At 62.4% G+C, this 115,343-nt stretch carries 102 protein-coding genes and 1 pseudogene (2 of these 103 cut by a window edge); 59 read left to right on the forward strand and 44 right to left on the reverse strand.

Going from position 1 to position 115,343, the window contains the following annotated elements:
- From NKI17_RS12470 to NKI17_RS12485, 4 genes are all read left to right on the forward strand, one after another.
- Window positions 1–998, forward strand: partial view of an ABC transporter ATP-binding protein gene (locus NKI17_RS12470; protein ID WP_352569030.1) — the 3' portion only. It extends 94 nt beyond the left edge of the window; 998 of the gene's 1,092 nt are visible here — the last part of the coding sequence; the start codon falls outside the window, past its left edge; its stop codon occupies window positions 996–998.
- A gap of 19 nt (window positions 999–1,017) precedes the next feature.
- The gene (locus NKI17_RS12475) at window positions 1,018–1,935 is read left to right on the forward strand and encodes a carbohydrate ABC transporter permease (protein ID WP_502894499.1); all 918 of its coding nucleotides are present in this window, start codon (window positions 1,018–1,020) and stop codon (window positions 1,933–1,935) included.
- Window positions 1,932–2,780: a carbohydrate ABC transporter permease gene (locus tag NKI17_RS12480; protein ID WP_352569032.1), complete on the forward strand. Its 849-nt coding sequence runs from the start codon at window positions 1,932–1,934 to the stop codon at window positions 2,778–2,780. Before NKI17_RS12475 ends, NKI17_RS12480 begins: the two co-directional genes overlap by 4 nt.
- Window positions 2,781–2,874: 94 nt before the next feature.
- Window positions 2,875–4,194, forward strand: a complete 1,320-nt coding sequence (locus tag NKI17_RS12485; RefSeq protein WP_352569033.1) for an ABC transporter substrate-binding protein — start codon at window positions 2,875–2,877, stop codon at window positions 4,192–4,194.
- Between the two features lie 182 nt (window positions 4,195–4,376).
- Here NKI17_RS12485 and minE read toward each other — a convergent pair whose 3' ends face one another.
- The 3 genes from minE to minC are packed head-to-tail and all read right to left on the reverse strand — an operon-like array spanning window position 4,377 to window position 6,200.
- Entirely contained in the window at window positions 4,377–4,649 is a 273-nt protein-coding gene (gene minE, locus NKI17_RS12490) for a cell division topological specificity factor MinE (protein ID WP_023677151.1), read from the reverse strand.
- Window positions 4,646–5,461, reverse strand: a complete 816-nt coding sequence (gene minD, locus NKI17_RS12495) for a septum site-determining protein MinD (RefSeq protein ID WP_023677152.1) — start codon at window positions 5,459–5,461, stop codon at window positions 4,646–4,648. Before minD ends, minE begins: the two co-directional genes overlap by 4 nt.
- 19 nt (window positions 5,462–5,480) lie before the next feature.
- On the reverse strand, window positions 5,481–6,200 hold the full coding sequence (gene minC, locus NKI17_RS12500; RefSeq protein WP_352569034.1) for a septum site-determining protein MinC: 720 nt from the start codon (window positions 6,198–6,200) through the stop codon (window positions 5,481–5,483).
- A 238-nt stretch (window positions 6,201–6,438) separates the two neighbouring features.
- On the opposite strand from minC, the gene NKI17_RS12505 reads away from it, so the two are divergent.
- Window positions 6,439–7,299, forward strand: a complete 861-nt coding sequence (locus tag NKI17_RS12505) for an alpha/beta hydrolase (protein ID WP_352569035.1) — start codon at window positions 6,439–6,441, stop codon at window positions 7,297–7,299.
- A 94-nt stretch (window positions 7,300–7,393) separates the two neighbouring features.
- Here the strand turns inward: NKI17_RS12505 and NKI17_RS12510 are convergent, their stop codons facing one another.
- On the reverse strand, window positions 7,394–8,500 hold the full coding sequence (locus NKI17_RS12510; RefSeq protein WP_352569036.1) for a glycosyltransferase: 1,107 nt from the start codon (window positions 8,498–8,500) through the stop codon (window positions 7,394–7,396).
- An 8-nt stretch (window positions 8,501–8,508) separates the two neighbouring features.
- Window positions 8,509–10,059: a GumC family protein gene (locus NKI17_RS12515; protein WP_352647583.1), complete on the reverse strand. Its 1,551-nt coding sequence runs from the start codon at window positions 10,057–10,059 to the stop codon at window positions 8,509–8,511.
- A 167-nt stretch (window positions 10,060–10,226) separates the two neighbouring features.
- On the opposite strand from NKI17_RS12515, the gene NKI17_RS12520 reads away from it, so the two are divergent.
- Window positions 10,227–11,537 carry a VpsF family polysaccharide biosynthesis protein gene (locus NKI17_RS12520; RefSeq protein ID WP_352455347.1) on the forward strand — a complete coding sequence of 437 codons (1,311 nt, stop codon included), beginning with the start codon at window positions 10,227–10,229 and terminating at the stop codon, window positions 11,535–11,537.
- 19 nt (window positions 11,538–11,556) lie between these two features.
- Here the strand turns inward: NKI17_RS12520 and NKI17_RS12525 are convergent, their stop codons facing one another.
- Complete coding sequence (locus tag NKI17_RS12525) at window positions 11,557–12,999, reverse strand: glucosamine inositolphosphorylceramide transferase family protein (RefSeq protein ID WP_352906026.1); 1,443 nt, start codon at window positions 12,997–12,999, stop codon at window positions 11,557–11,559.
- A gap of 201 nt (window positions 13,000–13,200) precedes the next feature.
- Here NKI17_RS12525 and wecB point away from each other — a divergent pair, with 201 nt between their 5' ends.
- Genes wecB through NKI17_RS12540 form a run of 3 tightly spaced genes read left to right on the forward strand, consistent with a single transcriptional unit; the run spans window position 13,201 to window position 16,479 of the window.
- Entirely contained in the window at window positions 13,201–14,355 is a 1,155-nt protein-coding gene (gene wecB, locus NKI17_RS12530) for a non-hydrolyzing UDP-N-acetylglucosamine 2-epimerase (protein ID WP_352756637.1), read from the forward strand.
- Window positions 14,348–15,679 carry a UDP-N-acetyl-D-mannosamine dehydrogenase gene (gene wecC, locus NKI17_RS12535; RefSeq protein ID WP_352541698.1) on the forward strand — a complete coding sequence of 444 codons (1,332 nt, stop codon included), beginning with the start codon at window positions 14,348–14,350 and terminating at the stop codon, window positions 15,677–15,679. Before wecB ends, wecC begins: the two co-directional genes overlap by 8 nt.
- Window positions 15,676–16,479, forward strand: a complete 804-nt coding sequence (locus NKI17_RS12540) for a WecB/TagA/CpsF family glycosyltransferase (RefSeq protein ID WP_352756635.1) — start codon at window positions 15,676–15,678, stop codon at window positions 16,477–16,479. Before wecC ends, NKI17_RS12540 begins: the two co-directional genes overlap by 4 nt.
- A gap of 44 nt (window positions 16,480–16,523) precedes the next feature.
- Here NKI17_RS12540 and NKI17_RS12545 read toward each other — a convergent pair whose 3' ends face one another.
- On the reverse strand, window positions 16,524–17,963 hold the full coding sequence (locus NKI17_RS12545; protein ID WP_352704076.1) for a lipopolysaccharide biosynthesis protein: 1,440 nt from the start codon (window positions 17,961–17,963) through the stop codon (window positions 16,524–16,526).
- Window positions 17,964–18,132: 169 nt separating this feature from the next.
- Here NKI17_RS12545 and NKI17_RS12550 point away from each other — a divergent pair, with 169 nt between their 5' ends.
- Complete coding sequence (locus tag NKI17_RS12550) at window positions 18,133–19,251, forward strand: glycosyltransferase family 4 protein (protein ID WP_352756633.1); 1,119 nt, start codon at window positions 18,133–18,135, stop codon at window positions 19,249–19,251.
- Here NKI17_RS12550 and asnB read toward each other — a convergent pair.
- Entirely contained in the window at window positions 19,225–21,150 is a 1,926-nt protein-coding gene (asnB, locus tag NKI17_RS12555) for an asparagine synthase (glutamine-hydrolyzing) (RefSeq protein ID WP_352756631.1), read from the reverse strand. The two genes, NKI17_RS12550 and asnB, sit on opposite strands and share 27 nt — an antisense overlap.
- A 161-nt stretch (window positions 21,151–21,311) precedes the next feature.
- Window positions 21,312–22,553, reverse strand: coding sequence for a glycoside hydrolase family 5 protein (locus tag NKI17_RS12560; protein ID WP_023677165.1), 1,242 nt, complete (start codon window positions 22,551–22,553; stop codon window positions 21,312–21,314).
- A gap of 116 nt (window positions 22,554–22,669) precedes the next feature.
- On the opposite strand from NKI17_RS12560, the gene NKI17_RS12565 reads away from it, so the two are divergent.
- The 3 genes from NKI17_RS12565 to NKI17_RS12575 all read left to right on the forward strand — a co-directional run bounded on the left by NKI17_RS12565 (window position 22,670) and on the right by NKI17_RS12575 (window position 26,983).
- The gene (locus tag NKI17_RS12565; protein WP_031211889.1) at window positions 22,670–24,598 is read left to right on the forward strand and encodes a heparinase II/III family protein; all 1,929 of its coding nucleotides are present in this window, start codon (window positions 22,670–22,672) and stop codon (window positions 24,596–24,598) included.
- A 223-nt stretch (window positions 24,599–24,821) separates the two neighbouring features.
- On the forward strand, window positions 24,822–25,817 hold the full coding sequence (locus tag NKI17_RS12570; RefSeq protein WP_352569046.1) for a sterol desaturase family protein: 996 nt from the start codon (window positions 24,822–24,824) through the stop codon (window positions 25,815–25,817).
- Entirely contained in the window at window positions 25,814–26,983 is a 1,170-nt protein-coding gene (locus NKI17_RS12575; RefSeq protein WP_352906027.1) for a GNAT family N-acetyltransferase, read from the forward strand. The genes NKI17_RS12570 and NKI17_RS12575 overlap by 4 nt, the downstream gene beginning before the upstream one ends.
- A gap of 222 nt (window positions 26,984–27,205) precedes the next feature.
- Here the strand turns inward: NKI17_RS12575 and NKI17_RS12580 are convergent, their stop codons facing one another.
- The 5 genes and pseudogenes from NKI17_RS12580 to NKI17_RS12600 form a co-directional block, all read right to left on the reverse strand.
- Window positions 27,206–27,517 carry a UBP-type zinc finger domain-containing protein gene (locus NKI17_RS12580; protein WP_352796886.1) on the reverse strand — a complete coding sequence of 104 codons (312 nt, stop codon included), beginning with the start codon at window positions 27,515–27,517 and terminating at the stop codon, window positions 27,206–27,208.
- On the reverse strand, window positions 27,514–29,205 hold the full coding sequence (locus NKI17_RS12585; RefSeq protein ID WP_352906029.1) for an FAD-dependent oxidoreductase: 1,692 nt from the start codon (window positions 29,203–29,205) through the stop codon (window positions 27,514–27,516). The genes NKI17_RS12580 and NKI17_RS12585 overlap by 4 nt, the downstream gene beginning before the upstream one ends.
- 358 nt (window positions 29,206–29,563) lie before the next feature.
- Window positions 29,564–30,490 (reverse strand): NADP-dependent oxidoreductase, encoded by a 927-nt coding sequence (locus NKI17_RS12590; protein ID WP_352635917.1) that lies wholly within the window; start codon window positions 30,488–30,490, stop codon window positions 29,564–29,566.
- Between the two features lie 113 nt (window positions 30,491–30,603).
- The gene (locus NKI17_RS12595) at window positions 30,604–31,041 is read right to left on the reverse strand and encodes a CBS domain-containing protein (RefSeq protein WP_031211895.1); all 438 of its coding nucleotides are present in this window, start codon (window positions 31,039–31,041) and stop codon (window positions 30,604–30,606) included.
- 499 nt (window positions 31,042–31,540) lie between these two features.
- Window positions 31,541–32,544 (reverse strand): annotated as a pseudogene (locus NKI17_RS12600) (AraC family ligand binding domain-containing protein).
- Between the two features lie 71 nt (window positions 32,545–32,615).
- On the opposite strand from NKI17_RS12600, the gene NKI17_RS12605 reads away from it, so the two are divergent.
- The 6 genes from NKI17_RS12605 (at window position 32,616) to NKI17_RS12630 (ending at window position 41,610) form a co-directional block, all read left to right on the forward strand.
- Window positions 32,616–34,082: an alpha-glucosidase/alpha-galactosidase gene (locus NKI17_RS12605; protein ID WP_352449637.1), complete on the forward strand. Its 1,467-nt coding sequence runs from the start codon at window positions 32,616–32,618 to the stop codon at window positions 34,080–34,082.
- A 118-nt stretch (window positions 34,083–34,200) separates the two neighbouring features.
- Entirely contained in the window at window positions 34,201–36,285 is a 2,085-nt protein-coding gene (locus NKI17_RS12610; protein ID WP_352587338.1) for an ABC transporter substrate-binding protein, read from the forward strand.
- Between the two features lie 112 nt (window positions 36,286–36,397).
- Window positions 36,398–37,405 carry an ABC transporter permease gene (locus NKI17_RS12615; RefSeq protein ID WP_031211897.1) on the forward strand — a complete coding sequence of 336 codons (1,008 nt, stop codon included), beginning with the start codon at window positions 36,398–36,400 and terminating at the stop codon, window positions 37,403–37,405.
- Window position 37,406: 1 nt separating this feature from the next.
- Window positions 37,407–38,540 (forward strand): ABC transporter permease, encoded by a 1,134-nt coding sequence (locus NKI17_RS12620; protein ID WP_352576427.1) that lies wholly within the window; start codon window positions 37,407–37,409, stop codon window positions 38,538–38,540.
- A gap of 10 nt (window positions 38,541–38,550) precedes the next feature.
- Complete coding sequence (locus NKI17_RS12625) at window positions 38,551–40,218, forward strand: ABC transporter ATP-binding protein (RefSeq protein WP_352569193.1); 1,668 nt, start codon at window positions 38,551–38,553, stop codon at window positions 40,216–40,218.
- Between the two features lie 21 nt (window positions 40,219–40,239).
- Window positions 40,240–41,610 carry an alpha-glucosidase/alpha-galactosidase gene (locus NKI17_RS12630; protein ID WP_352569053.1) on the forward strand — a complete coding sequence of 457 codons (1,371 nt, stop codon included), beginning with the start codon at window positions 40,240–40,242 and terminating at the stop codon, window positions 41,608–41,610.
- Window positions 41,611–41,636: 26 nt separating this feature from the next.
- Here NKI17_RS12630 and NKI17_RS12635 read toward each other — a convergent pair whose 3' ends face one another.
- Window positions 41,637–42,839: an ROK family transcriptional regulator gene (locus NKI17_RS12635; protein ID WP_352569054.1), complete on the reverse strand. Its 1,203-nt coding sequence runs from the start codon at window positions 42,837–42,839 to the stop codon at window positions 41,637–41,639.
- Between the two features lie 244 nt (window positions 42,840–43,083).
- Here NKI17_RS12635 and NKI17_RS12640 point away from each other — a divergent pair, with 244 nt between their 5' ends.
- From NKI17_RS12640 to NKI17_RS12670, 7 genes are all read left to right on the forward strand, one after another.
- Entirely contained in the window at window positions 43,084–44,355 is a 1,272-nt protein-coding gene (locus NKI17_RS12640; protein ID WP_352796881.1) for an ABC transporter substrate-binding protein, read from the forward strand.
- A gap of 71 nt (window positions 44,356–44,426) precedes the next feature.
- On the forward strand, window positions 44,427–45,311 hold the full coding sequence (locus NKI17_RS12645; protein WP_023677182.1) for a carbohydrate ABC transporter permease: 885 nt from the start codon (window positions 44,427–44,429) through the stop codon (window positions 45,309–45,311).
- Complete coding sequence (locus NKI17_RS12650; protein ID WP_352541684.1) at window positions 45,311–46,162, forward strand: carbohydrate ABC transporter permease; 852 nt, start codon at window positions 45,311–45,313, stop codon at window positions 46,160–46,162. Before NKI17_RS12645 ends, NKI17_RS12650 begins: the two co-directional genes overlap by 1 nt.
- A 61-nt stretch (window positions 46,163–46,223) precedes the next feature.
- Window positions 46,224–47,363: an ABC transporter ATP-binding protein gene (locus NKI17_RS12655; RefSeq protein WP_352755655.1), complete on the forward strand. Its 1,140-nt coding sequence runs from the start codon at window positions 46,224–46,226 to the stop codon at window positions 47,361–47,363.
- 18 nt (window positions 47,364–47,381) lie between these two features.
- Window positions 47,382–49,523: a beta-galactosidase gene (locus NKI17_RS12660; protein ID WP_352847807.1), complete on the forward strand. Its 2,142-nt coding sequence runs from the start codon at window positions 47,382–47,384 to the stop codon at window positions 49,521–49,523.
- 222 nt (window positions 49,524–49,745) lie between these two features.
- Window positions 49,746–50,987, forward strand: a complete 1,242-nt coding sequence (locus tag NKI17_RS12665; protein WP_352827423.1) for an acyl-CoA dehydrogenase family protein — start codon at window positions 49,746–49,748, stop codon at window positions 50,985–50,987.
- A 7-nt stretch (window positions 50,988–50,994) separates the two neighbouring features.
- Window positions 50,995–52,011 carry a phosphotransferase family protein gene (locus tag NKI17_RS12670; RefSeq protein WP_352645625.1) on the forward strand — a complete coding sequence of 339 codons (1,017 nt, stop codon included), beginning with the start codon at window positions 50,995–50,997 and terminating at the stop codon, window positions 52,009–52,011.
- A 43-nt stretch (window positions 52,012–52,054) separates the two neighbouring features.
- Here NKI17_RS12670 and ftsZ read toward each other — a convergent pair whose 3' ends face one another.
- Both ftsZ and NKI17_RS12680 read right to left on the reverse strand, forming a co-directional pair.
- Window positions 52,055–53,062, reverse strand: a complete 1,008-nt coding sequence (ftsZ, locus tag NKI17_RS12675; protein ID WP_352796875.1) for a cell division protein FtsZ — start codon at window positions 53,060–53,062, stop codon at window positions 52,055–52,057.
- Window positions 53,063–53,284: 222 nt separating this feature from the next.
- Window positions 53,285–54,403, reverse strand: coding sequence for an NAD(P)/FAD-dependent oxidoreductase (locus NKI17_RS12680; RefSeq protein ID WP_352699427.1), 1,119 nt, complete (start codon window positions 54,401–54,403; stop codon window positions 53,285–53,287).
- 166 nt (window positions 54,404–54,569) lie between these two features.
- Here NKI17_RS12680 and NKI17_RS12685 point away from each other — a divergent pair, with 166 nt between their 5' ends.
- Window positions 54,570–55,946, forward strand: coding sequence for an aspartate aminotransferase family protein (locus NKI17_RS12685; protein ID WP_352455373.1), 1,377 nt, complete (start codon window positions 54,570–54,572; stop codon window positions 55,944–55,946).
- An 87-nt stretch (window positions 55,947–56,033) separates the two neighbouring features.
- Here the strand turns inward: NKI17_RS12685 and NKI17_RS12690 are convergent, their stop codons facing one another.
- From NKI17_RS12690 to NKI17_RS12710, 5 genes are all read right to left on the reverse strand, one after another.
- Window positions 56,034–57,146 carry a nucleotidyltransferase family protein gene (locus NKI17_RS12690; RefSeq protein WP_352569059.1) on the reverse strand — a complete coding sequence of 371 codons (1,113 nt, stop codon included), beginning with the start codon at window positions 57,144–57,146 and terminating at the stop codon, window positions 56,034–56,036.
- A gap of 219 nt (window positions 57,147–57,365) precedes the next feature.
- Window positions 57,366–58,514, reverse strand: coding sequence for an alcohol dehydrogenase family protein (locus tag NKI17_RS12695; RefSeq protein WP_352569060.1), 1,149 nt, complete (start codon window positions 58,512–58,514; stop codon window positions 57,366–57,368).
- Window positions 58,515–58,523: 9 nt separating this feature from the next.
- A complete protein-coding gene (locus NKI17_RS12700; RefSeq protein ID WP_352906031.1) occupies window positions 58,524–59,903 on the reverse strand; it encodes an aspartate aminotransferase family protein in 1,380 nt (459 codons plus the stop codon).
- Window positions 59,904–59,938: 35 nt separating this feature from the next.
- Entirely contained in the window at window positions 59,939–61,432 is a 1,494-nt protein-coding gene (locus tag NKI17_RS12705; protein WP_352569062.1) for an NAD-dependent succinate-semialdehyde dehydrogenase, read from the reverse strand.
- 415 nt (window positions 61,433–61,847) lie between these two features.
- Complete coding sequence (locus NKI17_RS12710) at window positions 61,848–62,339, reverse strand: Lrp/AsnC family transcriptional regulator (protein ID WP_352569063.1); 492 nt, start codon at window positions 62,337–62,339, stop codon at window positions 61,848–61,850.
- 82 nt (window positions 62,340–62,421) lie between these two features.
- Here NKI17_RS12710 and ehuR point away from each other — a divergent pair, with 82 nt between their 5' ends.
- From ehuR to doeB, 10 genes are all read left to right on the forward strand, one after another.
- A complete protein-coding gene (gene ehuR, locus NKI17_RS12715; protein WP_352569064.1) occupies window positions 62,422–63,807 on the forward strand; it encodes a MocR-like ectoine utilization transcription factor EhuR in 1,386 nt (461 codons plus the stop codon).
- A 121-nt stretch (window positions 63,808–63,928) separates the two neighbouring features.
- Complete coding sequence (gene ehuA / locus NKI17_RS12720; RefSeq protein WP_352699431.1) at window positions 63,929–64,714, forward strand: ectoine/hydroxyectoine ABC transporter ATP-binding protein EhuA; 786 nt, start codon at window positions 63,929–63,931, stop codon at window positions 64,712–64,714.
- A 65-nt stretch (window positions 64,715–64,779) separates the two neighbouring features.
- A complete protein-coding gene (ehuB, locus tag NKI17_RS12725) occupies window positions 64,780–65,631 on the forward strand; it encodes an ectoine/hydroxyectoine ABC transporter substrate-binding protein EhuB (protein WP_023677200.1) in 852 nt (283 codons plus the stop codon).
- Between the two features lie 172 nt (window positions 65,632–65,803).
- Window positions 65,804–66,463, forward strand: a complete 660-nt coding sequence (gene ehuC, locus NKI17_RS12730; protein WP_254819481.1) for an ectoine/hydroxyectoine ABC transporter permease subunit EhuC — start codon at window positions 65,804–65,806, stop codon at window positions 66,461–66,463.
- Between the two features lie 16 nt (window positions 66,464–66,479).
- The gene (ehuD, locus tag NKI17_RS12735) at window positions 66,480–67,139 is read left to right on the forward strand and encodes an ectoine/hydroxyectoine ABC transporter permease subunit EhuD (protein ID WP_023677202.1); all 660 of its coding nucleotides are present in this window, start codon (window positions 66,480–66,482) and stop codon (window positions 67,137–67,139) included.
- Window positions 67,136–67,909 carry an ectoine utilization protein EutA gene (gene eutA / locus NKI17_RS12740; protein WP_352906032.1) on the forward strand — a complete coding sequence of 258 codons (774 nt, stop codon included), beginning with the start codon at window positions 67,136–67,138 and terminating at the stop codon, window positions 67,907–67,909. The genes ehuD and eutA overlap by 4 nt, the downstream gene beginning before the upstream one ends.
- Window positions 67,910–67,919: 10 nt before the next feature.
- Window positions 67,920–68,912: a hydroxyectoine utilization dehydratase EutB gene (eutB, locus tag NKI17_RS12745; RefSeq protein WP_352455381.1), complete on the forward strand. Its 993-nt coding sequence runs from the start codon at window positions 67,920–67,922 to the stop codon at window positions 68,910–68,912.
- Complete coding sequence (locus tag NKI17_RS12750; RefSeq protein WP_352724536.1) at window positions 68,909–69,901, forward strand: cyclodeaminase; 993 nt, start codon at window positions 68,909–68,911, stop codon at window positions 69,899–69,901. Before eutB ends, NKI17_RS12750 begins: the two co-directional genes overlap by 4 nt.
- 38 nt (window positions 69,902–69,939) lie before the next feature.
- Window positions 69,940–71,118, forward strand: coding sequence for an ectoine hydrolase DoeA (gene doeA / locus NKI17_RS12755; RefSeq protein ID WP_352906033.1), 1,179 nt, complete (start codon window positions 69,940–69,942; stop codon window positions 71,116–71,118).
- Window positions 71,119–71,123: 5 nt separating this feature from the next.
- Window positions 71,124–72,125, forward strand: coding sequence for a N(2)-acetyl-L-2,4-diaminobutanoate deacetylase DoeB (gene doeB, locus NKI17_RS12760; RefSeq protein ID WP_352784276.1), 1,002 nt, complete (start codon window positions 71,124–71,126; stop codon window positions 72,123–72,125).
- Window positions 72,126–72,128: 3 nt separating this feature from the next.
- Here the strand turns inward: doeB and NKI17_RS12765 are convergent, their stop codons facing one another.
- Window positions 72,129–72,788: a GntR family transcriptional regulator gene (locus NKI17_RS12765; RefSeq protein ID WP_023677208.1), complete on the reverse strand. Its 660-nt coding sequence runs from the start codon at window positions 72,786–72,788 to the stop codon at window positions 72,129–72,131.
- A 322-nt stretch (window positions 72,789–73,110) separates the two neighbouring features.
- Between NKI17_RS12765 and NKI17_RS12770 the strand changes: the two genes are divergently transcribed.
- Genes NKI17_RS12770 through atzF form a run of 8 tightly spaced genes read left to right on the forward strand, consistent with a single transcriptional unit; the run spans window position 73,111 to window position 81,384 of the window.
- Window positions 73,111–74,238, forward strand: coding sequence for a BMP family ABC transporter substrate-binding protein (locus tag NKI17_RS12770; protein WP_352784278.1), 1,128 nt, complete (start codon window positions 73,111–73,113; stop codon window positions 74,236–74,238).
- Window positions 74,239–74,257: 19 nt separating this feature from the next.
- Window positions 74,258–75,382: an ABC transporter permease gene (locus NKI17_RS12775; RefSeq protein WP_352906035.1), complete on the forward strand. Its 1,125-nt coding sequence runs from the start codon at window positions 74,258–74,260 to the stop codon at window positions 75,380–75,382.
- Window positions 75,382–76,308: an ABC transporter permease gene (locus NKI17_RS12780; protein WP_352587285.1), complete on the forward strand. Its 927-nt coding sequence runs from the start codon at window positions 75,382–75,384 to the stop codon at window positions 76,306–76,308. The genes NKI17_RS12775 and NKI17_RS12780 overlap by 1 nt, the downstream gene beginning before the upstream one ends.
- Before the next feature lie 15 nt (window positions 76,309–76,323).
- On the forward strand, window positions 76,324–77,025 hold the full coding sequence (biuH, locus tag NKI17_RS12785) for a biuret amidohydrolase (protein WP_352587282.1): 702 nt from the start codon (window positions 76,324–76,326) through the stop codon (window positions 77,023–77,025).
- A 10-nt stretch (window positions 77,026–77,035) separates the two neighbouring features.
- On the forward strand, window positions 77,036–78,568 hold the full coding sequence (locus NKI17_RS12790) for an ABC transporter ATP-binding protein (RefSeq protein WP_352587279.1): 1,533 nt from the start codon (window positions 77,036–77,038) through the stop codon (window positions 78,566–78,568).
- Complete coding sequence (locus NKI17_RS12795; RefSeq protein WP_352576464.1) at window positions 78,568–79,236, forward strand: cysteine hydrolase family protein; 669 nt, start codon at window positions 78,568–78,570, stop codon at window positions 79,234–79,236. The genes NKI17_RS12790 and NKI17_RS12795 overlap by 1 nt, the downstream gene beginning before the upstream one ends.
- Window positions 79,229–79,579: a cupin domain-containing protein gene (locus NKI17_RS12800; protein ID WP_352576466.1), complete on the forward strand. Its 351-nt coding sequence runs from the start codon at window positions 79,229–79,231 to the stop codon at window positions 79,577–79,579. Before NKI17_RS12795 ends, NKI17_RS12800 begins: the two co-directional genes overlap by 8 nt.
- Complete coding sequence (gene atzF / locus NKI17_RS12805) at window positions 79,576–81,384, forward strand: allophanate hydrolase (protein WP_352906036.1); 1,809 nt, start codon at window positions 79,576–79,578, stop codon at window positions 81,382–81,384. Before NKI17_RS12800 ends, atzF begins: the two co-directional genes overlap by 4 nt.
- A gap of 5 nt (window positions 81,385–81,389) precedes the next feature.
- Here atzF and NKI17_RS12810 read toward each other — a convergent pair whose 3' ends face one another.
- The gene (locus NKI17_RS12810) at window positions 81,390–81,947 is read right to left on the reverse strand and encodes a cytochrome c (protein WP_023677217.1); all 558 of its coding nucleotides are present in this window, start codon (window positions 81,945–81,947) and stop codon (window positions 81,390–81,392) included.
- Window positions 81,944–82,342 carry a Cu(I)-responsive transcriptional regulator gene (gene cueR / locus NKI17_RS12815; RefSeq protein WP_031211920.1) on the reverse strand — a complete coding sequence of 133 codons (399 nt, stop codon included), beginning with the start codon at window positions 82,340–82,342 and terminating at the stop codon, window positions 81,944–81,946. Before cueR ends, NKI17_RS12810 begins: the two co-directional genes overlap by 4 nt.
- Window positions 82,343–82,606: 264 nt before the next feature.
- On the opposite strand from cueR, the gene NKI17_RS12820 reads away from it, so the two are divergent.
- Genes NKI17_RS12820 through NKI17_RS12830 form a run of 3 tightly spaced genes read left to right on the forward strand, consistent with a single transcriptional unit; the run spans window position 82,607 to window position 85,601 of the window.
- Entirely contained in the window at window positions 82,607–83,674 is a 1,068-nt protein-coding gene (locus NKI17_RS12820; protein ID WP_352906037.1) for a type III polyketide synthase, read from the forward strand.
- Window positions 83,671–84,384: a methyltransferase domain-containing protein gene (locus NKI17_RS12825; protein WP_352906038.1), complete on the forward strand. Its 714-nt coding sequence runs from the start codon at window positions 83,671–83,673 to the stop codon at window positions 84,382–84,384. Before NKI17_RS12820 ends, NKI17_RS12825 begins: the two co-directional genes overlap by 4 nt.
- Window positions 84,381–85,601, forward strand: coding sequence for an NAD(P)/FAD-dependent oxidoreductase (locus NKI17_RS12830; RefSeq protein ID WP_352906039.1), 1,221 nt, complete (start codon window positions 84,381–84,383; stop codon window positions 85,599–85,601). The genes NKI17_RS12825 and NKI17_RS12830 overlap by 4 nt, the downstream gene beginning before the upstream one ends.
- On the opposite strand, the gene NKI17_RS12835 is transcribed toward NKI17_RS12830, so the two are convergent.
- From NKI17_RS12835 to NKI17_RS12875, 9 genes are all read right to left on the reverse strand, one after another.
- Entirely contained in the window at window positions 85,598–88,132 is a 2,535-nt protein-coding gene (locus tag NKI17_RS12835) for an NAD-dependent epimerase/dehydratase family protein (protein ID WP_352906040.1), read from the reverse strand. The genes NKI17_RS12830 and NKI17_RS12835 overlap by 4 nt on opposite strands.
- 750 nt (window positions 88,133–88,882) lie before the next feature.
- A complete protein-coding gene (locus tag NKI17_RS12840) occupies window positions 88,883–89,449 on the reverse strand; it encodes a hypothetical protein (RefSeq protein ID WP_352455400.1) in 567 nt (188 codons plus the stop codon).
- On the reverse strand, window positions 89,446–90,225 hold the full coding sequence (locus tag NKI17_RS12845) for a DsbA family protein (protein ID WP_031211922.1): 780 nt from the start codon (window positions 90,223–90,225) through the stop codon (window positions 89,446–89,448). The genes NKI17_RS12840 and NKI17_RS12845 overlap by 4 nt, the downstream gene beginning before the upstream one ends.
- Before the next feature lie 53 nt (window positions 90,226–90,278).
- Complete coding sequence (locus tag NKI17_RS12850) at window positions 90,279–90,962, reverse strand: SCO family protein (RefSeq protein WP_352576484.1); 684 nt, start codon at window positions 90,960–90,962, stop codon at window positions 90,279–90,281.
- A 67-nt stretch (window positions 90,963–91,029) separates the two neighbouring features.
- Entirely contained in the window at window positions 91,030–91,557 is a 528-nt protein-coding gene (locus NKI17_RS12855; RefSeq protein WP_352621413.1) for a TlpA family protein disulfide reductase, read from the reverse strand.
- A gap of 7 nt (window positions 91,558–91,564) precedes the next feature.
- Window positions 91,565–92,005 (reverse strand): DUF411 domain-containing protein, encoded by a 441-nt coding sequence (locus NKI17_RS12860; RefSeq protein ID WP_352452325.1) that lies wholly within the window; start codon window positions 92,003–92,005, stop codon window positions 91,565–91,567.
- 28 nt (window positions 92,006–92,033) lie between these two features.
- A complete protein-coding gene (locus NKI17_RS12865) occupies window positions 92,034–93,467 on the reverse strand; it encodes a multicopper oxidase family protein (RefSeq protein WP_352906041.1) in 1,434 nt (477 codons plus the stop codon).
- 130 nt (window positions 93,468–93,597) lie between these two features.
- Window positions 93,598–94,005, reverse strand: a complete 408-nt coding sequence (locus NKI17_RS12870) for a hypothetical protein (RefSeq protein WP_352645559.1) — start codon at window positions 94,003–94,005, stop codon at window positions 93,598–93,600.
- Between the two features lie 87 nt (window positions 94,006–94,092).
- A complete protein-coding gene (locus NKI17_RS12875; RefSeq protein ID WP_352645557.1) occupies window positions 94,093–94,518 on the reverse strand; it encodes a MerR family transcriptional regulator in 426 nt (141 codons plus the stop codon).
- A gap of 63 nt (window positions 94,519–94,581) precedes the next feature.
- Between NKI17_RS12875 and NKI17_RS12880 the strand changes: the two genes are divergently transcribed.
- Both NKI17_RS12880 and NKI17_RS12885 read left to right on the forward strand, forming a co-directional pair.
- The gene (locus tag NKI17_RS12880; RefSeq protein ID WP_352906042.1) at window positions 94,582–96,780 is read left to right on the forward strand and encodes a heavy metal translocating P-type ATPase; all 2,199 of its coding nucleotides are present in this window, start codon (window positions 94,582–94,584) and stop codon (window positions 96,778–96,780) included.
- A 32-nt stretch (window positions 96,781–96,812) separates the two neighbouring features.
- Window positions 96,813–97,409 (forward strand): cation efflux transmembrane domain-containing protein, encoded by a 597-nt coding sequence (locus NKI17_RS12885; RefSeq protein WP_352645553.1) that lies wholly within the window; start codon window positions 96,813–96,815, stop codon window positions 97,407–97,409.
- Window positions 97,410–97,694: 285 nt separating this feature from the next.
- Here NKI17_RS12885 and NKI17_RS12890 read toward each other — a convergent pair whose 3' ends face one another.
- A complete protein-coding gene (locus NKI17_RS12890; RefSeq protein WP_031211929.1) occupies window positions 97,695–98,117 on the reverse strand; it encodes a cupin domain-containing protein in 423 nt (140 codons plus the stop codon).
- Between the two features lie 191 nt (window positions 98,118–98,308).
- Between NKI17_RS12890 and NKI17_RS12895 the strand changes: the two genes are divergently transcribed.
- From NKI17_RS12895 to NKI17_RS12920, 6 genes are all read left to right on the forward strand, one after another.
- Window positions 98,309–99,121 carry a class I SAM-dependent methyltransferase gene (locus NKI17_RS12895; RefSeq protein WP_352699464.1) on the forward strand — a complete coding sequence of 271 codons (813 nt, stop codon included), beginning with the start codon at window positions 98,309–98,311 and terminating at the stop codon, window positions 99,119–99,121.
- Between the two features lie 569 nt (window positions 99,122–99,690).
- Entirely contained in the window at window positions 99,691–101,226 is a 1,536-nt protein-coding gene (locus NKI17_RS12900) for a DUF2778 domain-containing protein (protein ID WP_023677239.1), read from the forward strand.
- Between the two features lie 365 nt (window positions 101,227–101,591).
- Window positions 101,592–102,377: a ThuA domain-containing protein gene (locus NKI17_RS12905; protein WP_352645549.1), complete on the forward strand. Its 786-nt coding sequence runs from the start codon at window positions 101,592–101,594 to the stop codon at window positions 102,375–102,377.
- Window positions 102,378–102,432: 55 nt separating this feature from the next.
- Window positions 102,433–103,521, forward strand: coding sequence for a Gfo/Idh/MocA family protein (locus tag NKI17_RS12910; protein WP_352906044.1), 1,089 nt, complete (start codon window positions 102,433–102,435; stop codon window positions 103,519–103,521).
- Between the two features lie 16 nt (window positions 103,522–103,537).
- A complete protein-coding gene (locus NKI17_RS12915) occupies window positions 103,538–103,918 on the forward strand; it encodes a GFA family protein (RefSeq protein WP_352587219.1) in 381 nt (126 codons plus the stop codon).
- A 353-nt stretch (window positions 103,919–104,271) separates the two neighbouring features.
- The gene (locus NKI17_RS12920) at window positions 104,272–104,799 is read left to right on the forward strand and encodes a c-type cytochrome (protein ID WP_502894490.1); all 528 of its coding nucleotides are present in this window, start codon (window positions 104,272–104,274) and stop codon (window positions 104,797–104,799) included.
- Between the two features lie 444 nt (window positions 104,800–105,243).
- On the opposite strand, the gene NKI17_RS12925 is transcribed toward NKI17_RS12920, so the two are convergent.
- Complete coding sequence (locus NKI17_RS12925) at window positions 105,244–105,546, reverse strand: hypothetical protein (RefSeq protein ID WP_198023562.1); 303 nt, start codon at window positions 105,544–105,546, stop codon at window positions 105,244–105,246.
- On the opposite strand from NKI17_RS12925, the gene NKI17_RS12930 reads away from it, so the two are divergent.
- The 3 genes from NKI17_RS12930 to NKI17_RS12940 all read left to right on the forward strand — a co-directional run bounded on the left by NKI17_RS12930 (window position 105,535) and on the right by NKI17_RS12940 (window position 108,084).
- Window positions 105,535–106,821 carry a LuxR C-terminal-related transcriptional regulator gene (locus NKI17_RS12930; protein WP_352842305.1) on the forward strand — a complete coding sequence of 429 codons (1,287 nt, stop codon included), beginning with the start codon at window positions 105,535–105,537 and terminating at the stop codon, window positions 106,819–106,821. The two genes, NKI17_RS12925 and NKI17_RS12930, sit on opposite strands and share 12 nt — an antisense overlap.
- Before the next feature lie 109 nt (window positions 106,822–106,930).
- Window positions 106,931–107,617: a hypothetical protein gene (locus NKI17_RS12935; RefSeq protein WP_352569100.1), complete on the forward strand. Its 687-nt coding sequence runs from the start codon at window positions 106,931–106,933 to the stop codon at window positions 107,615–107,617.
- A gap of 14 nt (window positions 107,618–107,631) precedes the next feature.
- On the forward strand, window positions 107,632–108,084 hold the full coding sequence (locus NKI17_RS12940; protein WP_352587213.1) for a nuclear transport factor 2 family protein: 453 nt from the start codon (window positions 107,632–107,634) through the stop codon (window positions 108,082–108,084).
- A 637-nt stretch (window positions 108,085–108,721) separates the two neighbouring features.
- On the opposite strand, the gene NKI17_RS12945 is transcribed toward NKI17_RS12940, so the two are convergent.
- The 8 genes from NKI17_RS12945 to NKI17_RS12980 form a co-directional block, all read right to left on the reverse strand.
- The gene (locus tag NKI17_RS12945; protein WP_352569104.1) at window positions 108,722–109,465 is read right to left on the reverse strand and encodes an amino acid ABC transporter ATP-binding protein; all 744 of its coding nucleotides are present in this window, start codon (window positions 109,463–109,465) and stop codon (window positions 108,722–108,724) included.
- 25 nt (window positions 109,466–109,490) lie between these two features.
- Window positions 109,491–110,165, reverse strand: coding sequence for an amino acid ABC transporter permease (locus NKI17_RS12950; RefSeq protein WP_352451493.1), 675 nt, complete (start codon window positions 110,163–110,165; stop codon window positions 109,491–109,493).
- Window positions 110,162–110,833 carry an amino acid ABC transporter permease gene (locus NKI17_RS12955; RefSeq protein WP_352906048.1) on the reverse strand — a complete coding sequence of 224 codons (672 nt, stop codon included), beginning with the start codon at window positions 110,831–110,833 and terminating at the stop codon, window positions 110,162–110,164. The genes NKI17_RS12950 and NKI17_RS12955 overlap by 4 nt, the downstream gene beginning before the upstream one ends.
- 208 nt (window positions 110,834–111,041) lie before the next feature.
- Window positions 111,042–111,830 carry an ABC transporter substrate-binding protein gene (locus NKI17_RS12960; protein WP_352796831.1) on the reverse strand — a complete coding sequence of 263 codons (789 nt, stop codon included), beginning with the start codon at window positions 111,828–111,830 and terminating at the stop codon, window positions 111,042–111,044.
- Between the two features lie 109 nt (window positions 111,831–111,939).
- The gene (locus NKI17_RS12965; RefSeq protein ID WP_352906050.1) at window positions 111,940–113,103 is read right to left on the reverse strand and encodes a saccharopine dehydrogenase family protein; all 1,164 of its coding nucleotides are present in this window, start codon (window positions 113,101–113,103) and stop codon (window positions 111,940–111,942) included.
- Complete coding sequence (locus tag NKI17_RS12970; RefSeq protein ID WP_352569107.1) at window positions 113,100–113,603, reverse strand: Lrp/AsnC family transcriptional regulator; 504 nt, start codon at window positions 113,601–113,603, stop codon at window positions 113,100–113,102. The genes NKI17_RS12965 and NKI17_RS12970 overlap by 4 nt, the downstream gene beginning before the upstream one ends.
- A 318-nt stretch (window positions 113,604–113,921) precedes the next feature.
- Window positions 113,922–114,965 carry an acyltransferase family protein gene (locus NKI17_RS12975; protein WP_352906052.1) on the reverse strand — a complete coding sequence of 348 codons (1,044 nt, stop codon included), beginning with the start codon at window positions 114,963–114,965 and terminating at the stop codon, window positions 113,922–113,924.
- Window positions 114,966–115,168: 203 nt separating this feature from the next.
- A protein-coding gene (locus NKI17_RS12980) for a 3-keto-5-aminohexanoate cleavage protein (protein ID WP_352569109.1) crosses the window boundary here: on the reverse strand, window positions 115,169–115,343 show its 3' portion. It continues 551 nt past the right edge of the window; only the last 175 of its 726 coding nucleotides appear in the window; the start codon falls outside the window, past its right edge; the stop codon is at window positions 115,169–115,171.

Consider the following 115,343-nt stretch of genomic DNA (forward strand, 5'->3'; position numbering starts at 1 on the left):
TCATCGTGTTCCTGGGCCCGTCCGGCTGCGGAAAATCGACGCTTCTTCGGATGATTGCCGGGCTCGAAGCTGTCGATAGCGGCGAGATTGCGATCAACAACGAGCGCATCGATCATCTGCCACCGGGCAAGCGCGGCATTGCCATGGTGTTCCAGTCCTATGCGCTTTATCCGCATATGACGGTGCGCGACAACATGGCCTTCGGCCTTGCGAATATCGGCGTTCCAGGCAAGGTCATCGAGGCGCGCATCAACGAAGCCGCCCGCATCCTCGAAATGCCGCATCTGCTCGATCGCAAGCCGGGCCAGCTCTCCGGCGGCCAGCGCCAGCGCGTCGCCATCGGCCGTGCGATCGTCAAGGAGCCGAAGGCCTTTCTGTTCGACGAGCCGCTCTCCAATCTCGATGCGGCGTTGCGCACCCGCACCCGCATCGAGCTTGCCCAGCTTCACCAGCGGCTGCAATCGACGATGATCTTCGTCACCCATGACCAGGTCGAGGCAATGACGCTGGCCGACCGCATCGTCGTCATGAACAATCGCAAGATCGACCAGATCGGTACCCCGATGGAGATCTACGAGCGCCCGGCGACCAAATTCGTCGCGGGTTTCGTCGGCGCGCCGGCGATGAACTTCGTCGATGCGACGCTTGACAGATCCGGCGAGAACGCCACGGCCAGGTTTGCGGACGGCGTCTCGGTGCAGACCGAGATCGCCTCCAGCCAACTGACCGATGGCAAGTACACTTTCGGCATCCGTTCTGAAGACGTGCGCATCGTTGCCGCCGGACAGGGCAATGCCGGCGGCGTGGTCGATGTGCTCGAGCGGCTCGGCGAACGCACCCTGATCTACGCGCGGCTGGGCGATGGCCAGCAGATCGTCGGCTCGGATGCCGGCAACAGCCGCGTCGCCGTCGGCGACAGAATCGGGCTCGCCTTTGACGGCCAGAAATCGCATCTGTTCAACGAAACCGGCCGCGCCTGGCATGCGAGGGGGGCCTGAGATGGCTGACCGGCTGGCGATGTCCCCGACCGCGACGCTTGCTGGCGGCGTCAGAGCCCCTACCGCCGACATCTATGCGCCGCAATGGCGAAACGTCATTTTCGTTGCGCCATTCTTGTTCTTCTTCACCACGTTGCTGCTCTTCCCGCTGCTCTGGGGGATGTGGCTGAGTTTCCACAAGGCCGACACGTTCTCGTCCGGAAATTTTGTCGGTCTCGGCAATTACTCCAGGCTGTATCACGACAAGGTCTTCCTGCAATCGATCTGGAACACCTTCTATTTCGTGCTTCTGACGGTGCCGACGCTGGCGCTGATCGGCCTTTTCCTGGCGCTTTGCCTCAACCGCCGCACGCGCGCTGCCGCGGTTTTGCGGACGCTGTTCTTTTCCTCGTCGGTGCTATCGGTCACCATCGTCACGCTGATCTGGCGCATCGTCTTCATTCCGAATGTCGGCCTGTTGTCGACGATCTACGGATGGTTCGGCGCAACGGCTCCGGCCTTCATTTCCGATCCCAGCCTGGCGATGGTCGGCATCGCCATTGCCACCATCTGGTGGTGCATCGGCCTGCCGATGATGCTCTTTCTCTCAGCACTCCAGCAGATCCCGCAGGACATTTACGAGGCGGCAGCGCTGGACAATGCCAATCGCTGGCAGACGCTACGGTCGATCACGCTGCCGTCGATCAAGCGGACCTTCATCCTGGTGATCATCATCCAGATCGTGCTGCAATTCCAGCTCTTCGGCCAGGCCTGGCTAATGACGCGCGGCGGTCCGAACAATCTGACCAAGCCGATCGTGCTCTATATCTACGATACCGCATTCCGTCGCTGGGATCTCGGCCTGGGCGCCGCTGCATCGGAAATCCTGTTCATCCTCATCCTGGTCGCGGCCATGGCCCAGTACCTGGTGACACGCAGCAGGGGAGACCAGGCATGAGCGCCCCAGCAGCCTCCATCAAGGGCCGGGCATTTGGCGACCATTTGTTATTGGCCCTGGTCATCCTGCTTTCGATCGTCATGATCGCGCCGGTTCTGTGGGTCATCGGCCTGTCACTCAAGGACAATACGGAGCTGATGGCCGATCCGAACTCGGTGTTTCACGCACCCTATACGCTGAAGAACTACATCAACACCGTCGGCACCTCGTCCGTGTTCATCTGGGTGCGCAACAGCATCATCGTCTCGGGCGGATTGACGCTCGGCACGTTGATCCTGTCGTCGCTCGCCGGCTACGGTTTTGCACGGCTGAATTTCCCCGGCCGAGACGTGCTGTTCGTGATCGTGCTGTTCGGTCTGGCGGTCCCGGAACAGGCCGTGCTTGTCGCCCGTCACCAGATCTTCAGCATGCTGAAGTTCCACAACACCTATCAAGGGCTCATTCTGCCGGGCCTTTCGGCTCCGTTCGGTGTCTTCCTGATGACCCAGTATTTCAAGGCCATCCCGAAGGAGCTGGACGAAGCCGCCATGCTCGATAACGCCAGCCGGCTCAGAATTTTCTGGAAGGTGCTTCTGCCGCTCACGCTGCCTGCGCAGGCGACGCTCGGCATCTTCACCTTTCTCGGGGCCTGGAACGACTACTTCTGGCCGCTGATTTCGGCGACGAGGAAGGACATGTTCACGCTGACGGTCGGCATGGCCTCGACCCAGACCAACTTCGCCCAGTCCGAAGGCATCGGCTTCCTGATGGCGCAGGCGGTGTTCGCCGGTGCACCGATCCTGATCGTCTACCTGTTCTTCCAGAAATACATCGTCACGGCGGTCTCCGGCGCTGCGGTGAGATAACGAAGATTGCCTGACGGCCGGGGGAATGCGCAGCAATTGAAGCACGAAAGCCAATCCAGGGTGGAGCGGCGGAAACTCAGTAGGAGGAACTGATATGAAACTGAAGAAAATACTGTTTGCCGCAGTCTCTGCGGGCGCAATGATGCTCGCAAGTCCAAGCTTCGCGGCCACGGAGCTGAGCGTGCAGCGCTTTTTCGGCGCCTGCGATGCCGATTTCGGCACCAACACCGATGCCACCAAGGCCGTTGGCGAATGTGGCATCATCACCTCGCTAATCAACAAGTTCAACGCCGACAATCCCGATGTCCATGTCAACGTCACCACCGTGGAATGGCCCGGCTATGATCAGCTGACCGCGCAGTTCGCTTCAGGCGACGCTCCGGACATCGTCACGATCCATGAATCCGTACTGTCGGATTATCAGTCGAAGGGCCTGTTGATGCCGCTCGACGATCTCTTGAAGTCGGTCGGCGTGACACCCGACGCCTTCACCGACGCGGCACGCAATGGCGCCACCAAAGACGGCAAGGTCTATGGCCTGCCGATCGACAGCTGGACGATGCTCTATCACGTCAACATGGATCTTTTCAAACGAGCCGGCCTCGTCAATGCCGACGGCACGCCGATTTTTCCAAAGTCGCCCGAGGAACTGCTCGCCCAGGCCGAACAGTTCAAGCAGAAGACGGGCAAGCCTTATTTCGTCCAGAACCTGACCAATGAGACTGCACTCTACACACGCAACCTCTACACCTATCTTTTCCAGCAGGATTCCGATTTCTTTGCCGATCCGAAGCACGTGAAGTTGAATACGCCGGAAGCCAAGAAGGTCGTCGAGATGTACAAGGCGATCTTCGAGAAGGGCTACACCACCAAGGATCTCGATTATGGCGGCTCGATCAACGCCTTCCTTGCCGGCGAGGGTGGCGTCCACCTTAACGGCACCTGGGTGGTCGGCGATTACAACGCCCAGTCCGAGACCAAGGGTACGGCGCTCAACAAGGGCGGCTATGCGGTCTATCCGTATCCGCAGCTGTTTGGCGGCGCCCATGCGCAATATGCCGACGGCCACACCTGGGCCGTTTCGCAGAAAGACCGCACGCCTGAACAGATCGCGGCTATCGGTAAATTCCTGAAGTTCTTCGCCGACAACGACTTCGAATGGTCGCGCACCGGCCACTTGCCGGCCTACAAGGCCGTCATCACCTCGGACGCTTTCAAGGCACTGCCGCATCGCAACACGATCTCTGCGGTCGCTGATCTCGGCAAGCCGCTGCCGTCCGCCGTACAGCGTCAGTTTGCGATCCAGGACATTATCGGCGAAGAGATGAGTGCAGCAATCAGTGGCCAGAAGGACGTCGATACCGCGCTTGCCGACATGGAAAGCCGCGTCAACGAATTGCTCGCCAACATTTGATCACGGGTTTCGAAAGGCCCTCCCAAGGCCCCCGCGGCTGGAAACGGCCGCGGGGTTTTGGTGAGGGAGTGGTTATTGTCCTCGAATTGCGAGAACTTGCCGGTGGCGACCGGGTCAAACACGCCAACCACGGCGCCGCAACCTCGGCAGCAGCCGACGCAAGCCCTGGCCGGAGGATTCCGTTAGAACGCCGCGGCCATGGGCATTGCGACCTTGTTGGGGATCTGGATGTCGATCTCCAATCTCGACGTCGTTTCGCCGTGATCCATGCTCACCTGCAGGAAATCCTGGTCGACCTGAACATGCCGGGCGATCACCGCCATGATCTCCTCGCGCAACACCGAGACGAGATCGGGCTGGTTGCGGCTTCGACGCTCGTAGGCCAACAGCAGTTGCAAGCGCTCGCGCGCCACCGGCGCGCTGCCGCGGCGCTTGAAGATATCGAGCAGGTTCATGCTGCCCTCCTTCCCAACAGCCGGTCGAGGAGGCCCCTCCGTTCGAAAGGCAGAATGACCGGCAGGTCCTCGCCCTCGAGTCTTCTTGCCGCGTCGATATAGGCGCGTGCGGCGGGGTTAGTGTTTTCGCTGAGCGTAACCGGCGCGCCCACATTGGATGCGCGCAGCACGTCCTGGCTCTCGGGAATTATTCCCAGCAAGGGCGTCGACAGGATCTCGAGCACGTCATCGATGCTCAGCATCTCGCCGCGGGCAGCGCGCGCAGCATCGTAGCGCGTGACGAGGACGTGTTTGACAATCGATTCACCTTGCTCGGCTTTCATCGTTCTGGAGTCGAGCAGGCCGATGATGCGATCGGAATCGCGGACCGAGCTCACTTCCGGGTTGGTGACGATTACCGCCTCGTCGGCAAAGCGCATGGCAAGTTGCGCGCCCCGCTCTATGCCGGCCGGGCTGTCGCAGAAGACGTAGTCGAAAACGGAGCGCAGCTTGTCGATGACGTCGGCGACGCCTTCCTCGGTGAGAGCATCCTTGTCGCGCGTTTGCGAGGCCGGCAGCAGGAACAGCGTTTCGAGTCGCTTGTCACGGATCAGCGCCTGCGAAAGCTTGGCGGTTCCCTGAATGACGTTGACGATATCGAAAACAACGCGCCGCTCGGCACCCATGATCAGATCGAGGTTGCGCAGGCCGACGTCGAAATCGACGAGAGCCACCCGCTTGCCGGTTTTCGCGACCGCGGCGCCGAGAGCGGCCGTCGAGGTCGTCTTGCCGACACCCCCTTTGCCGGATGTGACAACCACTACCTTGCCCATATTTGTGCCTCCAATGTTGTTAGTTGAGCGGTGCGACGCAAAGTGCGCCGTCCTCGAGAAAGGCCTGTACCGGCCTTCCTCGCGAGGAGGCGTCCATCTCCTCGGCAGTGCGGTACCAGCCGTCCACCGCCAGAAGTTCGGCTTCGTTTTTCCGGCAAAAGATGCGAGCCGCGGAATTTCCCGTGGCGCCGGCGAACGCACGTCCACGCAGCGTGCCGTAGACGTGGATCGATCCTCCGGCGATGATCTCGGAACCGGAACTGACGGAGCCGACAATGACCACATCGCCATCGGGATGAAAGATCGACTGGCCGGAGCGGATCGGTGCCTTGATCATCAATGAGTTCGGCGCCTGCGGCTCTTCCGTCTTGGCCTCAGCTGCGGCCTTCGGGTCCGGCTGCACGTAAAGCGCGTCGGCGGTGGCCTCCTTGGCGCCAACGAGGAGCGGCGGCAGATCGGCACCGAGAGCAACATTGCCATCGGCCTCGATCGCGTAAATGCGAATCCCGCGCTCCGCGAGCTGTGAGACCAGATCCCGCATCTCGCCCACCTCGGGCTTGAGTATATTCAGATCGAGCACGACCGGGCGGCCGGCAAAGAAGCCGGGAGAGTTTTCGGTCCAGTGATCGAGGCTTTGCAGCCATTCCCCTAGCGGGGCCTCAGGGGTGAGGGTGAAGGCTACAAACGAGCGCGCTCGAAAGCGTATGGACTTGTTTTGGATGGGAGCGACGCAGGTCACAGAGGCGAGTCCTTACTGATTGGTTAAGGCTAGCCCGGCATGGTTAACGAAAAGTTAATGGCGGCTTCCCGAGGCGTTGGCGGAGGCATTCTTTTTGCCCCTGATCGCCCCGCCGGCGCCCTGCTTCCGATGCACGACGAGGTCCTCCTCGCGGCTGCCTGGAGGCGCCTCCAGTTCACGCGGTCGGCCGACCGGTATATTGTTGCCGGAATGCCGGGCCTATTAAGGAGTTATCGATTTGACAAGCGTTGCCAGGGGGCCTGTCGCGGATCGCGGTCGCGCTACCTATGACCTTGGCGCGACCGCCATCTTTGCTTCCAAATCAGACCCGCGCTTTCACTATTGCCTGTATGTGCCTCCCGCGGTTGGGGAAGGGGCCAAAGTCGATCTGATGGTCGCTGTCCATGGCACCGGCCGCACCTCTTTTCTTGGATTCCGCGATGCGTTTTCCGAGTTCGGACGCTGGAACGGCTGCGCCGTTTTGTGTCCGCTGTTTCCAATCGGCGTTCTCGGGGATGATGCCCGCAGCGGATACAAATATTTGCTCGAGGGCAACATACGCTACGATCAGGTGCTGCTCGCCATGGTTGAGGAGGTCAGCGCCAAATACAGTCAGGATTGGAGCCGCTTTGCCATGTTCGGATTTTCCGGCGGCGGGCATTTCACGCATCGTTTTGCTATTCTGCATCCCGACAGGCTCTGGGCGGCCTCAATCGGCGCGCCAGGCTCGGTGACCTTGCTCGATCCGACGCGTGACTGGTGGGTGGGCATTCGCGATCTGCCGGAGAAGTTCGGCATCACCTTCGATGCCGCAGCGCTGGCAAAAGTGCCTTTCCAGATGATCGTCGGCGACGCTGACCTGGAGACTTGGGAAATCACTCATGTCCAAGGCAGCACCCATTGGATGCCGGGCGCCAACGATGCGGGGCGGACACGGCCGGAACGCCTCATGGCATTGTGTCGATCGTTCGAGGAGGCGGGGGCGCGCGTGCGCTTCGATTTGCTGCCAGGCGTATCTCATGAACGGGATGCGGTTCTCGATTCGGTCAAGGATTTCCTCGCCCAACAACTCAAGGAACGAGGGAATGTCTCACGATAAATTCGTTGCGCCCCAGCCCGTAAAGAGATTATCGCAATCAAAGCCCGACCACGTCGACCGCATCCCACCGCGATCTACTGGCAGTGCGTAATGACTAGAGCAACGCTTCGTATTGATCGCCAATCTTGTCGACTGTGAAATCCGCCGCCCTGTTTTTCAGCACGGCAGCAGGGGTGGGGTGGTCCAGCATCTCGGCCATCGCCTTCGCCAGGGCCGCGGCGTCACCGACCGGCACCAAGGTGCCGAAGCGGCCGTCACCGAGTATTTCGCGCGGGCCATGCGGAGCATCGGTGGAGATTACCGGGACACCGGCGGCCATGGCCTCGACCAGCACATTGCCGAAGCCCTCGCTGGTCGATGACAGAACGAACAGATCAGCCGCGGCATAGCAAGCCGCGGGATCGTTGACATAGCCGGCAAAGAGCACGTCCCCGTCTATGCCGGTCTCTTCGGCATAGGCGTGCAATTCGGCAGCCAGCGGACCTTCGCCGAAGATAACAAGCCGGGCGGGGCGGCCGGCGCGCAAGGCAGCGAAGGCCCGCAGCAAAGTCCGGTGGTCCTTGACCGGTACCAGGCGCCCGGCGGTGGCAATGACCGGCACATCGCCCATCGCCGCCAATGCTGCCTGCCAGGCATAAGAATTCCCCTGCGGTGCTTCAGCCGGCGGCAGCGGGTTGTTAATGACGACGACCTTGGATTCGGGAAAGCCGCGGGCGATGATGTCACGGCCGACACCCGCTGAAACGGCGATGGCTTTGGTTGCACGCGCTGCAACCAGCGCGGAAAGCCAGATCGCCAGCCTCGCGCCGAGGCCGCTGGCAGGCAGCGAGGCGGCGGCATGGAAACTTGGAAAGAATTTTGCCCGGCTTCTGGCCAACATGAGTGACAGCGCCATCACCAGATTGGCGAATTCCGGGGCGCTATAGACCGCATCAGGATCAAGGCGGCGGAACAAATTTGCGCTTCGCACTATGCCTTTCAGCGTCGCCGACTTGGCGTAACCCTCGCCGCGCAAGAGAAGGCCGAAGTCGACCAGATGCACGGCAGCGGAACGCAGCGCGGCGTTAGGGCCTTGCGCGTTCCAGGTAAAAAGCGTGACCTCGTGGCCACGCGACGCCAGTTCATTCGCCATCAGGACGAAGACACGCTCGGCGCCGCCGCCCCTCAGGCTGGCGATGTGGAAAACGATGCGCTTCACCATGCCTTGCTTCAGGCTCGGCCGGCGGCAAGGCCTGATCGGTTCGGCGGCCGGCGCATGTCCCGGATGATGCCCATCCCGATGGCCAGCAGCATGCCCAGGGCAAAGCCTGCGAACGCTCCTGCGCCTGCCACCAGGACAGTGCGCGGGGGCCATGAGCGCGCTGGCGGGGGCACCGCGGTCGAAATCACCTGTACGTTTGTGGTGTCGATCTGCTCGCGCTCGCTGATTTGGCGCGCACGTGACAGGAAGCTCTCATAGACGGCTCTCTTCGAGGCGGCATCGCGTTCAAGTTCACGCAGGGCGACTTCGGACTCGCTGTCGGTGAAAACATTGCTCTTCAGATCGTTCATCCTGGCGTTGAGAGAAGCCAACGAGGCCCTGGCCTTGTCCAGGCTGGCCTTTGCCGTGCCGATGGTGCGGGAGAACTCGGCCCGGAGTTGCGAGTTGACGGTCTCGAGTTCTGTCCGGAGCCTGACAATCGTCGGGTGGCGAGGACCGAATGTCATCGACTGTGAATCGATCTGCTGCCGCAGGCTGTTTGACCTGTCGCGCAGCGCTGCGAGCGCTTCCGAAACCGTGGGGTCGGGATTGGCTCCATTGATACCGGAGGCAACCAGGGCGTCGTAACTTGCCTGCGCGGCGATCACGCGCGATTGCGCATCGACGATTTCGCCGTTGAGCTGCGTCAGCGTCTGCGAACTGACGAGCTGGCCATTGCTGGACGACAGGTTGTGGCTGCGCCTGTAGCTCTCGACCTTCTCTTCGGCTGCCTGCACGTCGCTCTTGAGTTGGCCAAGCCGGCTGTCAAGGGCAGCCGCGGCACGGCTGGCGCCGGCAGCTTCGGCCTTGGCCAGTTCTTCCTGGAAGTTTTTGACTATGGCCTGCGAGATCAGGATCGCCTTGGCGGTGGTTTCCGCAGATACCGAGAGGGTTGTGACAAACGAGGTCGGGTCCGCGATGGCGTCTACCCGGTCCGCCAGGTTCTTCAAGGCGATGAGCCTCGGGTCGGGCTTCGCCACAGCGCCAGATGAGGATGTGCTCCGGTCCGGATCGAAAAACTCCGGATCGTGAGTCAGATTCAGTTCGTCCACCACACGGGAAAGCACGTTGCCCGAGGTCAGGATGCGCTGCTTGCTGCGCGTGCTGAGCAGTTGGCTATCGACCTGGCCCGGTTGCGAGTAGAGGTCGTTTTCCACAACCTGCAAATTGGATGGGTTGATGAGAACCTCGGTCGTGACGGTGTAACGCTGCTTGCTCAGCAATGCATACGCGCCACCGACAATGCCCCCGATTACCGCCAGCATGAAGGCCAGGGCGAGGCCGGCCCGCAGCCACACGAACAGGCGTCGAAAATCGAGCTCGAGGAAATCGCCGATCTTGTCCAGGGTCACAGTCGCGACAGGCTCTGGAGGTTGCGGCGTCACCGGCGCGGAGCTTAGCGCCGCGACTGGGCCATGCTGTTGCAGCAATGCCCTGCGCCGTGCATTGGCGATGCGCTCGAATGCACTGTTATTGGAAGCCGTTGCGGAGATAGGGGGTGTGCCGGAACCGGCAGACATGGTGACAACCCTTGTTAAATCATTACGCTTGGCCTGCTCTACAGAAACATCGTTAACATCTTATTTTCCAAGTTGGCCCATTTTGCCGTTCACACGGTCCGCTTGGCGGACGTTGAAGGGATTTCGTTGCCCAGAATGCCGTTCGAATATCGCCATTTGGATGGGCCATGAGCTATCCCGCTGCCGCTTCGGAACGATTATCGTCCAGCCGAGCGCGCCGTCAGAACGCGCTGTCGCTGCTGTTTTTCCTATGCGCAGCGTTCGCGCTCCTGCTTCGCTTTACGGTATCACCGCAGGTGATGAACATGGTCGTCGACTATACGGCCCAGGGAGGCTCGTTCTACGAGAAGCTGCATTTCGGCACCTATGCGATCATCCTGCTGCTTCCTATCGTTCTTTTCAGCCGGCCGTTTCTGCTGCACGGCGACGAAATTGGAATATTCAAGGCGTTGATCCGCTATTCGGTGCTGATGTTCGCGCTGGTGCCCTATCTGTTCGTTACCGGCCGTGCGGGCTCCTCCGGGTTCATCATCGATACCTATCTGGTGGCCGGCGCCACAGGCCTGTTGATGCTGGCATTGAATGCAGAGGTGCGGCGGGCGCTGGGGGACGTCGTGCTTGGAATGGCGATCCTGAGCGCTGTCATCGGCACCATCGAGGCGGTGACTCAACATCGGCTGTTGCCCTATGGGTTGAACGAACTGCAATTCAGGCCAACTGGCCTGTCGGCCCATCCGCTGGCACTGGGCGCGCTCTGCGCCACAACCATCGGATTCGTGCCGCTGACGCACTGGCGCATATGGGCGCGGGTGATGGCGATCTTCCTGTTGTTCATCGGTTGCGCTGCATCGGGCGCTCGCGCCGCGCTGATGCTCGCCACCGGCGAAATCCTCATTCTGCTGCTGTTCGTGCCTTGGCCGGGCCTGTCGCTCAAATATGAGCGGCAGGCCAAATTTGTCGTGCTGATGTTCACCGTGACGGGTGGCGCGGTGCTCGTAGCGGTACTGTTTGCGGGCGGTCTGCTGAATCGGTTCAGCAACACCATCTTCGACGAAAACTTCATGGCCCGGGTGACCATTTATCAGGTGTTCGGACTGGTCAGCTGGAACGACATCCTGTTCGGCATGAACGTTGACGACCTGCTGGCGATCGTCCGGCAGAAGCTGCATCTGCCCTACATCGAAAGCGCGCCGGTGGTAATTATCTTGCTCTTCGGCCTGCCCATAGCCCTGCTGTTTACAGCGCTGATATTCTGGTTCGTCTTCCGGCTGCTGCGCGGGGCGCCGCTGCCGGCATGGATCGGCACCATAACGTTCTTGCTTGCCGCGCTGTCAAACAACGCGCTTTCGTCAAAAACGCCGGACATGACGATCATCGTGGTGTTGCTGCTTGCCTACAGGAAGCAGCCCCATGGAGGCTCGCTCGAGAGCATGCCTTCGGCTGCTGCATCCAGCCCAAACCCGGCTGGATCTCGTTAAGCACGGACCTCGGATCCGGTCAGCCGGCGCTGTCCACGACCTCGACACCGCCCGCGCGATTGAGCGTGTGAATGCCGGACCGAGCCCATGCCGGCCCGGGATCGATTGAGCGGGGCAGTTCAAAACGGACGTCGAAATCATCAAGCCGATCCAGCCGCATCAATCCCAGGCCGCCGCCATAGGCTCTAGACCCGTTTTGCACCGGCAGCAGCAAAGCGTCGCCCTGGCGGATAAAGGCGCCGCCCGGCCGAGTGGCGGAGTGGTCGACTGCGACGGGATTGAGCGCGTGCGCAGCCCACGGCCCACGCAGCGCCGGGGCGGAATAGACGGCCATCGTGTCGGACGCGCTGCCGTGACCGAACCGCTCAGTCCCCAACAGCCAGAAGCGACCGTCGGATTCGAGCAGCGTGGCGTCGTTGAAATCCCTGTCCGTCATCAGCACCGTATCGCGTACCCAGCGATCCGGAAACTGCTCGGCACGGTAGAGCACCAGTTCTCGCGCCGTAGCGCTTTCAGGGATCATGAAAATCTCGCCGGAGTGAGCAAACACCTGCGGATATGACAGGTGATGCGCTTCCTCCAGCACCACTTTCGGCACGCCGAAAGTGCCGTCGGTGCCAAGTTCAGCGACAGAAATCACCCCGCGGCCGGTGGAGTAGGGAAACTCCTCGACAAACAGAAAATGACGGCCGTCGCGCTCGAGAACGAACGGATCGGCGTAGAAGCGCTGCCCGTCATCGGCAAGCACGGTGAACGGCTTACCATCCAGCTGTCCGGTTTCGGCGACGCCTGGACCGTCGATCAGCCGATAAGCAACCTGCCAATAGAAGGGGCGCCGACCACGTCGCAGTTTTTGCACGGCGCGGTCGACCAACCCCCTGCCGAAAAAGGACAGATAGTGCCCGATAAATCCGCCTTTCTGCAGGGGCGGCGCCGGGCTCTCGGCAATCGGCGCAAGTTTGCCCGCGGAAAAGCGGGCGACACATTGGGCAATCAGGGAGATGGCGCCGGCGAGCAGGTCGTTGCTGGTTCGGGATAGCCACAACCGGTCGCTGATCATCGGCCGCGCCCTGGCGACGGCAACGCCGTCGAGGCGCGCGGTGAGTTCGGGCAACCGCCCGCTCGCCAGCATCTCGGTCATGCCCGCGGCAAAGCTGCTTTGGCCGCAAAATTCGAGCGTCAGGACAGGCGTGCCCCGTCGTGCGGCGGTAGCGGTGAGATCGACCATAAGATCGACTGGGCCGGTGTCGCCGGACGGCAACGGCCGGGAACGGCTTGCCAGTGAGGGGCCGAAGCGCCGGCCCTCGAGCGCCAGCACATTGTCCATCGTGCGCGCATTGGGTTCAGGCGTCGGCGCGCGGCAACTCGAAACCGCATGTCCAGCCGCACTCAACCGCGCCAGAAGCTCATTTTCCCAGCGCCGGGATGCGTCGGCGTGGCCGATGATTAAAATATTAGTCAATCCAATATATTCTTTTTCAAGACTACTGCCATAGACTACTTGTCAGCCCAACCTTTCACAAGAGTTAACCCGGGAGAACGCGGCCTTGGTTGTTAATCATATATTAAGAATTGAGATCACGAAGGCGCTTTCCGGCGCTATTATGGCTCTTGCGGGCAATAGTCGGTATGTCCCGAAGGCTGCAGGCGACCAGGATCAGCGATGAACGTCCTTTCACGTCCAAAACTGCCATCCAGGCAGAAACTGCTGATTGTGTTCGGCACTAGGCCGGAGGCACTCAAATGCTTTCCAGTGGCGCGTGCCGCCCTTGCTCATCCAGGCTTCATCACCGAAATATGCATAACCGCCCAGCATCGTGAAATGGTCGACCAGGTTGTCGAACTGACCGGCTTGCCTGTGCACCACGATCTCAACATCATGCAACCCGGCCAGTCGCTGTTCGATGTGACCTCGCGCGTGCTCCTGGGCATGGCCGAGGTGCTGGACAAGGCGAAGCCCGATATCGTCATGGTGCAGGGCGACACCACCACGGCGATGGCCGCGGCTCTGGCTGCCTTCTACAAGCGTATCCCCGTCGCTCATGTCGAAGCAGGATTGCGCAGCCACAACATCAACTCGCCGTTTCCTGAAGAACTGAACCGCAAGATTGCCGGCGACATCGCCACCTGGCATTTTGCGCCGACCGTTCAAGCGCGCGACAATCTCATCGCCGAAGGAAAGGCCGAAAGTAGCATCTTCGTGACCGGCAACACCGTGATCGACACGCTGTTGCATTTTTCAAGCGCGATCGATGCCGACAGGCTGATGAACGCGAAGCTCGCTGCCAGCTTCCCCTTCCTCGACCCTTCCAAGAAGATGATCCTCGTCACCGGACATCGCCGCGAGAATTTCGACGGCGGCATCCAGCGCATCTGTACGGCGTTGAAGGGATTGGCGGCGCGCGGAGACGTGCAGATCGTCTACCCTGTCCATCCAAACCCCAATGTGCGCTCGGTGGTCAACGCAGAGCTGGAAGGCGTGCCGAACATCCATCTGGTCGAGCCGCAGGACTATCTGCCGTTCCTGTACCTGCAGAAGCAGAGCTATCTGGTGCTTACCGATAGCGGCGGCGTGCAGGAAGAAGCGCCTTCGCTCGGCAAGCCGGTGCTGGTGATGCGCGAAAATACCGAGCGACCCGAGGGGATCGTGGCCGGCACCGCCCGCCTTGTCGGCACCGATGTCGAGAAAATCCTGTTCAACGCCAATCGCCTGCTCGACGATCAGGCTGCCTATCGCGGCATGGCGGAACGACACAACCCATATGGCGATGGCCGGGCCAGTAACCGGATTGTTGAGGAACTGCTGCATCATGGCTGAAATCAAAACCGTTTCCGTAATCGGCATGGGATATATCGGCCTGCCGACCTGCGCCATTTTCGCCAGCCGCGGGCTCAACGTCATTGGCGTCGATGTCAACGGAGCGGTGGTCGAGAAGGTCAACCGCGGCGAAATCCACATCGTCGAGCCGGACCTTGACGGTCTGATCCAGAAGGTCGTGGCGAACGGCAAGCTCATGGCCTACAGCACGCCGCAGCCGGCGGACGCCTATATCATCGCCGTGCCGACCCCGATGACCCACGACCATAAGCCGGACGTGACCTACGTGCTCGCGGCGGCACGAAGCATCGCCCCCGTGCTGAAGCGCGGAGACCTTGTGGTATTGGAATCGACATCGCCGGTTGGAACCACGCGCATCATGACCGGGCTGCTTGCCGAGTTGCGGCCTGATCTCAAATTTCCTGTCCAGCATGGCGAAGACGCCGATGTGCTGGTCGCCTATTCCCCCGAGCGCGTGCTGCCGGGAAAGGTGCTGACCGAGCTGATCAACAACGATCGCTCGATCGGCGGATTGTCCCGCAAATCGTCGGAACGGACGGCGGCACTTTATTCAACCTTCGTCACCGGCGACCTGTTCATGACAACGGCCGAAAGTGCTGAGCTGGTGAAACTGACGGAGAACGCGTTCCGCGACGTCAACATCGCCTTTGCCAACGAGCTTGCCGCCGTGTGTCAGGATCTGTCGCTCAATGTATGGGAAGTGATCGATCTCGCCAATCGACACCCTCGCGTGAACATCCTCCAGCCGAGCCCGGGCGTCGGCGGTCACTGCATTGCGGTCGATCCATATTTTATCATCGACGCCGCACCCAACAGCACGCGGCTGATGGCTTCGGCACGCCGGATCAATTCCGAGCGGCCGATGTCGGTGGTCAGGGATATCGAGGCCTTGCTCGACCCCTCCCGCAAGCAAACGATCGCCTGTCTTGGCCTCAGCTTCAAAGCCAACATCGACGATCTGCGCGAGAGCCCGGCCGTCGAGGTGGTGAAACTTCTGTCCGATATCCCCAATGTGAAGATCATTGCGGCTGAACCCAACACAAATGCGCTGCCGCATGAGCTCGAGGGCAGGGGCATCGTGTTCACCGACGCACTTTCGGCCATCGACAAGTCCGATATCGTCGTCCTCCTGGTCGACCATCGGCAGTTCAATCTGGTCGACCCCGAAGCGCTCAAGGACAAGAAGCTCGTCGATACGAGGGGTCTGTGGACGTGGCGCAAGGCACGCAAGCCCGACGCCCGCATCGAAGGCAAGAAACCAGAGGTCGCACAAGTGACGCTTGCAAGGGAGCAGGCCGCATGAACGCGCACGCCCCGGCATGGGCGCAGCATTCCCTGTTGGCATCACGGCGCCGGGAGTTCCTTGGCGCACCGATCCATGCGCTGACCATGGCCGAGACACTGGCCATCGCCGACGAGGCGATGACCCTGGGGCGGCCGCTGCATCATGTGGTCGTGAACGTCGCCAAGCTGGTTACCATGCGCCAGAATGCCGAGCTGCGCGAGGACGTGGCCGGGGCGGACGTGGTCAATGTCGACGGCATCGGCGTGCTTTGGGGTGCACGTCTGTGCGGCGTCGCGCTGCCCGAGCGGGTGGCGGGCGTCGACATCATGATCAATCTGCTGAGCCTCTGCGCGAAGCGTGGATTCAGGCCGTATCTGCTGGGGGCCGAACAGCACGTTCTCGACGCGGTTGTAGTGAGACTTGCCAAGGACCATCCGAGCCTCGTCATAGCGGGAATGCGCAACGGCTATTTCAAGCCGGAGGACGAGGCCGGGATCGTCGCGGCGATCAACGCCTCGGGCGCCGACTGCCTGCTGGTGGCCATGCCGACACCGCGCAAGGAACGCTTTCTCAAACGCTACCGCGATGAACTCGCCTCAAGCTTCGTGATGGGCGTGGGCGGCAGTTTCGACGTCTATGGGGGCAAGGTTGCCCGTGCGCCGAAGCTGATACAAGCGGCCGGCCTGGAGTGGCTGTTCCGCGTCGTCCAGGAGCCGCGACGCTTGTGGCGCCGCTACTACGACACCAACACTGCCTATGCGGGACTGCTGTTCCGGGAGTTCTGGGAGCGTCGCTGGCGCCGAAACGCCGGTTTATAGATTCGCGTTCCCCCACAAAACAGGCGTTGACCCTGGACTTCGCTTTACGCGATCCGTAGCCGCGCTCGCAGCTGGGCGACGAATTGCGTCGCTGCCACAGGGTGGAACAACGAGGTCAGCCCGAAGAAAACCGCAGCACCGGCAGTGCCGCCGGCGACAAGCGAGAAGATTGCCGGCACATCGCCGGCCACCATGCTGGCAAGTTTGGCGGCCACCCCCGTGCTGAGCGAGATGACCACCGAGACACCGATGTCGCGCCATGGCACCGGCACCGGTGTGAGTCGCTCGCTGATGATAATGCAGGTTATGGAGCCCACCACCGAGCCGCCCGCCAGCGCCAAAGCGGCGCCGATCTCCGCCATCGGGGGGATCAACAGCAGGGACAATGCGATTGTTGCCACCGAGCCGAAGAGATTGGCGATGATCAGCAGCCACGGCCGCTTGTGCGCGTGCACCACGACGCCATAGACGAAGCTGGTGAGGTTGGCGCACAGCACGCTGAAGGCAATGATCGGAAACAGCAGGCCGAAGCGGCCGTGATATTGCGAGGGCAGCATGAGCTCGGTGATATCGCTGCTGAGCGCGACCAGCATCGCTGCAATAGGCAGGCAAAGCCGCATCATCAGCGCCATCAGTTGCGACAGCAGCCGGCCCGACGCCGCGGGCCCATCCTCGTCGAACCGGCTGACCACCTCGGGAAAGGCGCCCATGTTGATGGCGTTGGCGACCATGTCGATCGGCTGGCGGGCCAGCGCATAGGCTGCGGCGAAGATCGCCACAGCGCTGGCATCGTAATAGATCTTGAGGAACAGACGCTCCGCGCTGTTGAGCCCGAAGCCTACCAGCGCCATGATGATCAGCGGCACACCGAGCGCAAAGAAGTCCCTGTGGGTGAAGCGCGGCGGACCGGCAACGAGCCGTCGCGATGCCATGATGCCGGCCACGATGCCGGCAATCAAGGCGCCGAGGCTCGAGCCGAGCGACACCGTCAGAAAGCTATCCTGAAAGACAAGGATAGCGCCGATCGGCAGCGCGAGTTGCAGCAGGGCACGCAGGGCTTCTAGCATCGAATAGACCGAATGGCGCTGCTGCATCTGCAGCACCGTCAACGCGAAGCGGCTGATGGACCCGGCGACCAGATAGCCGCAGACTGCGATCGCGAACTCGACCCAGCGTTCAGGCACGATCACCGCCGACGCGCCTACCGATATGACCAGCGCCAGTGCCGTGGTGGCAAGCAACACCTGACCGGCCAGCATCAGGCTGCCGCGGCTGACTTCGCCCTTGCCGCCAAGCCTGAGCAAGGCGATGCGCAGCCAGTTGGTGACGGCAATGTCGGTCATTTCCCCGACGGTCACCACCAGGGTGAGCAGGCCATACTCGGTCTGGTCGATCAAACGCGTCACGACGACGAGCAGGAGCAGCGCCGAAATTCGCGTCAGCAGGATCGCCGGAGCATAAATGAGCGTGGAACGGAGCAGCAAGGGCGTGTCCCTGGAAAACTCACCTTCGACTAGCCGCCGACTGGCGGAAAATCCAGCCCGATGACGCCGAAGGGTGAACAGATTCAGTTTGAACTAAAAGATTTGCCGTAAACCTTATCGGGAACGTTTGCTTTGCAGTTACCCGGTCTGTGTTATTTAGAGTACCATCATGTTGCAGCGCCTGATATCCGATCGAAAAATACATGTCCTGGTCGCGACGCCCTCGGGCGTTTCGGGGCAGGGCGGCATCGACCGCATCATGGGGGCGCTGAAGCAGGAGTTCGAACGGCAAGAAATCGCCGACATCGATGTGTGCTTCCTTGCCAGTCGTGGCCCGGGGCATGTCGGACTTTCGATCTTCTATATGCTCGGTTTTTGCTTACGGATGCTTAAAGCGCGTCTGGCTGGACGCGCCGATGTCATTCATATCAACATCTCAGTTTCCGGCAGCACCTACCGCAAGATGGTGATCGCCGCCTGCGCACGGCTGCTGTCGATACCCTATGTCCTGCATTTGCACGGGGCGCAGTATCAGACATTCTGGAAAGCCGACCGCGGTTTCATAAGCCGCCGTATCAAAGCTCTGTTCGAGCATGCCGATCGGGTGATCGTTTTGGGCAGGCTTTGGCGTGATTTCGTCGCCAGCCGGGCGCCGGGCGCAGCCGGCAATATCGTGATCGTGCCCAATGCGACCGAAGTCCCGTCGCTGGCGCATGTCGGCGGCGGCGACCATGTGCATATCCTGTTCCTGGGCCGCATCGGCGACCGCAAGGGCGTACCGCAATTGCTCGAGGCACTGCACCGCATGAGCCCTGTCAAGAATTGGCGCGCCACGATTGCCGGCGATGGCGAAGTCGAGGCGGCACGGGCAAAATCGGCCGCGCTGGGGATTGCAGACCGGATCGCCTTTCCGGGTTGGGTGGGGCCGGACGATGTCGCATCGCTGATTTCTTCGGCCGATATTCTGGTTCTTCCATCCTTCGCCGAAAATCTGCCGATGTCGGTGATCGAAGGCATGGCAGCCGGTTTGGCGGTGGTGGCGACCCCGGTTGGCGCCGTCGAAGACATAATCACCGACGGGCAATCCGGGCTGCTGGTGCCGCCAGGCGATGTTACAGCGTTGACCGAGGCGCTGAGCCGCCTCGTGGAGAACCCGGCACTGCGGGCAAAACTTGGTGCCGGTGCCATGGCCGTGCATCGGGAACGGCTTGAGCTCGCCCCGTTTGTCGGCGCAATCTGCGATGTCTGGCGGTCGGCCGCGTCAAGCCGTCAACCGGTCAAGCGCTGAGGCCGACGATCGCGGCGGCGCGTCGAGCCTGAATTCGCGGTGGAATATCTCCAAATTCAACAGCGCCCATATCAGCTTTTCGTGGTCTGCAGCACGCGTGGTGTGTTCCGAGACGATTTGATCTAGCTGTTTCGGACTCAGATAGCTGCGAATGACGGAGTGGGGCGAGCAAAGATGGTCATGCACGTAGTTCCTCATCGATCCGCGAAACCATTCGGCGACCGGTACCTTGAACCCGACCTTGCGGCGGCTGAGAATTTCTTCCGGGAGGATATTGGCCATGCTGTCGCGCAGGATCTGCTTGCTATGCAACCAACCCAGCCTGTAGCGATCGGGCAATTTGCTGACGAATGAAACCAGGTCTCGATCGAGGAACGGCATTCTTCCTTCGATTGAACCGGCCATCATCATGTGGTCGCCTCGTTCCAGGAGATTGTCAGGCAGCCACGATGTCTGATCGAAAAACAGCACGCGGCGAAGATGGGAAGCCGCAGCGCTTGACGAGAACGGAAAGTCGTTGCGCTCATAACGGCGATTTGCGGACGCGCCGATCAGGCAAGCGCGCTGCTGCGCCGAAACGGCTCCAAACCAGGAGACCATCCGGGCGGCAAAGTCCCTTTCGCCCGCGGTGCGGGCAAACGTATCGACCTTGGCCGACGCGCCCGGCATGGCGCGTACCAAAGGGGAAAGGACGTTATCGTGCAGCGAGGCTGGAACAAGCGACTGGTAGATCCCGGCCAGTGATTCCGCGCGATGCTTGGGATAGCCGCCGAGAATCTCGTCGGCTCCTTCTCCGGTGAGCACCATCTTGACGTCCTGCGAGGCGCGCTCCGACATCAGGTAAATTGGAATATCGCTGCTTTGCGAAACAGGTCCCCCGCGTTGGCGAACCATCGCGGGCAGCTGATCCATCAGATCGCCTGGCTGGATGACAAGTTCGCAATGATCGGTCTTGAAATGATCGGCAACGCGCCGGGCGAATGCAAGTTCGCTATAGGCTGCGTCGTCGAACCCGACGGAAAACGTGCGAATGGGCGTGGCGCTATGCCTGGCCATCAGGGCGACGATAGCCGAGGAGTCGAGTCCTCCGGAGAGAAAGGCCCCAAAAGGTGCATCGCTGCGCATCCTGATCTCGACGGAATGGTCGAGCAGTTCCAGAAATCGCTTCTTGGCGGTTTTTCCGTCGATCCGCTCGGCCAGGGCCGCCTGATCCGGAGGCGTATAGTAGCGCGTTTCCTTGACCACCCCTTGCGACCAGACAGCATAGCTTCCGGGATTGAGCTTGCGGATCTGTTTAAAAAGCGTGCGTGGTCCCGGCACATAACGCCAGTTCAGATACTCGTCCACCGCATCCAGATCGAGTTGCTGCGCATCTTGCTGCGCCGACAACAATGCGTTGATCTCCGAGGCAAACAGCAGCAAGCTTTCGCTTTGCATGAGGTAAAGCGGCTTTTCCCCGAAGGGATCCCGGCCGAGGATCAATTCCTGCCTCTGAGCATCCCAGAGTGCAAAGGCGAACATGCCGCTCAGCCGGTCGAACATGGACAAGTGCCACTGATCGTAGGCTCGGAGCAGCACCTCGGTATCGGAGCGCGTTCGAAAATGATGGCCAAGGCCGATCAGTTCCTGCCGCAACTCGATGTAGTTATATATCTCCCCGTTGAAAATTATTTTGAGACGGCCGTCCTCAATCTGCATCGGCTGATTTGACTCAGGCGCCAAGTCAATGATCGCCAGGCGGCGATGGACCAATGCCAATTGTTGCTCGCCGGTGTTCAGGTCCAATATCTCGGCGCCTTCGGCATCGGGACCGCGATGCCGCAATGCGTTTGACATTCTGGCGGCCCGCTCTTGTGGATTTTTAGCCCTTCGACCGATCCATCCGGCAATTCCACACATTGTTCCCCCTAGGCGCGCACATTCCTCAATACAACAAATGTGTTAAACACTTCGTGCCAATACAACCCAACCGGGAGAAAGCTGCCACGGGCCGTTCCTCGATCGAGCCTGGCGGTCAGGGGTTGCACCGGTTGTTCGCTGGTGAGGGCGAGTGACGGCACCTATGGCAGGCCCAATGCCTGCAGCATCTCCGGGTCGGGAACCGGGGGACCATCGGGCGGGATGAGGCTCATCCCATAAGGATTGGAGAACTCCCAGACAGACCATGGGATCGCGAAGCGTTCGGCCTCTCGGCGCACTGCCTTGAGATAGCGCGAACGGTCGGCCTCAAAGGCGCCCATGCGGCCGTCCGCGGACATGAGGATAGCGCCGAATTCGCCCATGAAGAGCCGCCGGCTGGGAATGCCATGGCCTTCAGCCCAGTCGACAGCCTGGCGAAAGCTCGCCTCCAGTTGGCTCTGGCCCCAGTTCTGCTCGAAATAGTTCGCGATTGCTTGGCGCGCGGTGGCCATGTTCATGACCTGCTCGACCCTGCTCAAGCCGGCAGCTTCCATCCGCGCTCTAAGGGTTTCGGTCACCACTTCGGGTGTACTACTGTCGGCCGGCCAGGGAAGTCCCGAAGCAAAGCTGATCGTGTCATCGGGCCGCTGGTGGGTGAAGCTGTGCGGCTCATACATATGGAAGCTGTAATAGAGGTTTGGGTCATCAAAGCCGGGGCTGAGGTTAACCAATCCGGCAATGCTGCCGCCGCAGGCGCCGGTTGCAACGATGGTAAGTTCGCTGCTGACCGCTCGAATGTCGTGGACGGTCCCTGCCATGATCCGCTGCCAGTGATCGCTGCCGCTCGCATCGCAAGGGTAGTATGCGGGCTCGTTGTAAGGTTCGAGGGCGACTTTGTCGGTGCCTATCTTGACCAGCATGGCAGCGACCGCCACAACCATTTGACGATAGCGGGCAACGCCCTCGCTGTCGGCGCCGCCATAGATCATCTCCATGCTGTAGTCGGGAACCTGAGTGACGCCATGCAGGTCGAAAACCACCTTGAGGCCGGTCGACGTGATCCGCTCAACGGCGGCGGCAAGTATGTCCAGCGCCTGCTGCCGCTTGGCGTCCCCGCTGGCAAGCAGCGGGCCGGGATCGACGCTCAGCCGGACGAAGTCGAAGCCCATCGATCGGATGTGGGCAAACACCTCCCCGGCCGGCCAGTCGGTGAGCGGCCTGCTTTCCGCAAGCCACTCCTTTTCGCTGCGATAGGGCGGCCAAACGTAGGTTCCGTCTTTCTCCACCGGCGACCAGTTGAGCCACTGATGCACGCCAACGCCGCGCTTGAGAGGGATGGGCTCTGCCGCGGCCGCCACAAGCAAGGCGAGCACCCAGGCAACAACATACACCGCTTTTCGCATCGCTCCCTCCGCATGCTCGCGGGAGATATTAACCGCAACGAACGGGAAAGAAGATTGCCGGCCCGCAGCTTTTCGACGGCATGGTATACAAGGACCGAAACGTTGACGGGGCGTGCATGAGAATCGGCTGGTACATCAACCGATTGCGCAGCATGGGACCGGCCGAGGTGTTGCACCGGCTGGGCGAGCAACGTCGAAGGATCGTGTCGCGCCGCCGCGATGATGGGTGGGAGCGCTATCCATCGCCGCAGTTGCACCCAGTGCTGCCCGGATTTCGCCATGCTGCGCTGGCAGCGACCGACGCTCAACGGCAGGCCATAGCGGCGGCCGCGCAAGAGATGCTTCATGGCCGGTTTTCGGCACTCGGGCGGACATGGCCAAAGCGTGAGCCCGATCTTTTGTTTCCTGCTGAGCTTTGGCGTCTTGATCCGGTAACCGGCAGGCTTTGGCCTGGCGCCGAGGCTCATACTTTCGATATCGATTTTCGCGATGGCGGCGACCTTGGCGATATAAAATATGTCTGGGAGGTCAACCGGCTGCAGCAATTGCCAGTACTGGCTGCACACCTGCTCCTCAGCGAGGACAATCGATCCCGGAGTGCCATTGAGGCGGCAATCGGCAGTTGGCATTCCGCCAATCCGCCGTTCCGAGGCATTGGCTGGGCTTCCGGCATCGAAGTAGCGCTGCGAGCCATCAGCCTGATCGTCACCCTGGACCTTATCGGTGACCGGCTTGACCCGGCGACGCTGCGGAAAGCTGGTGAGATACTCGCGGCAAGCGCCTATTGGCTGCCGCGGTTTCCGTCGCGATATTCCTCCGCCAACAACCATCTCGTCGCAGAGTTGGCTGGCGAATATCTGGTTTGCCTGGCGCTCGGGGCCGAATCCGAAATTGCCCGCAGCGCCCTCTTAAATGAGACGCACAAGCAGATTCTTGCCGACGGCGCCGGTGCCGAGCAAACGCCGACCTATGCAGCCTTCAGCGCCGAACTCATCTTGCTGTGCGCCGCCGCGGCACGCCAGGCGGGAACGCCGTTTCCCTCGGCCGTCGAAGCGCGTCTGGGCGCCTTCGCCAATTTCGTCGGCTGGCTGCCACAGAAAGCCGCCCGCTTCGGCGACGACGATGAGGGCCATGTGCTGAAGCTGGGCGACGAGCCGAACTATATCCGATCCGTCGCGGCCGCCATCCACGGCTTACTGGGGACGCCGGGCAACGCGCCGGAGCCTGACGATTTTCGTTCGCTTTTCTTTGGTGCGCCGTCAGGCCCGGCGCCCGCGGTGCATGGCTTGCAGACATTCACGCAAGGCGGGCTCTCCGTCTGGCGCGGAGCAATGAATGGCCGCAATGTCGAACTGACGTTCGACCATGGACCGCTCGGCTATCTCTCGATAGCGGCGCACGGCCATGCCGACGCGCTGTCGCTCACCCTGTGCATCGACGATGAGCCGGTGCTGGTCGATCCCGGCACCTGGCTCTACGGTTCGGGAGGCGCATGGCGCGACTGGTTCCGCTCCACACCGGCGCACAACACGCTCAACATCGAGGGCGAGAGCCAAAGCACCATCGCTGGAAATTTCAACTGGTCGCACAAGGCAGTCGCAGCGCTGGTGGAGAGCGAGCCGGGACCGCACTGGAGGCTGAGCGCCCGGCATGACGGCTATAGAAGCCGCTTCGGCGTCGTGCATCAGCGCACTTTGGCGCGCCAGGCCGATGGCATCCTCATCACCGACCAACTGCTCGGCGGCAGGCGCCAGTCCGAGATCGTCTTCCAACTGGCCGCCGGCCTCCATGCCGACCGGCACGAAGATACGGTCACGGTATTGCGCGGCGACGAGGTACTGTTGGCCATCCGCTTTCCTGATGCTGCGCTCGATATCGGCGCGGGCGGTGACATGCCGGGCCAAGGCGGTTGGGTTTCACTGCGTTTTGGCACTAGGCAGCAAGCCGAACGCCTCGCCTGGCACGGTGAAGTGGGCGAAGCCGGGATCGATATCCATCTTGCCCCAATTCACCCGCCGCAACAGCAAAAACCGGTGCCAACGTAGAGTTGCCGGGCGAGTTCCAGCCGTATTCGACATTAATTACGTTTGGACATTTAGCGGTTTCGTTACCGTTGATCTGCTAGTCTCGCACCATCCAGCCTGCTTTGCCCGCTGCGCCCGCAACAGCCACTGGTTGCAGGCGGCGTAGCGAGTTTGGCGGGAATTTTGTGCTTTGCTATTCGCCAGATCGCCTTCTTACGACTTACGACCAGGAGCCGCTGCATCAATGTTTTCCGAATTTGCCAGAGCGATTGTGGAAAAGCTTTCGAACGTCAATCTGACCACGCTCGGCCTGCTTCTCCTCACCGCACTGGGCAGCGCGGTGATCGCCTACTGGCGAACTGCCGAACATAAGTCCCTCAGGGACTTTTTCGACTTCGCCTTCCCACAGGAAGTCATCCTGCACCCGTCGGCGCGAGCCGACGCCCTGTTCTGGATCACGAAACGGGCGATGATGCCTTTCCTGCTTATTCCTGCCGGCGTCACCTTCGTCGTCGCGGTGGGCTATGGCACACGTGAGGCAATTGGCTGGCTCCTTAACATCCACGCGCCGCTTCTCGGCGGCCCGGCGGGACCGGTGACGATCGTCATCTTCACCGCAACCATGCTGGTCGCCTATGATATTTCATACTACCTCTACCACGTCGCCCAGCACCGTTTCCCGTTCCTGTGGGAATTGCACAAGGTACATCATTCGGCCGAAGTGATGGTGGGGATCACCAAGGACCGGGTTCATCCGCTGGACGATCTGATGAACCGTATGTGGGATGGCGTCATCCCGGGCATCTGCTTCGGTGTCTGGAGCCTGATCGCACTCGATCCGGTAGAGGTCGCTATCTTCGGCATCAACGTCTACGTCATCCGCAACATCCTGATGATGGACTTTGTTCGCCATACGCATCTCAAGATATCGTTCGGCCCGTTGAACAACATCATCCTGTGTCCGCACTGGCACCAGGTGCATCACAGCATCGACCCGCGTCACTACGATAAGAATTTCGGCCTGCTTTTTTCGTTCTGGGATCGTCTGTTCGGAACGCAATTTGTCCCGGAGCCGGATGAAGACCTGAAATTTGGCCTGGTCGATCGCGATGTGCGCGATTACCAGTCGATCTTTGGGCTCTACATCCTGCCGCTCAAGAAGATGGCAAGGCATGTCATGCGACTGTTTCACAGACGGCCCAATGTGGTCGCGCAGCCACAGGACAGTTCTCCTTCATGAACACCGCTGTTTCCATCGACGTCCTAGGCGCGGAGCGCCTGGAAATCGTCCGTTCGGCGGATCGCCTGGCTGCGGTCGAAGCCGCTTGGATGGAGCTTTGGCATCGTACCGACGGGCTGATCTTTCAAAGCCATGCCTGGATTTCGGCATGGTGGAGTACCGTACAACGCCGTGACCAGCGCGCGTTGCGGATCGGCCTGGTCTGGAAGGGCGAGAGACTCGTTGCTGTCGTTCCGCTGGCGATCGGCAGGCGCAGGGGGCTGCGGTTTCTCGAATGGGCGGCCGGCAGCTATACCGACTATGGGGATATTCTCGTTGCTCCGGAATGCTCGTTATCGGCGCTGCAGGAGCTATGGACCCAACTCTGCGATGCCGGCGGCTTCGACCTTGCCTTGATCAATCGTCTCTCACCGGATGCGGCGGCCCGCAAAATTTTCACGCCGGGAGCTTCCGGCGGCATCAGGCTTCGTCCGTTTCACCGAACGGAAGTCAGCTATCGCGTTGCCGGACAATGGGAAAGCGGAGCGGCATGGTTCGCGGACCAGTCGAAAAAGACGCGCCAGAACTATCGGCGCGGCATCAAAGCGCTGGAAGAAACCGGAGAGGTGAGATTTCGCCTGCTTGCCCCCGACGAGCCGCTGCAACCGGTACTGGAGCGCCTCGCGGCCTTGAAGCGGAAATGGCTGACCGAGCGCATGCGTGAGTCAGACCTGTTCGAAGAGGGCGTGCCGGTACTCGCCGCGCTCGTCGATGCGTTGGCGCGCGCCGGCGTGCTGCATATCTTCGTCCTCGAATGCAATGGCGTGATGGTCGCGGTGTCGATCAACTTCGTCCAGCACGACGTGATGATGGCCTTCGTGACGACGTTCGATCCGGATTTCGGCCGGGCGTCGCCGGGCGTGATCCTGTTGATGGATTACGTGCAGTGGTCGATCGATCACGGCTTGAGCATGGTCGATTTCCTCTGTGGCGCAGAGTCGTTCAAACACAAATTCTCAACGCAGGCGGTTACGCTGGAATCCGTCATCGGGACGCGCACGGCACAGGGCGCGCTTGCATTTCTTGCCGATCGTGTTCTTCAGACCGTCAGGCATATGCGCGAGCGGTCATCGGCACCACCAGAGGGACGCGATACGCCCACTCAAGCCGAAGCAGCCTTGGATTAAAGCGCGTCGTGTTCGATCGGCGTCATGCGGCGCGCTTTAGATTCTTGCTTTTATACATGTCGTTATCGCAAAACCGCTGCACACTTTTGCGCGACATGCTTTAGAACGGTTCATCGTTTCACGGAATCGCAGAACAGCTCCATCTTTTGTTTTGACGCAATTCCGGACGAAAACCGTTCACACTTTTCCTGGAATTGCTCTAGCGGCCCGCTCGCAAAAAGCTCAAATGAAGCGCGGTATCGGACCGTTTTGCGGCGTGGTTCGGTCGCCGAGGTCGAGGAAGATTTCGTCGATGTAGCACCATCCCCAACCTTCCGGCGGATCGTAGCCTTCGATGACAGGATGGCCGGTTGCCCGAAAATGCTTGGTGGCATGACGGTTGGGCGAGTCGTCGCAGCAGCCGACATGGCCGCATGTGCGGCAGAGCCGCAGATGCACCCACTGCGAACCGCTCTTCAGGCATTCCTCGCAGCCGAGCGCGCTCGGTGTCACGTCGCGAATGTCCCCGGCGTGCTTGCATTCGTCTGCCATCATACGCTCCTGACCAGTTGTGGCGCCACGGCGAGACTGCCGTTTCGCGCGAGATATGCATGCAGCGCTGCAACCACCTGGGCGCCTTCGCTGACGGCAGCGGCGACGCGCTTGATCGAGCCGGAGCGCACGTCGCCGATGGCGAACACCCCGCCGCGGTTCGTCTCCAGCGCACCACGGTCCTGGCCAATGTCAGGCCCGGTGCGAACGAAGCCCTTCGCGTCCAACGCCACGCCGCATTGCGCCAGCCAGTCGGTGTTCGGATCGGCGCCGATGAACAGGAAGAGGTGGCGGATCGGACGTGCTGTCTCGGTGTCGCGGCTGCGCCAGCGCACTTTGCCAAGATTGCCGTCGTCGCCTTCCAGTGCCGCAATCTGCGTCTCAGCCAGCACTTCGATGTTCGGCTGTGCCCTGACGCGCTCCACCAGATAGCGCGACATGCTCGCATCGAGGCTGCTGCCGCGCGCCAGCAGCCATACCTTCTTCACATGCGCCGCCAGGTAGACGGCAGCCTGACCAGCCGAATTGCCGGCGCCGACCAGGGCTACCTCTTGCCCGGCGCAAAGCCGCGCTTCGATCGGCGAAGCCCAGTAATGCACGGAGGTTCCCTCGAATTGCGCCAGGTTTGCCATGTCGAGGCGGCGATAGCGCGCTCCGCTGGCGATCACCACCGACCGTGCCCGCACGGTCTCCCCGCCGCCGACGGCGAGCGTGTAGTGGGCACCGGACGTGTCGCTTGCGCTGCCCAGCAGCTTCGCCTCGTCCGGTATCACCATCTCGACGCCGAATTTCTGCGCCTGGTTGTAAGCGCGCGCCATCAGCGCCATTCCCGAAATGCCGGTCGGAAAACCGAGGTAGTTCTCGATGCGCGAGGAGGCACCCGCCTGTCCGCCGAAGGCACGGCAATCGAGCACGATCGTCGACAACCCTTCGGAAGCCGCGTAGACGGCCGCCGCGAGGCCGGCCGGTCCGGCGCCGACAATGGCCACGTCGTACAGCTTGCCGGCGTCGATCGGCCTCACCAGGCCGATGCAGCGGGCAAGCTCGTTCTCTCCGGGATTGAGCAGCAGCTTGCCGTTCGGACAGAGCACGATCGGCAAATGGTGGATATCGACATGGAAGCGTTCGATCAGGGTCCTGGCGCAGGGATCGGCAGCCGAATCGAGAACGCGATGCGGCTGACCGCTGCGAGCCAGAAAACCTTGCAGCCTCAAAACGTCGCCGCTGTTGACCGGTCCGACAATGATCGGGCCGGCTGTGCCGCTCTCGAGCAGGCCGACACGGCGCAGGATCAGCGCCCGCATGATGCGCTCGCCGAGGTTTGCTTCCTGCACCATCAGGTCCCTCAGCCTTTGCGAGGGGATGACGAGCGCCTCGACCGGCTCGACCGCCTCCACATCCACCAGTGAGGGTCGGGCTGAAAGCTGCGCCAACTCGCCGACGAAATTGCCTGCACCGTGCGTGACGATTGTTTCGCGCCGGCCGAAGCTGCCGCCCTGGATGATATCCACCTTGCCGGACAGGACCACGATCAGACCGGGCGCCAGCTCGCCGGCTTTGACGATCTGTTCGCCTGCAGCATAGGACACGGCTTCGCCGAAACGGCCCATGCGGTCCAGGTCCGCCTCAGCCAGCACTGGAAACATCTGATCGCGACGGGCAATGGAGATCGGATTGGCGGGTTGAGACATGGTTCGAACCTATCGCCGGTTTCCGACAGTTTGAAGCGGTTTTTGCGGCTTGCGGCCGGTAGGAACCTGGCTCGCCTGTCGGTAAACGCTGTGTCCTTCGCATGCAGTTAACTGACGGCGGCGGTGCGAAGGTGTCGTCGCGACGTGCCTCACAATCCGTTGCATCTCCTTGATTTGTTTGATTTGCGCATCCCGGCAAACCCGGCGCATGCTGCTTCAGCCGGCACCTGCCTAAGCCGGCCAGGCCCGGCGGGCCGTCCTGTGTCAAACTCTCGGCCGCCGGGCTTCTGGACAGCAGAAAACGGCCTGTGTCCGAGCACTCCGCAAACTGGCCTGCGGCCTGTTGTTCGGCGAGTGCTCAGGCAGCTACCTGAAGCACAATCTTGCCGCGCGTGTGCTGCTTCTCGAGCTGTTCCTCGGCCCTGGCGACTTCCTCAAGAGGATAGATTGCCTGTACGAATGGCCTGACCTTCCCGGCGTCGATGAGGCGGCTGATCTCGGCAAGCTGCGCCGCGTTCGGCTTGGTCAAATAGGAAACGCCGCGAGCCCGATGCAGGCGGGCCTTCTCCGCCGACGGCTCGGAAAGCGTTGAGACGAGCGTCCCGCCGGGCTTGAGCACGTCCCACGAGCGGTCCTGTGTTTCACCCGCTACCAGGTCGAAGACGAGGTCGACGTCCTCGACAAGCTCCTCGAAGCGCTGGTTCTTGTAATCGACCGCCTGGTCGGCGCCAAGCGCGCGGACGAAATCGAAATCCTGCGCGGACACGGTCGTCGCGACAAACGCGCCCGCGGCCTTTGCGAACTGCACCGCCAGATGACCGACGCCGCCGGCGCCGCCATGGATAAGGACCCGCTGCCCGGATTTGAGGCCGCCGTGATCGAAAAGGCCTTGCCACGCGGTAAGGCCCGCAAGTGGCACGGCGGCGGCTTCGGCGTGGCTTAAGCGTTGCGGCTTCGCCGCCGCCTCCGTTGCCTTGACGACGACATATTCGGCGTTGCCGCCGCGGTCGTTGCCGAGCATGGCATATAGCGGATCGCCCTTCTTCAGCATATGGGCCCGCGTGCCGCACAGTTCCACCACGCCGGATACGTCGCGGCCGAGCGTGACGGGCAGATCCGCGCCCGAAGAGCCCTCGCGAACCTTGTAGTCGACGGGATTGACGCTTGCCGCGTAGACCTTGAGCGTGACCTCGTCGTCATGCGGCTGAGGCAACGGAACCGCGTCCAGCGAAAGAACCTCCGGTCCACCAAAATCGTGGATACGGACGGCCTTCATCGTAATCATGGCTTGCTCCTCGTCGGTTTGCAGTCCAGTTCGCTCTGAACAGTTTCGCCGGCAGGCCGGCGTCTATCCAGCCGGCGGTTCGGTCGTAGCAAAGGCCGGCCGGTGGTGCGCCGTCAGTGTATCGTTTGCGAATGCTCGCCGCCGGGTTGCGAGATGCCGCTCAGCGCTTCACCTGCTGTCGCCGTCTCGCTGTTGGTGGCGAGGTCGCCCAGCGAAACGATGCCGACCAGGCGCTTGTCGCGGTTTAGCACCGGCAAGCGGCGCACTTTCAGGTCAGCCATGTTACGCAGAACATCCTCCGCGTCTTCGTCTTCGAAGCAATACCTGACCTCGGTGCTCATCACTTCCCGTACCTTGGCGTCAGGTGTCTTGCCTTGGGCGACGCCGCGGATTGCGATGTCGCGATCGGTTACCATGCCGACAAGCCGATCGTTCTCGCCCACCGGCATTGCGCCGGCGTCGAGGCGACCCATCATTTCTGCCGCATCGCGCAGGGTTTGCTGCGGACTGGCGATCTCGACGTCCTTTGTCATGCAGTTGCTAACTTTCATTTTAACCTCCGTTGGTTGCAGGGCCCGCCGCGGGTTTCCATGATGGAAGGGTGAATGAGCGCCAGCGCAAAACGTTCCATGGCAAGACCCGTTTCGAGCGCTTCGCCGAAATCACCCTTGCCATCCTCCACCCGACCGCCCTTCAGGCGGTCGGCCCGGGAAAGGTCGGTTCCGAAGGAATTTCGGAAGGCGTGCCGGGAGGAACTCCGATCGGCTCCTGGTCCGGCGTCGGAATTGGATCCGGCGAGGGCGGGGGTACGCCTGGAGGTTCTCCCGGCGGAGTCTCCGGCGGGGCAGGCGGCCGGGCCGGCTCCGGATTGGGATTGTCCGGCAGTGGATTCGGGTTATTCGGATCGGGATTGTTCATCGATCACTCCCCTGACAACTGTGACCTGATCTCCGCCAAGAGCGGGTTGCCGCAGCGGCGAGCAGGCTCTCTTGTCCTAAACCAAGGGGAAGCAAAAGCGTTCCCGCTTCCGACGCCACGCGCGGTGCCAATCTATCGGGCGGTTCCCAGGCTGGCATACATTCCGTTGGTGCGGAATTGCGTCGGGTTGATGCCGTAGAGGCGGCGGAAGACCTTCGAAAAGTAATTGGCATCCTCAAAGCCGCACATGATGGCGACTTCCTTGACCGGCAGGAAATCGGCCTTCGTCAGCAACTTCGCCGCGCGCTGCAGTCGCTGCTGCAGCACAAATTCGGCGGGCGGAAGTCCCTCGCTCTCGGCGAAGCAGCGCGAGAAATGCGCGCGGCTCAGGCCGCTGATCTCAGCGAGATCGGCAACGCGGAGCGGCCTGTCGAGATTGGCCCTGATGTGATCGATGACCGGCTGCATGGTGCTCTTGTCGTCGGTGACGGCATGCGAGCCGAAGACATCGTCGTAGAGCGCCATGGCTGCTTCATAGGCGACGGCCGAGGCGGCTCCCGGCGAGACCGCGCCCGTGATCAGGCGCACACTGCAATCAGCCAGATGATCGATCGTCGAGGGCTGCAGCCGCAGCACCGGACCGACGGCGGCAAGGATCGACTTGTGGATGCGCAGTGCCTCCTCGCCGTTCATCGATATCCAGAAGAACTCCCAGCGTTCGCCCTTGGCCAGCCAGTAACGGTGGTTGTGCGGCACGAGAACCAGCAAAGTGTCGCCCTTTTGCAGGCGGTAGTTCCGGTTCTCGTAGCGCAATCGGCCGGTGCCGCTGATCGTATGCTGGAGCACGGTAAACGGCGTCAGGCCGCGCTTGCGCCCATCCCAGTCGTAGACCTCGTTCTCGCGCACTTCATAGCCGGTGCTTGTCGGCATGGTGTGTAGGCGCTGGCGCCCGCGCGGCAGCGATACCGTCCTGCCCGCCGGCCCGATGTCGATCAAGTTCCGCAGCACAAAATTACCCCTAAAAGCATAATCCTTCTCTGGTCGCGTGCCGAATAAGGCGCATAATCCCTCGAGAAAAGCAAAAGAAACCGCGGTCAAAGAGCGGATGGGAGGAAGTGCCGGATTCCAGCCTGCATAGCGTGGCAGGCGGGCCAGGCCTCTTTTCTCCGCCTTTGCCCTAGCATTCGATCAGGTCGAGGTGAGGCTGATGAGTTTCAAGATCGCTATCATCGGTGCGGGAAGCGTCGGGTTCACCAAGAAGCTCTTCACCGACATTTTGTGCGTTCCTGAATTCAGGGATGTCGAATTCGCATTGACCGATCTCAGCGAGCGCAACCTCCAGATGATCAAGTCGATCCTCGACAGGGTCGTCGAATTCAACAGGCTGCCGACCAAGGTTACGGCAACGACAGACCGCCGTGCTGCCCTCGAGGGCGCCCGCTACATTATCAGCTGCGTTCGCGTCGGCGGTCTCGAAGCCTATGCGGACGATATCCGCATTCCCTTGAAGTATGGCATCGACCAGTGCGTCGGCGACACGATCTGCGCCGGCGGCATCCTCTATGGCCAGCGCAACATTCCGGTAATCCTCGATTTCTGCAAGGATATCCTCGAAGTCGCCGAGCCTGGGGCGAAATTCCTGAACTACGCCAATCCGATGGCTATGAACACCTGGGCGGCGATCGAATATGGCAGGGTCGATACCGTCGGCCTCTGCCACGGCGTCCAGCATGGCGCCGACCAGATCGCCGAAGTGCTCGGCGCCAAGTCGCGCACCGAGCTCGACTACGTCTGCTCCGGCATCAATCACCAGACCTGGTTCATCGACCTGCGTCTCAACGGCCGCAAGATCGGTAAGGACGAGCTGGTTGCCGCCTTCGAGGCGCATCCGGTCTATTCGCAGCAGGAAAAGCTGCGCATCGATGTCCTGAAGCGCTTCGGCGTCTATTCGACCGAAAGCAACGGCCATCTTTCCGAATACCTGCCCTGGTATCGCAAGCGGCCGGACGAAATCACCCGCTGGATCGACATGTCCGACTGGATCCACGGCGAGACCGGCGGCTACCTTCGTTATTCGACCGAAACACGCAACTGGTTCGAAACGGAGTTCCCGCAATTTCTGGAATCCGCCGCCAGGCCGATAGACCCCGCCAAGCGCTCCAACGAGCATGCCAGCCACATTCTCGAGGCGCTGGAGACGAACCGCGTTTATCGCGGCCATTTCAACGTCAAGAACAACGGCATCATCACCAACCTGCCGCAGGACGCGATCGTCGAGTCGCCCGGCTTCGTCGACCGCTTCGGTATCAACATGGCCTCCGGCATCACGCTGCCGGAGGCCTGCGCCGCCACTTGCATTTCCTCCATCAACGTCCAGCGCATGTCGGTTCATGCGGCGATCTCCGGCGATATCGACCTGCTGAAGCTCGCGGTCCTGCACGACCCGCTGGTCGGCGCGGTTTCGACGCCGGAAGAGGTTTGGCAAATGGTGGACGAAATGGTCGTCGCCCAGGCTCGCTGGCTGCCGCAATATGCCGATGCGGTGCCGGCCGCGAAGGAACGGCTTTCGAAATCCAGGATCAAGACCCGCGAATGGGCCGGTGCGGCAAGGCGCGACGTCCGTTCGATCGAGGAATTGCGTGCGGAAAAAACGGCTCTCAAGCAGGCCGTGTGAATTTCACCGGGTGGATCGCGGCGAGCTTTCGGGAGAATTTTCCGCACCCGTCTGTACATTCGTTCGAGGAGAAATGGAGCGCGTCAACGCGCTCCTGAACAAACAGGGAGGAGAGACGATGAGGAATTTTCGAAACATTGGCATTCTCGCCGGGCTGGCGCTTAGCGTCTCGGCCTCGGCGCTGAACGCGTATGCATCCGAGCCGACCGTGCCGCCGGTGCCCGCGCAATTCCCCGCCGAGGGAAAGATCAAATACGTCGCGCGCGACTCCATCCTGGAATTCAAGGCACTGCCGGAATATCACGAACCGGATTGGGTCACCGAGAAATACGTCAAGGCGGGCAAGCTGCCGCCGGTCAAGGACCGTTTGCCTAAGGAGCCGCTGGTCTTCAAGACCGGCAACATGCCGGATGGCATCGGCGTTTACGGCGATACGATGCGCCATGTCATCGGCGGCCGGCCGGAAGGCTGGAATTATGGCGCCGGCCAGACGCAAGGCTGGGGCGGCATCGACATCGGCCTTTCCGAATGCCTGACGCGCACCGCGCCGCTTTTCCAGGTCGAGGCCAAGGACACGGAGCCGCTGCCGAACCTCGCCAGGAGTTGGGACTGGTCCAAGGACGGCCACACGCTGACGATGCGTCTGGTCGAGGGCGCGAAATGGTCGGACGGCGTTCCATTCAACGCCGACGATGTGATGTTCTATTGGGACGACGAGGTGATCGACCCCAATGTGTCGCCGCTGAACGGCGCGACGCAGGAGACCTTCGGCGTCGGCACGACGTTGAAGAAAATCGACGACTACACCGTCGAGTGGACGTTCAAGGACGCCTTTCCGAAACAATACCTTTACGCCATGGCTTACGGCACCTTCTGTCCGGGCCCGTCGCATATCCTCAAGCCGCAGCATCCGAAATATTCGAAGAACACCTACGAGCAGTTCAAGAACGCGTTCCCGCCGGAATATATGAACATGCCGGTGATGGGTGCCTGGGTGCCGGTGGCATACCGCCCCGACGACATCATCGTCATGCGTCGCAATCCGTACTATTGGAAGGTCGACGAGAAGGGCAACCAACTGCCGTATCTCAATGAACTGCACTACAAATTGTCGACCTGGGCCGACCGCGACGTTCAGGCCGTCGCGGGAGCCGGCGACTTCTCCAATCTGGAGCAGCCGGAGAACTTCGTTGCCTCGCTGAAGCGCGCGGCGCAAAAGGACGCACCGGCACGGCTTGCGTTCGGCGCGCGGCTGATCGGCTATAATCTGCGCATGAATTTCTCAGCCAATGGCTGGGGCAACCCCGACGAGCGCGGACAGGCGATACGCGAGCTGAACCGCAACGAGGATTTCCGCAAGGGCGTCACCATGGCGCTGAACCGCAAGGCGCTCGGCGACTCGCTGGTCAAGGGTCCGTTCACTGCCATCTATCCGGGCGGCTTATCCTCGGGCACGAGCTTCTACGACCGGAAGTCGACGGTCTACTACCCCTTCGATCTCGAAGGCGCCAAGGCGGAACTCGCCAAGGCAGGCCTGAAAGACACGGACGGCGACGGCTTCGTCAATTTTCCTGCAGGTACCGCCGGCGGCAAGAATGTCGAGATCGTGATGCTCGTCAACAACGACTACACTACCGACAAGAGCCTTGCCGAAGGTGTAGTCGCCCAGATGGAAAAGCTAGGGCTTCGGATCGTGCTCAACGGACTCAACGGCACCCAGCGCGATGCCTCGCAATACTCCGGCCGCTTCGACTGGCTGGTACGGCGCAACGATCAGGAGCTGACTTCCGTCGTCCAGAATACCGATCAACTGGCCCCGGTCGGTCCACGAACCAGTTGGGACCATCGTGCGCCGGAAAACGGCGAGGTCGATATGATGCCTTTCGAGAAGGACCTCGTCGACATCGTCAACAAATTTGTCTCGTCCGCGGACAATGACGAGCGCGCCAGCCTGATGAGAGAGTTCCAGAAGATCTCGACCGAGCACGTCTACAATGTCGGCCTGACGGAATATCCCGGCGCGCTGATCATCAACAAACGCTTCTCCAACATCCCGCAGGGCACGCCGATCTTCATGTTCAACTGGGCCGAGGATTCGATTGTCCGCGAGCGGGTCTTTGTCGCTGCCGACAAGCAGGCCAAATACGAGCTGTTCCCCGAAGAGCTTCCCGGCAAGCCCGGAGACAAGGGCCCGATGAACTAGGTTTACCTCCCCTGACTGAGAACTCCGGCCGCGCCAGTTGGCGCGGCCGGACAAAGCAAACCTCCGTACGCTCAAAGAGAGCGACCGGCTAGACAAGGAAGCGGACCGACCGATGTTGCGATTCCTGCTCACGCGCATAGCGTCGGCGATCCCGGTCCTCGCCATTCTGAGCCTGGTCACCTTCGCCATCATCCAGGCGCCGCCGGGCGACTATGCCGACTACATCCGCTCGCAGTTGATCAATCAGGGCGGGGCCTCATTCGCCGAGGCCGACGCGCAGGCCAAGGCCTATCGGATAGAACACGGTCTCGATAAGCCGCTGCCCGTCCAGTATCTCAACTGGATCGGCGGCATCATCACCCGCGGCGATTTCGGCTACAGCCTCTATTACAATAAGCCGGTGGCCGATGTGGTGGGCGAGCGCCTGCCGCGCACGCTGCTCCTGGCGCTGGTGTGCCATCTGCTGGCATCGGTCCTCGGTATCACCTTCGGCATCTGGGCGGCGACCAGGCAGTACAGCTGGATCGACAGTACGCTGTCAGCGATTTCCTTCCTCGGCATGACGGTGCCGCGCTTCCTGATGGCGCTGATCATCGTTTATTTGCTGGTCTTCCAATTCAACGTCTCCGAGATCGGCAGCTTCTTCTCGCCGCAATTTGGCGGGGCGCCGTGGTCCTGGGCGAAGTTCGTCGATCTCGTCCGGCATGTCTGGCCGGTTGTCGCCATCGCCACCTTCGGCGGGCTCGCCTACAACATGCGGGTGATGCGCGGCAATCTGCTCGACACGCTGAATGCGCAATATGTCGAAACCGCTCGCGCCAAGGGCCTTAGCGGCGGTGCGGTCGTGATGCGCCATGCGGTGCCCAATGCGCTGCATCCGCTGGTCATGTATCAGGGCGTGGTGCTGCCCTATATGCTGACCGGCGAGATCGAGACCGCGATCATCTTTGCCCTGCCGACCGTCGGCCCGGCGATCGTTGGCTCGATGGCGGTGGGCGACGTCTATGTCACGGCGACATTCATGATGGTGCTGTCGGCGACGCTGATCGTCGGCAACATCATCGCCGACATGCTGCTCGTCATGCTCGATCCGCGCGTGCGCCAATATGCAGGGTCCTGAGATGCTTGCTTTCGAGCCCTCGCTGCCGCCAATTGCCGAGGAACCGGCCAAGATCAAGCCGCGCGGCAATGAGAGTTACATCGCACTCGTCTGGCGCCGCCTGAAACGGTCCTGGACCGGCATGGCCGGGCTCATCCTGGTCGCGTTTCTGGTGCTGCTGGCGGTGTTTGCCGACTTCTTCGCACCGATGGATCCCAAGGTGACCGATGTCGGCTTCGCCCCGCCGCAGATGATGAGCTTCCATGACAAGGACGGCAACTTCGTCTTCCAGCCACGCGTCTATGCCCTGGCGGATTCGGAAGACCTCGACCCGGTCACCTTCCAACCCGTCGTCGGGCCGGACTACGACCATCCGCGGCTGCTCGGCTTCTTCGTCAAGGGAGCGGAGTACAAACTGCTCGGCCTGCTTCCCGCGAACCGGCACTTCTTCGGCTCGACCGACGGCCAGCCGGTGCACTTCCTTGGCACCGACAAATTCGGTCGCGATGTGCTGGCTCGTGCGATCTATGGTTCGCGCATCTCGTTGATGATCGCATTGACCGTGGTCTTCATCGTCACCGTGATCGGCACGACGGTCGGCATGGTGTCGGGCTATTTCGGCGGCACATTCGACGTCTGGGTCCAGCGCTTCGTCGAACTGGTGCTCGCGTTTCCGCAATTGCCGCTTTATCTGGCGCTGACCTCGCTGGTTCCGGTGACGGCGCCGACGAATGTTTTCCTGGCCTTCGTGATTGTTGTCATGTCGGCACTCGGCTGGGCGCAGATGTCGCGCGAAGTGCGCGGCAAGACCCTGGCACTGGCGCGGATCGACTACGTTCGTGCGGCGATGGCGGTCGGCGCCACAGATGGCCGCATCATCATGCAACACATTTTTCCGAACGTGATGAGCCACGTGATCGTTGCGGTCACGTTGGCAATCCCCAGCGTGGTCCTGCTCGAATCCTTCCTCGGTTTTCTCGGCTTCGCGGTGAAGCCGCCGCTGATCTCCTGGGGCCTGATGCTGCAAGACACCGCGACCTATTCGGTCATCGGCACTTATCCCTGGATCCTTTCGCCGGTCGGCTTCGTGCTTGTCACCGTCTTCGCGTTCAACGCGCTTGGGGATGGACTGCGCGATGCGGTCGATCCTTATTGAGCATGACATGATGCAACACGCGCTCGTCAAATCCTTCGCACCGCCTGTCCGGCTCGACCATGACGGCCGTTCGGAAAACCCGGTCATTGATGCCCGCAACATCGCCGTCGATTTCAAGGTCGAACACGGCATGATCGTAGCCGTCAAGGACATCTCGTTCCAGCTCTATCGCGGCGAGACGATCGCCATTGTCGGCGAGTCGGGATCGGGCAAGTCGGTGACGGCGCGCACCGTCATGGGACTGTTGTCGAAGCGCGCAGTCGTGTCGCCGAAATCGACTGTCGAATACAACGGGGCGAACATCCTGAAATTTTCCGAGCGTGCGCGGCGCAAACTGCGCGGCGACCGCATCTCGATGATCTTTCAGGAGCCGATGAGTTCGCTCAACCCGATCTACACGATCGGCAGCCAGATCGTCGAGGCGATACGGGTGCATCGCAAGATGAGCCGCAGGCAGGCCGAAGCAAGGGCGCTCGAGCTGCTGCAGCAGGTGCAAATCCCTGAACCCCAAGCGCGGCTGAAACAATACCCGCACCAGCTTTCCGGCGGTCAGCGCCAGCGTGTAATGATCGCCATGGCGCTGGCCAACGATCCCGATGTGCTGATCGCCGATGAGCCGACGACGGCGCTCGACGTCACGGTTCAGGCGCAGATCCTCAATCTCATCCGAAACCTGCAGAAGAAACTGCGCATGGCGGTGATCCTGATCACGCACGACCTGACCGTGGTGCGGCAGTTCTCCGACTATGTCTACGTCATGCAGCATGGGGAGATGCGCGAGCACAATGTGACGGAGAAGCTGTTCGCCAATCCGCAGCATCCCTACACCTGTCACCTGCTTGCCTCCGAGCCGCGCGGCCAGGCAAATCCGTTGCCGGAAGGCGCCGACGTTATTCTTGAAGCTAGGAATGTGCGCGTCTCCTTCATGCTGCGGCATGGCACGTTCATGAGGCCGGACCTGCGCGAACTCGTCGCCGTCGACAGCCTCAGCCTGACCCTTCGGCGGCACGAGACGCTGGGTCTCGTTGGCGAATCCGGATCGGGCAAGACCACCTTCGGCGAGGCGTTGCTCAGGCTCAACACCACGGACAGCGGCGAGATCTATTTCGATGGCCAGCCGATCCATGGCTGTTCGCGCGCGCAGATGCGGCCGTTGCGGTCGCGCATGCAGGTCGTCTTCCAGGATCCGTTCTCGTCGCTCAACCCGCGCATGACGATCGGCCAGATCATCGAGGAAGGGCTGGTCGTCAACCGCATGGGCGCCACCAGGAACGATCGGATCGAGCGGGTGCGCGAGGCGCTGATCAGCGCCGGCATGCCCGGCGATATCCTCTCGCGCTTCCCGCACGAGTTTTCCGGCGGCCAGCGCCAGCGTATTGCGATTGCCCGCGCCGTCGCGCTCGAACCGGAATTCATCGTACTCGACGAGCCAACATCGGCGCTGGATCTCTCGGTCCAGGCGCAGATCATCGAATTGCTGCGCAAGCTGCAGCGCGAACGGGGCCTGAGCTACATCTTCATCTCGCACGACCTCAAGGTCGTGCGGGCGCTGTGCCACCGCGTCATCGTCATGCAGCACGGCAAGATCGTCGAAGAGGGGCCGGTCGACGAAGTCCTGTCCCATCCCAAGACCGCTTACACCGAACGGCTGGTCAAAGCCGCTTTCGAGGTAGCCTAATTGCTTATGCCGGAGGTTGTTGTGGCAAGAAATCCCAAGGTCGCTTTCATCGGAGCTGGCTCGACGGTGTTCATGAGGAACATCGTCGGCGACATATTGCAGCGTCCGGCTTTATCCGGCGCGACGATCGCGCTGATGGACATCAATCCGCAACGGCTCGAGGAAAGCGCAATCGTCGTCGGCAAGCTGATCTCGACGCTTGGCGTAAAGGCCAAAGCCGAAACCTATTCGGACCAGCGCAAGGCGCTGGCGGGCGCCGATTTCGTCGTCGTCGCCTTCCAGATCGGCGGCTACGAGCCCTGCACGGTGACCGATTTCGAAATTCCGAAGAAATACGGGCTGCGCCAGACCATCGCCGATACGCTCGGTGTCGGCGGTATCATGCGAGGGTTGAGAACCGTGCCGCATCTCTGGAAGATCTGCGAGGACATGCTCGCGGTCTGCCCGCAGGCGATCATGCTGCAATATGTCAACCCGATGGCGATCAACACCTGGGCGATCGCGGAGAAATACCCCGACATCAAGCAGGTCGGCCTCTGCCATTCGGTGCAAGGCACGGCAATGGAGCTGGCGCATGATCTCGACATTCCCTGCGAGGAGATTCGCTACCGCTCGGCCGGCATCAATCACATGGCCTTCTACCTGAAGTTCGAGCATCGCCAGCCGGACGGCTCCTACCGCAATCTCTATCCGGATCTGCTGCGCGCCTACAGCGAAGGGCGGGCGCCGAAGCCTGGATGGAATCCGCGCTGCCCGAACAAGGTGCGCTACGAGATGCTGAAGCGCCTCGGTTACTTCGTCACCGAGAGCTCCGAACATTTCGCGGAATACACGCCCTATTTCATCAAGGACGGGCGCGAGGATCTGATCGAGAAATTCGGTATCCCGCTCGACGAATACCCGAAGCGCTGCATCGAGCAGATCGAACGCTGGAAGGGGCAAGCGGAAGCCTATCGCTCGGCTGACAAGATCGAAGTGGAGCAGTCGAAGGAATATGCGTCCTCGATCATGAACTCGGTCTGGACCGGCGAGCCGTCGGTGATCTACGGCAACGTCCGCAACAATGGCTGCATCACGACATTGCCGTATAATTGCGCGGCCGAGGTGCCATGCCTCGTCGACGCCTCCGGCATTCAACCCACGTTCATTGGCGACCTGCCGGTGCAGCTCACCGCGCTGATCCGCACCAATATCAACGTCCAGGAGCTGACGGTCCAAGCGCTGATGACCGAGAACCGCGAGCACATCTATCACGCGGCGATGATGGACCCGCACACGGCGGCCGAGCTCGACCTCGACCAGATATGGTCGCTGGTCGATGATTTGCTGGTTGCGCATGGCGATTGGCTGCCGGCCTGGGCGCGTGGAGCGCGCAGCGTTCGGGCGGCCTGAGGCGCAGGGCTGTCTGTTTCACTCACCTATGCCGACCATAGGGCCGGCTTTGAAAGCGGAGCGGCGTTGCCGGCAGATGTTTCGAAATCAAAGAGTTTCTGCGTTACGAGAGCAGCCGCTCCCCTTGCCCAGGAATTGTCCTCCCAGTCCAGCAGCATTGGTGGTGCCGCGCGAAAGGTATTTTTCCCAAGCGTCAGCCGCATTGGGCCAAACAGCGCATCGCCAAACGACACGGCTTCACCGCCGACGACAATGACCTCCGGGTCGGTGATGTTGACAAGATTGGCGAGATGCCGGCCGATGCCATGTCCGGCTTCTTCGAGAATGGCGACGGCTCGCGGTTCGCGGTCTGCCAAGGCTGCCATAAGGCTGACTTTGCTATCCGTTTCGTTGTGCCCGGTGGCTTCGCGCCAGGTGCGCAGGATCGCCGGCTCGGCGTAATAGGCCATCAAGCAGCCGCGTTTTCCGCACTCGCAAAGGCGGCCGTTCTCCTCATAAGAGCTGTGGCCGAACTTGCCGGCGGCACCGTTCGCGCCGCGATAGAGTTTGCCATCGAAGACGAGCGCGCAGCCGATTCCGACGCCGATCGCCAGCACGGCCATATTGCGGTGCTGGCGTCCGAGGCCGAAGAGTTGCTGGGCAATGGCATAGGCATTGGTGTCGTCCTCAAGCCACACGGGGACGTCTACCAGTTCGGCCAGCATCGGGCCAAGGGGAACGTTGTCCCAGTTGTAGCGATTGCTGCGGATACACACAGCCTTCTGGTTGTCTATGACGCCAGGCATTGAAATGCCGATCCCGGCAAGCTTGGCAGCGGGCCGATCGACAATCGAAATCAGCTCCGGCACCGCCTTGGCCAAGGTCGCTATGATATGGTCGGGATCGCTGTCCGAGAGCTTGACGCGCAGAGAGCCCAGCGGATTGGTCGCAAGATCGGTGACCACGCATTCGACCGATCCGACCATCAGCTTGAAACCTATGGCAAGGCCGTTGGCATAGTTGATATCCACCGGGATAGGGCGGCGCCCAGCCGAGCCCACGACTGTCTTGCCTTCGATCAGCAGGCCATCCTCGATGAGGTCGGCCACGACGAAGGTGACCGCTGCCGGACTAAGGCCGGTAACTGACGCTATGTCGGCCCGGCTGCGCGCTCCTTCCTGCCGCAAGAGATTGAGGATCAGTCTGCGGTTCATCGCCCGAGTCGTGCTCGGGTCACCCTTGAGCTTCACGGATCCGCTTTCTTAATTTTGTAAATTAATTATTGCCTCTCGAGAAAACGTATGCATAAGTTTGCCCGACTGTTCAACACCCGAACCTGGGGTCAGCGAAATTAATCCGGTTAGCAATATCACCGCGCTCTGAAGGAGCGGGCAAGCATATTCCCTTGCCCGGGAGGTGAGCGGTGCCGGTGAGAAGAACAACCGCGCCGGCCGGTGTGCCAGTAGAGAAATTGACAACACGGGAGGAGTAACAATGACGTTCAAGTGGATTGAAAAGCCGTCGACGCGGCGCAATTTCCTGAAGGGAGCTGGGGGCATTTCCGCTGGAGCCCTCGCGGGCTTCCCGATGCCGGCACTCAGCCAGTCGAGCGAAGTCACCATCATTTCAGACGAAAACAATGCCGATGCCCTGCGGATCTTGCGGCGCATTGCGGCCGACTTCGAGAAGCAGTCCGGCACCAAGGTTGTGATCAACAATATGGATCACGAGGCCCACAAGACCGCGATCCGCAACTACCTTGTCGCCGGGGCGCCGGATGTCTGCTTCTGGTTCTCCGGAAACCGCATGCGCGCCTTCGTCACCCGCGGCCTGTTCGACGACATTTCGGATCTGTTCGAGAAGGAAAAGTACAAGGACGTGCTGGGTGCCATGACCGGTGCCGTCACTGTCGACGGCAAGCAGTATGGCCTGCCGACTGGCGGCACGATGTGGGGCATGTTCTATCGCAAGGACGTCTTTGCCGAGCACGGACTTACGGTACCGGCGACCTGGGACGAATTCCTGGCTTACGGCCAGAAGTCCAAGACCGCAGGCCTAATCCCCGTCAGCATCGGCACCAAGGAACTCTGGCCAGCGGCCGGATGGTTCGACCAGATGAACTTGCGGATCAATGGTCTGGACAAGCACTTTGCCTTGATGAACGGCAAGATGGCTTACACCGACCCGGCGCTGACGCCTGTTTTCGACCACTGGGAAGAGCTTATCAAGCAGGGTTTCTTCACCCCGGATCAAACCTCGTTCGGCTGGCAGGAGGCCGGCGCCTTCCTCGCCCAGAAGAAGGCCGGCATGATGAACCTCGGTGCCTTCGTGAAGGCTACTTTCCCTGAGCAGGATCTCGAGCAGCTGACATTCGCGCCTTTCCCGAAGATTGACGGCGCCCTCGACCGCTACGAAGAATTCTCGGTCAATTCGGTCCACATCCCGGCCAACGCCAAGAACAAGGCGGGTGCCCGCGAGTTCCTCGCCTTCTTCTACCAGCCGGAAAATTTCGGCCCTTATCTGGAACCTGGCGGCAACGTTCCGCCGCGCAACGACCTTCCGGCCAGCAAGGATCCGCTGGTCAACGCGGCTGTGGAAAGCCTCAAGACGGTGGCCGGCACGTCGCAATATTACGACCGTGACACCGATCCCGACATGGCCCAGGCCGGCCTGGTCGGCTTCCAGGAATTCATGGCCAAGCCGGAGCGCCGGGACGCCATTCTTCAGCGTCTCGAGGGAACTCGTCGCCGGATCTTCAAGATCTAGCGCCTCCCAGCGGAGGGGAGCGGGGTTCGTGCTCTGCTCCCCGATGCTTTCCGTGAATGAGGTCTCCCAAAATGACGAAGCTTTGGCGCCGCCATCGCTGGTGGCTGACACCGACACTTCTGATTCTGCCCGCCGCTGTGCTGTTTTCCGTCGTCATTCTGGCATCTGCGGTCGAGAGCCTATGGATCAGCCTGCACGAATGGGACGGCTTCAGCCCGATGGTCTGGATCGGCCTCGGCAACTACCGCGAACTGTTCGCCGACCCGCAGTTCTATGTTTCGCTGAAGAACAATCTGATCTGGTTGGTGATGTTCATGCTGGCGCCGCCGCTCGGCCTCGCCATCGCGCTGCTCGTCAACCAGAAAATCCGCGGCATGCGCCTGCTCAAATCGCTGTTCTTCATTCCGCTGGTGCTGGCTTCGGTTGCCGTCGGCGTTGTCTTCACCTGGGTCTATACGCCGGAATTCGGACTTCTCGCCCTGATCTTCCGCACCTTCGGCGCGACCGCCCCGGCAGTACTGTCGGATGAAAACTTCGTCACCTTCGCCGTCGTGATCGCAGCGTTGTGGCCGCAGATCGCCTTCTGCATGGTGCTCTATCTCGCCGGCCTCAACAATCTCAGCGAGGACCTGATCGGCGCCGGGCGGGTCGACGGCGCCAGGGGCTGGAACATGCTGCGCCACATCGTGTTGCCGCAGCTGACGCAGGTCACCTTTATCGCCATCGCCGTCACCGTCGTCGGCGCACTGCGTTCCTTCGACATGGTCTCGGTGATGACCAGCGGCGGCCCCTTCGGTTCGTCCGAGGTGCTTGCCTATCAGATGTTCGAGCAGTCCATATTTTCCTACCGCTTCGGCTATGGCGCGGCCATTGCCTCGGTGCTGTTCGTGATCATGGCGGTCTTCATCGCCTGGTACCTGACGCGGATGATCCGCGCCGATGAAAGAGGCGGCTGATGTTTCCCCGCCCGATTCCCGAGACTGCTATTTGGCAGCGTGGCCTCTATGTCGTGCTGGTGGTCGGCATCCTGATTGTCTGGCTGGCGCCGCTCTTTGCCATCATCCTTACCTCGTTCCGCTCTACGCAGGATGTCATGGGCGGCAATCTGTGGGGCTGGCCGACCCAATTCGGCCTGGTCGACAACTACACGGCGGTCTTCACCCAGACGCCGATGGCCCGCTACTTCCTCAACAGCCTGACGATCACCATCCCCTCGGTGATCGGCGTTCTCATCTTGAGCACGCTCGCCGGGTTCGTGCTCGCCCGTTACCGTTTTCGCGGCAACATGCTCGTCTTCGCCCTGTTCGTCGGCGGAAACTTCCTGCCGCACCAGATCATGATGATCCCGGTGCGCGATCTCATGGTGCGGCTCAACCTCTACGACACGATGGCCGCCCTGATCATCTTCCACATCGCCTTCCAGACCGGGTTTGCGACACTGTTCATGCGCAACTTCATCGCCGCCTTGCCGGGAGAACTGTTTCAGGCCGCCAGGGCCGAGGGCGCGACGCCGTTTCAGACATTGGTACATGTCGTGGTCCCATTGGTGCGGCCGGCTCTCGCGGCGCTGGCCATCCTGCTCTTCACCTTTATCTGGAACGATTATTTCTGGGCGGTCGTCCTCACCATCAGCGATACCGTCAAACCGGTAACCGCCGGCCTCGCCAACCTGCGCGGCGAATGGGTCTCGGCCTGGAACCTGATCTCGGCCGGCACCATCGTCGTGGCTTTGCCGCCGGTTGCCATGTTCTTCCTAATGCAGAAGCACTTCATCACCGGCCTCACCATGGGAGCGGTCAAGGGATGAGCGACCATGGCTTCAAGGCGTCGCCCACCCGATCCGAAACTGATTTCGCAAGCAGGGCTCCATGACCAGTCTTGAACTCCGGCAGATACAAAAGAATTATGGCAGCTACCACGCGCTGCGCGGCATCGATCTCAGCGTCGAACAGGGCGAGTTCATTGTCACCGTCGGGCCGTCCGGCTGTGGCAAGTCAACGCTGTTGAAGATCATCGCCGGGCTTGAAATCGTCTCGACCGGTAAGATTCTGATCAACGGCCGTGATGTCACCACCACCGAGCCGGGTGAGCGCGGCATTGCCATGGTCTTCCAGTCCTATGCGCTTTACCCGCATATGACTGTCGCCGAGAACATGGGTTTCGGCCTGCGCATGGCGCATCGCCCCAAGGCCGAGATCGATGCCGCCGTGCTGCGAGCCGCCAAGATCCTTCGCATTACTGACCAGCTCGACAAGCGGCCGAAACAGCTTTCCGGTGGCCAGCGTCAGCGTGTGGCGATCGGCCGTGCCATAACCCGCTCGCCCGACGTGTTCCTGTTCGACGAACCGCTATCCAACCTTGACGCAGCGCTGCGCACGCAGATGCGCGTCGAGCTTTCCGATCTGCACGCCAGGCTCGGCGCCACCATGGTCTATGTCACGCACGACCAGACCGAGGCGATGACAATGGCGAGCCGTATCGTCGTGCTCAATCGCGGCTCGGTCGAGCAGGTGGGCGCTCCGCTCGAACTCTACCGCAATCCGGCCAATCTCTTCGTCGCGGGCTTCCTCGGCGCACCCCGGATGAATTTCTTCGAAGTGACCGTCGCCGCTGTCTCCGGCGGCGCCGCCACGCTGTCGACCGCCGGTCTTTCTCCTTTGACTGTCGAACTGACGGAAGCGGCATCCGTACAGGTCGGCGATAGGGTGACGATGGGGATTCGGCCGGAGAGCATCAGCTTGGCCGCGGAAGGGACAGCGAGTTTTGCAGGACGGGTGCGGCTGGTCGAGCATCTCGGCCGCGAGACCATCCTCTATGCCGACGCGGGCCCGCTGCAATGCGTCAGTTCTGAAAGCGGCAGCGGCAACGTCACCGTCCAGATCGGCCATGCGAGTGCCGTCGCTGCCGACGCGACCGTCGGCTTCAAGGTCGAGCCGCGTGACGTCTATCTCTTTTCCTCTGTCGATGAGCGGACAATCAGTGCCCGCAAATCCACCATCACCGACTGATCTGCAGGAGTATCCTTCGTGAACAAGACTTCAAAAGGCCGCGCCCTGTCGGTCTGGCGCACGATCCAGACCGACCGCTTTCTGGTCGGCGCGCCGCACTACCCCGAACATGTGGACGAGAGTTACTGGGACAACGACGCCCGGCGCATGGCCGAGGCCGGCTTCAACGTCGCCCGCCTCGGCGAATTCGCCTGGCACATTTTCGAACCGCGTGAAGGCATCTTCGATTTCAGCCTGTTCGACCGGGCAATCGAGGGCCTGGCGCGTCACGGCGTCAACACGATCTTGTGCACGCCGACCGCCACTCCGCCGCGCTGGCTGACGGCAAAACATCCGGAAATCCTGCGGCGTGATGGAAATGGCCGGTCGATGAGCCACGGCTCACGCCAGTATGCCGACACCAGCAGCCCGGTGTTTCGCGACTATAGCCGCAAGATCACCAACGCGATGGTGGACCACTACCGCGACAACGCAAATGTCATTGGCTGGCAGACCGACAACGAACTCAACACCAGCATGCCGGAATCCTATTCGCCGTCGGCATTGAAGGAATTCCAGGCTTATCTCCAGGAAACCTACAAGACGATAGACAGGCTGAACTTCGCCTGGGGTGGCGATTTCTGGGCGACGGCTTACGGCGATTTCAGCGAAATTGTCTTCCCGCTGGAATTCTCACCGTCCTTTCCCGGTCCCGGTCACCTCCAGGACTACCACCGTTTTCTCGCCTTTTCGACAGCACGGTTCCAGCACGACCAGGTCGAGATCCTGAGAAAAGCGAATGCCAGTTGGTTCATTTTCCACAATCTCGGCGGATTGCGTGACATCGACTTTCGCGGCCAATTCTCTACCGATCTCGACTTCGTCGGCTACGACATCTATCCGTTCCTCTATGACGAGTTCTTTCGCCTAGGCAACCACGCCAAGATCCAGGCGCTGCATCTCGACATCTGCAGGGGATTTTCCGGCAACTACATAGTGCCGGAACAACAGTCGGGTTTTGGCGCCCAGCCGGGCTTCTGCACGCTGACGCCGGAGCCGGGCGAAATGCGACGCATGGCGATGTCGTCGGTTGCGCGTGGCGCCGATGGGATCATGTTCTTCCGCTGGCGTCCCGCACATTTCGGCGCCGAGATATACTGGATGGGCATCATCGATCACGATGATGTCGCTCGCCGCCGCTATGACGAAGCCAGGCAGTTCGCCACCGAGATGACGGCGCTTAAAGACAAGATCCTGGGCACCCATGTGCGGATGGATGTCGGCATCGCCGGCTCGGACTTCGACAATCAGGAAGCCCACAAGACCTTCCCCATCGGCCTGCCAAGTCCGCAGGATGATGCAATCTTGCTGCATCAGTATTGCTATGACCGCGGCATCGCCTGCGGCTTCATCCACCCGGAAGACGATCTGTCGAAGCTCAAGGTATTCTACGTGCCGCATTGGGTGATCTGGAAGGACAGCTGGACCGAGCGGCTGCAAGTCTTTGCCGAAAATGGCGGTACCGTCATCATCGGCGCGCGCACGGGAACCCGCGACGAAAACAACCACGTCATCCGCGAGATAGCGCCGGGCCAGTCGCTGTCGAAGCTGACCGGCGTTCGCGTCGAGGATTTCGGGCGGCTGGCGGCACCCGGGGCCAATGGCCTGTTCAATACCATGTCGCGCTCCGGCGGGCTCGTCATTCCTCCCGACAGACCGGCCGAATCCAGCCGCCGTATCCGTCGTTTTACCATTGGAAACCACGAGTTCGATGCCGGTTATTTCTATGAGAACCTCGCAGTCGAACCGGAAGTCGAAATTGTAGGGATTTGGTCGAACCGCTACGCGGCGGGAACGCCTGCAATTACCTCCCGCGCCGTCGGCAAGGGCCGTGTGCTCTATGTCGGCACTTATCTAACCCCGGAGCTGACAGCTCAACTCGCTACGCGCACTTTCGTGGATGCGAATGTGGAGCCTCTGGTTCCGGATCTGCCGGACGGCGTCGAGGTCACGATGCGCGAGAATGACGAACGTCGGCTGCTGTTCGTGCAAAACATCAAAGACACGCCCGTTGCGGTAACCGGCGTTCCCTTCGGCAGCAACCTGCTCAATGGCGAAGCACCTGTCTCCGGAGTGTTGACGCTGGACGGCTATGGCTGCGCTGTCCTCGAATTGATCTGAGCATTGTCGCGGACGTTAGCCATACGAAACCTGAGTACTCTTTGATCCTGGAATTCGACCGCCATCGGCAGCACGCCGGCATCGATCCATATCGAACCGGCGCTTTGACGTGCGCAAGGCTCCGTCAGCACACTGCTGTTGCTCGCATTCAATGACGGCAGTTACACTAGCCGAGCGACCATCGGAGCCGATGGCGGGTTTCGTTTCATTTTTGTGAGCGCCATGAATTTCGAGATTCCCGTCCGCACCGAAAGCTTTCGTACCCGGATCGCCGATTTCGTCGAGCGCGAAATCCTGCCGCTCGAGGCAGATAAGGCTTCCTACGACGGCCATGGCAATGTCGCGCTGCCGCTGCTCGAAACGTTGCGGGGCAAGGCGAAAGCAGCCGGCCTGTGGTGCCTGCAGCTGAAACCCGAGACCGGCGGGGCCGGCCTTTCCAAGGTGGATATGGCCGTCTGCTATGAAGAGATGAACCGCTCGATCTTCGGTCCGGTCGTGTTCAATTCCGCGGCCCCCGACGATGGCAATATGATGATGCTGGAACGGTTGGGAACGCCGGAGCAGAAGCAAAGATGGCTGAAGCCGATCGTCGAGGGCAAGGTGCGTTCGGCCTTTGCAATGACGGAACCGCACCCGGGCGGCGGCTCCGACCCGTCGATGATCATGACCAGAGCCGAACGGCGTGGCGACAGATATGTCGTCAAAGGCCGCAAATGGTTCATCACCGGCGCGCAAGAGGCGAGCCACTTCATTCTCATTGCGCGCACTTCGGACGATCCGCGTCACGGCCTTTCGGCCTTGCTGTTCCACAAGGACCAGCCGGGCTGGCGGATCGTGCGGCGCATCGAGATCATGGGACCGGAAGAACATGGCGGCCATTGCGAGCTGGAATTCGACGGTCTTGAAGTCCCGGTCGAGGATGTGCTTGCCGGCGAAGGCAGCGGCCTCATGGTTACCCAGGTCCGGCTCGGTCCGGCGCGGCTCACCCATTGCATGCGTTGGCTCGGGCTTGCCAAGCGCTGCATCGAGATCGCGCGCGCCTATGCCGCCGAGCGTAGCGGTTTCGGGCAGCTTTTGGCCGACCGAGAGAGTATCCAGCTGATGCTCGGCGACCTTGCCATGCGCATCGAGATCGGGCGGCTGCTGGTGATGAAGGCGGCCTGGGAGCTCGATCGCGGCGGCTTTGCCCGCAAGGAGGTCTCCATGGCCAAGATCCAGGTCGCCAACGTGCTGCATGACGCCGCCGACGTGGCGATCCAGATCAACGGCGCCCGCGGCTATTCGAAAGACACTGTACTCGAATGGATCTACCGCTACGCCCGCCAGGCTCGCCTGGTCGACGGCGCCGACGAGGTCCACAAGATGGTGCTCAACCGCTTTCTCAACAAGGAAGGTGCGGGCTTCTGGCGCTGGCATGTCGAAGCCGGCAGACAAGACGAAACAGGTCGCGGCGGGAACCGCTGAGCCGGCAATGAGGATGGATTTCGATCCGGTACGCCTGGAGGATTTTCTGAGAGCGCATTTTGGCGATGGCCAAATGTCGCTTGAGCGGATCGTCGGCGGCCAATCCAACCCGACCTATTTCGTCGACTATGGCGGCCGCCGCATGGTTCTGCGCAAGAAACCCCCGGGACCGATCCTGCGCAGCGCTCATGCAGTCGATCGCGAGTACCGGGTGATCAAGGCGCTAGCATCGACAAAGGTGCCGGTGCCGCGGCCGGTGCTCTATCACGACGGCGACGAGCCGCTCGGCACGCCGTTCTATCTGATGCAGCGGCTCGACGGCCGGGTGTTCCACGATGGCGCGTTGCCGGGACTGGCGCCGGACGAGCGGCGCGGCATCTATTTCGGCATGGCCGAGGCGCTGGCAAAGCTGCACGCAGTCCGGCCGGAAGAGGTCGGGCTCGGCGACTATGGCCGTCCCGGGAACTATTTTGAGCGACAGATCGCGCGCTGGACCAGACAGTTGCGGGAATCGCCGAGCGAGCGCATTGCCGCGCTCGAAGCCGTCGCCGAATGGCTGCCGCGACATCTTCCGCCAGATGACGGCCGCGTCTCGATCGCGCATGGCGATTTCCGTCTCGGCAATCTCATCTTCCATCCCGAGCGGCCCGAGGTGATCGGCATTCTCGACTGGGAATTGTCGACGCTTGGTCATCCGCTTGCCGATGTCGGCTTCTGCTCGATGCCCTGGCATTCCTCATCGGACGAATATGGCGGCATCCTCGGCCTTGATCAGGCAGCCCTCGGGATTCCGACACAGCGCGAATTCCTCGATCATTACTTCGCCCACGCCGTGCCGACGGCGCCGCTGCAGCGGTTCCATCTGGTGTTTGCCATGTTCCGCTTTGCCGTGATCTTCGTCGGCATCGCCGACCGCGTGCTGGCCGGCAGCGCGGTTGCGGCCGATGCGGCGGATGTGGCACCGCTGGCCGGCCGTTTTGCTGCACGCGCCATGGAAGTCATCGACGGCGCGCGGCCCTGGTGACGCGAGGCTGGCAGTCGGCTGAGCGAGTTGCAGCGATACGCGTTCAGTTCATGCGAACTTCCGGTTCGGCAAGCAGTGGAATCTCCAAGCCACGCCGCAAGCCGGTCGCCACGACCGACACCCTGAATTTTCCGGCGAGTGCCTTGTCGAAGATGGCGCCGACGATGATGTCGGCATCGTTGTCGACCTCCTCGCGGATGCGGGTAGCGGCTTCGTCGACCTCGAACAGCGTCATGTCCAAGCCGCCCGATATCGAGACAAGGACGCCCTTGGCGCCCATCATCGAAGCTTCGTCGAGCAGCGGGTTGGCGATTGCCGCTTCCGCTGCCTTCTTGGCGCGGCCTTCTCCGGCGGCTTCGCCGGTTCCCATCATGGCGCGGCCCATGTCGCGCATCACCGACTTCACATCGGCGAAGTCGAGATTGATCAGGCCTTCCTTGACGATCAGATCGGTGATGCAGCCGACACCCGCATAGAGGACCCGGTCGGCCATGGCGAAGGCGTCGGCGAACGTGGTTCTGGCGTCGGCGATCCTGAACAGGTTCTGGTTGGGAATGACGATGACGGTATCGGCGCTTTCGCGCAGGCGCTCGATGCCCTCATCGGCAGCGTACATGCGGCGCCTGCCTTCGAAGACGAATGGCTTGGTGACGACGGCAACGGTCAGTATTCCGGCTGCCCGCGCTGCCTGCGCTATCACAGGCGCGGCACCAGTGCCGGTTCCGCCTCCCATGCCGGCGGTCACGAAGCACATGTGCGTTCCAGCAAGGTGATCCATGATCTCGTCGATGGATTCCACGGCCGCAGCACGGCCGACCTCGGGCAGGGACCCGGCGCCGAGACCTTCGGTGATATGAGCGCCCAACTGGATCAGCCTCGTTGCCTTCGACATGGCAAGGGCCTGGGCATCGGTGTTGGCGACGATGAATTCCGCGCCCTGCAGGCCTTCGGCGATCATGTTGTTGACGGCGTTGCCGCCGCCGCCGCCGACCCCGACGACGGTGATCTTGGGCCTCATCTCCGAGATTACCGGCCTCGTCGCGGTGTTCATTGCCGTTCTCCCTGGATACGCCGAGTGGTCGCTGGAAGCTTGTCCCGGGCGCACTGCGAAAACTCTGAACCGGGCAGTGCGAATCAGGACAGCCCCAGAATGCAGGGAATCAGAGCGCGGAGCGGGCTGCAAGTGCGCGATGTGCCTCATAGGGGACTTGCGTCTGAAAGTTCACGCAATGCGCCTTGATACAGTGCAGATCGCGGCGCGGGGCGCCGCACGCTACAACTTCGGCGCGAGGCACTGCGCGACATGGTCGGCAATCGTCAGGCAGGAGGTCAGGCCGGGGCTTTCGATGCCGAACAGGTTGACCAGGCTATCCACGCCGTGCACCGCCACGTCCTGGACGACGAAGTCGGCATTGGCCTCACCGGGACCGGACAGTTTTGGCCGGATGCCGCTGTAAGCGGGTTGCAGGCTGCCATCGGCCAGGTCCGGCCAGTATTTGCGGATCTCGCTGTAGAAGCGCTCGCCACGAGCCGGGTCGACGCGGTAGTCGAGTTGATCGGTCCATTCGACGTCCGGCCCGAAGCGGGCGACGCCATTGAGGTCGAGCGTCAGATGAACACCGAGCCCGCCGGGTTCGGGCACCGGATAGACCAATCGCGAGAACGGCGCCCGGCCGGCCACCGAAAAATAATTGCCCTTGGCATAATGGAGCTTTGGCACGAATTGCTGATTGAGCCCTTCAAGCGAACCGGCAAGTGCTGCGGCGCCAAGCCCGGCGGCATTGACGAAACGCGGAGTGGCGATCTCGAAGCGCTCGCCGCCGGCAGCGTCCACCGTCTCGAGCACGACGCGGCCTGCTTCGATGCGGCCGGAGGCGATGCGCGTGTTGAGACTAAGTGCCGCCCCGTGCTCCTCGGCGTCGCCCAACAGGGCGAGCATCAGGGCATGGCTGTCGATGATGCCGGTGGCGGGCGACAGCAGCGCCGCCGTGCACTTAAGGCTGGGCTCCAGCGCATGCGCCTCGGCTTCGCGCAACGGCACCAGGTCGCCGGCGCCGCAAGCGCGTGCATTGGCCCGGATTGAGGCGAGCACCGGCTCCTGTTCGGCATTTGTGGCAACGATGAGCTTCCCGCAGCGCGCGTGCGGGATCGCCCGCTCCTCGCAATAGCGATAGAGTCTTTCCCGGCCGGCCACGCAGAACCGGGCTTTCAGCGATCCAACCGGATAGTGGAGGCCGGCATGGATGACCTCGGAATTGCGCGAACTTGTTCCGGTGCCGATAGCGCTCTCGGCTTCCAGGACCAGCGTATCGATGCCGCGCTGCGCCATCTCTCGCGCGATCGCCAGGCCAACAACGCCGGCGCCGGCGACAATGCAGTCGACATGGTCCACGGTCAGGTCAAGCCGAAGTTCTGCATGCGTCCATCCATCCGCTGGCCCTGTCGAAAGCGCTTGACACTATACCGTTCGAGAAAGATGCATCAAACGGCATAACGCACGGGGACCTGCTGAGCCGGACCGGCGGCAGGACTGTTCCGCGTGCAGCACAGGAGCCGTCATGGACGCAAGACCGAATTCACCCGAAGCCCGCGACATAAGCTTTCACATGCATGGCTATACGAATGCGCGCAAGCATCAGGAGTCGGGGCCGCTCGTCATCGAGAAGGGCGACGGCATCTATGTCGAGGACCTTGCCGGCAACCGCTATATCGAGGCGATGGCGGGGCTCTGGAGCGTCGCGGTCGGTTTTTCGGAGAAGCGGCTGGTCGATGCGGCAGTACGGCAAATGTCGAAGCTGCCTTACTATCACGATTTCGGCTCCAAATCGCATTCGCCGCTGATCGATCTCGCCGAGAGACTGGTGCAGATGGCGCCGGTGCCGATGAGCAAGGCGTATTTCACCAATTCCGGCTCCGAGGCCAACGATACGGCCATGAAGATGATCTGGTACCGGTCGAATGCGCTCGGCCAGCCGGCGCGCAAGAAGATCATCAGCCGCAAGAAGGGCTATCACGGCGTCACCATCGCCTCGGCAAGCCTGACCGGACTGCCCAACAACCACACTTCGTTCGATCTGCCGATCGCCAATGTGCTGCACACCTCGACGCCGCACCATTGGCGCGAGGCGCTGCCGGGTGAAAGCGAAGAGCTGTTTTCGACGCGGCTCGCCGACGAGCTGGAAAAGCTGATCCTCGCCGAAGGACCGGAAACCATCGCCGCCTTTTTCGGCGAACCGATCATGGGCGCCGGCGGCGTCATCGTTCCGCCGGCCGGCTACTGGGAGAAGATACAGGCGGTGCTATCGAGATACGACATCCTGCTCATCGCCGACGAGGTGATCTGCGGCTTTGGCCGAACAGGTGAGATGTTCGGCTCGCAGACCTTCGGCATCAGGCCCGACATCATGGTGTTGTCGAAACAGATCTCTTCGTCCTACCTGCCGATCTCAGCCCTGCTGATCAATGACAAGGTATTCGAGCCGATCGCCGACGAGAGCAACCGTATCGGCACCTTCGGCCACGGTTTCACCGGCGGCGGCCATCCTGTTGCGGCAGCGGTCGCGCTCGAGAACCTGAAGCTGATCGAGGAGCGCGACCTTGTCGGCAATGCGCGTGCGGTCGGCGCGCATTTGCAGAAGCGGCTGCGCACGCTCGCTTCGCACCCGCTTGTCGGCGAGGTGCGCGGCATCGGCCTGGTCGCGGCGGTCGAGCTGGTCGGCGACAAGGCAAACAAGACGCCGTGGGGGAAGACCGGTGAACTGGGCGGGCTCGTCAACGGCTTCATGCAGCAGAACGGCGTCATCTCGCGCAATATGGGCGACGCGCTGGCCTTCTGCCCGCCGCTGATCATCACCGAGCCGCAGGTCGACCAGGTGATCGACGCGTTTGAACGGTCGCTCGAGGCTGCCGTCAAGCAGGTCCGATCGCAGAGCTGAATAGGCAAAGTCGATTTTGAAACCTGAAAACAAAAACGCCTCGGCGACGGCTGGCAGAAGGTTACCCTCCACACCCGTTGCTGCCGTTTAGTCTCCGTGCTTTGTTTTCGCAGATGAGCCGCTGAATCCTTCCAGTTCCTCGCCGATTCCTGAAAGTGCGTTGACGATCGTCGCCTCGACGTCGCCACGCTGTTTCTGGGGAATCAAGCCAAGTCCTTTTTGTATCGCTTCACGCCAATGTTTCCCCCTGTCCCACGCTTCCGAAAACGCGATGGCGAGATCGTCCTGGCGACGGGTAGCTTCCAGTGCCTCGACCAGAAGTGCTGCCTGGTGGACATCCTTTTCCCGCTTGCCCACGCCGTTTGCGTTGTTCTGTCGGCGCGAGGCAACGATCAGCTTGTGAACCGCATATCGTCCGGGCGACGGTACCACGACAGGCACTCCCGATCGATGCAGCAGCACAGTTCTGATTGGTTCGTGGATCAGGAAATCGAGAAACCGAAGAGGCTGCGCGGATGCACCGCCCAAAGACGGCATCGAGGTTGCATGATCGGCGTAGTCATCGCTGCCCGTGTTCGGTGTAAGGAACTCGACCTTGTATCGGACTGCGTTCTCGAATTGCGTCGCGTGTCCGGGATCTGATCTGTAAGGGATTTCCCTGAAGGTTGGGTCGATCTCCCTCAAGATTTCGAGGATGGGCGGCAGGCTGTCCTCGACCGCGGCCGACACGGAATGGAATAGGGCGAAGTCTGCATCGCCCGTCTGCAACGCTGCACCGGGCAGCTTCACGCCCAGATAGCCCGCGTAGGACTGAAAGGCGACTGTGCCGACCAGGACGCCGCGCAAGCGGAAGATGCCAGCCTTCCCCAGCGCCTCGACGACATCCCCGGTGAACCTTTCGGGTTCTGTCAGCCCTGCCTCGCGCACGAGCGTGGATACCAGCTTCCTGCGGGCGCGGAGGTCGTCCTTGATCTGACGGAAGGATTCGACGCGTTTTGCAATCTCGGGATCGCTGTCAGGCCCGACATACCGTCGCGTCTTCGTCGGCTGCGTTTCCTCGAAATACCAGTATACCTTGCCCTTGACGGGCACCTTGACGAGATTGCCCGTCGTAGGGAAATCCGTTTCGAAGGCTGCGTCCAAGGATCGCTGGACGAGTTCCGCATACATCGTGCGGTAAACGAGGTCGACCGTCTTCATGTCAGGCGGCTCCGGTTATAAGAAAAATGCGGTTCTCTTATAGCGGCATGACCTCAAGGGACGCAAGCGGGAGTTATAAGAAAATCGCGAAAACCTTATAACGCCGCAGGAGAGGGTCAGGAATCCTTGTTGCCGGCGTGCAGCCAAATCAGAATGGGTTTTGCTCATTCAGATAAACAAAGCCATCACGAAAACGCTGCTTGGATGTGGCGCTCGACCTCACCGCGTCCGCGAACGGCCCGAGCCTGTCATAGGCGTTTTTGGTCGACGCGCTATTTTGGCGATCGCATCCGGCACGACGACCAGCTTGCCAACGAAATCCTTGGCGATGAAATCCGCCTGGGCGCGATGGAAATCGGACAGCTTGTAGACGCCGCCGACCAGCGGCCGGATCTTCTTCTCCTCGATGTAGCGCACGATGCGGCGGAAATCCGCCCGTGTGCCCTGGCTCGAGCCATGCAGTTGCAGCTGTTTCAGATACATGGTGCGCAGATCCAGCTGCACGACCGGGCCGGCAATTGCACCAGCCGTGGTATAGCGGCCTTCCGGCCTCAAGATGCGCAGGAGGTCGTTGAAGATCGCGCCGCCGACCAGATCGGCCACCACGTCGATCGGCTGGCCCCCGGTCGCCGCGCTGACGGCGGCCGGCAGATCGGCAACGCCACGGGTGATCACCGCCTCGGCGCCGATGTCACGCACGGCCTGTTCCTTGCCCTTGCCGGCAACCGCATAGGGAATGGCGCCGCGCGCCCGCGCCAGCTGCACGATGCCCGAGCCGACGCCGCCCGAGGCGCCGGTGACCAGCACACGCTCGCCGGCCTTCAATGCGGCGCGTTCCAGCATCTGCTCGCCGGTGAGATAGGCGCAGCAGAAAGTGGCAAGCTCGACGTCGCTCAGATCGGTATCGACGACATGGGCATTCTCTGCAGGCACCGCCTGGTATTCGGCATAGCCGCCGTCTCGACCGTGGCCCATATAGTCGATGTCGGCGAGTGAATCGTCGTCGCGATTGTAGATGGAGAAATCGACCATCACCCGCTCGCCGATGCGGGCCGGCGACACGCCGTCGCCGACGGCAACGATGTTGCCGACCGTGTCGGTGCCCTGGATGCGCGGGAAGCTCAGCGTATTGCCCTGACGACGCCAGGTCGACACAGCGGCGGCATCCTCCTCCGTTCCATAGGCGCCCTGGCGCACCCAGACGTCGGTGTTGTTCATGCCGCAAGCGGTGACCTTGATCAGCACTTCGCCCCGGGCGGGCGAGGGCACTTTCACATCGGTGCGGTAGACGAGCTTTTCCGGTCCGCCGTGACCGATCAGCTGCACGGCGGCCATGGTGGCGGGGAGGGTCTTGGTCATGGCATTCATGTCGGTTCTTCAGATGTCGGCAAACACGCTTTTCACCGCATCGGCTGTTTTCGACACGACGATGTCGGCCTCTTCGCGGGTGAGGCAGAGCGGCGGCGCGAAACCGAGAATGTCGCCCTGCGGCATGGCCCGGCCGATGACGCCGCTTGCCGCAAGGGTGGTCGCGACCTGCGGCCCGATTTTTTGCGTGGCGTCGAAGAACACGCGATCGTTCTTGTCGGCGACGAACTCGATCGCCGCCAGCATGCCGTCGCCGCGCACCTCGCCGACGTTTTTGTGGCCGCCGACGGCTTTCGTCAGCTCGGCGCGGAGATAGGCGCCGGTCTCGCCGGCGTTCCGCACTAGGTCCATCTCGTCGATCAGTTCCAAGTTGGCGACGCCGGCGGCGACGCAGATCGGGTGCGCCGAATAGGTCCAGCCATGGCCGAGCGAGCCGAGCTTGTCGGAGCCTTGGACGAGCACCTGCCAGACCTTGTCTGAGACTATGACGCCGGAGAGCGGCGCATAGGCCGAGGTCAGGCCCTTGGCGATGGTGATCAGGTCAGGCTTGATGCCGTAATGGTCGGAGCCGAACATGGTGCCCAGCCGGCCAAAGCCGGTGACGACCTCGTCAGCAACCAGCAGCACGTCGTACTTCTTCAGTACCGCCTGGATCTTTACCCAGTAGCCGGCCGGCGGCGGCACGATGCCGCCGGTGCCGAGGATCGGCTCGCCGATGAAAGCAGCGACTGTTTCCGGCCCTTCGGCGAGGATCATCTCCTCGAGCTTGTCGGCACAGTATTGCGAAAACTGCTCCTCGCTCAGCGAGCGGTCGGCGCGGCGGAAATAGTAGGGCGCCTCGGTGTGCAGGACCGGCGCGCGGGGCAGGTCGAAGGCGTTGTGGAACAGGTCGAGGCCGGTCAGCGATCCGGTCATGATGCCGGAGCCGTGATAGCCGCGCCAGCGCGAGATGATTTTTTTCTTCTCCGGCCGGCCGAGCACGTTGTTGTAGTACCAGATCAGCTTGATGTTGGTTTCGTTGGCATCGGAACCGGAGAGGCCGAAATAGACCCTCGACATGCCCTGCGGCGCGCGGTCGATGATCATCTTGGAAAGCGTGATCGATGCCTCGGTGCCGTGGCCGACATAGGCGTGGTAATAGGCGAGGTTCTTGGCCTGCGCGGCGATGGCGTCGGCTATCTTCTGGCGGCCATAGCCGACATTGACGCAGTAGAGCCCGGCGAAGGCATCGATGCTCTTGCGACCGTTATTGTCCCAGACGGTGACGCCTTCGCCACCGGCGATCACACGCGTCGGGCTCTCGCCACGCGCATGCGTGCCCATATGGGTCGAGGGATGGAAGAAATGATCGCGATCCCAGGCGGCGAGTTCGTTGGACTGGTCGAGCATTTTTTACTCCTTGAAAGCAAAAGCCTGACGGGGCGTTACGCCACGTCGAGGCAGAGATATTTGAAGTCGGTAAAGGCTTCGAGCCCGTGACGCGAGCCCTCGCGGCCGATGCCGGACTGCTTGACGCCGCCGAACGGGACCGGCGCGCCGGTGATCTTGACGCGGTTGATGGCGACCATGCCATAGTCGAGCGCGCGGCCGATGCGCAATTGCCTACCGCCGTTTTCAGTCACGACATAGGCGACCAGGCCGTACTCTGTCGCATTGGCGCGGGCGACGACTTCGTCTTCGCTGTCGAAAGGCGTCACTGCCGCAACCGGACCGAAGGTCTCCTCGCGCATGATCAAAGCGTCGTCTCCAACGTCGGCCAGCAGGGTCGGCTGGTAGAACAGCGGCCCGGCAGGATGGCGCTTGCCGCCGGTCAGGCAACGCGCGCCTTTGGCGAGCGCATCGGCCACCTGCTCCTCGACCTTCTTGACCGCGCGTTCGTGCATCAAGGGTCCGATTTCGGTGTCGTCAGCGAGGCCATTGCCGGCCCGCAATGCCTCGACGCGTTTAGCGAAAGCAGCGCAGAACCGATCGTATATCGGACGCTGGACATAGATGCGGTTGGCGGCGAGGCAGTCCTGGCCGGAGGTGGCGAATTTAGCGTCGACGGCGATGGTCACAGCCTTGTCGAGATCGGCGTCGGCGAAGACGATCAGAGGCGCATGACCGCCAAGCTCCATCACCAGACGCTTCATCGTCGGCGCACTTTGCGCGGCGATCAACCTGCCGATCTCGGTCGAGCCGGTGAAGCTCATGGCGCGAACCCGCGGGTCTTCGCACATCCGCCCGACGATGATCGAAGCCCTGCCGGTGAGGGCGTTGAACACGCCAGCCGGCAGGCCGGCACGTTCGCCAAGCTCGGCCAACGCCAGTGCAGACAGCGGCGTTTCCGAGGAAGGATGCGCGACGATGGTGCAGCCGGCGGCGAGGGCGGCCGCCGCCTTGCGGGTCAGCATGGCCGCGGGAAAATTCCACGGGGTGACGACGCCGACGACACCAAGCGGTTCGCGTCGCACCACCATCTCGGCGTTTGGCAGATGGCTGGTGACGCTTTCGGCGTTGAGGCGTTTGGCCTCCTCGGCATACCATTCGACAAAAGAGGCGGCGTAGTCGATCTCGCCGCGCGATTCCTTCAGCGGCTTGCCTTGTTCTAGCGTCATCAGCAGGGCCAGGTCATTTTTGGCGGCGACGATCAGATCGAACCATTTTCGCAAGATTTTCGACCGTTCCTGCGGCAGCAATGCGCGCCAGGCAGGAAAGGCGCGCGATGCCGCATCGATCGCCAATGTGGTCTGCCGGGCATCGAGCGCGGCAACGAAAGCGACGGTGGATCCGGTGGCCGGATCGGTCACCTCGAAACTCTCCGCGGTCTCGCTCGCCGTCCAGTGGCCAGCGACATAGGCGAGTTCGCGCAGCAGCCGCCGGTCGGCAAGGCGATCAAGCGCTTCATGGCGGTGCGAGCGGGCAAAATGTGCGGACATCATCGGGCTCCCGGTTCGGGTGATGCCGCAAGACTATCTCTGCCGCGCAAACAGAGAGGCTGTTTGCGTGCCTGCACGTAGAGAGATTGTCTCTATTGCACCGAGCGGGCAGACGATCTCTCCGGCCGTACGTCAGACTGTAGCAAACCGTGGAGAGATTGGCTGCACCTCCTCAGCCTCGTCATCCCTGGGCAAAGCAGGAGCGAAGCTCCGTCGCGGAGACCCTGGGATCCATTCCGTGACCTTCGCAGAGGGAATGCAGCGGAGCAGAATTCTGCGCCGTGGCGGCGCCCTGATGTCACGGAATGGATCCTGGGGTCTGCGCCGCGTCACTTCGCTCCTTGCTTCGCCCCAGGATGACGAAGCAACAAATGTCTCGACCAATCTCCTAGACGTGTGGTCCGGCAGATCGACCTCACGACTGCGCCGGCAACAGGTCCGCCACCGGCAGCACACTCTCCTCCTTCACCGTCTTGGTGACGATATAGGTGAAATAGCGGTCGATGCCGATCTCGCGCTCGAGCAGAGTGTCGACCAGCCGCTGATAGGCGTCGATGTCGCGCGCCATCACCTTCAGCAGGTAATCGACGCCGCCGCCGACAGACCAGCAGGCGACGATCTCGGGGATGTCGCGGATGACGCGCTCGAAACGGTCGAAGTCGGCCTGGCGGTGGCTAGCCAGCGTCACCTCCATCAGCACGGTAGCGACCGGCGCGATGGCGCGCATGGCGATCCTGGCATGGTAGCCCGAGACGATGCCGGCCTTTTCCAGCTTGCGCAGCCGCATCCAGCACGGCGTCGGCGACAGGCCGACTTTCTCGGCCAGCGCCAGCTTGGTGATGCGCCCGTCGCGCTGGATGGCGTCGAGGATTTTCATATCGATCGGATCGAGTTTCGCTGCAGCCATGATCGCCCACTTCCAGTGCCGGACACCATGACGGCGCATTATTTCGATTGTCAATTGCACTGATTTCGATCTCTAATAAGTCATGACATTTTGGCGACCAGATCCCGCTCTTATCCGGCGGCCGGCCTATCAATCGCTCGCCGACCAGTTCGCGCGGGCCATCCATGACGGGCGCCTGGCCAACGGTGCGCGATTGCCGACGCACCGGCAGTTGGCTGACGATCTGCAACTTTCCGTGCAGACGGTCAGCCGCGCCTATGAGGAGCTGATCCGCCGCGGGCTGGTGTCCGGCGAGGTCGGCCGCGGCAGCTTCGTGCAGACACAGCGCCGCGAGCCGGAGCCCCCCTATCTGCCGGAGCGGCTGGGCGAGGTCATCGATCTCTCCATCCTGAAGCCGGTCTGCGAACCGATGCATCTGGAGCGGCTGAGGCAGGCGCTGGGCTGGCTCGCCGAAAACCTGCCGTCGAGCTCGGCACTGTCGTTCAGGCCGAACATGGTGTTCCCGCGCCACCGCGCGGTGGGTGTCGAGTGGCTACGCCTCTGTGGCCTCGACGCGTCGCCGCAGAACATCAGCCTGACCAACGGCGCCACCGCAGGGATGACAGTGGCGCTGATGAGCGTGGCGCCGCCCGGCTCGACCGTCGCCACCGAGGCGATCGGTCACCACACGCTGATCCCGCTGGCGCGTTATCTCGGCTTCAATCTCGAGGGTTTGCCGATCGACGACAATGGGCTGATCCCGGAAGCGCTGGACGAGGCCTGCCGGCTGTCGGACATCCGCGCCGTGTTCGTGCAGCCGTCGGTGATCAACCCTACGGCCACCCTGATGGATGCCGGCCGGCGCGAGCAGATCGCGGCGGTGGCGCGCAGGCACGACATCGCCATCATCGAGAACGACGTGCTCGGCCCGCTGGTCGAGGATCGGCCGCCGCCCGTCGCGGCGTTTGCCCCCGAGCGCACGCTGTATGTCACCTCCTTCACTAAAATCGTGGTGCCGGGCCTGCGCATCGGCTATCTCGCGGCGCCCGATCGTTATGTCGCCGCGGTTGCCAACCGCCACCTGGTCTCGAACTGGATGGCGACTCCGATGGTGGCCGAGATCGCCAGCAAATGGGTGACCGACGGCACCGCGATGGAACTCGTTCGATGGCAGCGTATGGCTTTGCGGCGGCGTCTGGACATCGCCGCCGAGGTGCTCGCCGGAGTGGACTATCGGGCTCATCGCGACGGGCTGCATATCTGGCTGCAACTGCCCGATGACCGCGGTGAGGAAAGCTTTGTTTCCCAGGCCCGCCTGCAGGGCGTGGCGATCGCGCCCGGCACGTCGTTTCGCATTTCGCAGATGCCTTGGCATCCAGCCGTACGGATTTCGCTGGGCTCGACCACGGAGGGGGAACTGCGTGCCGGTCTCGGCGTTGTCACCAAGCTTCTGCTCGGCGATCCCGAGCATCTCCTGCTTGCGATCTAGGCGACAAATGGCGCGAAATTGTGCGGAATCCGAAATATTGTCATGATATTATTTTCTTGATTGACATGATTTGCCGCGATCCGCATCGTTAAAGGCAAGCTTCTCCAGCACGGGAAATTCATTGTCGGCTCCCATCATCAAGATCGACGGCATTTCAAAAAGCTTCGGCACCTTCAGGGTGCTGGACGGCCTCTCGATGCAAGTCATGCCCGGCGAGAAGCTGGCACTGATCGGTCCATCGGGTTCGGGCAAGACGACGATCCTGCGCATCCTGATGACGCTAGAGCGTATCGACAGCGGCCACATCCAGGTCGACGGCGAACAGTTGTACCACATGGAGCGTAACGGCCGGCTGCTGACGGCCGATGAACGGCATTTGGCAAAGATGCGCCAGAAGATCGGCATGGTCTTCCAACTGTTCAATCTGTTTCCGCACAAATGCGTCATCGACAATGTGACGCTGGCACCGATGCTGACCAAAGGCGTGCCGCGGGCCGCCGCCGAAAAGCGGGCGATGGAACTGCTCGACATGGTCGGCATGGTCGACAAGGCCAAGGCGATGCCGGCGCAGCTTTCAGGCGGCCAGAAGCAGCGCGTCGCGATTGCGCGGGCGCTGGCGCTGTCGCCGAAAATCATGCTGTTCGACGAGGTCACCTCGGCGCTCGACCCTGAGCTCGTCGACGAGGTGCTCAACGTCATGCGCAAGCTCGCCGCCGAGACCGACATGACCATGCTGCTGGTCACCCACGAGATGGGTTTCGCCCATGACTTCGCCGACCGGGTGCTGTTCTTCGATCGCGGCAGAATAGTCGAGGAGGGCAAGCCCGACGAGATTTTCCGCCATCCCAAACAGGAGCGTACGCAAGGTTTCCTGAAGAAGATCATTGCGGCCGGACATCGGGTCTGACTGCCATGCGAGGCGGCGACGCCTCAAGCAAGCCAAGAAGACAGACAAACAAGGAGTTGGGAACAATGAAGAAATTTGCCATTTTGGCCGGCGTCGCCGGTATTGCGCTGACGGCGGTGCTGGCCGCCTCGACGGCCGGCTCGGCCGACGACAGCAAGCTCGAAGAGCTCAAGGCGCAAGGCTTTGCCCGCGTCGCCATCGCCAACGAGCCGCCCTATACGGCGGTCGCTGCCGACGGCAAGGTTTCGGGTGCGGCGCCTGACGTTGCCCGTGAAATCTTCAAGCGCCTTGGCGTCAACGATATCGTCGCCTCGATCTCGGAATATGGCGCCATGATTCCCGGCCTGCAGGCCGGCCGTTTCGACGTCGTCACTGCCGGCCTGTTCATGAAGCCGGAACGTTGTGCTGCGGTCGCCTATTCGGAACCGGTGCTGTGCGACGCCGAGGCGATGCTGGTGAAGAAGGGCAACCCGAAGGGTTTCAAGAGCTACGAGGACGTCGCGAAGGACGCGAGCGCCACGATCGGCGCGCCGGGTGGCGGCACTGAAGAGAAGCTGGCGCTCACCGCAGGTGTGCCGCGCGAGCGCGTCATCGTCGTGCCGGACGGCCAGAGCGGCCTGAAGATGCTGCAGGACGGCCGCATCGATGCTTATTCGCTGCCCGTGCTGTCGATCAACGACCTGGTCAAGAAAGCCAATGATCCGAACCTCGAAGTCATCGCGCCGGTGGTCGGTGCGCCGGTCTATTGCGACGGCGCGGCCTTCAAGAAGGGCGACGAAGCGCTGCGCGACGCCTATGATGTCGAGCTGGCGAAACTGAAGAAGTCCGGCGAGTTCGCCAAGATCATCGAGCCTTACGGCTTCTCGGCGGCGGCGGCAATGTCGACGAGCCGCGACAAGCTCTGCTCGGCGAAGTAAAAAGTGCCGCTCACCCTAGCCTCTCCCCGTCAAAAACGGGGAGAGGGGGGCGTCAACGCTGGAGCTTCACCCTTCTCCCCGTCCCTATAACGGGGAGAAGGTGCCGGCAGGCGGATGAGGGGCGGCGCCGGCGTTCTGCAATGATCACCAAGCGAGGAAACGCTTAGCCCCAATGACCCAATGGTCCGGCTATTTCGGCCTGATATTGCAAGGAGCGCTTGTCACCATCGAGCTGACGCTGATGGGGTCGGTGCTGGCCTTGGTCATGGCCTTTCTTGCCGGGCTGGGGCGGCTGTCGCGGTTTTTCGTGCTACGCGCGCTGGCCACCGCCTATATCGAGTTCTTCCGCGGCACCTCGATTTTCGTGCAGCTGTTCTGGGCTTATTTCGTGCTGCCTTTTGCCGGCATTTCGTTGACGCCGCTGCAGGCCGGGGTGCTGGCGCTGGGCCTCAATGTCGGCGCCTATGCGGCGGAAGTGGTGCGTGGCGCCATCAAGTCTATCGGCCGCGAACAATATGAGGCCTGCACCGCCCTCAATCTCGGCCGCTGGCAAGCCATGCGCCATATCATCCTGCCGCAGGCGCTTCTGGTGATGCTGCCAACCTTCGGCAACAACGCCATTGAATTGCTCAAGGCCACCGCCGTCGTTTCGCTAATCTCGCTCGCCGACCTGACCTTCCAGGCGCAGGTGGTGCGCTCGCAGACCGGCAATACTCTGGTGCCGTTCAGCACCATCCTCGTCATCTATTTCGTGCTGGCGCTGCTCATCTCCTGGGGCGTGCGGTCGCTGGAACGCCGCATGGCTCGTGGCCTCGACGGGGTGCGCGTATGATGGATCGGGCCTGCTAATGGAATGGGATTGGGATTTTGTCCGGCAGATCCTGCCGACGCTGATCGAGGGGGTGAAGATCACCATCCTGGCGACGCTGCTCGGCTCGGTGCTGGCGGCCATCGTTGGGCTGGGCATCGCGTTGGCGCGCCGGTCGCCGAACAGGGCTCTGTCGCGCACCGTCGGTTTCCTTGCCGAGTTCATCCGTGGCACGCCGCTGTTGGTGCAGCTCTATTTCATCTTCTACGTGCTGCCGGATTTCGGCATCCTGTTGCCGCCGCTGGTGGCGGGCGTCATCGGTCTCGGGCTGCATTACGGAACTTACACGGCCGAGGTCTACCGCGCCGGCATAGACAATGTGCCCCGCGGCCAGTGGGAAGCGGCCAAGGCCTGCAATCTAAACGCCACCCAGACCTGGACGCACATCATCATTCCGCAGGCGATCCCCCCGATGATCCCGGCGCTTGCCAATTATTTCATCGCCATGTTCAAAGAGACGCCGCTGCTGTCGGCGATCACCGTGCTGGAACTGATGAACCAGGCCAAGAGCGTCGCCAATACCTATTATCGGTATATCGAACCGATCACCTTGGTCGGCGCCTTCTTCCTCGCCATCAGCCTGTTCTCGGTGGTGCTGCTGCGCTGGCTGGAACACCGTTATGGGCGGATCGAACGATGAGCGCTGCACCCGATATCCGCCTGCACTCGGCCCGGCCGCCGCTCGATGCGCGTCCGCTGGAAAAGCGGGTCGGCCTGATCATCCTTGCCACCGACCATACGAGCGAACCGGATTTTCACCGCATGGTGGCAAGCGACCGCATCGGCATCTATGTCGCGCGCATCCCCTACGCCAACCCGACGACGCCGGACAATTTGCGCAAGATGCAGCCGTCACTGACGGCGGCCGCGGCCCTGATCCTGCCCGACGAGCCGCTCGATGCGATCTGCTATTCCTGCACCTCAGCTTCCGTCGTGATCGGCGATGCCGAAATCGAGGCGGCGGTGCAGGCCGCGAAACCCGGCGCGCCGGTGGTTACGCCGCCGATGGCCGGCGTGCGCGGCCTGAAGGCGCTGGGCGCCAAGACGATCAGCATCCTCACTCCCTATACGGTCGAGACCAGCCGGCCGATGGCGGCCTATTTCACCGAGCATGGTTTCGAAATCGTCAGCTTCAATTGCCTCGGCTTCGAGGATGATCGCGAGATGGCGCGGATTGCGCCGAAATCCTTGGTCGATCTGGCTCGCGAGGCGACGGCCGAACACTCGGACGCGCTGTTTGTCTCCTGCACGGCACTGCGGTCCGCGGCGGCAGTTGTGGGTATGGAAGAGGCCATCGGCCGCCCTGTCGTCACCAGCAACCAGGCGACGGCCTGGAATTGCCTGCGGCTTTGCGGAGATAAGATGTCGCGTCCTGAATTCGGCCGTCTGATGACGCTGCCGCTGAACTGATTGCAGAGCCATGACCACGTCCAGGATAAGCCTCTCCGATATCCGCGCCGCGCGCGAGCGCATCGCAGGCAAGATCGAGCGTACGCCGACCGTTCCTTCCCGGAGTCTTTCCCAGCACTTGGGCGCTCCTGTTTATCTCAAGCTCGAACATCGGCAGACCACCGGCGCCTTCAAGCTGCGCGGTGCCTCGAACGCTATCGCTTCGCTGACAGACGAGGAGAGGGCGCGTGGCGTCGTCGCTGCCTCGACCGGCAACCACGGCCGGGCGCTTGCCTATGCTGCTCGACTGCAAGGCATCCACGCGACGATCTGCATGTCGCGGCTGGTGCCGCAGAACAAGCTGGACGAGATCCGTCGGCTCGGCGCCGAGATCCGCATCGTCGGCAACAGCCAGGACGATGCGCAGCGGGAGGTCGAACGGCTGGTCGCGGAAGAGGGGCTGATCATGCTGCCGCCCTTCGACCATCCTGCCATTGTCGCCGGGCAAGGCACGCTCGGGCTGGAGATCATCGAACAGGTTCCGGACGCCGCCTTGGTGCTGGTGCCGCTTTCCGGCGGTGGGCTGGCGGCTGGCGTCGCTGCTGCCGTGAAGGGCGTCAGCCCGGCGACGAAGGTGATGGGCGTTTCAATGGCGCGCGGTGCGGCGATGAAGGCGAGCCTCGACGCCGGACATTCGGTTTTGGTCGAGGAACTGCCGACGCTGGCCGATTCCCTCGGCGGCGGCATAGGCCTCGACAACCGGCTGACCTTTTCCATGTGCCGCGACCTGCTCGACGATGTGATCCTGCTCAGCGAGGACGAGATCGCCACCGGCATCCGCCATGCCTATGAACAGGAGCGCGAGATCGTCGAAGGCGCCGGCGCGGTCGGCATCGCAGCCGTGCTTGCCGGCAAGGTCAGGGCGAGCGGCCCGACGGTGCTCGTGCTGTCCGGCCGCAACATCGATATGACACTGCACCGCAAGATCATCTGCGGCGAAGCAATTGCGGAGAGCGCAGCATGAGCCGGATGACGATCCTCACCGAAGCTGAATTGCGCAAGATCGTGAAGCTCGATCTTGATGCCATCGCCTGCGTCGAGAACGCGTTCCGGGCGCTCGCCACCTTGCCGGTGGCGATGCCGCCGATCCTTCGGCTCGACATTCCCGAGCATCGCGGCGAGGTCGACGTCAAGACCGCCTATGTACCGGGTATCGACGGTTTTGCGATCAAGATCAGCCCCGGCTTTTTCGATAATCCCAAGCTCGGCCTGCCCAGCGTCAACGGCATGATGGTGCTGCTGTCGGCGAAAACCGGATTGGTCGAGGCGCTGCTGCTCGATAATGGCTATCTCACCGACATCCGCACGGCGGCGGCCGGCGCGGTTGCCGCCAAGCATCTGTCGCGGCCGGGTTCCTCCGTTGCCGCGATCTTCGGCGCCGGTGTTCAGGCCGGACTGCAGCTCGAAGCGCTGATGCTGGTGCGGCCGATCACCGAGGCTCGCATCTGGGCAAGGGATGCCGCCAAGGCCGAGGCCGCGGCCGACGCATTGTCCGAAAGACTGGGCATCGCCGTTCACGCCGAGCCCGACGCGGCAAAGGCTGCGGCCGATGCCGACATCATCGTCACCACGACGCCGTCGACCGAGCCGCTGATCAAGGCCGGCTTCGTTTCCGCCGGCCAGCATATCACTGCCATGGGCTCGGATGCCGAGCACAAGAACGAGATCGCGCCGGCGATCCTGCGCATGGCCGATCTCTACGTCGCCGATAGCGCCAAACAGACGCGGCGGCTGGGCGAACTGCACCATGCTATCGCGGCGGGCGTGATGGCGTCCGATGCCGAAATCACCGAGCTTGGCCACATCATCGCCGGCGAAAGGCATGGCCGGCGCTCGGACAGCGACATCACCATTGCCGACCTGACCGGCACCGGCGTGCAGGACACGGCGATCGCCACGCTCGCCCGCGACCGTGCGCGTGCGGCCAAGACCGGTACGATTTTCGAAAGCTGATGCTGGCCGCAAGGCCCAACAAACGAGGACCAAGAACAATGCAGCCCAACTTGAAATTCTCGCGCGGCGAATATGCGGAGCGCCTCGCCAAGACGCGGAAGGCGATGGAGGCCAAGGGCGTCGATCTGCTCGTCGTCAGCGATCCGTCCAACATGGCCTGGCTGACCGGCTATGACGGCTGGTCGTTCTATGTGCATCAGGCTGTCATCGTGCCGCCGTCGGGCGAGCCGCTGTGGTACGGGCGCGGCCAGGACGCCAACGGCGCCAAGCGCACCGCCTATCTCGCGCACGACAACATCATCGGCTATGCCGACCACTATGTGCAGTCGACCGAGCGCCATCCGATGGATTTTCTGTCCAGCGTGCTCTCCGATCGCGGCTGGGGCAAGCTCAGCATCGGCGTCGAGATGGACAATTACTGGTTCTCGGCCGCTGCCTTCGCAGCGCTGCAGAAGCACTTACCCAATGCCCGCTTCGTCGACGCCACGGCACTCGTCAACTGGCAGCGCGCGGTGAAAAGCCCGACCGAAATCGATTACATGCGCAAGGCCGCCCGCATCGTCGAAGCGATGCACCAGCGCATCGTCGACAAGATCGAAGTCGGCATGCGCAAATGCGACCTGGTCGCCGAGATCTACGATGCCGGCACGCGCGGCGTCGACGGCGTCGGCGGCGACTATCCGGCGATCGTGCCGCTGCTGCCGTCGGGCGCCGACGCGTCGGCGCCGCATCTGACCTGGGACGACCGGCCGATGAAATCGGGCGAGGGCACCTTCTTCGAGATCGCCGGCTGCTACAACCGCTATCACTGCCCGCTGTCGCGGACCGTGTTCCTTGGTAAACCGACGCAGGAATTCCTCGATGCCGAAAAGGCGACGCTGGAAGGCATGGAGGCGGGACTTGCCGCCGCCAAGCCCGGCAACACATGCGAGGACATCGCCAACGCCTTCTTCGCGGTGCTGAAGCGGTACGGCATCGTCAAGGACAACCGCACCGGGTACCCGATCGGGCTTTCCTATCCGCCTGACTGGGGCGAGCGCACGATGAGCCTGCGTCCAGGCGACCGCACCGAGTTGAAGCCCGGTATGACCTTCCATTTCATGACCGGCTTGTGGCTTGAGACGATGGGGCTGGAAATCACCGAATCCATCCTGATCACCGAGACGGGCGTCGAGTGCCTGGCGAATGTGCCGCGCAAACTGGTCGTGAAGAATTGAGCCCGATGTCCAGCCTTCGCCCGTCACCGATCACGCCGACCGTCGATTTCGAGCGCGACGGCGTGCAGCACGGTTTCCTGCGCCTGCCTTACAGCCGCGACGATTCCGCCTGGGGATCGGTGATGATCCCGATCTGCGTCATCCGCAACGGCAAGGGGCCGAGCGCATTGCTCACCGGCGGCAATCATGGCGACGAGTACGAGGGGCCGCTGGCGCTCTATGACCTCGCCCGTACGCTCGACCCGAAAGACGTCAGCGGCACGATCATCATCGTGCCGGCGATGAACTATCCGGCGTTCCGCGCCGGCACGCGCACCTCGCCGATCGACAAGGGCAATCTAAACCGCAGCTTTCCCGGCCGGCCCGACGGCACGGTGACCGAGAAGATCGCCGATTACTTCCAGCGCGAGCTTCTGCCCCGTACAGACATCGCGCTCGACTTCCACTCCGGCGGCAAGACGCTCGACTTCGTGCCGTTCTGCGCCGCCCACGTCCGGCCTGACAAGGTGCTGGAAGCGAAGGGGTTCGCTGCCGTGGCAGCGTTCTCCGCACCCTGGTCGATGAAGATGCTGGAGATCGATGCGGTCGGCATGTTCGACACTGCCGCCGAGGAGATGGGCAAGCTGTTCATCACCACCGAGCTCGGCGGCGGCGGGACTTCGCGCGCGGAGACGGTGCGGATCGCGCGTCGCGGCGTGCTCAACGTCTTGCGCCATGCCGGCATTGTCGCCGGCGCGGTCGAGATGCAGCCAACCCGCTGGCTCGACATGCCGTCCGGCGATTGCTTCTCGTTCGCCGAGGACGACGGGATGATCGAAACGATGATCGATCTCGGCGAGCCGGTGGCAGAGAACCAGGTGCTGGCACGTATCCATTCCATAGGCCGCACCGGCGGCGCTCCGCAGGAGATCCGGGCCAAAATGTCCGGTCTGTTGGCGGCGCGGCATTTTCCGGGGCTGGTCAAGGCCGGCGACTGCGCTGCCGTGGTCGCCGTGCTGGTCGATTGATGGTTAGGAAGCCGATGTCGGGAACGGCTCGGTCCTGCCTTTGGGGCGATCGCCGATGGCAAAGACGGCGCTCGCCTCGCTGACGATCGAGACATGATCCTTGGCGGCTGTTCCGGCCGCCGCACTGTCGCCGCGCATGATTGCGGTGACGATGGCGTCATGCTCCTGCCATGACTGGGCCAGCCGGCCGGGCAGCATGAATTGCGCGCGCCGGAACGGCGCCAGGCGGCCGCGGGTCATGACGGTCAGTTCATAAATGTGCTTGCTGTGGGCGCCGCGATAGAGCCGGGTGTGGAATTCGGTGTTGAAAAGCTCATACTCTTCTTCGGCACCGAGCTGCACGAAGCGCGCCGAGGCCTGGTGCTCGGCCTCCAGCGTGCGGCGCTCGCCAGCGGTCATGCGCTCGGCCGAGAACCGCGCGCAGATCGCTTCAAGCTCGGCCATGCTTTCGAACATCGAGGCGAGGTGCTCCTGCGTCACCACGGCGACGGTGGCGCCGCGGTTCGGCCGCCTTTCGACCAGCCCCATGGCGCTGAGCCGGCTGAGCGCTTCCCTGATCGGCGTGCGTGAGACGTCGAAGCGGGCGGCGAGCGAGGCCTCGTCGAGCTTTTCGCCCGGGCGCAGGAAACCGGTGACGATCCGGTCGCTGATCGCCCTCACCATCTGATCGACAGTCGTGCCCGACCTGATCAAATTGCGCTTTCCCGACACGTCTCCTCCGTCCAGTCTTTTTCGCGCAGCCGTAAGCCACTCACCGGCTTCGATTCCTCCGCATCTCTGTATGCCTATGTTTTAGCCTTCATGTCAAATTGGCGATTTTGGAGGCAAAAAGTGTATGCAATTGCTCCGGCTTTGTGCAGGCCACATCGGCACACTCATTGATATTGCTGAATAAATCTCATTTCTGAAACTGGCATGCTGATTGCATACACTTCTTTCATTGAGGTGTTAACCGGCCCCAAAGGCCCCACAGAGGGAGCATTCAATGTCCGAGAGATTCATGCTTAGCCGCCGCGACCTGCTCAAGACCTCCGCCGCCGGAGCGGCGCTCGGCCTTGCGTCCGCATCGTTTCCGATCAGCAGGGCCCTCGCCGCGACGGCCACCGTCGGCTTCATCTATGTCGGGCCAAAGGACGATTACGGCTACAACCAGGCGCATGCCGAAGGCGCCGCCACGCTGAAGGGGATCGAAGGCATTTCCGTCGTCGAGGAGGAGAACGTGCCGGAGACGGTCGACGTGCAGAAGACGATGGAATCGATGATCAACCTCGACGGCGCGTCGCTGATCTTCCCGACCTCGTTCGGCTATTTCGATCCGCACATGCTCGCCATGTGCGCGAAATTCCCCGACGTGCAGTTCCGCCATTGCGGCGGCATGTGGAACAAGGACAAGCATCCAATGAATGCCGGTTCCTATTTCGGCTATATCGGCATGGGCCAGTATCTGAACGGCGTCGTCGCCGGTCACACCAGCAAAACCAAGAAGCTCGGCTTCGTCGCGGCAAAGCCGATCCCGCAGGTGCTGCTCAACATCAATTCCTTCCTGCTCGGCGCGCGCTCGGTCGACCCGACCATCACCTGCCAGGTGATTTTCACCGGCGAGTGGTCGCTAGCGGTCAAGGAGGCCGAGGCCACCAATGCGCTGGTCGACCAGGGTGCCGACGTCATCACCTGCCATGTCGACAGCCCCAAGGTGGTGGTCGAGACGGCGGCCGGGCGTGGCGCCTTCGTCTGCGGCTATCATGCCAACCAGAGCCCGCTGGCGCCGGAAAAATACCTGACCGGCGCGGAATGGAACTGGGCCAAGGTCTACAAGATGTTCGTCGACGATCTGGTGGCCGGCACACCACTGCCCAATTTCACGCGCGGCGGCCTGGCCGACGGCTTCGTCAAGATGAGCCCGCTCGGCCCCGCCGTCGGCGATGCCGCCCGCAAGCAGTTCGACGGCACGCTGGCCGAAATGATGAAAGGCGGGTTTTCCGTCATCAAGGGTCCGCTGAAGAGCAACAAGGGCGTTGTCGTGGCGACCGAAGGCCAGGCCTTCGCCGAGACCGCGCTCGAGCTCGAAAGCATGGATTACCTGGTCGAGGGCGTCGTCGGTTCGACCGCCTGAACCGGATCGGAGACGGGCCATGGCAGACACGGTCGGCACAGCGGGCGCACCGGCGCTGTTTGGCGCCAGGAATTATCCGGCGGCGCTCGAATGGGCGGCGCGGCGGGCGGAAGCCTTCGTCATACCGCTCGCGGCGCTGATCGTCGGCATGGTGCTGTTCAGCCTATTCATCGCGCTGGTCGGCAAGTCGCCGGTGCAACTCTACGAGACGACGTGGCGCGGCGGCTTCGGTTCGTGGTTCTCGATCCAGAACTCGCTGTCGCGGGCAGCACCGCTTTTGCTGGCAGCGCTCTGCGTGGCGCTGCCGGCCCGGCTCGGCCTTGTCGTCATCGGCGGCGAAGGCGCGATCGTGCTGGGCGGCGTTGCAGCCGCCGCCATCGGCGTCGCGGCGAATGGCGCGCCGGCTTTTATGGTCATCCTGCTGATGGGCGTGGCGGGCGTGGTCGCCGGCGGGATCTGGATCGGTGCCGTCGGCGCACTCCGCCACTACCGCGCCGTCAACGAAACCATATCCAGCCTGCTGATGGCCTATATCGCCATCGCGCTGATGAACCATCTGGTCGAAGGGCCGCTGCGCGATCCGGCCTCACTCAACAAACCCTCGACCGAGCCGCTGGCGGATGCCTACCGCATCGGCAACATTCCAGGCATGGACGTGCACTGGGGCCTCGTCGTCGGCATCGTCGCCTGCGTCCTGTCCTGGCTGTTGATCGAAAAGACGCGCTGGGGGTTTGCCGCCCGCATCGCCGGCGGCAATGTCAGGGCAGCCCAGGTACAAGGGCTTGCCGTCGGGCCGCTGATCGTCGGCTTCACCGGGCTCGCCGGCGGCTTTGCCGGGCTAGCCGGCATGCTGGAGGTCGGCGCCGTGCAAGGCAGCGCCAACGCCTCGCTCGCCGCCGGCTATGGCTATACCGGCATCCTCGTCGCCTTCCTCGCCCGCCACAATCCGCTCGCCATCATCCCGGTCGCTTTCCTGCTCGGCGGTATTGGCGCTTCCGGCGGGCTGATCCAGCGCCGCATGGACCTGCCCGACGCCACCGTGCTGGTGCTGCAAGGCATGCTCTTCGTCGTCATCCTGTTCAGCGAAACCTTTTACGGCCGCTTCAAGGTCTTCAATCCCGATCTGTGGAAGAGGGGCTCCTGATGGACGCGACCGAGATCGGCCTGTGGGGCGTGCCGCTCGCCATCCTCGGCGGCGCCATCCGCGTTTCGACGCCCTTCATCTTCGTCTCGCTCGGCGAAGCCATCACCGAGCGCTCCGGCCGCATCAATCTTGGCCTCGAAGGCACGCTGGTCTTCGGTGCGATGACCGCCTACGCCGTCGCGGTGATGACCGGCTCGCCATGGCTCGGCCTGCTGGCTGCCGCAGGTGCCGGTCTTTGCTTCGGGCTGTTCCACGGCTGGATCTGCAAATTCCGCGGGGTGAACGACATCGCCATCGGCATCGCGCTGATGCTGTTCGGCTCCGGTCTCGCCTTCTTCTTCGGCAAGCCGTTCATCCAGCCCTCGGCACCAGACCTGCCGGCCATCGCCTTCGGTGGCTGGTCGGATATCCCGCAGGTGCAGGCGGCGCTCAACGTCAACATCCTGTTCCTGATTGGTGCCGCACTTGCCGTGTTCCTATGGTGGGCCTTCCGCAATACGCGCGCCGGCCTGATCGTGCGCGTCGTCGGCGACAGCTCCGATGCGGCGCGCGCCATGGGCCTCAATCCCAACACCGTGCGCCTGCTTGCGACAGGTGTCGGCGGTGCGCTCGCTGGCATCGGCGGCGCCTATCTGTCGCTCTATTATCCCGGCAGCTGGACCGAACGCATCTCGTCGGGGCAGGGCCTGATGGCGGTGGCGCTGGTCATCTTCGCGCGCTGGAACCCGCTTGGCTGCTTTGCCGCGGCACTGTTGTTCGGCGGCGCCGGCGCGCTGGGCCCGGCGTTGCAGTCGGTCGGGGTGACGCAGGGCTACTATCTCTTCTACGCCGCACCTTACATCCTCACGCTCATCATCATGATCGCCACCTCGTCGCCGAGCCGCTCGCTTGCCGGCGCGCCGGGCGAATTGTCGATCACCAAATGACTGGAGTTTTTTCCGATGAACGCCAGAGCCGAGATCACCCAGCGCTACATCGATGCCGACCCTTATCCATGGCCTTATAATGGCGAGCTCCGGCCGGACAATACGGCACTGATCATCATCGACATGCAGACCGATTTCTGCGGGCCGGGCGGCTATGTCGATCATATGGGCTACGATCTTTCGCTGGTGCGGGCGCCGATCGAGCCGATCAAGTCGGTGCTCGCAGCCATGCGGGCCAAGGGCTACACCATCATCCACACGCGCGAGGGCCACCGGCCCGATCTCGCCGACCTGCCGGCCAACAAGCGCTGGCGTTCGCGCCGCATCAATGCCGGCATCGGCGACCCCGGACCTTGCGGGCGCATCCTGGTGCGCGGCGAACCCGGCTGGGACATCATCCCCGACCTCTATCCGGCGGCGGGCGAACCGATCATCGACAAGCCGGGCAAGGGCTCGTTCTGCGCCACCGACCTGGAGTTGATCCTGCGCCAGCGCGGCATCGACAACATCGTGCTGACCGGCATCACCACCGACGTCTGCGTCCACACGACGATGCGCGAGGCCAACGATCGCGGCTTCGAATGCGTCATGCTGGAGGATTGCTGCGGCGCGACCGATTACGGCAACCATCTCGCCGCGATCAAGATGATCAAGATGCAGGGCGGCGTGTTCGGCGCGGTGTCGAATTCGGCATCCTTCGTCGCGCAGCTGCCGTGAGGACACGATCTTGAGCGGAAGCATCGGCAAGAAAGCCGTCGGCGTCGAGACCATCGGCATGACCATGCGCTTCGGCGCCTTGACCGCGCTGGACGACGTCTCGATCAAGGTGCCGGCGGGATCGTTCCATGCGCTGCTCGGCGAAAACGGCGCCGGCAAGTCGACGCTGGTCAAATGCATGATGGGTTTTTACCATCCGACCGCCGGCGACATGCTGGTTGATAGCCGCGAGGTCGCGATCGCCAGTCCGAAGGATGCCTCGGCATTGGGGCTCGGCATGGTCTACCAGCACTTTACCCTGGTCCCGTCGCTGACCGGCGCGGAGAACCTGGTTATTTCGCGCGAGAAGGTGCCCGGCGTCGTCGACTGGCGCAAGGAGCGCGCCGCACTTGCGCAATTCATGCAGCGGATGCCGTTCAAGCTGCCGCTCGACGTCAAGGTGGCGGAACTTGCGGCCGGCGAGAAGCAGAAGCTCGAAATCATCAAGCAGCTCTATCTCGGCCGCAGTTTCCTGGTGCTCGATGAGCCGACTTCGGTGCTCACTCCCGGCGAGGCACACGAAGTGCTTGGCCTGGTTCGCGACATGACCAGGACCGGCGACCTCACCGTGCTGATGATCTCGCATAAATTCCACGAGGTGACGGCCTTTGCCGACGATATCACCGTGCTGCGCAAGGGCAGGCTGACCGGAACCGGAAAGGTCTCCGAACTTTCCCACAAGCAGATGGCGGCGATGATGATCGGCGACCAACCGATCGCCGCGCTCGACAGCCGCGCCCCGGTGCCGGCCGGCGCCAGGCAGGTGCTGACGGTAAAGTCGCTGAAGGCGCCCGACCGCACCGGCTTGAAAACCATCGACATCGGCGAACTCGATGTGAAGTCGGGTGAGATCGTCGGCATTGCCGGCATCTCCGGCAACGGCCAGAAGGAGTTTCTCGAAGTCCTTGCCGGACAGCGGGCGCGCAATGGCGGCGACGTTCTGGTGAAAGGCTCGCCCTATGGCGCCAGCCGCAGCGAGGCGCGCACTCTCAATGTCCGCTTCATTCCGGAGGAGCCCTTGCGCAATGCCTGCGCACCGAAGATGACGGTGGCGGAAAACATGGCCTTCCGGACCTTCGACCTCAACGAGGCCGGCAAGCCGGTCAACTGGATCAGGATGAGCGCGATCAGGGACTACGCGGCCCGTCTGGTCCAACAGTTCAAGGTCAAGACGGCATCCCTCGCTTCGCCGATTTCGTCGCTCTCGGGCGGCAATGTGCAGCGCGCGGTGCTGGCGCGGGAACTGACCGGCGAGGTCGATTTGCTCATCGTGTCGAACCCCTGCTTCGGCCTCGACTTCTCCGCCGTCGCCGAAATACGCGCCCGCATCATGAAGGCGCGCAATGCCGGCGCCGCGGTGCTCCTTATGTCGGAGGACCTTGATGAGCTGCTCGAGCTCTCGGACCGCATCTTCGTCATGTCGGACGGCGCGCTGGTCTACGAGACGCCGATTGCGCAGGCGAGCGTGCAGACGATCGGCGAGCACATGGCGGGACATCACTGATGGCGGAGATCGAGGCGCTGCCGTTTCCGTTCTCCTTCAAGCCTGAGGCGATGGCGCTGGTCGTCATCGACATGCAGCGCGATTTCGCTGAACCCGGCGGCTTCGGCGCCAGCCTCGGCAACGACGTCAGCCGGGTGGCGGCGATTGTGCCGACGGTGAAGAGATTGATCGAGGGGTTCCGCACCGCTGGCCTGCCGGTGATCCACACGATGGAGTGCCACAAGGCAGACCTTTCGGATCTGCCGCCGGCCAAGCGCAACCGCGGCAACCCATCGATCAGGATCGGCGATGTCGGGCCGATGGGTCGTGTGCTGATCGTCGGCGAGCCGGGAACGGCGATCCTCGATGAACTTGCGCCACTGCCTGGCGAAATCGTCATCGAAAAGCCGGGCAAGGGCGCGTTCTATGCCACCAGCTTCGGCGATGACCTGAAGCGGCTCGGCGCACAGCAACTGGTCTTTGCCGGAGTGACGACGGAGGTCTGCGTGCAGACGACGATGCGCGAGGCCAACGACCGCGGCTATGAATGCCTGCTGGCCGAGGATGCTACCGAGAGCTATTTTGCCGAGTTCAAGGCGGCAGCCCTTGCCATGATCAGGGCACAGGGCGCCATCGTCGGCTGGACGGCGACGACAGACCAGGTGCTCGAGGGGATTGCCAATGCCTAACCTTGCCTTTGCCGGCCTCCTCAATGGTGGCTGGCGCGATCTGCCGTTCGAGCCTTTCCGCGATGGCATTACGGCGCATTGGCTGCTCAAGGGTGGACCGATGGAACCGTCGGTCGCCATCCTGAACTACCGGCCCGGCGCCGGCGTGCCGCGCCATCGCCATGCCGGGCTGGAAACGATCATCGTGCTGGAAGGCACACAGAGCGACGAGAACGGCGATCATGCCGCGGGCAGCGTGATCCTGAACCCGGTCGGAACCGAGCATTCGGTGTGGACGAAGGATGGCTGCGTGGTGCTCATCCAGTGGAACCTGCCGGTAGTCATTCTGGGCGAGGCCAAATGAGCGACATCCGCTTCGACATAGCGAGCCTGCACGCTGCCTATCAGGCCGGCGTCAGCATCGGCGAGATGATCGATACGGTCCATGCGCGGCTCGCGGCGGCCGATGACCCCGGCATCTTCATCCATCTGGCGAGCAGGGCGGAGTTGCTTGCTGAGGCGGAAAAGCTCGGCCCGTTCGATCCCGTGGCAAAGCCGCTGTGGGGCGTGCCGTTCGCGGTCAAGGACAACATCGATGTTGCCGGCATGCCGACCACGGCGGCTTGTGCGGAATATGCCTACTTGCCGGCGAAAGACGCCACCGTCGTCGCGCGGCTCAAGGCCGCCGGCGCGCTCGTCGTCGGCAAGACCAACCTCGACCAGTTCGCCACCGGCCTGGTCGGTGTGCGCACGCCCTATCCGATCCCGAGGAATGCGATCGACCCGAAACTGGTGCCGGGCGGCTCCTCATGCGGTTCGGCCGTCGCAACCGCGCGCGGCATCGTCTCGTTCGCGCTCGGCACCGACACAGCCGGTTCTGGGCGCATACCCGCCGGCCTCAACAACATCGTCGGGCTGAAGCCGAGCGTCGGCGCGCTGTCGGCCGCCGGCGTCGAGCCGGCCTGCCGCACGCTTGACTGCGTCTCGGTCTTCGCGCTCACCGTCGATGACGCCTACCGCGTGTTCGAGGCGGCGGCGGCAAAGGACGACGCCGACCCCTATTCGCGTGACCCCGGCGTCCAGGGCCTTGCCGCGCGCCCGCCGGTGCTGACTGTCGGCGTGCCGGCCAGGGCGGACTGGACCTTCTTCGGCGACGAGGCGATGCAGTCGGGCTTCGCGGCCGCTCTTGCCTCGCTGGAGACGCTGGGCTGCCGGCTGGTCGAAATCCCGTTCGGTGATTTCTACGCCACCGCCAACCTGCTCTACGAAGGCGCCTGGGTGGCCGAGCGTTATGCCGCGATCAAGGACTTCATGGATGCCAACGAGGCCGCCATGCATCCGGTGACGCGGCAGATCATCGGCGGCGCGCGAAAACTTTCAGCCGCGGACGCTTTTAAGGGGCTCTACGCCTTGCAAGGCTACAAGGCCAAGCTTGCGCCGGTCATCGCCTCGGTCGATCTTTTCTGTGTGCCAACCGCGCCGACGCATTACACGGTTGAAGCGGTGTTGGCTGACCCCATCGTCACCAACAGCCGGCTTGGCACTTACACCAATTTCGTCAATCTGCTCGACATGTGCGGCATAGCCGTGCCGGCCGGAATTCGTAGCGACGGTTTGCCGATGAGCGTCACCTTGCTTGCCGCGGCGGGCAAGGACCATCTGACGGCGTCGCTTGCGCAGGATGTCCATGCGGCAAGCGGCCTTGCGCTGGGCGCTACAGGCTGGCCGCTGCCGCCGCGTGCCGATGTTCGCGTGGACGTGGACGAGGGCACGATCGAGCTGGCCGTGGTCGGCGCGCATCTATCGGGGATGGCGCTGAACGGCCAGTTGCAGCAGCTCGGCGCGATTTTCGCCCGGGCGGCAAGAACGGCGCCGCTCTACCGGCTTTATGCGCTCGCCGGCCAGTCGGTGTCGCGACCGGGGCTCGAGCGCAGCTGCAATGGCAAGGGGACAGCGATCGAGGTCGAAGTCTGGCGGCTGTCGCCGCAAGCCTTCGGCCGCTTCGTCGCGGCGATCCCGCCGCCGCTCGGCATCGGCACGCTTCTGCTCGATGACGGAACGTCGCCGAAGGGCTTTCTCGTCGAAAGTGCCGGCCTCACCGATGCAAAGGAGATCTCGCATTTCGGCGGCTGGCGCAATTTCATGGCGGGTCAGCTGCAGCGGAGCTGACGCTATCACTCGACCTTTTGCCTGAACTTCGAATGGCAGCTCGAGCAATCCTGCAAGATGAGATGCAGGAGGTGCTCCGCCGGCAATTTAGTGGGATCGGCTTCCGCGAGTGATGGTCGCTTGCCAAGCAGGCTGCCACCGCCCATTGCCAGGCCGGAACCCATTCTCATGTCGTCGGTGATATGCGGTGGTGCCCGCTCGGCGTCGGAGGCCAGGGCGCTGGCCAGCGTTCCGATGTGGCGTGCCAGCCCTTCGAACTCCGCGCGGGCGGGGTCGATATCCGCCTTGGCGCCTGAAGGCGCTCCCAATGTCGCGCTGGGGAATTCGGCAATCAGGGCAGGGCCGGTGCGGGCGCGGATGGTCTCGGCCGCCGCCCTGAAGGCTGCGGCGTCGTACGCCTGCTTGCCGTCGAACATCCCAGCGATCGCCTTTGCCGCCGCGGCCATTTCCTTCATCGAGGCCTGGCGAGCCTCGATGATCGCATCACGGCTCGAATGGGCGGCAGCGAGCACGACAGAGACGCAGGCAAGCGACAGCACCGTTACAGCGGCTGCGAGCCTCACTGGGCCACGCCTTGTCCTGCCAGCTCGTCGATGATCGGGCAATCCGGCCGCTCGTCGCCGTGGCAGTGACTGACCAGATGGTGGAGCAAGCCGCGCAATCCGACCAGTTCAGCGATCTTCCTGTCGATCTCCACCAGCTTGGCTTTCGCGATCTCCTTCACGTCGGCGCTATCACGTTCCCTGTCTTGATACAGCGAGAGCAACTGGCGGCATTCGTCGACCGAAAACCCCAGGCTTCGCGAGCGCTGCAGGAAGCGCAGCCGGTGAATATCGGCCGTCGAGTAATCGCGATAGCCATTGTCTGTCCGAGCCGGATGCAAGAGCCCGATATCCTCGTAGTAACGGATCGTCTTGGCCGGCAGGCCGGATTTTTCGGATGCGATACCGATGTTCATGGTGGAAATCTCCTTTGTCGGAGGAAATAGACCTTCCAGTAGATGGAAGGTCAACATGATGTGGCGATTTTGGATGCCCGACGCAACCGCCCGCCCGCTCCAACCGTTTGCCTGCCAACAGCGCACACTGAACCTTCGGGAAGAAATCAGTTTTCGGAAACGTTTATCGAACAGCGCTCAAAACCCGGTGTTCGACACCGGGTAACGATGAGCAAAGACCCTCCGGCGGCACGTTACACCGTGCACACGCCGAGGAGACAGAATATGCCCGTCAACGCCTATATCAACCGGATCGCGACGGCGGTGCCGGAGCACGAGGTTCATCAATTCTACCTGCGTTTCGCGGCCTCCATGCTCGCGGCCGATCGCCGGAGACTCTTCGAACGCATGGCCGATCTTGCCGGCATCGAGCACCGCTATTCCTGCTTTGCGCCGGCGTCCGACCCCGAAGGACCAACTGCCGACCTGGCCGGGACCTTCATCCGGGGCGCGTTTCCCGGAACAGCGGCGAGAATGGCGATGTTCGACGATGCCGCACCTGTTCTGGCGCAAAAGGGCATCGACGGATTGCAGCTTGGCGACGACGCTTCCCGCATCACCCATTTGATCGTCACCACCTGCACTGGCTTTTCGGCGCCGGGCATCGATCTGGAGCTGATCGCGCGTTGCGGGCTTCCCGATAGTGTCGAACGCACGATGATCGGTTTCATGGGTTGCTACGCGGCGATCAACGGGCTCAAGCTGGCCCGCCACATCGTCCGCTCCGACCAGCAGGCCAAGGTCCTGCTGGTCAATATCGAGCTCTGCACGATGCATCTGCGCGAAACCACCGAACTGGAAAAACTGCTGTCGTTCTGCCTCTGGGGCGACGGCTGCGCGGCTGCGCTCATCACTGCCGAGCCGGCCGGCATCGAGCTCGATAGCTTTCACTGTCTGGTGGCGAGGGAACGGCGGGACCTGATGCGCTGGAACATTCGCGACCACGGCTTCGAAATGGTTCTTTCCGGCCAGGTGCCGGCAGCGATTCATGAAGCGTTGCGGAACAGCCAGGCCGCCATCCTCGGAGGCCGATCGGCGAAAGACATCGACCTTTGGGCCGTGCACCCGGGTGGACGTTCGGTGCTCGATGCTGTCGAAAGGGCTCTGGAACTGGAGCCCACTGCACTGGAACCATCGCGCGCGGTGTTGCGCCGGTATGGGAACATGTCGTCGGCGACCGTCATGTTCGTGATGAATGAGATGTTGAAGGCGCCACCCGGCCTACTCGGCTGCGGCATGTCGTTCGGGCCCGGGCTGACGGCCGAAACCATGCTCTTTCGAACGGTGTCATGAGCGGCCTGGAGCATCGGCAGCTTGCGCCGGAAATCCTCGACGGACTTGCGGCCGACGATCCGCGAGCGCTGACCGCGCGCCGCGACCTTCGTCGCATCAATATGCTGATGTTTCAGGTGCCGATCATGACGTCGTTGCTCAGGAGGTTCGTGCCAACGCCGCCACGCCGCATTCTGGAGATCGGCGCCGGCGATGGCTCCTTCATGCTGGCGGTGGCGCGGCGCATGGCCAGGCATTGGCCCGGGGTCGAACTGGTGATGCTCGACCGCGTCGACCTCGTCACCGCGCAATTGCGCGGTGATTTTGACAGGCTGAGATGGAAGGCCGAAGGCGTCACCGCCGATGTCTTCGACTGGGCAGGAAAGATCGAGGGTGCGCCGTTCGACGCCGTCACCGTCAATCTGTTCCTGCATCACCTCGATAATGCGCAGCTCGTGCGTCTGTTTTCGCTGATCAGGCCGAAAGTCCCGTTGCTCATCGCGACAGAGCCGCTGCGGGCGAAACTGCCGCTGGCCGCGACCCGTCTTCTGCCGGCAATCGGCGCCAACGACGTCACACGAAACGACGCGGCGCAAAGCGTGCGTGCCGGCTTTCGCGGCAGCGAGCTTTCCCGTCTCTGGCTTGCGGCCAACGGCAAACCGGTCGAGGAGCGGCGCGCCGGCCTGTTTTCCCACATCTTCGTCGGCGCCAGTGCCAGTGTCGAGTCATGACGCGATTGTCGACTCATGACGCGATCGTCATTGGTGCCGGCCCGGCGGGCACCTCCGTCGCGCTCACGCTGGCCCGGCGCGGGTGGGTCGTGGCCATTGTGGAAAAGAGTGCGTTTCCGCGCCGCAAAGTCTGCGGCGAATACATCTCGGCAAGCAATCTTGCGCTTCTCGACCGGCTCGAGATCAGCGATGCCTGGCGTGCCAATGCCGGCCCCGAAATCCGCCGCGTCGGTTTGTTTTCCGGGGAGACCTGTGTCGAGGCGGCAATGCCACGTGCAGGAGCTGGGCCTCGTGGGAAAGACAGCTTCGGCCGGGCGCTCGGCCGGGACATTCTCGACTCTCTGCTTTTGCAAGCGGCGCGATCGGCGGGTGTCGAAATCTTTCAACCTTGCCGCGCCGTCGCCATCGAGCCGGACGGTGAGATGCGAAGGGTGCGAATTCAGGCCGGGGATGAAGCGGCGATATTGCGAGCGCCGGTGATTGTCGCCGCACACGGCTCGTGGGAACCGGGACCATTGCCCAGCCAACTCGCAAAGGCCAATCGGCCGTCGGACCTGCTCGGCTTCAAGGCGCATTTCACCGGGTCGTCGCTGGCGCCGGATTTGATGCCTCTGCTGGCCTTCCCTGGCGGCTACGGCGGCATGGTTTCGGCGGATCATGGCCGGTTGTCGATCTCGTGCTGCATCCGGCGCGACATGCTCGCGCGGCTGCGTAAACAATATGGCCCCAAACAACGGAGCCACGTGTCGGCCGCCGATGCGGTCTCCCGGCATCTCCTGAATTCATGCCGGGGCGTGCGGGACGCCCTGGAACCGGCTCTCCTCGACGGTCCGTGGCTTGCCGCAGGTCCGATCCGGCCGGGAATTCGCTCGTGCTACGAAGGGGACATCTTCCGCGTCGGCAATGCAGCCGGAGAGTCTCATCCTGTCATCGCCGAGGGCATCTCGATGGCGCTTCAGTCCGGCTGGCTGCTGGCTTGCGAACTCGCATGCGCGCCAAGTGGCCGAGCAGGGCGCGAGGCTGCCGCCAGACGCTACGAGGCGGCCTGGAAAAGACTGTTTTCGACCCGGGTCTACGCCGCCGCGGCCGTTGCCGGAATTGCCCTTCGCCCCGGCAGCGCCACCTTGATGGCGGCGATCGTCCGGAATTTCCCGCAGGCACTGACGCTGGGCGCGCAACTGAGCGGCAAGACCAAGCCGGTTCCAGGCTTCGTCTAGGCGACATAGCGGTCCCATGAGCCGTAGTGCTCCTTGCTTCGGCGCCCCCGAGGCAGGCTGAGGCCGATCACAACTAGCCCTGCAACGGCATTGTTCAATGTCGAACCTCTGGTCGCGCCGTCGAGCAGCCAGGGCGCTGCGATCAGCCATAACCCGAACGGCAGGTTGAGGAAACGCAACGGCCGTGCCACCTCGGCCATGGCGCAGACCGCGATCGTTATGATCATGGCGCCCGAGAGGTGATCGCTGTTTGCAATGGCGCCGGCCGTGCCGAAGACCAGCCGCGAGACCATCAGCCAACCGCCGACGATACAGCATGCGACCAGCGTCCATGGAAACGTGACACCGCGAATGGCTGCGGCGGACTGTGCGGCAAGCGCGGCGGAAAAGCCGGGATCGTTCTTGTCCGCCTCGCCGTTCGGCTCCGGCCCGCCTTGGAAAAAGGTGCGCCAGAACGGACGGTCTGCCCGCACGCTGCGCAGCATGTACTGGCCCATGGCGACCACCCGGTCCAGCGTCAGCGGGATCATGACCAGCATGGCCGCCGCCGCGATGAGGCACAGTGTGCAATAGGTGCCGATCATGATCGGCTGGATGATGATGAAGAAGATCGAGACGCCGCCGAGCGGCACCACCAGGATGAAGAAGAAGGTCACCATCCAGGGCATGGTGCGCCAGCGGGTCGCCGTGCCCATCGCGCCCATCAGGGTTTCGATCATATAGGCCACGGCGCCAAGCCCGGCATCAGCGACTGGCCAGGCTCGAGAAACGTCGGATGTGATGATGAATTCCGTGCCGTTCCTGCCGTCTCCGCCGAGGAAGAATGGCTCCCAGACAGCACCCACATGGCCGAGCTGGTAGGCAGTGAGATAGCGGGCGATGAGGAAACCGAAGAAACCGAGCGCGATGATCGGCAGGCGCTGCAGCCAGGATGACGGCGAGTAGGTCCAGCCAGGCGGAACGGTGCTCTCGTCCATCATCCCTTCGTGGCTCATGCCCGGCATCATCGGGACGAGCACCGAGAAAGCGATGGCCAGCGCGCCGACGATCGTGTCGTTCATGGTGGCGGCGGCGCTCGGCGTCCAGAAGAACAGCGGCGCGAACAGCAGCCACAGGCCGGCGATCGTCGTGCCCCATTGCGCCCAGGAAAAACGCGGCGACAGTGCGAGCCCGCCAAACAGCATCAGCAGCAAGCCCGAGACAATGTCGCTCCAGCCGGTGAGCGCGTTGCGCAGCACCGGTTCCCACAGTCCACGCTCTTGCGTGACGTCACGCACAGTGCCGGCCGCCGCCGGATCGAACAGCGCGAACTGAAGCGGGCTGGTGAGGAGCCACACGCCAAGCGTGATGACCAGGAAATGAGCCCAGAGCATCTGCTTGCCCATCCCCGCCATCTCGGCCATGTGTCCGGGTTTCATCTTGTCGTGTTTGGCCTCGAACGCCTTGTCTTTCTCTCGCGCTTTTGTTCCGCTGCCGGCCACCTTGGCGGCGTTGAGCTTGTTGGCCCGATACCAGCCGGCGGGATCTGCCTTGAGCGCGTCGACGATCCGCGGCAACGTCTCGCGCAGGGAATGCCGGGGCTGCCAGCCGAGGACATTGCGGGCACGGCTGATATCGATCGCGTAGTGGTCGTCGGCGATATCGACCATCCAGGGACGAACGAATGATTCTTCGCCCAGCACGTCCTGTTGGACCCAGGCACCCGCCTTGGCGAGCGCCTTCGGCACCTCCCGTGTCTCCCAGTTCTCGCCACGGATCAACCGACCAATCTCGGCTTGAAGTTCGCCGTAGCCCATGACCTCAGGCTCGCCGAGAAGCAGCGCCAGCTCCGTGGGAAGTTTCTTCCGCCGATCTATAAGGCGCGCCACCGCATCGGTGAGGTCTTCCAGATGCAGGAACGACTGCCCGGTGTGCAGGTCACCCGGATATACATGCCCCGTCGGATCCTCTTCGTAGATACGCGCAATCTGATTGGCGAGGAATGCGTTACGGCCGAGATCATCATAGACGCCGGCCGGCCTGGCATAGACGACAGGGATCGCCCCGTGCTGCTCATGGATCAGGCGCTCGGTCTCGATCTTCGAGGTGCGGTAGGGTAGGTTCGATTCGAGCGGCCAATCCTCATCGATGATGTCGCCTGGTCGGCCACCCTTGTGCGCCAGCATCGAACTCATGAAGACAAACTGCTCGACCTCAAATTGTTTCAGGGCGCGCAGGAGCTTCTCGGTGCCGCCAACCGTAATCTTTTCGTAGAGCGGGTTCCGTTCGCCTGTGAGATCGAAATAGGCCGCAAGATGGATCACCGAGGCGAGGCGGGCGCCATAGGCCGTCCGCACGCGCGCCAAGCCGGCTGCCACGGCGTCCTCCGATGTCAGGTCGATGCAGACGCACTCCGCGGCCGGCGGCGGCTGACGCGTCGCCGCCCGGTCGAGGCCGACGAGAGCAAACCGGTCGGCGAAGCTGTTGACCAGAGCCGAGCCGATGAAGCCGGTGCTGCCGGTAACAATAACCGTGTCTTTGCGCTTCGCCATCCAGACCTCATAGCCGGCGATTTGCCACTCCTGAGAGGGCCGAAGGCGACAGACGTTAAGAGCCGAGGGGCCGGACCAGTTCCGACGCCGACCCGATGACGCTGCTGCTTCCGATGACGACTACAACTTTCCGCCCTTTTTGCTCTTTTGACCCCGACTGCCTATGCCGTCAGGTTCGCAAATATTTGACCAGCGCCGCGATCGCGAGCACGAGGGTGACAAGCACCAGGACCCAAATGAGCGCCATGCCGCCCATCATCCACATTGAACCGTCCATCATCATCACAATCATCCCTCCCGCCGCCGCTGCCACCGGCGATTGCGAGGGGAACTAGTTCGCCATGTACGCCCGTCAAGGCGAACTCGATCAGCCCACGAAGGCAGTGGCTTGCCGGTCAATCAAGGCACGTTCAACGCTATCGACGAACGAGTTCATAATAGGCTTCTGTCAGAACATGCTGACCGCGCGGTAACTCCGGAAGGGCAAGGCTTTAATCCAGCGCCTCCAGCGCCCGCAGCAAGTGTTCCGCGACATCTGATCTGCCTTGCCGATATGCCTCTCTAACAGGGCCAGTAGCTGCCTTTCGACATTCATGGTTCGGTCCGCCATTGGACGACCTCCGGAGGACGACCTCCGGAAGTTAGCAATAAGCCTGACGGTTCCAGCCACCGGAAGGTCAAGCGCTCCTTTCAAGAAGGTAGAACAGGTTGAGAGCGCTTGTTGAACCGCAGCCGAGTTGTCGCCCGGCTCTACTCTCCTCCGCCGCAGCCGTCTGAGAGATCCCAGACGTCGACGACCTGCTTGCCGGTGAAACCGTGCTCGCGGATCAGGAACTTCGCCAGCCCGCCATACACTTTCCAGCGCCAGCATTGGCAGCAGCATGGGCCTTTCTCGTTGGAATTGGCCATCGCATAGTCGTAGGCCTGCTGCTCTTCGCCGGAGAGTTTCACATCGTAGTAGGGCATCATCTTCTGTGCGATGCCGGCCGGAATATCGTACGGATCGCTTGGGATCATCGCGATCTCGCGGTACCTGGCCAGGCCGCTCACCTGCTCGGCATAGCGCTTCGTCTCCATCGGGCTGCAGCACGAGCCCGTGATCCGCGACGTTGCCGGCATGGTCGCGATCGATTCCGTGAACTTGGTCGAACACGTGCTGTTGCCGTTCTGGCTGAGATATCTGAAACGGCGTGCCAGATCGGGATCCTCAGCGGCGATCGCCAAATCCGGCCCCTTGAGCAGGCTCACGACCGCAGCGGCGCCAAAGGCGCTTCCCAGAACAACAGTCCGTCGGTTTGGGCAAAATATTCGGCTCATTTGCTGGTCCTCGCCTGCTCGATCAGTTTCTTCATCGTTGCGAGGTCGGTCGCGCCGGGGAAAATCTGCTCGCCAACGACGAAGCTTGGCGTTCCGCTGATCTTCAGCGCCTGGGCAAGTTGCGTATTCCGGTCGATCGACGCCTGGATATCGGGCTGCTGCATGTCGGTCTTCAGTTTAGCCACATCGAGACCGACGTCGGCAGCCACCTTCAGCACGACCGCTTCGGTCACCCGCGTCTTCACCGCATACAAGGCCTTGTGGAACGCCATGTATTTGCCCTGGCGCACTGCGGCGAGAGCCGCCTTGGAAGCAAATACGGAATCCGTGCTGAGGATCGGGAATTCCTTGTAGACGATCTTGAGCTGCGGATCGTCGGCCATTGCTTGCGCCATGATCGGCGCAACCTGCCGGCAATAGGGGCAGTTGTAGTCGAAGAACTCGACCATGGTGACGTCGCCTTCGGCGTTGCCGCCGACCGGGCTCGCCGGGTCCCGGAAAATCTCGTCCGCCTTGTCCGTCAAAGCGGCTTTCGCCTCTTTTGCGGCAGCCTCGCGCTGGCGGGCGTCGAGGCTCTGCAGCGACTGCACGAGCACCTCGGGATGCGCAAGAATGTAGTCGTGAATGCGCTGGTCGAACTGGTCCTGGGACATCTCGCCCGCGGCGATCGCCTGATTGTGGAGACCGAGCGCGAGCCAGATCGTCGCGCCGGCCAGCATGACGGCACGGGCCATTTTGCCGACGGCTCCGCTCAATGGATTGGACTTGTGGGTCACAGGGTTCTCCTTCCCTCTGTTTCGCCGGACCGCCGGCACGTGCAAATGATGCCTCAGAACATGCCCTTGATTTTCGCCCACCATCCCGTTTCCTGCTCATGGTGCGGGCGCTCGACATTGTTGGTAAGCGCATTGACGAATGTGACGAGATTGACCGATGCGAAATCCAGGCCATGGAAATTCGCCCGCCAGCGGCCCTCCTTGTCGATCACATGGGTGATGGTGCCGTGCATCTGATAACCATCATCCGTCAGCGTGAACTTGTGGCCGAAGGCCTCCGCCAGTCTGCGGGTCGCATCCTCCGGCTGATCCTCCATCGTGGTCAGGAACAGCCAATTGACGGGATCGAGCCCGTGCGCCGGCCCGTATTTGCTGAGCACGTCCGGCGTGTCCCTGGTCGGGTCGGTGGTGATGGTCACAAAGCTGACCCGGTCCTTCATCGGCGTGCCGTTCACCATTTTCTGGATCTCGGCGATCTTCTCGGCATGAAGAGGGCACACATCCGGGCACGACGTGTAGATGAAGTGGAGGACGACCACCTTGCCGCGCAGATCGGCCGTCCGCACGACACGCCCGTCGGCGGTGCGCAGCGTGAAATCAGGCGCCGGCTTGTCGATCGGCTGGAAATATTTCTCGTCGGCCTCAAGCGTGGCGTCGATTTCGTCGAGCGAGTGGGCTTGCGCCTGATACGAAAAGCCCGCGGTCAGCGCCGCAATGGCAATTACGCTTAGCAGCAAGCACCTCCATTCGTTCAAAGCCGATGCAACGCAGCGAGCCTTTAGCCCGAACATATCTGTCCCTTTCTCACTTGGCGGCGATGCGGCTGCGGATGAAGTCGACCATGTCGGGGGCGTCCCATTCGGCCGGCCCAATCAGCCGGCCGATCTCCTTGCCGTCGCGGTCGACCAGCAGGGTTGCCGGAAGGCCGACGGTGCCGATGGCGAACATGGCCCTGCCCGAGACGTCGATGTTGAGGGCGAGGTGCTTGATGCCGATGTCGGCGAAGAACTTCTTCACAATCTCAGGACCGGCGCGGTCCATGGACAACGCGACGACCTCGAAATCCGGACCGCCGAGTTTGGCCTGTAGGCGATCGAGCGTCGGCATCTCCTTGCGGCAGGGCGCGCACCATGTCGCCCAGACGTTAAGCAGCACGACCTTGCCGTGGAAATCCGCAAGCATTTTCGGCTTGCCATTGCCATCCTCGAAGCTGATTTCCGGCACGGGGACGGGCGCCTCGTGAACGGCAAAGTTCTGCGGCGGCTCAGCGGCTGATACCGGCCACGAAAACGCCAGCAGCATGCCAACCAGGACCATGGCTAGTTTGCTCACAATGTCCTCACTCGGTCGCGTAGACGGTGGGCGCCTTGCCGTCCTTGGTGAAGGCGTAGACGACGAAGGGGCCTTGCTTCTCGCCACCCATGCCTGGGGCGCCAGCCGGCATGCCGGCGAGCGTTATGCCGGTGATGGCAGGGCGCTCGGTCAAAAGCTTCTTGACGATCTCGACCGGCACCAGGCCATCGACGATATAGCCGTCGACCATCAGCGTGTGGCAGCCTTCGAGGTCGGCCGGCACGCCGGCATCGCTGCTGATCTGGGAGAGATTGTTGACCGGCTTGATGTCGACCTTGAAGCCGTTGTGCTCGAGATAGTTGGCGTAGGACTCGCAGCAGCTGCATTGCGGGTTCTTGTACATGACGGCGTTGATCGTTGCGGCGAAGGCGGGCAGCGGCGTTGCGATCAGCAGGGACAGTGCGGCAAGGCGGTAGGTCAGTTTCATTGCAGTTCTCCTTGGTTGGATAAAAGTTTCAGGTCACGCGGAACGTCGTCATCAGGCCGGCCATCTGGTGATCGGCGACATGGCAGTGCAGCATCCAGTCGCCTGGATTGTCGGCGACGAAGGCGCATTCGATCGTATCCTTGGGGGCGAGCAGCACCGTGTCCTGCCATTGCCGGTGCGGCACCGGCGAGCCGTTGCGCGAGATGACCGACAGGCTGAAGCCGTGGACATGCATCGGGTGCCACCAGGCGGTTTCGTTGCGCATGGTGAGATGGCAGGTCACACCGCGTTTCAGCGTGAACTGCGGCGCCATGCCGGCATGGCCGTCGCCGGTCATCGACATGCCGTTGATCGCCCAGGCCGCACCGCCGTTCATGCCCATCATCCCCATGCCCATCATGCCGCCGACGCCCTTGAGCTTGCCGCCGCCCATCATGCCGCCCTGCAGGACGATCTCCTGGCGCTCGGCGCCAGCGAGGTCGGGCTGGGGCAAGGGGTTGCGCGGCAGGCCGACAGGCGTGTCGAGCGGATGGGTTCTCAGCGGCGGCGCTGCGTCATAGGCCAGCGTGGTCAGCGTATAGGCGAGGCCGTCGTAGAAATCGTCGATCACCGCGTGGCGGCTGCCGGGGTGGCCCTGCATGTCGAGCACGATGTCGATGCGCATGGCGGGCGCCAGCACCAGGCGACCGCCCTCCGGTTCATGCGGATCGCAGGGCTGGCCGTCGATGGCGACGACGACCGGACGGTGGCCTTCGAAGCGCAGCGCCATCATGCGGGCAAGCGAGGCATTGGCGAGCCGCAGCCTGACGCGCTCGCCGGCCTGCACGCTCCGATCGCCTGGCCCCGTGCCGTTGACGGTGACGACATTGCCGACGCGGCCCGACATCGACGCATCCATGGCACTGCCGAAGCCGCCGGCGATCTGCCCATCGGCCGCAAGCCGCCAGTCCTGCAGCAGCCACAGAATGTCACGGTCGACGGCGACCGGCTCGACCTCCTCGACGACCAGTGCGCCGGCAAGGCCACGGCCGAGCTGGACCAGGCTGTTGGCGTGCGGGTGATACCAGAAGGTGCCGGCATCGGGCGGGGTGAATTCATAGATGAAATTTTCACCTGGCCTGATCGGCTTCTGCGTCAGGCCGGGCACGCCATCCATGGCGTTCGGCAGCCGGATGCCATGCCAGTGAACCGTGGTGTCTTCGTCCAGTCCGTTCTCGACGATGATCCGAGCGGGCTGCCCCTGGCGCAAGCGCAGTGTCGGGCCGGGGATCGTGCCATCATAGGCCCATACCGGAGTGCGCGGACCATCAGGGCCGGCGAACCGTGCCTGGCTCGGCGCCACCCTGATCCGGTATTCGCCCGTGGCCATCGCCAGCGTAGGGCGGATCGGCGCGGCGGCAATGCTTGCTGCCGCAAGCAGGAATTTGCGGCGCGTTATGAACGGATTTGAAACGGAATTCACTTTTGTGACCCTTGCGGTAACCGACGGCGAACGTCGCGACGTCGATTGAATTGCTACCGCGCCCGCTGCGCAGTACGCGCAACCGGGCGATCAAACGCCGCTAATCAGCCGTGGAACGGCAGAAACGGCGTCAGACGAGAGCGCTGGGTCTTGGAGGGAATGGCTCGGGCAGCAGACTTCGCCCGTGCAGGAACGGGGCGGGACGCGCCGACGGCAGCTCGGGCTGCGGCAGTCCCGTCACGGGGAGAGCCTCCGGCAGCACCGCCAGAACCGGTGCGACACAGGTCGGCGCACATTGCATCGGTTTGTCATTGCCGGCCGAGCCCTTGAGGCAAGCGTTGCAGTCACCGTCCCTGGCATCGGCCATCTTGGCCATGTCGGCGTCGGTGGTGCCGGTATCTGCGGCCATGGTCATGCGGCCGTCGACTCCCATCCTGGCCGACATCACAGCAGCCTGAGCGGCGGACAGGCTGAACCCGGCGGTCACGATGACCGCGAGAAGCATGACCAGAAGGTGTTTTGGTGACAGGCGTGCCATCATCCGCTCAGGTTGACCGTAAAATGCGGCTTTTGCAAGCTCCGGATGCCGCGACATCGGGGCTGACGCGAGCTCTGCTCTGGCAAATCAATGGTGAGGATGCTCGCATTTATCGTGATCCGCCAGCACTTCGATGACACGGCATTCGCAGACTTTTCCGTGCCGGCAGCCTTCGACCATATGCTCCAGCTCGGCTTTCAACGCTGTAAGGCTGCGTATCCGCTGAACCACGTCGGCCAGACGCGCCTGGGCAATGGCGTCGGCGGTCGCACAAGGCTGGCTGGGATTATCCTGCAGCGTCAGCAGCGCCCTGATGGCTTCGATCCCGAACCCCAACTCGCGCGCGTGCCTGATGAAGGCGAGCCGGCGCAAGTCTGCCGCTTCATACTGCCGGCGATTGGCTTCGCTGCGGGCAGCGGCAGGAAGCAACTCTATCTGCTCATAGTAGCGGATGGTTGGAACCTTCACGCCGCTGTGTCGGGCCGCTTCACCGATGGTCACACCTGCTGGCATTTCGCTTGCTCCTCTAGTCGCTAGAGGATGTAGCGTCGCGCTCGAAGATACAAGAGGTTCACCATGGCTGCGACCAAACAACAGACCCGCTACCGCGTGGAAGGCATGGATTGCGCCGGTTGCGCCAGCAAAATCGGTACGGCCGTGCGGCGGATGCCTGGTGTTCAGGACATCAACGTATCCGTTTCGGCGGGCACTCTGACGGTCACTCATACTCCCGAAAGCAATCTCGGCGCGATCGAGAGGAAGGTCACCGGCCTCGGCTACGCCGTCGCTCCGCTGACCTCCAAGCCTGGGACGCCGGCGTCCGATCAATCCGACAACCATGCCGACGGAAGGCGCAATCACGACGAGAACGTAGCGGGGTTACATGATAACGATGATGCGCCGGCGTCGGAGCTATGGTGGGACAGCGCCAAGGGCCGCCTGGCCATCGCCAGCGGGGTCGCCTTGGCCGTGGCTTTCGCGATTGATTACGCCTGGCCTGCGACCGGCCCGTGGGCCTTCATCGCCGCAATGCTGCTCGGCCTGGCTCCGATCGCGCGCCGAGCGGCCATGGCCGCAGCGGCAGGCATTCCGTTCACAATCGAAATGCTGATGACTGTGGCGGCGGTCGGGGCCGTCATCATCGGTGCCGGCGAGGAAGCGGCGACGGTGGTCTTCTTGTTCCTGATCGGCGAGTTGCTCGAAGGGGTTGCGGCCGGCAAGGCACGGTCCAGTATTCAAGCGCTCACGACCCTCGTTCCCAAAACCGCGTTCGTCGAGAAAGACGGCCAGACCCGCGAGGTGCCGGCCGAAAGCCTGGCTGTGGGCGCCATCATCCTCGTGCGGCCGGGCGACCGGATTCCGGCTGACGGCGAGATCACCGAAGGCGGGAGCGCCATCGATGAATCACCCGTCTCCGGTGAAAGCGTGCCGGTGCGCAAGGACGTCGGCGACACGGTCTTTGCCGGCACTATCAACGGCGACGGCGTGCTGCGCGTCAAGGTGACGGCGACCGCCGCAGACAACACGATTGCACGCGTGATCAAGCTGGTCGAGGAGGCGCAGGAAAACAAGGCGCCGACCGAGCGCTTCATCGATCGCTTTTCGCGCTGGTACATGCCCGGCGTTGTCGCCGTCGCGGCGCTCGTGGCCGCCACACCGCCGCTGCTCTTGGGCGGCGATTGGAACGAATGGATATACAAGGGGCTGGCGCTGCTGCTCATCGGCTGCCCGTGCGCGCTGGTCATTTCAGTTCCGGCGGCGATCGCGGCGTCGCTTTCGGCCGGAGCCCGGCGCGGCCTGCTGATGAAAGGTGGGGCGGTGCTGGAAGGGCTCGCGACCATCACCGCCGTGGCGCTCGACAAGACCGGCACGCTGACGCTCGGCAAGCCGCAGGTCACCGATGTCGTTACGGTGGGTGCCAGTGAACGCGACATCCTTTCGCTCGCGGCAGCGCTTGAGATCGGCTCGAGCCATCCCCTCGCTTTGGCCATCCTCCAAAGGGCCAAAGCCGGCAACATTCCCGTGCCGCCTGCCGCCGAAGCCAAAGCGATCGGCGGTAAAGGGGTTATCGGTCGTGTCGGCGGCAAGAACCTGTTTCTGGGATCGCCAGTCGCGGCGGGCGAGATAAACCCGCTGCCAGCAAACCAGGCGGCGCGCATCGTGGCATTGAACGATGAAGGCAAGTCAGTGGCGGTGCTGCTTGTAGACAACGCGCTGGCCGGCTTCATTGCCATGCGCGACGAACCCCGGCCGGATGCTTTCGCCGGGCTAAAGGCGCTGACCAATGCAGGCATCAGGACAGTCATGCTAACCGGCGACAATAAGCGCACGGCGGCTGCCATCGGCAAACAGCTCGGCATCGAGGTGCGCGCCGAACTGCTCCCGGAGGACAAGCAGGGCATCCTCGGCGAGTTGAAGGGGCAGGGGCTTAGGGTAGCCAAGGTCGGCGACGGCATCAACGATGCGCCGGCACTTGCCGCGGCCGATGTCGGCATTGCCATGGGCGGCGGCACCGATGTGGCCCTTGAAACGGCTGACGCAGCGGTGCTGCATGGACGCGTCGGCGACGTTGCGGCCATGATCAGGCTGTCCCACGCAACCATGGCCAACATCAAGCAGAACGTCACCATTGCGTTGGGCCTGAAGGCAGTGTTCCTGGTGACGACGATCGCCGGCATCACCGGCCTCTGGCCCGCCATTCTCGCGGACACCGGGGCGACGGTGCTGGTGACGGCCAATTCCATGCGGCTGTTGCGTTGGAAAAGCAGCTGGTAAGAGCGACAACGGCATCATGCCAAGGGCAGACCATGCAGCAAGCCATCACGTCGGACGGCCTTCGCCGGGTGGTGCTTGTCGTCGCACTGCTGAACCTGGGTTATTTCGGCATTGAATTCGCCGTCGCGCTGGCGATCGGCTCGGTGTCGCTGTTCGCCGACAGCGTCGATTTTCTGGAAGATGCCTCGGTCAATCTCCTCATACTGCTCGCCATGGGATGGTCGCTGCGTGCCCGCTCGCGGGTCGGCATGGCGCTGGCGCTTATCCTGCTGGTGCCGGGCCTGGCGACGCTGTGGACCGCGTGGGAAAAGTTCAACATGCCGGTGCCGCCGCAGCCAACGGCTCTGACGCTGGCGGGGTTGGGCGCTCTCGCGGTCAATCTGTCATGCGCCTACATGTTGGCGCGCTACCGCCATCACAGCGGCAGTCTTACCAGGGCGGCATTCCTCTCGGCCCGCAACGATGCGGTCGCCAATGTTGCGATCATACTGGCCGGATTGGTGACGGCCTTCCTGTGGCGCTCGGCGTGGCCGGATCTGATCGTCGGCCTGGGAATCGCGGCACTGAATGCAGACGCGGCGCGCGAGGTCTGGGAGGCAGCTCGGGAAGAGCACCGGGCCATTTCGTGAACTCCAAAACGCTCAGCGCGCTGCCGATTGCCACTCCGCCAATGCAGCAGTCAGCCGGAAACCTGCGCGATCTCTAATATAATCGCACCCTTTCAAAGCGGGCGGAGGGAGAACCGCTCATAAGTAAAAATCGGAGGAAAACCATGAACAGCATGAGCCTCACCACATTTGGACGAAGTCGACCGGGTCGAAGCGGTGAAACGATGAACCGCTCAAGGCCACGCACGTCATCAAAAGGCCCGCGTCCCTGATGGAGGACGCGGGCCCGATTTTCGGCGGCATGCCCTAGGCAGGTATCAAGACGGCGATGCGGTGGATGCCGACCACCTTGCTGGTGTTGGCTGCCTCGTCGGTCTTGCCCTTGGAGCAGGTGTACACGTCACCTTCCTTGAGCTTGAATTCCTTGTCCGCCTTCTTGATCGTGAATTCACCGGCAGCAATGGTGCAGACCATGTCGTTGTCCATCACCATTTGAGGGGCGGCTGCTCCGGGCTGAAAGACTATATCGACAATTGAGATGCTCTTGTAAGCGGGGATATCGGAATTGCCGGTGCCGACCTCGACCAATCTGACGCCGGGGGCTATCTCCTTGCCTTCCTTCGGGCCGTATTTCTTGACCTTTGCAGCAGCCGCCAGCGTGAACAAAGGCGTTACCGCTGCCGCCGTCACGCCAAGCGCGATTGCAGACCTGCGATTTATGGTTTTCATCGCATCCTCCCATTTTATGTTTGGCCACGCACCAATGCGCATGACCACAATATATTAACACATATGCAGATAATTGCAGCACGGCGTTTCGGAGCTTCCGGGAGCGAACCGCCTCCCGGTCGAATGCGACCGAATAGCAAACAATTCCATGCTATGCTGACGAGCCATCAAACGGACGGCGGGGGATAGCAATGTTGGAAACGGACAAGGTATTCGCCGGCTCAATTCCGGAAAACTACGACCGCTATATGGTGCCGTTGATTTTCGAGCCGTTCGCCGCAGATCTTGCACGACGGGCAGCGTCCTTGTCGCCAAGCGCCGTTTTGGAAACCGCCGCGGGCACCGGGGTTGTCACCCGCGCATTGGCGCCAAAACTGTCGCCCGGTGCAAGCTATGTCGTAACCGACCTCAACCAGCCGATGCTCGACTACGCCGCTTCGCGGCAAGCTCCCGACGATCGCATCAAATGGCGTCAGGCGGATGCTCTGGCGCTACCGTTTGAAAATGCGGCCTTCGATCTCGTTTGTTGTCAGTTCGGCGCGATGTTCTTTCCCAACCGCTCATCTGCCTATCGCGAAGCCCGGCGAGTCCTGAAGCCCGGAGGACATTTTCTATTCAGCGTATGGGATCGCATCGAAGAGAATGTATTTGCGGACGATGTGACGAATGCCCTGGCGAGGATTTTTCCGAACGATCCGCCGCGCTTTCTGGCACGCACGCCGCATGGCTACCACGATACGGCACTGATCCGTAGCGAGCTGGAGGACGCAGGTTTTTCCGGTGCGGTGATCGAGACGAGAGCCGAACAAAGCCGTGCCTCCTCGCCGCGCCTTCCGGCCGTTGCTTATTGCCAGGGCACTCTCCTTCGCAATGAAATCGAGGCCAGAGAGGCGGGAAAACTGGACGCTGCAACCGACTATGCCGCAGCCGCCATTGCAGACAGGCATGGCAGCGGCAAGGTTGCCGCCAAAATCCAGGCTCACATAGTGGTGGCTGTGGCCTAGGTGTTGGATATCCCGCTCCGGCACTTGGCGACATTCAGCTGCTGCGCGGCAAACATCTTGCCGCTGTCCCGAATTCTCAGACGTTAATCGTTCATTCGCCGAGTGGCAGGTCGACAAGTGCCCGCTCGATAATCGCCGGTCTGATCGATCGCCGGGGCTTGATGGCGGCGGCTGCCGGCCGCAAGATTCTGGTCGGCCCGGCTTCACTTTCGCAGCCATGGCCGACTCCGCCCAGCAAGGTCTAGTCATTTCGCTTTCTTGACTCGGCCGACAAAAACGGGCAGCAAAGTCATCATTGGAGGGCAGTTTTGCCAACTATGCAGGTTTTGGAGGGCGTTTTTCGGTGTGACCGTCGCCCAATCGGCGGTCGGTAGAGGGATTGGTTAACCAACTTTGTCCATCTTTTGAATCAATCGGCAACAGACGCAAAGCGTGCTGGGGGCACCAGGCGAACTGTGAATGTCACGGCTGCGAAATCCGCTAGCCGGCATCGGCCGATTGAGAGTGGTTGAATGGCGTTTGTAAGTGCGAAAACCCGGGGTGACAGTCCTGCAACTGGATTGACTTCGATGAGGCCCGGCCTACGCTGGGTCGCGGTTCCGGCCGTCGGCGCAGCCATTGCTTTATGGTCGGTGGCGACTTTGGCCGGCCTTTATTCAGTGGGAACCTCGCTCAGCGCCGCTTCCAACGGTCTCCCGCAAAGCCTGCTCGCGCCGCGCACCATCGCGCTTGCCGATCCTCGCCGCAGCCTTGCAAAGGCGCAGGCCCCGACATGGGCCGCGGCCAACGCGGCGCTGTCGGCCAAGCTGCTGCAGCACGGGTGCGATGCCAACTGCCTGCGGTCGGCGTCGAACTTCGTCCACCAGGGAAAATCGGCCCGCCTCAAGCGCAACACCGTGCCGCTTGTCGCCGATGCGTCGCGGCAATCGAGCTTCGACGACGTGGTCGCCAAGGCCGCGCTGTCGCCGCAAAAGCTTGCCGCCGCCTTTGCCCGTGCCTCAGCCCGCTCTCCCGTCATGCTCGCCAGCCTGCCGGCCCACGCCCGGTTCGCCGAGCCGGTACGCATACCCGACCCGAACGGCCCGGCACCGGTGCGCTTCGGGCCGGAGGTGGCGGAGATCGAACGCTCGTCGCGCCTGGCGCTGGCGCTGGCGAATACATTGCCGGAGCAGATGATCGATGTGCTCCCGGCAGCCATCGCGGCAAGCGAGCCCGCGGCTTCGCAAGAGCCGCAAGAACCTGAGGTCCAGCTAGCCTCGCTGCCGCCGCAAGACGACATGCCCGACAGCATTCCGCTGCCGACGCTGCGTCCGCGGGCGGACATCGATAAGCCGGCCGAGGCGCCGCGGGCTCAAGCGTCAAGAGATCAGGCGCCAAAAGACCAGGCGCCAAGGGCCCAGGCGCAAAAGGATCAAGCATCGAAAACGGAGCCGCCCAAGGCGCAGACCTCTAGGACCGCCAGGGCGAGCAAGGTGCAGACGGCCGACGCTCCGCCGGCCGAGACGCTACCCGGCAGCCTGTCGCCTCGCAATTCGTCACAAGCGGCAGTGCCGGCCGTGTCGGGCAAGCCGGGCAAACGGTCGAAGACGCAGGGCGGCGACATGCTGGCCTATGCCAAGCCCGACATGCCTTCCGGCGGTCTCGGCGGAGCCTTCAGGAACCTGTTCACCACGCCCAACATGGGTACTGGCGTCGCCGTCTACGACATCTCGGCCAAGACCGTCTATATGCCCGACGGCTCGCGGCTGGAGGCACATTCGGGACTGGGCGCGATGGTCGACCAGCCACGCTACGTCCACAAGAAGAATGTCGGCCCGACGCCGCCGGATACCTACAATCTGACGATGCGGGAATCGCGCTTTCACGGTGTCGAGGCGATCCGTCTGACGCCGGCCAGCGGCAGCAACAAATATGGCCGCGACGGCCTGCTCGCCCACACCTACATGCTGCGCGGCGGGCGCGCCGAATCCAATGGCTGCGTCGTCTTCAAGGACTATGCCCGCTTCCTCGCCGCCTACAAGAAGGGCAAGATCAAGCGGCTTGTAGTCGTGCCGCGGCTGTCGAAGCCGCTGACACGCGTCGCCCAAGAGGGGCGAGGCGCTTAGATTGCTCGCGGGCGGCGGAGAATGAAAGCCGCTCTGTAGCGTTCCTTCGCGCCCCCCTCTGTCCTGCCGGACATCTCCCCCACGAGGGCGGAGATCGGCAGTTTTCACGCTCCGCTCATTCCTGCAACGTTGGCGATTTGCGAAAACCGGCGTGATATCCAATCTCCCCCCAAGTGGGGGAGATGTCCGGCAGGACAGAGGGGGGCGCTGTCCCGCCGGCATCGCTGGCTTTGCAGTGTGGACTTCCCCGCCGGATTTCCAACAGATTGTCAGCAGCCGGCCGCGAAACGGTTTTCATTCCCGGCCGAGGATATTATGACTGACCCGTAGGGGCGGCTCCAGCTTCAAACAATCACGAGGACATCATGACAATACGCGCTGTCGTTTGGGGCGAGAACATCCATGAGCGGACCAACGAGGTGGTCGCGGGCATCTATCCCGACGGCATGCATGCGACGATCGCCAATGCACTGAAGCTCGACCCGGAGATATCAGTGTCGTGGGCAACGCTGGAGCAGCCGGAGCATGGGCTGCCGGCCGACCGTCTGGCCGAGACCGATGTCTTGCTGTGGTGGGGGCACAAGGACCATGGCGCCGTCGCCGACGAAGTGGTCGAGCGCGTGGCGCGCCGCGTCTGGGAAGGCATGGGGCTGATCGTTCTCCATTCCGGCCATTTCTCGAAAATCTTCAAGAAGCTGATGGGCACGCCCTGCACGCTGAAATGGCGCGAGGCCGGCGAGCGCGAACGGCTCTGGGTGACCAGCGCAAGCCATCCGATCGCCGCGGAACTTGGCGAGTATTTCGAGCTCGAGAACGAGGAGATGTACGGCGAGCAGTTCGCCGTGCCGGAGCCGCTCGAAACCGTCTTCATCTCCTGGTTCCAGGGCGGAGAAGTATTCCGGTCGGGGCTGACCTATCGTCGCGGCGCCGGCAACATCTTCTATTTCAGGCCAGGCCATGAGACCTATCCGACCTATCACGACGCCAATGTCCAGAAGGTGCTGCGCAATGCGGTGAGATGGGCGCACAACCCGCAAGGCGCCAATCCGGCCATCCTCGATGCGCCGAACGTGCCGGTGGAAAAGGCGCTCGAGCCGATCGTCGAGCGCGGCGGAAAACTTCATTCCGCCGGCGAAGCCGGCTTCCGCTAGACGACAAATCCATGATCGAACAAGAAGATAAAGCCCTGTCCTAAGGATAAGAATCATGCGTCTGTTGATACTCGGCACCGGCTGGATGGCGGAGGAGCACGCCAGGCAGTTCGGCAAGATCGAGGGCGTCGAACTGATCGGCGCCGTCGATCTCGACCGCACGCGTGTCGACAAGTTTTCGGACATCTACGGTATCCCCAACCGCTTCGCGTCGCTGGACGAGGCGCTGGCATGGGGCAAGTTCGACGCGGTGGCGAACGTGACGCCCGATCGCATCCACCATCCGACCACCATGATGCTGATCGCGGCGGGCAAGCCGGTGCTGTGCGAGAAACCGCTGGCCGAAAATTGCCAGAAAGCCAGTGAGATGGCCGATGCGGCCGAGCGGGCCGGCATCATCAACATGGTCAACCTGACCTATCGCAATGTCGCGCCGCTGCAGAGAGCGCGCGCTATGGTGCTGGCAGGCGAGATCGGCACCGTCAGGCATGTCGAGGCGTCCTATCTGCAGAGCTGGCTGATATCCAAGTTCTGGGGCGACTGGCGCACCGATCCGAAATGGCTGTGGCGGCTGTCGCGCGGCCACGGCTCCAATGGCGTGCTGGGCGACGTCGGCATCCACATTCTCGATTTCGCCAGCTATGGCGCGGCGCTCGACATCGACCATGTGTTCTGCCGCCTGAGATCCTTCGACAAGGCGCCCGGCAACCGGATCGGCGAATACGAGCTCGACGCCAACGACAGCTTCACCATGGCGCTTGATTTCAGCAATGGCGCCTTCGGCGTCGTCCATGCCAGCCGCTGGGCAACCGGCCATTTGAACGAACTCCGCCTGCGCATCTACGGCGACAAGGGCGGCATCGAAGTCGTGCACAATCTGACCGGCTCGGAGCTGAAAGCCTGCATCGGCGAGGATGTCGAGAACGCCAAATGGCAAGTTCTGGACGCCGGAACGGTGCCGACCAACTACCAGCGCTTCGTCGATGCGGTCCGCAGCGGCGTCCAGGCTGAACCGTCGTTCCGCCACGCGGCCGAATTGCAGAAGGTCCTAGACCTCGCAGTCGTCTCGGATGAGAAGCGGGCCGAATTGAGCACCGATACGCAGCGATATCGTTCAGGGAATCGTGAGAGGAGCCAGCCATGATCACGCGGCGCGCCGAATGTTCCTGCGCTCAGCTGTCAGCCACCTGCTCGGGCGAGCCGGTACGCGTCTCGTCTGCCATTGCCTGGCCTGCAAGCGACGCACCGGCAGCGCGTTCAGCTTCAACGCGTGGTTTGAGGAAGGTGACGTTTTTGTCCAGGGCCGCTCGGCGGAGTTCACGCGCATTGGCGACGAGGGCGGCCGCGTCATCTACAGCTTCTGCCCGGATTGCGGCACCACCGTCCATTACCGGATCGACACGCAGCCCGGTCTGACCGTCATCCCGGTGGGCGCTTTCGCGGACCCTGCGTTCCCGCCGCCCTTCCTGTCCTTCTATCACGAGAGCCGGCGCTGCCAGTGGGTCGAGGTCCGAACCGAACCTTTGGCGACGTTCGGCTGAAGCCGCCGGCCACAGCCGGCTGACGTTTTAGGTCAAAACCCAATCATTCTGAACGACCGAGTTCGACCCGGTCCGACCGTACAAGGCATTTCAGGCGACGAAGTCGATCCATCACCGTGCGTGGCTCGATCGCGCCAAAACAAGGCATTGTGCGTCGGCTGAGCACGCTCCATCACACTTGCGCTCAACGGGGCACGACAAGTGCCGACGGTCCAATTGATCGCTGATAGTTACTACGTGCTGGCCATGCTAGAATTCAGCGTCCCCGACGCGGTTAAAATCGGGGAATTGCGACCGGTTGACGGCGCGGGAGGTCGACGCACAAACCACGAACAGACCACAGGGAGGAAGCAATGTTTCGGACACCAGTTCATCTTGCATTCTTGACAGCGTCGATTGTTGCCCTGCCATCTTACGCGGCCATGGCCGATGACACACAGATCGCGCGCGGCGAATATCTGGTTACGATTGCCGGCTGCAGCGACTGTCACACATCCGGTTACTTCTTCGGGAAGCCCGACATGTCGCACTTCCTTGGCGGTTCAGATGTGGGCTTCGAGATTCCTGGCCTTGGTGTCTTTGTCGGCCGTAATATCACGCCTGACAAGGAGACCGGTATCGGAAGCTGGACCCCGGAGCAGATCGTCACCGCGATCCAGACCGGCGAACGGCCGGACGGCCGCATCCTGGCGCCGATCATGCCTTGGCGCGATTTTGCGCATCTCACCGCGGATGACGCCATGGCGATCGCGGCATTCCTCCAAAGTGTGAAGCCGGTCAGCCACCAGGTTCCCGGCCCGTTCAAACCCGGGGAAGCGGTGTCGACCTTCATCATGCGGATTATGCCGCCGGGGGAAGCCGCAGCCGCTGCAACGAAGTAGGGCGGCTTTGATCGGAACGAGATTTTTCGCCGAATTTTTCGCCGAATAATGGGTGAATGTCCGCCTTGGAGGTGGTGAGGCCGATATCGGAACGGCAGAAATGGGTCGATCGAGCCGTTGCGCGAGGGGAGCTTTGAGAAGCGCCATGAATGTCGCGATATTGGCGCTACCTACTCGTTCCCGTCGACGAGACGAATGGCAGCATTCCACCCTTCCCGGTCCTCGGCGGCGGACGCGATGAACGGCTCGATTGAGCCCGAAACGAACTTCTGTCACATCGGTAATCTGCCGCCACCTCCTCAGCAAAATATGTGCTATTCTGAGGCTATGCCCGCGCCCTCCGACCGATCACCCGACAAGTCGCCGGAAGACGGTGCAGTTGCATCGGATCCGTATGCGGAGCTAGCCAATCGCGGCGATTGGTCCAGACTTCACCGCGAACTGTCAGACAGAGACCGCTGCAGTGAACTTGGCGGCGCCGAGCTCCAGCGCCTCGGGGAAACCGCCTACATGCTTGGGCGCGAGGAGGAATTCGTTCGGGACTACGAAAGGGCCTTCGAAGAGCATCTCCGGAACGGACGCGAACGATCCGCAGCGCGTTGCGGCTTCTGGATCGGGCTCACCCTGATGTTTCGCGGTGAATTCGCCCAAGGCAGCGGATGGCTGACGCGCGCCAACCGGCTGGTCGAGGATCATACGCAGGAATGTGCAGAACACGGTTACCTTCAGCTCCCAATGGTCGAACAAAGCCTCGCCGCCGACAGTCCGGACGAAGCATTCGCGCACGCAACACGTGCCGCGGAGATCGGACAGCGCTGCGAAGATCCGGACCTCTTGGCTATCGCGCGCCACCTTCAGGGGCGGATATTGATCCTGCGCGGCGACTATGTGCGCGGCTTCGAACTGCTGGACGAGGTGATGGTTTCGGTCACCTCGGGCCGGCTCTCACCAATCGTCACCGGGCTGGTCTACTGCAGCGTGATCGAGATCTGTCAGAAATTTCATGCCACGGGCCGGGCGAGGGAATGGACATCGGCGCTGGTCGGATGGTGCGCGGGACAGCCCGACATCGTTGCCTTCACCGGCAGATGCCTGATCCACCGGGCCGAAATCCTGATCCTCGACGGCCACTGGGACGAGGCCGGCCGCGAGGCCGGTGTCGCCAGCATCCGCCTTCAGCAGGGGCCCTCGAAGCACCACGCCGGTCCGGCATTCTACCAGAAGGGCGAGGTATTTCGCCTCCGCGGCCAATGGGACGAGGCCGATGCCGCCTATCGCGCAGCGAGCAGGCTCGGGTTCGATCCGCAGCCGGGGCTGGCGCTTATGCGATTTCAGCAGGGGCACGAGCAGCCGGCCCTTTCGGCGATCCGCCGCGCACTGCAGTCCGTCGACGACATGCCGGGCAAACTCCGCCTCTTGCCGGCTGCGGTGGAAATCACTCTCGCTGTCGGTTCGGCCGATGACGCTTGGGAGCTGTGCGAAACACTGCACGACTGCGCGCGCCAATATTCCGCGGATGCAGTCCGCGCCGCAGCCGCTGAGGCTACCGCGCGGGTGCTGATCCATGCTGGTCGAGCCGCCGAGGCATTGGCCCATATCCGGCGCGCGGTAGCGATCCTCTGGGAGCTTCGGGCGCCCTATCATCTTGCCCGGATGCGGGTGCTGACAGCGCGGGCCTGTCTCGCAACCGGCGATACTGAAGCGGCGCGGACCGAACTGGACGAAGCGATAAAACTTTTCCGCGAGCTCGGCGCGCGCCCCGACGAAGCCGTTGCCGGCAAGCTGCGGGTCACTATGACGGCGACAGGCAGCGAAGTTCTCACCCCCAGACAGACGCAGGTTCTGCGCCTGATCGCGTCAGGCCTGACCAACCCGGAAGTTGCCGGCGAGCTCGGTCTGAGCCAGCGGACGGTAGACCGTCACGTTAGCGATATCCTGACGCGGCTGAACGTGCGCACGCGCGCGGCAGCCACGGCCTATGCGGTCGAGCACGCCCTGATCGGCATGGACGTGTTTGGGTAATCCTACCCAAGCCAAAATTTCTCGTTGCGTGGGTACTTACGCCGAAGCGGGCAACCGTGGCGCGGGTCTAAACCTCATGGCGTGGTAAAGGCCGCAGGAGGTTTTCCCGATGCAAACGAATAATAACAACATGAGCGGGCCGGGCGGTGTCTGGCTCGCCACCGGAACGCTGCTGCTGGCGGCTGCGCTCGTCTTTCACGGGCCACCGGACGCGGATTTGTCTGTTCAGATGCAGAATATCGCCGAGGGCCATGGGCGATGGGCTACGGTCCATTGGACGGCGGCAGCGGCGCTGTTCCTGATCGCCGGCGCTTCGTTCCTGAACCTGGCGCTCAACCCCCGGGTCCGGCATTCGCCGATGCTGAGTTCTGCCTGGATGGTGATGGCTCTCGGCGCCCTGACCACGTTCTCCACCGCAGTCGCCGAGGCATCGGTGGTCGCGGTCGCGGCGGACCGGGGTGACACCAGCGCCTTCATGACCTGGTGGGCGTTTTCCGGCGGCATGGGTAACGGATTCTGGGCGCTCGCCCTGGCGACAGCGCTTGTCGCGTATCACGACGCCCGCGATGACGTCGGGATACTGCCCCGATGGGCCGCGATCGTCGGCTCGGCGTTCGGTATCCTTTCGGCAACCGGGTGGACACTCGGTGAGCAGCTCGGGATCGGCATCGGAGGTCCGATCTGGCTGATTTCCTCGCTTCTCATGTGCCTGTGGCTCGCGTGGTACGGGCTGTCCTCAAGGAGCCTCCGGTCGGGCAAGCCACAGCGCAAAGCGCCTGATCCAGCATCATCGTAAGACAGGAGGAAAAAATGTCCCTTCAAACGAAGGAAATCGAAGCGACGATCCACGACGTCCACGAATTCTTCACCGACTGGGTGACGGGCCGATGCCGTGGCGACGATGCGACGTTCAAGAAGAACGCGCTCGACCGGATCAGCGAAGATCTGGTCGCCATCATGCCAGGCGGCAGGGCGTTCGGGAAAAAAGACTTCGCAGGTTACATGAAGAGCATCTACGGATCGAATCCGGCCTTCCGTATCAAGATACGCGACATCCGGATCAGCCATCAAAGCGCCGACCTGGCGGTCGTGAACTACCACGAATGGCAACGCGACGCGAAGGACTCCGATCAACCGAACAATGGCCGGGTCACGACGATGGTGGTCCGCGATCGCGGCTACAGCCGGGGGCCCGAGATCTTGCAAGTTCATGAAACTTGGCTCCCAGCCGATGTCGTTCAGTCCGCGGATTTCGCGTTCTGAGAAGCGTCGGTCCGAAACGGGCAGAGAAAGGAATTGCGCTGGCGGGACCATCGGCTCTGCCGGCGCCATCGAGCCGGAACTGTGCTTCTTTCAGCCCGTCGGCTGGGTCGAGATCAGCGCCGACCCTCTGGCGACGTTTGGCTGAAGACGCCGGCCACGGCCGGCTGACGTTTTAGGTCAAAACCCAATCATTCTGAACGACCGAGTTGAACCCTCTGCAGACCTCTCGGCATGCTGTGTAAACCACGTCCGTTAGTTGATATTGAGGGCCAGGGACTCGGCCGCTATATTGAAAGCGTGATGCGCTTTCTCTAATTCGCAAGTTGCTTCTTCCGCCTGCCTGCTCGCTATTAACAATATTCTTGTCCGATTTTTTCGTTTGGGAGGCCGGCATGTCAGGATTGTAATCAATCAATTAGAGCGCCTAAAGACGGCGAAAGGGGAAGAGCTTTTGACTGCGGATCGGTTAGAGGATGGAAAGATTGCTAACGTAGCTCCACCGCCTATCCCGAGTGACAAGCGCATTAAGATTGAGCGTGGCGACAGAGCTGTGACCAAGGTCACGGTGCGCGAGTCCTAAGGTCGATTTCCACTCATCTCTGTCGCAGCCGGCAGTCAGCTAATTGAGTTGTTAGCCCTAATGCCGCAGGATCTTGCTGAGAAAAGCGCGGCTGCGGTCGGTCTTCGGGTTGGAGAAGAACTCGTCCGGCGTGCCGCTCTCGACGATGGCGCCGGCGTCCATGAACACGACGCGCTGGGCGACCTTGCGGGCAAAGCCCATTTCGTGCGTCACCACCATCATGGTCATGCCTTCCTCGGCCACCGCGACCATGACGTCGAGCACTTCGGAGATCATCTCGGGATCGAGGGCCGAGGTCGGCTCGTCGAACAGCATGATCTTGGGGCGCATGCCGAGGCAGCGGGCGATCGCCACGCGCTGCTGCTGGCCACCAGACAGCTGCGCCGGATAGGCGTTCACCTTGTCGGCAAGACCGACCTTGGCGAGCAATTCGCGCCCGGCCATTTCGGCCTCGGCGCGCGGGATCTTGCGGACATGGATCGGCGCCAGCGTGACGTTCTCGAGCGCCGTCTTGTGCGGATAGAGGTTGAACGACTGGAAGACGAAGCCGATCTCGGTGCGCAGCCGCGTCATGTTGGTGGCGGGGTCGCCGAGGCGCTGGCCGTCGACCGTCAGGTCGCCGTCGCGGATCGTCTCCAGGCCGTTGATGCAGCGGATCAGGGTGCTCTTGCCCGAGCCGCTTGGGCCGCAGACGACGACCACTTCGCGCGGCTCGACGCTGAGCTTGATGTCCTTCAGCACGTTGAGCGTGCCGAACCACTTGTTGACGCCGCGAAATTCGATCATGCCGGTTTTGGTCATATTGCCGGACCCTTGAGGTTCGATGTCACAACTGCACCTCGCCATGCGCCGCGCCCATGCGTTGCTCCAGCCGGCGGGCTAGCATGATCAGGGGGTAGCAGACGATGAAGTAACCGAGCCCGACGAGGAAGAAGACCAGCAGCCCATTGGGTACACGCTGCACCACCAGCCAGCCGACGCGGGTGAGGTCGGTGAGGCCGATGGCCGAGACGACCGAGGAATCCTTGATCAGCAGCACATATTGCCCGACCAGCGGCGGCAGCACGATGCGCATCGCCTGCGGCAGCACCACCTGGCGCATGCGCTGCCAGCGCGACAGGCCGGACGCAAGCGCTGCCTCGACCTGGCCTGATGGCACCGAGCGGATGCCGGCGACGACGATCTCGCAGATGAAGCAGGCGGCCAGGTTGGTCAGCGCGATGATGCCGGCGGTGAAGGCGTCGAGCTCGATGCCGAGTTCCGGCAGGATGAAGAAGATCAGGAAGATCTGCACCAGGAACGGCGTGCCACGGATCAGGTCGACCCAGGCGCCGATCGCGCCGCTGATCAGCCGGTTGCCGCCGGTGCGCAGGATGCCGAGGCCGAAGCCGAGCAGCGTGCCCAGCACCAGGCTGATCAGCGACAGCACCACGGTCATGCCGAGGCCGCGCAGCGCGAGCGGATAGCTGCCGGCGACGCTTTGCAGCTGCTGCCAGATCATGTCCGTGCCCCCGCCAGGCCGAGCCAGCGCCCGGAGAGCGCCGCCAGCCCCTTCAGCCCGTAATAGAGCAGGAGGTAGAAGGCGGCGATGGTGATGAAACCTTCGGCCGGCATGAAGCGGTCGGAGGCGAGCAATTGTCCGGCGCGCGTCAGTTCGGCGACCGAGATCAGCGACAACAGGGCGGAATCCTTGACCAGCACGATTGCCTGGCCGAGCAGCGGCGGGATCGTCACCTTGAACGCCTGCGGCAGGATGACGAGGCGCATGCGCTGGACATAGGTCATGCCGGAGGCGACGCCGGCCTCCACCTGGCCGCGCGGGATCGACAGGATGCCGGCGCGGATGATCTCGGCGACGTAGGCGCCGCTGTTCAGCGACAAAGCGAGGATGCCGACGACGAACTCGGGCAGGACGAGGCCGAGCCGCGGCAGGCCGAAATAGAGGAAATAAAGCTGCGCCAGGAGCGGCGTGGCGCGCACCGCGTCGATATAGGCCTTCGCCGGGACGCGAAACAGCCGGCCGCGCTGCAGGTTCATTGCGGCGAGCACGATGCCGACGGCGAGCGCGCCGGCAAAGGAGAGGACAGACAGCCACACGGTCGTGACGAGGCCCTGCCCGAACAGGGGCAGATATTCGACGATGGTGCGGAAGCTGAAGTTTTCGAGCATGGTGGGGCGGTGAATGTGAATAGTGAATGGTGAATGGTGAATAGTGAATAGTGAAGTGTGAGTAGTGAGTAGGGTAGGGTAAGCTAGTAGCGAGTAGCGAGTAGCGAGTAGCGAGTAGCGAGTAGCGAGTAGCTCATCTCTACTCCCTACTCCCTGCTCCATACTTACTATTCACCATTCACCATTAACCATTAACCATTCACCCTACTCAGTGATCCTTCTTCCAGGCGTCGGAATTCACCCAGTAATCGAGGTTCTTCTGCAGGCGGCCGTCGAGGCTGACCTGGTCGAGGAACAGGTTCATCCAGACCAGCAGGTCCTGCTCGTCATAGCGCGTGGCGAAGGCCAGCGGCTCCTTCGACAGCATGTCCGGCATGATGATGAAGCTGCCGGCCGGATAGGCCGTCGACTGGCCCTTGACCGCCGAGACGTCGTTGACGCCGCAATCGGCCTGGCCGTTGTTGACGGCGTCGAGTAGCAGCGGGCCGCCGCCCTTGTAGCTCTTGATATCGGCATCGGGGAAGGCGGCCTTGGCTTCCTTCTCGCCGGTGGCGCCGAGCAGCACCGCGATCTTGGTGCCCTTGGCCTTGCAGTCCTCGGTGGACTTGAAGGCGGTCCCAGCCTTGGTGAAGACTGTGCTGCCCGTGTACATGTAAGGCTTGGTGAAGGCGACCTTCATGCCACGCGCCAATGTCGGCGTCATGTCGGCGACCAGAAGATCGGCCTTGCCCGACAGCAGCGCCGGGATCAGGCCGTCCCAGTCGAAGTCGAGGAAGGTGATCTTGACGCCCATTTCCTTGGCCATCAGTTCGGCGAGTTCGACCGAACTACCGGTGCGCTCGCCGGCAGCACCCACCAGCGAGAAGGGCGGGCCTTGCGTCTGCACGGCGACACGCAACTCACCGCGCTTGGTGATCTCGTCGAGGGTTCCCGCGCCGGCGGCAGCGGTAAGGCCGGCGAGCGCAAGTCCGGCGATGAAAAGCTTGGCAATGTTCATTTGGGCATTCCTCCTTGTTGTCGTTTGTCGTTCCACTTGTTGTTTCACCCCATGGGGTGCCTTTTGAGCGGCGGCGCCGTTGCCGGCGGCAACCACCGTTCGAAAATCTTCAATCCCAGCTCACCGTTTCGGCGACATTGATGCCGCGCCTGGCCAGCTCATCGAGGAAGCGGCCATCCGGCACATGCAGCAGCGGGTTGAGCAGGCCGGGCGCGGCAATCTCGCGCCGTGCCAGCATCTGCGCCACGATGCTGGCGGGATAGCCGACGCCGAGGCTCATGCCGAACAGGCCGGAGGCGAGGTCGCGCTCGATGACCAGCTCTGAGGTCACCGTCTTGCGGCGGCCGCCTTCGCTGCCGACAAAGACGTTGCGCATGACGCAAAGGTCCTTTTCGTCCGCGCCATATTGCAGTTGCGGGCCAAGCAGCCGGCCGAGGAATTCGCGTGGGCTAACGCCGGTGCCGGGCACCTTGTCCTCGGACAGGAAGCCGAGCTGCTTCAGCGGCGCCCAGAACGCCGACCAGCCGGGCCAGCGCAGCGAATAGCGGCCGGAGCGCTGCAGCCCCTTGGCGGCGGCGAGCATGCCGGCATAATGCGGCGCGTCGCCATTGGGGAAGGCTTCCAGCCTGCCCAGCCCCGCCACCTCGATCTCATGGATGAAACGATTGTCGTGCTGGCGGGCGGCCGGCACATCGACCCGTTTGCCGTCCTCGACCAGCACGCTGTCGCGGTTCTGGCTGACCAGAACCATGTCGAAATTCCAGCTCACCTTGTAGCGCAGCGGCTCGACCACCGCCTTCGGCTCGGGAATGCCGCCGCAGTAGGAATCGATCGCGGTGATGGTGTCGAACTGGCTGGCGGCGCGCGCGTAGAGCACCAGGTCGATGCCGGGGTCGAGCCCGCATTCGGTCACGATCGACACGCCGGCCTTTTCGGCCTCGGGAGCGAGATCGGCGATGGCCTTGCCGTAATTGGTGGTGACCAGCGGCGTGCGCGTCGCGATCGCCGCCTGCACCGCGTCGCGCATCAGCGGCTGCGGCAACAGGTCGATGACCGCACCGACGTCCTTCATCACCTCGGCCAGCGCCGGACCGATCGCGCCCTCCGGCACTACAAAACGCACGCGGGCAAGGTCGGTCAGGCCGCCGAGCCGCGCAGCGCCGCCGGTTGCAGTGTCGACGCAGACCACTTGCTCGACGCCGTCGCTGGCAACGAGGTCGGCGATAGCCGCCCGGCCTTGCAGGCCGAGCCCGCCGAGAACCGCGATCTTCATGCCATTTCCTTCCGCGTCTCGTCCGACCAGCAACCTTCCGGCAGGCTGACCCATTTGTTGCAGGACGCCATGACGACGAAAGTCTCGCTGCGCACGACCTCGCCCGGCTCGCCGGCGCCGGGGATCAGCTCGCTGGTGACGCGGTAGAGATCGGCGACATCGCCGGCCACGGTCACGTCGACGATGATGTCGAAGCGCCCGGTGACGACGGTGGCCGAGTTCACGAAAGGCAATTCGGAGATGCGCTGCGCCAGTTCCCGGGCCCGGCCGCGCCCTTGCGCGTTGATGCCGACGATGGCCGAGATCAGTTCGGGGCGCTCGGTCAGGTTGAGCAGCCCAACGATCTTGAGCAGGTTGCGGTCGAGCAGGTTGCGCAGCCGCATGCGCACCGTCGGCACCGAGATCGCCATCTTCTCAGCAAGGCGGTTGACGCCAAGCTGCGCGTCCTGCGACAGCAGCTTGACCAGTCGCCGGTCGGTCTGATCGAGATGTTCCCGCAAACGCTCAGGCTTTCATAAAAGGAAAGAAACGATTGGATTTTCTTTCAGATATGAAAATACCTTATGAGAGATTTTTAACAACGGCAAGAGCCATGTCATCCGCCATGGCTCTGTGCCTGTCGGCAATTTTCGTCGAGTGCGCCACATTTTGTTCTTGCTTTGTGCCGGCAGCTATGCTATTAATTTGGATATGGTGCCAATTTGGCTCCAACGACCCGTCCTCCCGAGGCGGGTTTTTGTTTCCGGATCTTTTGAAGGTTCAGCGCCGCCGGTCTAAGATTGGCGGGACAGCGTGGTTCCGCGGGGCGCAGCCGCAACTCATGCCTTCACGTGACGGGCGGAAAGGCTCATCCGCGAAATGGCCAAAATCGGCTTTTCAACAAAACTGTAGCTGGCCAGGGAGACGGCAATGCAGGCGGTGACAATAACCATGCCAGCAAGCCATGGTGATACGCTGACGCTTGCAACGACAGGAGCGGTCGCAAGCAGCACGATAGGATGCGTCAGATAGAGAGAGTAGGAGGCATCGCCCAACCTTGCCAGCAGGCGAGGAGCAAAAAGCCGGAAGTAGCTTTCCAGGCTGATGCAACCGGCGACAAGGATCAAGGCCGGGATTCCCTGAGCAAGGGTTCGCGGCAAGTTGAAGCCAAGTACCATCACCAGCATGGACACGATGGCGAACACGAGCGCCGAGACACCCAGGACGGTCGGCAAACGCGCCAGTCTGCCGACCAGGTGGCCGAGCGCCATGCCGGCAAGGAACTCAAACAGGATTGGCGTGGCATAGAAAAACAGCACAGTGTCGGCGGCGGGTTTGAAGACGATGCGCGCCGCTACGGCGATTGCAAAGACAACGCCGACCATGGCCATTTGCGTCAGCGTGCCGAAACGCATAGTCGCTGCGAACAGAATGTAAAACAGGATTTCCAGATTGAGCGTCCAACCCACGCCAAGCACCGGTTGGACATAGCCTGTGACCGTATCGAGATAGGCTATGAAAAGCAGGCTATTGGTGATCTGCTCAAGAAACACTGCACGACCGGCAAACAACCAAAGTGCGGCGACCATAAGGAAGGTCATAACCCAATAGAACGGAACGACGCGCGTGAAGCGCTGCATCAAAAAAGCACGGTGGTCGGCGCGTCTGTTCTCTGTCGAGAGAACCATTACAAAACCACTAATGACGAAAAACAGGTCGACGCCGCTGTTTAGAACGGGAATACGCAGATCGAGCATGCCCAGCGCGGCCGGAAGATGATAGATAACAACCATGAGAGCTGCCAGCCCCCGCAGTACCTGTATCGATGTATACTGTTGAATCCGACGCGGCGCAGCGTGATCATTCTGTGGAATGATGTTCATCAAAAAATGGTCCCCGGTGCAGGAGAGCATTAACATACGTGATCGTTGATGTGCCGATTAATTGTTGGTTTAATTAACACGTGAAGGTTTAGATAAGTTTTATTGATATAGCGTGCCGCCACACTTATGCTCGGCCGACTTTGGCCTGCCTCGTTGCCAAACTTGGCATCTCCCCAGTGAAGAGGAGATTGGCCGTTCCCGCGCTAACGGCTGGACTCGAAGATAGCGACGGCTGCCGCTGTCAGCGCAGCGTTACCGGGTGATACTGTTCCATCAGGAAGCTCCTTGCCGTCTTCCAGTCCGACGCGCGTCGACCAACGGCGTTCCGGCGCCTGGTGCACGAAAGGCCAGACCGTGGCGTCGGCGCCGTGCAGCAGG

Origin of the sequence: Mesorhizobium sp. M0816, from assembly GCF_040320005.1 — a bacterium.
Classification (GTDB): Bacteria; Pseudomonadota; Alphaproteobacteria; order Rhizobiales; family Rhizobiaceae; genus Mesorhizobium.

Excerpts from the sequence above, each read along its gene's own strand:
- NKI17_RS12475 (WP_502894499.1), top strand. The coding sequence starts at position 1,018 with ATGTCCCCGACCGCGACGCTTGCTGGCGGCGTCAGAGCCCCTACCGCC.
- NKI17_RS12480 (WP_352569032.1), top strand. The coding sequence starts at position 1,932 with ATGAGCGCCCCAGCAGCCTCCATCAAGGGCCGGGCATTTGGCGACCAT.
- NKI17_RS12485 (WP_352569033.1), top strand. The coding sequence starts at position 2,875 with ATGAAACTGAAGAAAATACTGTTTGCCGCAGTCTCTGCGGGCGCAATG.
- minE (WP_023677151.1), bottom strand. The coding sequence starts at position 4,649 with ATGAACCTGCTCGATATCTTCAAGCGCCGCGGCAGCGCGCCGGTGGCG.
- minD (WP_023677152.1), bottom strand. The coding sequence starts at position 5,461 with ATGGGCAAGGTAGTGGTTGTCACATCCGGCAAAGGGGGTGTCGGCAAG.
- NKI17_RS12510 (WP_352569036.1), bottom strand. The coding sequence starts at position 8,500 with ATGGTGAAGCGCATCGTTTTCCACATCGCCAGCCTGAGGGGCGGCGGC.
- NKI17_RS12515 (WP_352647583.1), bottom strand. The coding sequence starts at position 10,059 with ATGTCTGCCGGTTCCGGCACACCCCCTATCTCCGCAACGGCTTCCAAT.
- NKI17_RS12520 (WP_352455347.1), top strand. The coding sequence starts at position 10,227 with ATGAGCTATCCCGCTGCCGCTTCGGAACGATTATCGTCCAGCCGAGCG.
- wecB (WP_352756637.1), top strand. The coding sequence starts at position 13,201 with ATGAACGTCCTTTCACGTCCAAAACTGCCATCCAGGCAGAAACTGCTG.
- wecC (WP_352541698.1), top strand. The coding sequence starts at position 14,348 with ATGGCTGAAATCAAAACCGTTTCCGTAATCGGCATGGGATATATCGGC.
- NKI17_RS12540 (WP_352756635.1), top strand. The coding sequence starts at position 15,676 with ATGAACGCGCACGCCCCGGCATGGGCGCAGCATTCCCTGTTGGCATCA.
- NKI17_RS12550 (WP_352756633.1), top strand. The coding sequence starts at position 18,133 with ATGTTGCAGCGCCTGATATCCGATCGAAAAATACATGTCCTGGTCGCG.
- asnB (WP_352756631.1), bottom strand. The coding sequence starts at position 21,150 with ATGTGTGGAATTGCCGGATGGATCGGTCGAAGGGCTAAAAATCCACAA.
- NKI17_RS12560 (WP_023677165.1), bottom strand. The coding sequence starts at position 22,553 with ATGCGAAAAGCGGTGTATGTTGTTGCCTGGGTGCTCGCCTTGCTTGTG.
- NKI17_RS12565 (WP_031211889.1), top strand. The coding sequence starts at position 22,670 with ATGAGAATCGGCTGGTACATCAACCGATTGCGCAGCATGGGACCGGCC.
- NKI17_RS12570 (WP_352569046.1), top strand. The coding sequence starts at position 24,822 with ATGTTTTCCGAATTTGCCAGAGCGATTGTGGAAAAGCTTTCGAACGTC.
- NKI17_RS12575 (WP_352906027.1), top strand. The coding sequence starts at position 25,814 with ATGAACACCGCTGTTTCCATCGACGTCCTAGGCGCGGAGCGCCTGGAA.
- NKI17_RS12580 (WP_352796886.1), bottom strand. The coding sequence starts at position 27,517 with ATGATGGCAGACGAATGCAAGCACGCCGGGGACATTCGCGACGTGACA.
- NKI17_RS12585 (WP_352906029.1), bottom strand. The coding sequence starts at position 29,205 with ATGTCTCAACCCGCCAATCCGATCTCCATTGCCCGTCGCGATCAGATG.
- NKI17_RS12590 (WP_352635917.1), bottom strand. The coding sequence starts at position 30,490 with ATGATTACGATGAAGGCCGTCCGTATCCACGATTTTGGTGGACCGGAG.
- NKI17_RS12595 (WP_031211895.1), bottom strand. The coding sequence starts at position 31,041 with ATGAAAGTTAGCAACTGCATGACAAAGGACGTCGAGATCGCCAGTCCG.
- NKI17_RS12605 (WP_352449637.1), top strand. The coding sequence starts at position 32,616 with ATGAGTTTCAAGATCGCTATCATCGGTGCGGGAAGCGTCGGGTTCACC.
- NKI17_RS12610 (WP_352587338.1), top strand. The coding sequence starts at position 34,201 with ATGAGGAATTTTCGAAACATTGGCATTCTCGCCGGGCTGGCGCTTAGC.
- NKI17_RS12615 (WP_031211897.1), top strand. The coding sequence starts at position 36,398 with ATGTTGCGATTCCTGCTCACGCGCATAGCGTCGGCGATCCCGGTCCTC.
- NKI17_RS12620 (WP_352576427.1), top strand. The coding sequence starts at position 37,407 with ATGCTTGCTTTCGAGCCCTCGCTGCCGCCAATTGCCGAGGAACCGGCC.
- NKI17_RS12625 (WP_352569193.1), top strand. The coding sequence starts at position 38,551 with ATGCAACACGCGCTCGTCAAATCCTTCGCACCGCCTGTCCGGCTCGAC.
- NKI17_RS12640 (WP_352796881.1), top strand. The coding sequence starts at position 43,084 with ATGACGTTCAAGTGGATTGAAAAGCCGTCGACGCGGCGCAATTTCCTG.
- NKI17_RS12645 (WP_023677182.1), top strand. The coding sequence starts at position 44,427 with ATGACGAAGCTTTGGCGCCGCCATCGCTGGTGGCTGACACCGACACTT.
- NKI17_RS12650 (WP_352541684.1), top strand. The coding sequence starts at position 45,311 with ATGTTTCCCCGCCCGATTCCCGAGACTGCTATTTGGCAGCGTGGCCTC.
- NKI17_RS12655 (WP_352755655.1), top strand. The coding sequence starts at position 46,224 with ATGACCAGTCTTGAACTCCGGCAGATACAAAAGAATTATGGCAGCTAC.
- NKI17_RS12665 (WP_352827423.1), top strand. The coding sequence starts at position 49,746 with ATGAATTTCGAGATTCCCGTCCGCACCGAAAGCTTTCGTACCCGGATC.
- NKI17_RS12670 (WP_352645625.1), top strand. The coding sequence starts at position 50,995 with ATGAGGATGGATTTCGATCCGGTACGCCTGGAGGATTTTCTGAGAGCG.
- ftsZ (WP_352796875.1), bottom strand. The coding sequence starts at position 53,062 with ATGAACACCGCGACGAGGCCGGTAATCTCGGAGATGAGGCCCAAGATC.
- NKI17_RS12685 (WP_352455373.1), top strand. The coding sequence starts at position 54,570 with ATGGACGCAAGACCGAATTCACCCGAAGCCCGCGACATAAGCTTTCAC.
- NKI17_RS12690 (WP_352569059.1), bottom strand. The coding sequence starts at position 57,146 with ATGAAGACGGTCGACCTCGTTTACCGCACGATGTATGCGGAACTCGTC.
- NKI17_RS12695 (WP_352569060.1), bottom strand. The coding sequence starts at position 58,514 with ATGAATGCCATGACCAAGACCCTCCCCGCCACCATGGCCGCCGTGCAG.
- NKI17_RS12700 (WP_352906031.1), bottom strand. The coding sequence starts at position 59,903 with ATGCTCGACCAGTCCAACGAACTCGCCGCCTGGGATCGCGATCATTTC.
- NKI17_RS12705 (WP_352569062.1), bottom strand. The coding sequence starts at position 61,432 with ATGTCCGCACATTTTGCCCGCTCGCACCGCCATGAAGCGCTTGATCGC.
- NKI17_RS12710 (WP_352569063.1), bottom strand. The coding sequence starts at position 62,339 with ATGGCTGCAGCGAAACTCGATCCGATCGATATGAAAATCCTCGACGCC.
- ehuR (WP_352569064.1), top strand. The coding sequence starts at position 62,422 with ATGACATTTTGGCGACCAGATCCCGCTCTTATCCGGCGGCCGGCCTAT.
- ehuB (WP_023677200.1), top strand. The coding sequence starts at position 64,780 with ATGAAGAAATTTGCCATTTTGGCCGGCGTCGCCGGTATTGCGCTGACG.
- ehuC (WP_254819481.1), top strand. The coding sequence starts at position 65,804 with ATGACCCAATGGTCCGGCTATTTCGGCCTGATATTGCAAGGAGCGCTT.
- ehuD (WP_023677202.1), top strand. The coding sequence starts at position 66,480 with ATGGAATGGGATTGGGATTTTGTCCGGCAGATCCTGCCGACGCTGATC.
- eutA (WP_352906032.1), top strand. The coding sequence starts at position 67,136 with ATGAGCGCTGCACCCGATATCCGCCTGCACTCGGCCCGGCCGCCGCTC.
- eutB (WP_352455381.1), top strand. The coding sequence starts at position 67,920 with ATGACCACGTCCAGGATAAGCCTCTCCGATATCCGCGCCGCGCGCGAG.
- NKI17_RS12750 (WP_352724536.1), top strand. The coding sequence starts at position 68,909 with ATGAGCCGGATGACGATCCTCACCGAAGCTGAATTGCGCAAGATCGTG.
- doeA (WP_352906033.1), top strand. The coding sequence starts at position 69,940 with ATGCAGCCCAACTTGAAATTCTCGCGCGGCGAATATGCGGAGCGCCTC.
- doeB (WP_352784276.1), top strand. The coding sequence starts at position 71,124 with ATGTCCAGCCTTCGCCCGTCACCGATCACGCCGACCGTCGATTTCGAG.
- NKI17_RS12765 (WP_023677208.1), bottom strand. The coding sequence starts at position 72,788 with ATGGTGAGGGCGATCAGCGACCGGATCGTCACCGGTTTCCTGCGCCCG.
- NKI17_RS12770 (WP_352784278.1), top strand. The coding sequence starts at position 73,111 with ATGTCCGAGAGATTCATGCTTAGCCGCCGCGACCTGCTCAAGACCTCC.
- NKI17_RS12775 (WP_352906035.1), top strand. The coding sequence starts at position 74,258 with ATGGCAGACACGGTCGGCACAGCGGGCGCACCGGCGCTGTTTGGCGCC.
- NKI17_RS12780 (WP_352587285.1), top strand. The coding sequence starts at position 75,382 with ATGGACGCGACCGAGATCGGCCTGTGGGGCGTGCCGCTCGCCATCCTC.
- biuH (WP_352587282.1), top strand. The coding sequence starts at position 76,324 with ATGAACGCCAGAGCCGAGATCACCCAGCGCTACATCGATGCCGACCCT.
- NKI17_RS12795 (WP_352576464.1), top strand. The coding sequence starts at position 78,568 with ATGGCGGAGATCGAGGCGCTGCCGTTTCCGTTCTCCTTCAAGCCTGAG.
- NKI17_RS12800 (WP_352576466.1), top strand. The coding sequence starts at position 79,229 with ATGCCTAACCTTGCCTTTGCCGGCCTCCTCAATGGTGGCTGGCGCGAT.
- atzF (WP_352906036.1), top strand. The coding sequence starts at position 79,576 with ATGAGCGACATCCGCTTCGACATAGCGAGCCTGCACGCTGCCTATCAG.
- cueR (WP_031211920.1), bottom strand. The coding sequence starts at position 82,342 with ATGAACATCGGTATCGCATCCGAAAAATCCGGCCTGCCGGCCAAGACG.
- NKI17_RS12820 (WP_352906037.1), top strand. The coding sequence starts at position 82,607 with ATGCCCGTCAACGCCTATATCAACCGGATCGCGACGGCGGTGCCGGAG.
- NKI17_RS12825 (WP_352906038.1), top strand. The coding sequence starts at position 83,671 with ATGAGCGGCCTGGAGCATCGGCAGCTTGCGCCGGAAATCCTCGACGGA.
- NKI17_RS12830 (WP_352906039.1), top strand. The coding sequence starts at position 84,381 with ATGACGCGATTGTCGACTCATGACGCGATCGTCATTGGTGCCGGCCCG.
- NKI17_RS12835 (WP_352906040.1), bottom strand. The coding sequence starts at position 88,132 with ATGGCGAAGCGCAAAGACACGGTTATTGTTACCGGCAGCACCGGCTTC.
- NKI17_RS12840 (WP_352455400.1), bottom strand. The coding sequence starts at position 89,449 with ATGAGCCGAATATTTTGCCCAAACCGACGGACTGTTGTTCTGGGAAGC.
- NKI17_RS12860 (WP_352452325.1), bottom strand. The coding sequence starts at position 92,005 with ATGAAACTGACCTACCGCCTTGCCGCACTGTCCCTGCTGATCGCAACG.
- NKI17_RS12870 (WP_352645559.1), bottom strand. The coding sequence starts at position 94,005 with ATGGCACGCCTGTCACCAAAACACCTTCTGGTCATGCTTCTCGCGGTC.
- NKI17_RS12875 (WP_352645557.1), bottom strand. The coding sequence starts at position 94,518 with ATGCCAGCAGGTGTGACCATCGGTGAAGCGGCCCGACACAGCGGCGTG.
- NKI17_RS12880 (WP_352906042.1), top strand. The coding sequence starts at position 94,582 with ATGGCTGCGACCAAACAACAGACCCGCTACCGCGTGGAAGGCATGGAT.
- NKI17_RS12885 (WP_352645553.1), top strand. The coding sequence starts at position 96,813 with ATGCAGCAAGCCATCACGTCGGACGGCCTTCGCCGGGTGGTGCTTGTC.
- NKI17_RS12890 (WP_031211929.1), bottom strand. The coding sequence starts at position 98,117 with ATGAAAACCATAAATCGCAGGTCTGCAATCGCGCTTGGCGTGACGGCG.
- NKI17_RS12895 (WP_352699464.1), top strand. The coding sequence starts at position 98,309 with ATGTTGGAAACGGACAAGGTATTCGCCGGCTCAATTCCGGAAAACTAC.
- NKI17_RS12900 (WP_023677239.1), top strand. The coding sequence starts at position 99,691 with ATGAGGCCCGGCCTACGCTGGGTCGCGGTTCCGGCCGTCGGCGCAGCC.
- NKI17_RS12905 (WP_352645549.1), top strand. The coding sequence starts at position 101,592 with ATGACAATACGCGCTGTCGTTTGGGGCGAGAACATCCATGAGCGGACC.
- NKI17_RS12910 (WP_352906044.1), top strand. The coding sequence starts at position 102,433 with ATGCGTCTGTTGATACTCGGCACCGGCTGGATGGCGGAGGAGCACGCC.
- NKI17_RS12915 (WP_352587219.1), top strand. The coding sequence starts at position 103,538 with ATGTTCCTGCGCTCAGCTGTCAGCCACCTGCTCGGGCGAGCCGGTACG.
- NKI17_RS12920 (WP_502894490.1), top strand. The coding sequence starts at position 104,272 with ATGTTTCGGACACCAGTTCATCTTGCATTCTTGACAGCGTCGATTGTT.
- NKI17_RS12930 (WP_352842305.1), top strand. The coding sequence starts at position 105,535 with ATGGTCGAACAAAGCCTCGCCGCCGACAGTCCGGACGAAGCATTCGCG.
- NKI17_RS12935 (WP_352569100.1), top strand. The coding sequence starts at position 106,931 with ATGCAAACGAATAATAACAACATGAGCGGGCCGGGCGGTGTCTGGCTC.
- NKI17_RS12940 (WP_352587213.1), top strand. The coding sequence starts at position 107,632 with ATGTCCCTTCAAACGAAGGAAATCGAAGCGACGATCCACGACGTCCAC.
- NKI17_RS12945 (WP_352569104.1), bottom strand. The coding sequence starts at position 109,465 with ATGACCAAAACCGGCATGATCGAATTTCGCGGCGTCAACAAGTGGTTC.
- NKI17_RS12950 (WP_352451493.1), bottom strand. The coding sequence starts at position 110,165 with ATGATCTGGCAGCAGCTGCAAAGCGTCGCCGGCAGCTATCCGCTCGCG.
- NKI17_RS12955 (WP_352906048.1), bottom strand. The coding sequence starts at position 110,833 with ATGCTCGAAAACTTCAGCTTCCGCACCATCGTCGAATATCTGCCCCTG.
- NKI17_RS12960 (WP_352796831.1), bottom strand. The coding sequence starts at position 111,830 with ATGAACATTGCCAAGCTTTTCATCGCCGGACTTGCGCTCGCCGGCCTT.
- NKI17_RS12965 (WP_352906050.1), bottom strand. The coding sequence starts at position 113,103 with ATGAAGATCGCGGTTCTCGGCGGGCTCGGCCTGCAAGGCCGGGCGGCT.
- NKI17_RS12975 (WP_352906052.1), bottom strand. The coding sequence starts at position 114,965 with ATGAACATCATTCCACAGAATGATCACGCTGCGCCGCGTCGGATTCAA.